This is a genomic window from Brucella sp. RRSP16 (genome assembly GCF_052246815.1).
In the GTDB taxonomy this organism is placed as follows: Bacteria; Pseudomonadota; Alphaproteobacteria; order Rhizobiales; family Rhizobiaceae; genus Brucella; species Brucella intermedia.
Map to the genome: position 1 here is coordinate 1 of NZ_JBQQAM010000002.1, position 114,483 is coordinate 114,483.

The following is a 114,483-nucleotide window of genomic DNA, read 5'->3' on the forward strand; positions in this document are numbered from 1 at the left end:
AGCGGGATTATATTCGCATCGCAGCACTACCGGACGCAGAAACAGCGCTCCAGTTCATCGACGGATGGATCGAGGACTATAATGAAATCCATCCACATTCCGCGCTCAAGATGGCTTCCCCTCGGCAGTTCATCAGGGCTAAATCAAACTAGCCGACCTGTCCGGTGAAATGGGGAGCACTCCAATAGCCAATGCGAGCGCAAAGGTTCCCGAGCTTGTCTCCACGATATCTCCGCCAGCCTTTATTAGCTTGTTTTCTTCTGCGCGATCCAAGATGTAGTGGGCCGGTAACAGCTTCATCAAGCGAAACTGGGCCGCATAGAAATTCGGGCTCAGCTCGATTTTTTGAGGCGTCTCGTAACCGTGAAGAAAAGACGTTAAGTTCATAACGCCACCCGGAGCGGCTGCACATCGACGTTCACCGCGAACTGATGAATGCTCATAAATCCCTGCTCTGCAGCTTTTTTAAACGCGGCAGCGACCTTTTCCGTTACGTTCGGATCGCTGGCATCGAGCAAGAGCCCCATTAGATTACCACTATGAGCGACTTGCACACCAAGAGCGTCGCAATAGGCCGCTATTTGGAGAAGCTCCTCGAAATGTCGCTTTGGAAGATAACGTTGATTTATTCGAGCACTTGCTGTTGCGACGTGGCCGAGTAGAACGACATTCTGTTCAAGAATTGCCTTCCTAGCAAGGCCGCGCAAGACGCGAAAACTTTCAATTTCAGATCTATCATAGTGAGCTGGCACATATGTAAGTGTGTCGACGGGCTTATCATTCGGCGATATGAACCCCACGACGATCAGAGATGGAAACTCACCGGGAAGGTATTCTATCACGCGGCCTTCCCTGTGGGCGAAAAGTACAGCCTGTTCGCCGAATACGATAGAGTCGCTGGCTGTTTCGGCTGCAACCGCAAGGCGGCATATAACTGTTCTGCGCAGTTCCACGCCCATAGCAGCAGCAACTGCTCGAATCGTCGCAACAACATCTGCAGTTGATGATCCAAACCCTAGACTGACCGGAACATTCGTTTCAATCGTAAGGCACCCACCGCATTTTTTCTGCCCCAATAACTCGAATGTCAGCCGTGCCGCACGAGCAGCTTTATTCATGCCTGTGGGGCGAGTGCAGAGCACGCCACCATCTTCGGGCCAAAAAGTTATAACGGATTCGAACGCTGAACATGGTAATGTGATCAACCCCCTATGGAGATGTCCAGCTTCATCAGGGAAAACTCCCTGCAATATCTCGCCATGATGAGCTATCGCGCGCCCGGTTCCAACAGTTGTCAATCGGGAAGCTCCAAGCAAAGGAGAAAAAATCCTATCGTAAGCGAATGATTTCGAAGAATGCATTGAATTTCCTCCGACATCTTATGAATTGAATATTATGCGGAGCAGATTTTTTGATGTCTTTCCTCTTTTTGAAGGAGTAAGTTTAACTTGACAGGCAGAAGCTGGTCTATGTCGTCCAGTGTAGTCACGAATATCCCATAGCCGTCAGACGGCTTTTTCAGGATCTCCCGGAATTTGTCGGGCGGCACTCATTCACGCACTCGTTGTTTAAAGAAACACATCAGCTTGAATGTTGGATGAGCCAGATGCTACCGAAAAAAGTTAGTGATACCGACAATCTGCAACATCGTTAGTGACCGCCCGAGCAACATCCAGCCGAGGGGTACCGCCCTCAGAGGACCGATGAAAAGAAGTGCAGAAACAACCGGAAATGCTAGGCACCCAATCTCGCGAAGCCAGAGAACGTAGTCAGATTTCAGCCGACCAGACCGCGCCAGATGAACCTCATGAGATTGAAATGCGTCGGAGCGGGTATGGAGCCACCAACAACTACGACAATTGGAAGCAGCAGAACACCACCGCAGTCAACTGCCACGCCGTAAAGGTGAGCGGCAACACAGATGGGTAGCCATTTGCGTGCCCAAGCACTCCTTGCCATACACGTAACACCAGTCAGATCGGCTTCCATGCCGATGGCGTCAACCACAGCGCTTGGTGTCAATACTGAGTGCACCGAGAATGAAAGAGCACAACCGGATCGGCATTGGCAAATTGAGAGGCCGCCGAGTTTACGTATCTTGTCTTTTTATCCCACACGTTAGCACACGGCCCCTAAACTCCGTGTCTTTCTCGATTTTTCCATTGAGCGCTTCGCTCGTGAAAAGATGCCCAAGACCTGAAGTCGCCTGGCTCTTTCTTTCACAGGGACTATAATAACGTCTGTTGTACGAAATGCTGCACGCCGCGATAGGTTGGACCAATAGCCACCTTTATGAATTCCAAATGCGCGATTTCGGCTTTGGTTTGCCGGACGAACAATGGGGATTGGTCCGCTAGAAACTCGCAGTTTCTCGTTGCTGTCGACAGCTCAGGACACCCGCGCGAAATCGTTCAAGTATCTTGGTAGCTTTGGAGACGGCTGGGAATACAGCGTCTAGACGAGCGCATGTCCCCTGCAGTCAGAGCGAAAGGCCGTTGCTCATCGAAGCGAATAAACTTCCCGCCCGATGACGTCGTTGGTCTGTGGGACGGTAACGAATTATGCGATGCACTTGCAAATCAGGCGCATAAACGACATACCAAACCCTTGAATGGTGCGGTTGCGCCCATCATGATCAAGCCGCCGTCAACTTCTCATAGCTTAGCAAAACCATTGAGGATCCAGTTGCAAATGGGGCTGAAGAATACGCTGCAAATCCTGAATGTCGGTTTGAATACGATGGCAAAATACCGACGTTCACCGCGTAAAGAGCTGGCGAAACAGTTCTTCTGAACGGCGCAGACCTTCATCCGTCAAGATCAATGACTTCGACTTGTTTACCGGATCACAGATCAGGCCTTTGTCATGCAACCGATCCGTCGTTGACCAGTCAAACCCCTTCCAGGCGCAACGCTCGTTGTGGAGCGTCAGCCACAACAGGGCCAGAACCACGTCATCGATTTTGTCCTCATCTATCTCCATTCGTCAACAATACCACGCACAAGCGACATAGTCCTGCAGTTTTGAGCGCATGCGTCCGTTACAAACATATGACTGAAGGGACTATCGCAGGTTTTATCCATTCTTGTTCCATCTCATTTAAGTCGAGTTTATCGGTCGATGCTCTGTACCTGCTTGATGCTGCGCTGTCGGCGCTGCACAATTACCTTATCGCGCGCCTGCTTGCGAACGGTTTGCTGAAGAATTTTTAACCTGAACCGCATTGCCTCAAAATCTGGACGCTGTGCTGACGAGACATGGTTGATGACCGTTTTCTCCCCACGCAAAATCGCATCACGTCCGAATCTAAGGTCAAGCGCCCGGCTAACCCGTTCAAACTCTTGATAGATGACGGCATCAAGCGAGTTGGCGGCAACATTGGGTTTGGCGCCCGTCGTCTTCGTGGCATCTATAAGCTTACGCAATGCATTTTCGGCAGCTGACGACATGCCCGGAATGGCGATTGCCATGCGTCGACGTTCCTCGGTGATTGATTTGATCTGGTTTTCAAGCGCCGTCCTATAAGACGAACCAAGTGACCGGATCTGACTTTCCGCATCACTCACGGCCTTAAGGGCGTTTCGTCGCTCGCGACCGATTGCCAACAGTCTATCCATGATACGATCAGATCCGCGAATTGCACCATAGGCTGAGGGTTCATTTGCGATGGCTCTAGCAATCCGCTCGCCAGGAAAACCCTTCAAGATAAGAACCTCGATCTGGTCGACAGCGCCAGCCGGGTCACGCCAGATGTGTTTGGCTATTTCAACCAAGGCTGCTCGATCATGACGATAGTGTGCAACGTCGCGCGCCCTCGCCCGAGCCTCATCTTCAACTGGTATTCGGAACTCCGTCACAGCAGCAAGCATGGGCAACAAGGCTCTCGTTTTCTTCCCCGGCTCCACGCTGGCGGCGGCAACCACCTGCGAACGGTCTTGCCGTTCAGCAAGTTTCTGTTCGTCGCAAAATCGGCGTATGGCTCCAAACAGATCGGTCAGTTTATCGCGTTTACCGGAATCAAAATCCTCCGGCATGCGTTCAATCATGTTGCGTTCGCCGACGGCATCAACATTTTTAGTAAAAGCAGTCCGGCCGAAGCGAGCCGTCAGCGCCTCATTGACTGCCTTTACCTCCTGAACCAGCAAACGATCTTCGACGGCATAAGCAAAAGCAATCTTGTAGGCATCCGGTCCACCGTGTTCTCGCACGTTTTCAATCTCGGTGAGGCGGGCCATTGCCGGCTTCGAGAGTGCCGGGATAGATAAGGCCATATATGAACGACGTTTTTCTTCGCGATTTTTGAAGTGCTCAGCCTGACGTCGGAATTCTGTCGCATGGGCTCGCACCAAGGGAGCGAGTAGCGACAGCGCGTTGAGTACAGCCTTGCGGTCATTTCGGGTAATATGATCGTCGATCAGGCGACCCGATCCACGCAGATGGCCAAGATGCTGCAGATTATCGGCAAGCCGACGCGGCTCGACGCTGACATCCGATGCAAGTCCATTCAATGTGACCAAAGCGCTATCGGGATCACAATAGATCTTTTCCAAAAACGACCGGAGGACTACCTCCCGCTTCTTCCAGCGATCCGAACTGAGTTGAGCAAGCCTGGCATCTTCCTCTATGCTACGGACAAATCGGGTTGTCGGTGGAATAAGATAGACCCGCTCGATGGGGTTGTCAGCCGCACGCTTTTCACATCGCTCTTCATTATAGGAGACATTTTTCTCATGCTCGATCGTAAAGCCAAGCGCGACATTTGCTCGCTCCCAAAGTTTTGCCACCTGCTCACGCTTTTCCACAATCCATGACCATTGGCGCGCCACCTTATCTTCTATGTCTGCAGCCATCCCGGAAATTGTGTTGATACCGCGCCTGCGGGCAAAGTCGCGAACATGCGCCTGATAGTCGGCCTCGTTCTCGAAATCGAGCGTTGTGGTTTTTGCGCCTGAACGGCCAAGACGTTCAACCAACTGCCCAAAGAGTTCCGGGCGATGGCTTTCGCGCTCAATGCGCTCAAGACGCATGGCTGCGGTTTCGATCTGCTTTGCCGTCCAGACGTTTCGCTCCACCTGCCTTTCCTCGTAAGTTTTCTTTCCCGTTTCCGTGTTGAGGACCGGAATTGTGACCTTGACGATTTCAAAACCGTCTTTTTTCAAAAGAACAGTATCGCCTTCCGATACGCCTGCGTCGGACAATGCCTTGGGCAAGCTGACGCCCCACAGCCGATTCACAGTTCCGTCATCAGTCTTCACGTCGGCATAAGGGCTTTCGTCAACATCATCGTCCTGCGGCCGGAACTTTGCCATGCCGGTCTCAACCAGTTCCCCAGTAACGCCCGCGGCATGGTCAATACGCGATTTCCCACCCCATTCCGGTTTGAGCTCAAAATCCTCACGTGCTGCATAAAGATCTGTCCGATCCCGATGTCGCGTCATCGCCACATAGGTCAGATGCTGATCCATCATGCCGGTGGCAAGCACGAAGGTCCGCTCGACAGTCGTTCCTTGCGCTTTATGGATGGTTGCGGCATAGCCATAATCAATATTTCGATAGCTATCCTCGCTTATAATAACGTCGCGGCCGTTATCGAGACGGACGGAAAGCAGCGGATCATCATGTCTGCCGCCGGTGGAAACGACAGTACCAAGCAAACCATTCTTGACATATTGTGGGCCAAGCCCGGTTGCCCGCTTTTCAACAAACCTGGAATTTTCGAGGAAGATGATCCGGTCACCAACAGCAAATTCCCGCATACCACGTTCAGTTCGGAATTCCCGCGGCACCGTCAACGCACTTTCCTTCTTCATTTCTTCACGAAGAGCTGCGTTGAGGCGCCTTACATCCTTGTTGGTATGGACAAGCACGAGCAATTTGTCACAATATGAAAATGCACTTTCCTCTCCCTTTGATTGCTGGAGAAACGAGCGGCGTGCATCTGCCCAATCTGAAACCAGACGGCCGATAATCTCGTCGTGGGTTCGCGCTTCGACAAGGTGTCCATGCTTTACATATGCATCAAGACCTTTTTCGACTTCACCGCGTGCAAACAGATGTGAGGCGTCGCGTGCCCATCCTTCGCGCTGGCGACGAACACCAGCAAGTTCTGCAGAACCTATCCGCTCAGCAATAGCGCGGAACGCTGCCCCGGCCTGAATTGGTTGAAGCTGCATCGGGTCACCGACAAGGACGACTTTTGCTCCGGCATCCTTTGCTGCCTCTAACACACGGGCCATCTGCTGCGACGGCACCATTCCTGCCTCTTCTATGACAAAAACATCGCCGCGTTTCAGCAAATCGCGTTCGTTCGCCCAGGCAAGTTCCCATGCGGCAAGAGTTCGCGATTTGATACCCGAACTTTCCTCCAATCCCTCGGCTGCCTTGCCAGCAAGTGCCGCACCCAAAACGCGATGATGTCCGCTTTCCCACGCAATACGTGCAGCGGAAAGAAGCGTCGATTTGCCCGCTCCGGCAAGACCAACAATGGTGGCAATAGCGCTGTCACCGGTGACATGATGGACAGCGTCAATCTGCTCCTGCTCAAGTCTGAAAGGCTTCTCAGGATCAGCCGTTTCGATGGCCCCTACCGCCGACGCCCTTTGTTTGTCAGTGATCCTGAAGCCAGTTCGCTTGGACAAAACCTCCGCCGAGCCAACCATGTCAAATTCTGTGCGCAAGATCTCTTGCGACGTAAAGACAGCCGGTTGCGCCACCTTACCAGTTTGCCGGTCAACTTGCTGAGGCCTTAACAACACCAGATTATTGGACACCATCACCCGTGTGCGGATACTGGCAAAATCGACTGGATCATCAACATAACGATGTAACGCTCTGGCGATGTCGCGTTCGTTGAAAGTGGAACGTTCGCGCTCAAGCTGCTTTAAAAGAAGTTCAGGCTCTAAAAGAAGCCGATCTGCCATTTCCTGGCGGCGAACAAGATCGGCCGGCGCGAAATACATCTCCATATTCTTGCGCGCCAAAGCAGCCTTCTCCGGTCCAAGATGCTTTTGCGCGATCCCATCGAGCCCCTGTTCGGCATAAGAGCGTCCGTCAAGACGAATGTCATGGCCAGCAAGCGCCAAATGCCGATTGGTCGTTTCTGCCCAGGCAATCTTCCACTCCTTCATCGTCTCCTTGTCACCGGCCCAGCGTGAGTAAACGATAGCACCGTTCGGACGATCGGGCTTGATCACCCGCAACGGCTTGCCGTCGGGTCCAGATACCGCCACCATCTTGCTGCCAAACCCTTGTTCCGTCAGCGGTCTCAACGTCATCATCAGATGGATATGCGGATTGCTGTCCCTGTCGTGATAGACCCAGTCGGCAACCATGCCCTTTGCGGTCAGATTTTCCCTGATAAATTCGCGGACGAGCGCAATGTTTTCTGCACGTGTCAGTTCCTCCGGCAGCGCAATAACAAGTTCACGGGCAAGCTGTGCGTCGACCCGCTTCTCAAAAGCGTCGACCGCATTCCACAAAACCTCGCTTGCCGCGGCGACCGTCTTTCCTTCAATGGCTGTCGTCAGCCAGTTAGGGATTTCATCGGGAAGCGCCAGTTCCTCATGCTTGAGTTCATCAGCCCCGCCACGATAGCTAAATGAAGTTCCCGACTGCTCGTCCATCATCCGTGCACGATGGCGATAGGCAGCAGCCGAGACAATACTGCGCCCCGCCCCTCTGCTGATCACCTTCGCTCTGACGAACATGATCGCCATGACACTCCTCCAGACCTCCAAAGAATGTCGTATCTCGGCACACGAGCTTTGATCGACATCGATTTTTTAGACAGTTAAAACAGCCCTTGCCGCACAAACAGTTGCATACTTGCGCTTTGTAACATATTTAACTATCTTTTTAAATACAGTTAAATAAACAAGGGGCAAAGCGGTGAAATGGGAAGGAACCCGATAGATGGCAGGCAAAAATTCTATTCTTGATATCGACACGCAAATCGAGAAGCTGCACGAACGTAGAAAAGAACTACTGGTAAAGTCCGCCGAGCGCTTTGCGCGTGCAGCCACGAAATCCGGTTTGGCGGAAATGGACATCGCCGATACGGAGATCGATCAAATCATTAGTGAAATTACGACACGATTTCGCGAAAGGAAAAAAGGGAACAGCGGTGGCGCATCCGCTGCGTCGCATAGAAAGACAAATGGTGGGACTGGAGCGTCGACGGAGGTTCCTCGTGTCAGTTAAACGCAAGAAAGACCTTCGCAAAAAATACCTACTCGGCGAAATTGTCGTTCGTGCCGGTCTGTCGACGGCAGACCGGGCATTCCTACTAGGTGGCTTGCTGGAACTGGCGCGACTTTTACCGGATACGGCTGAGTTTCAGCGCTTGCGCAATCGCGGTGAAATGGCTTTCCGCGCAAAAGCATCAGATCCTCATTGGCAAGAAGAGCCGGATGCTGCGCAATGACGACTGGCGCAAAACCGCATCCAAGCCAATTGCTCGTCCTGGTGCCAATCGCTGTTTCCAGTTTAGCATTCTATATTGCCAACTGGCGTTGGCCGGAATTGGCCGCTGGCTTATCAGGGAAACCGCAATACTGGGTTTTGCGAGCGTCTCCTGTACCAGCCCTTATATGCGGCCCACTTGCCGGGCTCCTGACTGTCTGGATGTTGCCATTGCATCAGCGGAAACCAATCGCGCTGGCAAGTCTTGCCTGCTTCCTGCTGATAACTGGCTTCTACGCATTGCGCGAAATTACCCGTCTTTCCCCCTTCGTGGAATGCCGGGCATTGAGTTGGGACCAGGCGCTGTCATACCTTGATATGATCGCGGTCGTCAGCGCTGTCATTGGCTTTATTGCCGCGGCTGTATCAGCACGCATTTCCAGTGTCGTGCCTGAACAGATAAAGCGGGCCCGGCGCGCAAGCTTCGGCGATGCAGACTGGCTGCCAATGCGGGCGCTAGCACGACTATTCCCGGAAGATGGCGAAATCGTCGTTGGCGAACGTTATCGCGTCGACAAGGAGCTCGTTCATAAACTACCATTCGATCCAAATGACCCAGCCACATGGGGACGCGGCGGCAAGGCACCGCTTCTTACCTACAAGCAGGATTTCGATTCAACGCATATGCTCTTCTTTGCCGGATCAGGCGGCTACAAGACGACGAGTAACGTCGTGCCGACAGCGCTGCGCTATATCGGCCCGATCATCTGCCTTGATCCCTCAACCGAAGTCGCCCCGATGGTCATCGAACATCGCCGCAACAAACTTCAGCGCGACGTGATGGTGCTTGATCCAACCAATCCGATCATGGGCTTCAACGTCCTTGACGGTATTGAGACCTCCACGAAGAAAGAGGAGGACATTGTTGGAATAGCCCATATGCTTTTGTCGGAAAGCGTTCGCTTCGAAAGCTCTACCGGTTCGTTTTTCCAGAACCAGGCGCACAATCTCCTGACCGGGCTCCTTGCCCATGTGATGTTGTCGCCGGAGTTTTCCGGACGGCGTAATCTACGTAGCCTGCGCCAGATCGTTTCGGAACCTGAAACGTCTGTGCTTGCCATGCTCCGTGACGTTCAGGAACATTCTGGGTCCACCTTCATTCGCGAAACGCTCGGCGTTTTCGTCAATATGACCGAACAGACCTTCTCCGGCGTCTATTCCACCGCCTCAAAAGATACCCAGTGGCTGTCACTGGACAATTACGCGGCGCTTGTCTGCGGTGACAGTTTCAAATCCGCCGAAATCGCGACCGGCAAGAAGGACGTATTTCTGAATATCCCCGCATCGATCCTGCGTTCCTATCCGGGGATCGGGCGAGTGATCATCGGCTCCCTGATCAATGCAATGATCGAGGCCGATGGTGCATTTGAGCGCCGTGCCCTCTTCATGCTCGATGAGGTCGATCTGCTTGGCTACATGCGCGTGTTGGAAGAAGCACGCGATCGCGGACGCAAATACGGCATCAGCATGATGTTGATGTACCAGTCCGTTGGCCAGCTTGAACGACATTTCGGCAAAGACGGTGCCCTCTCATGGATCGATGGATGCGCCTTCGCAAGCTACGCCGCGATCAAGGCGCTCGACACCGCTCGAAACGTCTCGGCGCAATGTGGTGAAATGACGGTGGAAGTGAAAAGCAGTTCACGCAATATCGGCTGGGATGCAAAAAACAGCGCTTCGCGGAAATCTGAGAACCTGAATTTACAGCGCCGCCCCCTGATCATGCCGCACGAAATTACTCAGTCGATGCGCAAAGACGAGCAGATCATCATTGTACAGGGACACAGTCCAATCCGCTGTGGGCGCGCCATCTATTTCCGGCGAAAGGAAATGGACGAGGCTGCGGAAGTCAACCGGTTCGTCAAACGATAAAGGCCGCAAAACTGCGTTTCATTTAAAGTTTCCTCCCGTCCGGTTAAAGCGGCGAATCGCAACGATACAAAAGCGTGATCTTCATCTCTGCTCGGGGGCCACGCTCCCCTGTCATGACCTTTCGTGGCGAACTAAGCGATAGGTGCCATGGCCATCTGGCAAACTGAACGGCAAATCTCAAACAAACCTGAACGAGATTGGTTTTTAGCTCCGCCTCTTCTTCAGGCTGGATCGCGGTGCTCAATGGTCGGACCAACCTTTCAACAATCGCCCCAACGATACACATTGAGATGATGCGAGCATCTTGTGAAACAAATATAACCTGATGACCAACTTTTCTTCCATGGAATCTGGCCCAAGCCGAATACATGTTTATTCAACCGCGAGCACCGCAACATTTCTTGAATTTCTTGCCCGATCCACATCGACAAGGATCATTGCGTCCGACTTTTCAATATCGCTCTCAGTTCAGAGGTTAATTCACCACGTTCGGTTGCCGACATACTCCAGTAATCAGCGATGGCAACCATCACGTCAGGCAGCGCATAGATCGCATCCTCTTCGATCCGCAAAAATCGTCAAATCCCAGATCTGCCCCATCAGTAAATGTGTCTATGTCAGTCAGCATCACGACCGGAGCCAGAAGCACACCAGCTTCAGATCCCATCATCTTTTCCCATCGGCACGACCGCAAGGCAATCGCACGCATAAAGCCTTTCACCCAACCGTCAGCTATAAACTCATCGGTTTCTGCAATGTGCATTAATATGGGTTCAGCAAGCCCCTCCGCTAGCTGACTGACAATCTCATTATAGAGATTGATGATGGCTTGGGTGGCCGCAGATTTCTCCTCATCATCGACGAATTCAGGATCCTCGCCCCAGACCTCTGATAGCCATTCGCCTATCGGAATCTCGTCGTGGCCAACAGCTATTCTCGTCAAGAAGCCATCAAGATTAGTTAATTGCATGCACTCTAAAGGGGCATCCGCCGATTCGAACTAGCCTTCCAGCACTTCCAAGCTCATTGTTTTTACAGCAGACCGGAACTTACTCGTGTCACTATTCATCATCTCGTTCCTATTGCCATTGCTTTCGCGTCTTGGCTGGAGATCACGACAAACAGTTGCCTCAACGAGCCTTTGTCAATCGCGAACTGGATCTCTTCCTCTGCCCATCAGCTCTCACATTCAAGACGAGCACTCTCCAAATCAGGCAAGAAGCCGTTAATCATGCTGGTGAAAACCTGTTCAGTCCGCTATTCAGATTTCAGCTATGCATTAATCGAATGGCTTTTATTTCATGGCATTTAAAACGACGCTCAATGCAAAAAATCTCGAAGCACTCGGCGTAGAGAAACTGGCTGAACTGCTGATCGAAATTAGTACCGGAAATGCCAACCACAAGCGACGTCTTCGAATGGAACTTGCTGGTAACTCTAGCGGGGAAGAATTGGCCAGGGAGGTTCGCAAACGTCTCAGCAGTATCGCTCGCGCCAAGAGTTGGATCGACTGGCAGAAAGTCAAGACGGTCAAATCCGATCTGGAAACCCAGCGTAAAACAATCGTCGAAAAAATAGCTCCGACGAATCCCGATGAGGCTTTCGAACTCATATGGCAGTTTTTGTTGTTAGGAGATTCTATTTACGAACGCACACATGACGGTAGCGGATTGCTCACCGAAAGCTTTCATCAGGCAATTGATGACGCAGGACGGATAGCTGGACAGGTCAAGATTTCCACGGAGAGCCTTGTCGGGCGAATTTATGCAGCACTCCAGAATAACAATGGCTACAGTCAATTCGACAGATTGATCCCATCCATGGTACCGGCCCTTGGCGAAGAAGGGCTGCGGCAATTGCAGCAGCTATTCGAAGGCGGAACGAAGACACGCGACACGAAACGAACCAACGAAAGCAGACAACTGACAGGGCTGAGCTCAAACGAGCCTGTTTATCGTGACGATGTCTATGCGAGTAGCGCATTCTTCACAGCAAAAGTGTCCTTGCAGCAAATCGCTGACGCGTTAGGTGACGTGGATCTGTATATCGCTCAGCATGCCGAGCACACGCATATTGTCCCCACAGTAGCGACAGAGATCGGCAGGAGGCTGGTTTCGGCAGGGCGAGCCGAGGAAGCTTTGAGAATCCTTGACAAGGCACAAATCGGTGAGCGGTATCAAGTTCCCTACGATTGGCAGGCGACACGAGCCGACGCTCTTGAAATGCTCGGTCGTGGTGAAGAAGCACAACAGTTTCGCTGGCAATGCTTTGAACAGTCTCTCGATGACGAGATGCTGAAGGAATTTGTGCGCCGATTACCGGATTTTGACGATGTGGAGGCTGAGGAAAAGGCATTTGCATACGCTCAGACCCATCCCGATGTCCAGCAGGCATTAATACTCTTTTTGAACTATCCTTCTCCTGCCGAAGCAGCCAAATTGGTAATGCACCGAGCCGCCGGACTAGATGGTGATCGTTACGAATTGCTCTCTCCTGCAGCAGAAGTGCTAAGCGCAAAATATCCACTGGCAGCGACCCTCCTTCTGCGTGCCATGATCGACTTTACACTCAATTATGCTCGCTCCAGTCGTTACAAGCACGCCGCGCGACATCTCATGGAATGTGCGTCTCTGGCACATCAGATAGAAGAGTTCGCAGAGTTCAAAACGCATGATGACTACGTTGCGGATCTGAAAAAGGTGCATGGTCGAAAGCATGGCTTTTGGAGCCTGATGCGGTAGTTATCTTTCCCCTTGATGTCCAAAAATCGCTCGCATTTGGCGATTTCCAAGCTGGATTGATGGTTTCCGCTGATTGGAGAAAAGCGGCCAGCGATGAGGAGAGCTATTTATCGCTAAAGATGATAAGCGTCTCACAGCACAGTTTGGAAGGTAGCTGATCTGGCTACTCGCCTTAAACACCTAATGCATCAAGCGCAATCTGCCGAGCACGGCGCGCGGTTTCCTCGTCGCAAATGAGTACATTGCCGGTGCCGGAGAGCAGCGCGGCAGCAAGCGCTTTTGCCTTGTTAAGCCCGCCCGACGCGAACACCACAGTCGGCACGCTTTTTAGGGTCTCGAATGACGGCGCTATGGCGCGCCGGTTGATCGGATGGTCGATGGGCTTACCATTCCGGTCAATAAACTGCGCGACGATATCGCCGCAGGCACCAGCTGCAATCAGTTCATCCAACGAAACGTCACTCGGCAATCCGTAGCGGATTAGCAGCGAACGCATCGTCAAGTCGCCAATACTGACAAGGATGATGTCGTTCTTCCTGATCCGCTCAAAAGCGCTTTCGAACACGTCCTGACTGACAATGGCGTCGCGAGATTGGGGGCTGCCAGCGTAAATCGGCGCGGCGAGATAAGCGCATTGCGCATTGAGCTGTCGCGCCAGATCACTCGCAATATCGAAGGTGTTGATCTCGATGCCGTGCGTGAGACCGCCGAGGACGGAATTAACGGAAACATCGGGCCGTTTCAGCTTAGGCATGTGACGCACCATCTCGCGCAATGTCGCGCCCCACCCCACGCCGATCCCCGATATGTCGGTGGTGTTCAGCTGGTCTACGAGATAATCGGCGGTCGCCTGTCCCACCAGCACCGGCACCAGATCAGGATTGTCGGGCGTCGGCACGATACTGGCGTGGCGCAACGAAAAATCGGCGACGAGCTGTCGCTCCAATTCTACGCATGACACCAGTCGCGAGTTCAACGTGATCGTCACCAGCCCCGACCGGCGCGCCTCGGCGATAATCTTGTTGATGCGCAGGCGATTGGTGGAGAAGGCCTGCGCGATTTCTCCCTGTGTGCGACCTTCCATGAAATATTGCCAGACAACGCGCATCTGCATCTGTTCTTCAGAGAGCGCAGCTGGACCGTTCAACAAAGGCTTTCCGTTCATCCTCAGAACCTCATTTGCCAACCGGGCCTCGCCAGGCGGACCCTCTGCCTGTCTGCTTTGGTGTAGCAGCGCTTGTCCTGCACGGAAAGATAGCGACCGTTAGAATGTACGGGACAAATCGCTGATTCCACGGTTTCAATATCGAGTATATTTACATCTGTAATTAAACATTGACAACTGTTTCAACCTATCTAGACTGAATGTCGTCAGAGTTGAAGCACTACCGGGAGGAAAGAGCGATGCGGCCGGAAATCAAAAGGGCAAAACGACATCGACCTATCCCGTACGATATGCGGCCTTGCTTTCCTGCCGTCCATCCAATGCCCTTCATGCAGGGATGATTGCCATGACCGACACAACATCAGCAGGCTTGGATGCTCTTGAAAATATTGCTCTCATTATTTTTGACTGTGACGGGGTGCTGATCGACAGCGAGCCCATCGCCAGCCGGACACTTGCCGAAATGCTGCGCAATGCCGGCATGTCCATCACGGATGAGGAGGCGCATGTCAGGTTCACCGGCCATTCAGAACTATCCGCAGGATCTGTGCGGAAGAATTAGGCATGGTCGACGTCGATGTCCATTTCTCCGCCTGGCACACGCGCCTTTATGAGGAATTTGGGCGTTCGCTCACATCGATGCCCGGCATTGATGCGGTGGTCAAAAGCGTGAAGCGGCCCAAATGCGTTGCCTCGAACAGTTCCATCGAGCGCCTCAAAAGCAGTCTGGGCAAGCTTGATTTGTGGCAACATTTCCATCCCGCAGTGTTCAGCGCCCAGATGGTGGCAAGACCCAAGCCTGCCCCGGATCTTCTTTTGCATTGCGCTGAACAATTCCACGTCAAGCCGGAGCATTGCGTGATGATCGACGACAGTTCGCACGGCGTCGTCGCCGCCAATGCAGCAGACATGACTGCGATCGGATTTGTCGATCCAGCAGATCCGCGTCCCGATCGGGCTTCGCTTCTCAAGGCCAGCGGCGCTGCTTTCGTGGTCAACGGAGCCGCAGAGTTACCGGCTGCGATAACCGCTGCCAATATCCTCATCGGTGAACATGACAGACCGACCGATCACAGCGTTACATTTGCAAAGCCACACCAACAGTTGTAATTTTTTTTCGATGCGGTGAATTGATCTGATCAGTTTGCAATCAGGGGAATGAAAGAATGGTCCGCGTCATACAGATTTCAGACACGCATCTTGGACGCCACAAGGCGCATTTCGTGGAAAACTGGCGACCTTTGAAAAACTGGCTTGCCAGTGAAAATCCCAAACTCATCATCCATTCCGGCGATATCAGCGTGGACGGCGCGGATGTTGAGGACGATTTTGCCTTCTGCCGCGAAGTGATGGTCGACCTGCCCGCCCCGATGCTGGTTGTTCCGGGAAACCACGATGTCGGCGAACCGCAAAGCGCACATCAGCCGGCCAACGAACATCGTCTGGAACGCTGGAACCGACAGTATGGCGCAGATTTCTGGGCAAAGGATGTGGGAAACTGGCGCCTTCTCGGGTTCGATTCCATGATCTTAAGTTCCGGTCTTGCGGCGGAAGAAGCGCAGTTTCACTGGCTGGAACGACAAATGGAGAGCGCGGACGGCCGCCGCATCGCATGGTTTACCCACCAACCTTTGTTTATTAATGGCTGGGAGGATATCGACAACGGCTATTGGTCGGTAAAGCGGGAACCGCGCACCCGGCTGCAGCGCCTCACGCAGCGTTTCGGTGTCGATCTTATCGCCAGTGGTCATCTTCATCTCTCACACGATTTCATTCTCGACGGCGTCCAGTTCGTCTGGTGTCCGTCAGCCGCCTTCGCGGTTGGTCCACACATGCAGCCGCCTTTGGGCGGCGAAAAACAGCTTGGCGCCGTACGCTACGATTTCTCGGAAACAGGTTTCAGCTTTACGCGTGTACATCTGCCGGAACTGAAGATGATGTGGATCGATGACGTTGTGCACGAGGTTTACCCCCCACGATAGTTTGGGCGGGCGACGAATGCTGGAGGAGAGCTTTTGTCCCAAGTTGATATCCAAAACATCAGCAAATCGTTCGGAAGCCTCAAGGTGCTGGACGACATTAATATTTCGATCCGCGACGGGGAATTTCTTACCCTCGTTGGGCCTTCGGGCTGCGGCAAGTCGACACTCGTGCGCATCATAGCTGGCCTGGAAAGCCAGTCGGCAGGTACGATCAGCGTGGACGGCGCATCGGTGAACCACCTGCGCCCGCATGAGCGCAAGCTGTCGATGGTGTTCCAGAGCTACGCGCTTTATCCGCATATGACGGCTTTCGACAACATCGCTGTTCCCCTCACAGTAGAAAAACTCAGCCTGTTGGAGCGCATTCCGCTGACCAAACATCTCTCGCCGCGCCGCAAAAGGCTCACACAAGAGATTGCAAAACAGGTCGAAGCCGTGGCCGGCCAGTTGAAGATCGAGGCGCTGCTTGGCCGCAAACCTGCGCAGCTTTCTGGCGGGCAGCGCCAGCGCGTGGCGCTCGGCCGGGCGATGGTCCGCCAGCCGCGTGCCTTCTTGATGGACGAACCGCTATCCAATCTGGATGCGAAACTGCGCGTCCACATGCGCACAGAACTGACTGAACTGCACAAGCGCATGGGCGCGACTTTCATCTATGTCACACACGACCAGATCGAAGCCATGACCATGTCGGACCGTGTCGCAATGATGGACGGCGGCAAGGTGCAGCAGCTCGGGACGCCGACGGAACTTTATGAGCACCCGGCCAATCTGGAAGTGGCCCGCTTCATTGGCAGCCCAACAATCAATACCATGCCCGCATCGATTGGACCGGCCGGCCGTGTGGAAATACACGGTCGGCCGCTTGGCATCGCCGTCAACCTGCCGCAAGGCGAGAGCGTGACCATCGGCATCAGGCCGGAGGCGCTCGACCTGCGTTCGCCCAAGCAGGCAGCTGCAGGCCAACCGATCATCGACGCACGCCTGCGCCGCACGGAAAATCTCGGCGCCGAATTTCTCCATCACCTCGACCTGACCGGCACGGACGCCACTGGCTTCATCATGCGCACAACATCACCGCACGAAGACATCCACGAAGGCGACGCCGTGCGACTGACCTTCGACCCCACGCTTTGCCATATTTTCGGCCCCGACGGACGGCGGGCCGGAAAAACGCATGTGCTCTTGTCAGACGACGATTCCGGGAGGGCAAAACATGGCTCAACGCGTTGAACCGGCCCTTGGACAAAGGCTTGGCCGGCGAGAATTCGTCGAGAAGCTGACAGGGCTTGGCCTGGCGGCACCCGCATTCATGCTGCTCTTGCTGCTCCATATCGTGCCGCTGATTGTCTTGGTGGTGCTCAGCCTCACCGATTATCAGCTTGGCGACCTGACGCTGTCATTTACCGGCCTCAAGAATTTTTCCAATGCCTTGCACGACGAGACCTTCCGTCGATCGCTCTTCAACACGTTCATCTACGTGGCCTTCGTGGTTCCCGGATCAGTGGGGCTCGGCCTCCTGTTCGCCCTCCTCATCCATGGCCGAACGCGTAGCCGCGCAATCTATGAGGTCATCTTCTTCCTGCCGGTCACGGCAACACTTATTGCCATGGCATCAGTATGGAAGTTCCTGCTTCATCCAAGCCTTGGCCCAATCAATGCGATTATTGTTGCCCTGGGCTTCCAGCCCGTCAATTTCCTCAGCGACCCCGCCTATGCGCTGCCGACGCTGGCGGTCATTGGAATCTGGCAACTGGTCGGCTTCAACATGGTGCTGTTTTTGGCCGGTCTCTCGGCGATCCCCAAAGACCTATATGAAGCCGCTGATATTGATGGCGCGGCTGGCGTGATCGATCGTTTTCTGACCGTGACCTGGCCGATGCTTGGGCCGACGACCATGTTCGTCCTCATCACCACATCCATCACCGCCTTCAAGGTCTTTGACACGGTAGTCGCGATCACGCGAGGGGGCCCACAAGATTCCACCAATGTGATCCTTTATGCGATCTATCTGGAAGGCTTCCAGTATTTCTCGACCGCCTATGCCGCAGCTCTGACTCTGGTGTTTTTGGCATTCATCCTGATCTTTTCGGGCATCCAGACCTTTTTCATAGACAGGAGGGTGCACTATTGACACCGATACCGGACATGAAAGCACAAGCCGCAAGCCCGCCTGCCCGCAGCCTCTCGCGGCTGAAACGGGGGCTTGGCTTCATCGCGGTCCACACCATCTTGATCGTGGGCGCAATCTTTATCGTCATGCCCTTCGTCTGGATGCTGGTTACATCAATCAAACCACCAAATGAGATATTCAGCGCTCAGTTGCGGTTATGGCCAACGCAGTTTTATGGCGTGGAAAATTACAGCTTCGCGCTTGAAAGCGCTCCGTTGCTGCGCTTTGCACTGAACGGCGTCATTGTGTGCAGCGGTATCCTTCTGGTCCAGTTGATTGTCGCAATCCCGTGTGCCTACGCACTGGCCAAGCTGAAATTTACCGGCCGCAACCTTTTCTTCGTTCTGATCCTGCTAGCACTGGCGATCCCCATCCAGGTGCCAGCGCTTCCCCTTTATATCGCTCTGGCCTGGGCTGGCCAGCTCAACAGCTATTTCTCGATGATGCTGCCGTTTTTCCTGTCGGCCTTCGCCATATTCCTGTTCCGGCAGTTTTTTAGGAGCTTTCCCGACGATATCATCAATGCCGCACGACTTGATGGCATGGGCGAGCTTGAAATCATCTGGCGCATCGTCACGCCGAGCGCCATGCCGGCAATCGCCGCTTTCGCGGTATTCTCGATCGTCGCGCATTGGAACGACCTTTACTGGCCGCTTATCGTCATTTCCGACAATCAGCTCGCTCCGCCACCGCTTGGCATGCTGCTCTTCGCAGACGCGGAAACTGGCTCGAATTATGGAGCCCTGACGGCGGCCGCCACCATGCTTACAGCCCCGCTCGTGATCTGCTTCCTGATTGCGCGCAAGCGTTTCATCCAGGGCATCACCATGACCGGTGTCAAATAAGAAGCCTCAATAAATAAACGTCTTAATCCAGGGAGGAACATATGAAACATATAGCAAAATTCATCGCCGCCGGAACCCTGACGCTTTGTATGGCGGGAACGGCACCCGCCTCCGAGGTGACACTGGACGTGCTCTACGCACAATCCGGCTTCGCGAAGTTCCATGATCCAATTTCGCAAGCCTTCATGAAGGAACACCCGGATATCAAGATAAAATTCCGGGCTCCTGCCAAGGACTACGACGAAGGCCATCTCCTGATGCAGCGGCTGGCCGTCACCAATCAGCTTCCAGACATCTACTTTCCCGGCTATCATCTTATGCCCGAGCTTGCGCGCACTTTGTCCAAGCGCAATCAGATCGTGGACCTCAAGCCGTTTCTGGATGCCGAACCACAAAACTGGATAACGGAGAATTATTCACAGTCCATGCTCGATATCGGCGTTGTAGATGGTACCAAATACGGTATGGCCTTCAACGCGTCGCTCCCAATTCTTTACGTCAATGAAAGCGCCGTCGAGAAAGCAGGTTTGGACCCCAAGGAGGTACCGGCGACCTGGGACGATCTTCTGACGCGCGCCAAGAAAATCCATGACGCAGACCCGAAGATGGCGGGTATCGGTTATACAATCTACGATTGGCCCGACGATTGGCTCTGGCAGACCATTTTGCGTCAGAAAGGAACGCAGCTCGTCGAGCCTGAAACGGGAAATGCCGGTTTCGACAATGAAAAGGGTCTGGCAGCCCTCAAAATTCTCCGTCGTATCGTGACTGAGGGCGGCGAGAATTTGTTGGAATTTGAACAGGCGCGCCAGCAATTCGCAGCCGGACAAACAGCCTATTTCATCGATACACCCGCCCGCCTTGCACAGATTATCGGTCTTGTAGGAGACCGCTTCAAACTGAACACGATAAGAGTACCGGTTGACGATAAGGAGAATGGCGGCCTCCCGACGGGCGGCGCGGCGGGCATCATTCTTTCACAAGATGAGGCAGTGCAAAAGGCGGCCTGGGAATATCTGAAATTCGCCACCGGTCCGAAAGGACAGAGTATCGTGGTAGAAACGACAGGATATCTGCCGACGAACAAACTGGCTGACGGCGCTGATTATCTTGCTCCTTTTTACGAAAAGGAACCGCGCTTCAAAACAGTGGCATCCCAAATCGAGCTGGCGCGCCCGTGGGAGGGCTATCCGACCGGATCGTCGGTGCGCATCTGGCGCGCGGAACGCGACATCATTGCCAAGGTTATGCGGGGCGATCTTACCCCCGAAGACGGCCTGCCTATGCTCGTGAAGACGGTCGATGAAATGACGAAGTAAGTCCGTCATCACTAACAGCTAACCCGGTTAATTCATAGCGGAATGGATATGGCGCGCATCGTGCAAATTGCCGTGTGCCGAAGTGAGCGTTTTTCACAGGGGGACATTCGCCGGTTTTAACCGGTCGTTGTGTCATCTGGGTTTGGAAGTTGCGACGAACGGGTTGAGGTTTCGGGGCGTTTACGCCCTTTTTTACGTTGCCAGCTTTGGAATGCGTTCAAGCACGAGGCGCAGGATATTCTGGCTTGGGCAAGAGGTCGGCAGATGGAGACGGATCTGGGTCTTCATTTCGATCACTCGCGCTGCGATCTTGATCAGGCGCAGCCGCAATGTGTCGAACTGAGCGACGGCGAAGCGTGAGCGTTTCGGCATCGCAGCGCGCCGGCCCCACATCAGCCAATAGGCCCCAGCATGCAGGAAGAGGCGGAACTGGTTGGCGGTGGCTCTGGTGCAAGACGTGCGGTCAGCCGCCAGATGCGTCTTCCACGACTTGATATGGTTCTCGGCCATGCCACGTCGGCAGTAGACGCCCTCATAAAGCGTTTTCGGTCTGTTGCCTGTGAGGTTGGTCACGATGAAGCGGGTATCTGTCCCCTGGGCACCAGCTTCCATACGCGCGATGATGCGTTCCACCCGGCTCCAGCTCGCCGCCCCATCGAAGAATTCCGTGAACCTGCGCACCTTGCCCGCCTTTGCCGAGGTCTCGAAGCGCTTGCGCAGTGTCGTGGTCGGCGCCACGCCAAGGATGAAGTCAACGTCATTGGCGCGACACCAGTCAATGACGAGTGGGCTGGTGTAATGGCTGTCGGCCCGGATCAGAATACAGGTATTGGGCCAGTTGTCTCGGATCATCCGTACAAGGCGGCGCAGGTGGGCGCGGATTTCAGCGCCGCCTGGTCGCTTGGCCGGGCGTAGCACTGCGGCGACGAACCGGCCGTCACCATCGAAGACGACAATCGGCTGAAAACCGTATTCGTCATGATAGGCATTGAACAGGCGAAGCTGCTGGCAACCGTGAACAGCATCAAAAGTATCATCAATATCAAGCACGATCCGCTTCGGTACCTGCCGGAAGGAGGCGCAGTAAAGGTCGATCATGGCCTGGCCCATGGCGAGGAGTTCACGAACGTCCGGAAGGTTCTCCAGCCGACACATCGTTGATTGAGAGGCCAGCGACCGCCCTGAGGGCAAACTATTGTGCGCCATCTTGAAGACCGGATCGCTGCGAAGCCGGTTGGCATCATTGCCATCCTCATAACCTGCTGCAATCATCTGTATGCGGAAGCTGATCATCGTCGAAAGACCATGTACAATCTGATCTGAACGGCGCGGATCCTTGATGCAGCCTGCCAGGCGCTCGGCAATACGATAGCGCTTCTCGACTTCATTCAAAGCCAGAAGGCCACCATCCGATGACAGCATTCCGCCGTCAAACCGGGCAACAACATTCTTGCCATCAATGGGTGACAAACCGCTCAGCGGCACCGTATGATCGTTCATGGCGGATGTAGTCTCCCGGAAACTGCACGGATCGGCTTCGACAACCATTTCTTACGCTGTTTCAAAAGGTTAGGCTACATCCGTCAACTCGACATGAATTATTCAGGCTAATTTTGCCCTGTAGCCCCTAGCAGCGTATAGATTGTATCGCCAGCCTGCCATCGGTCATATAACCGTTGGCAGGCAAATTCCGAAACGGCGCAGGAACACCCATGACAAACGAAACGTTGATCCCTAGCCGGCGCGCTTTTGCATTGAAATGTGGTGAGCGATACATCCCGAGGCCTTGCTGCGGCCGTTTCGCGCAAACCATGATCCGTCACGCCGGGCGACTGGCAACTTGCGGTTCGGTCAATCCGCATTCTACGAAATCGGTGTAGATGCGCTTGACCACTTCGAGTTCCTCTGGTGGTCCCGGTTTAAGAATGACGCGATCGGTCTGGATGTTCTTGTGTTCGCGTGGGCGAAGTTAACTCTTTGGATTGCCAGCATCATCGATCAGGAAACTGCGCAATCCGAAACCCGAGGGATCACCTTGACGGAACCCTTTCTTGATGAAGGTCGTCTGGCCCATATGCACTCTCGTCGAGAGCACGCAACTATGTTCCCGGGCGAAGCTTGACGAAATCAGACGGTGAAAGGCAATCTTGAGGGTTTTCATTCCATCCACGTCACCAAGCAATAGCGGTTGGCGTTCCGATGAGGTGGAAATAAGGGTGAAGCGTCCGGCCTTTATCTGGACGATCACAGCTATCGTTGAGGTGACGAAAATGCCGATGACCGTACGTAAGCCCGCGACAGTTAGTGAAATTCTGGTGGAAGAGTTCATGCAGCCTTGGGAATTGACACAATCGGCGTTGTCCGGGGCGATGGGGGTTCCGCGCAAGTATGTGAACGAGCTTTGCAACGACCGCCGTACGGTGACGGCTCCGACCGCGTTCATTCTGGCGCGTGTGTTCGACAATAGCCCTGACTTCTGGGTGAACGTGCAGCGCCGGACGGATTTGTGGGAAGCGATGCATTCGCCGCGCGAGCGTGAGCGGATCGAACGGGCCAAGCTGCTCGCTTCCGCAGCATGAAGGCTAAGCGCTAGCCTTGGCAGGGGCCGCGTGATAGCGCGGATTGAATGTCAGTCAGCGCAAAGTCATCACCGACATAGAGAAGGGGAGCGGAATGCCGTTTTGCCAAGGCATAGGCAAAACAATCACCGAAGTTCAAACCGGCTCTCGTTCCAAATCCCTTGCCGTATTCCACCCGCGCCTTCATCGCAGCTCGTGCAAGCCTGTCATCTATGGACGCAACCAAGATGCCGAAATCAGCAAGGAATGCATCCAGATCGGCAATCGCAGCATGCCGATCTCCCTCCCTGATCCTGCCCGCAAGAACTGTACCGGCCTCGACGTAATTCACCGCCGATATCAGACGCGCCGTATCAGACTGGAGAGCATCCATGCACTCCGGCGCTTCCACCTCATCGAAGAGGATCGCTATGATCGCTGATGCGTCGACAATCATCATTGATGATAGCCTGGCTCTTCTGAGGTATCGCCGACGGCTTCGTCCCATTCCTGTTTCGTAACCGGACGGCGGTCATAACGACTGGCACGCTCACGAACGAAAGCTTTCATACGCGCAACGTAATCGCGCTGCGCCTCGCGCTCGGCACGAAGCCGGTCCAGTCGCTCTCGCATGGCCTGAGTGATAGCGTCAGTCATGGTCTCGCCGGTAAGACGGGATAGTTCCCGCGCCAACCGGTCTGCTTCATCGGTCTTGATGCTCAAGGCCATGGTAATCTCCTCATATAGACACACTTTCTAGATATCATTTCTATATTGTATCTTCAACGGAGAAACGGAATGTGGACGTTATTCATCGTCCTGATTATCGAGCCCGATTTCCAACTCTTATCCCTTTGATTGTCATTTGCAGCCCGCAGGGACTTTTCGAAATCCTCGCGCGCCATCTGCCTGCCGATCAGCTGGGCACTGGGTAATACCACTGCGCCAAGCCGTTTGGCGGCATCGGCCTTGTCATCAGCATCCGGCTTGTCGCCAGCGTGATTGCCGTTGGCTGATCTGCATTCGTTCGCTCGCCTTTTCTGGCCTATCTCCAAGACCGACGGTGGCACAGGCTCTCCCGGCTGCACGGTTCACTGTGCCAATCATTTCCAATACCCAAGGGCCTCCAGGTGGCATAGCTCGACCGCCCATGGCGGCCTTTGTCACGAGGCTTCAGCCCGACCGGTTGCCCGGCAAGCCGCTTGTTAACTACCAGACCTATAGACAATTATCTGGGGGATCCTTCCTCCACTGGTGTTACGCGCCTTCGAGGCGCCCTGAACGGCGACAGTTATCGTCTCGCGCAAAGCCGAGCCAGTAAGGCCGGCTGAAACCCTCGCAAAATCGCCGACGCCGCCAGCGGCCTACTTTTACACCGCCCTTTGGCCTGATTTTATTCCGCCGTTGACACGGGTGTGCATACGAAATCAATGGTGATAGATTCCGGTATGAACGACACCGTCCACACCGCACCATGCACGATGCATGCCCGGGCTATTGAAGGGCAGGCAGATATTGCCCTTTGCGTCCACGGCCACAAGCCCGCCTGAACCGCCGATTTCACCAAGTTCGGTCACGACGTCGCCTGCTGCTTTGTGCAAGTCCTGCCCTGCCCAGCGCATACGCGCATCTATCTCGTGTCCAACCGCCCGGCGAATAAAATATTCGCCATGTCCAGTTGCCGAAATGGCCGCAGTGGCATCGTCCGCCCAGGTTCCGGCGCCAATAACGGGACTATCACCGACGCGACCGGGCGTCTTGGCGGTCATGCCACCTGTAGAAGTTGCTGCAGCGAGATGACCGAAGCGATCGAGCGCGACCGCCCCGACGGTTCCGTGCTTGCGAGCAGGATCGCCGTCATCGGGAAGCCCCTTCTTGCGACGGTCCATTTCGACCTTGAGGGCATGGAGCCGATGTTCCGTACCGAACCATTCCGGGCTTTGCATTTCAAGACCGGCATTTTCACAGAAACGCCTGGCGCCATCCCCGGCTAGAAATACATGCTCGGTCGTTTCCATCACCGCGCGTGCAGCAAGTATGGGGTGACGCGGGCCGCAAATTCCTGAAATCGAGCCGCATTCACGTGTCGATCCATTCATAATGGCCGCATCCATTTCGTGCGTGCTGTCGGTGGTATAGACCGCGCCACGTCCCGCGTTGAACAACGGGTCGTCTTCCAATGCCATGACCGAAGCCGTTACAGCATCGAGCGATGTGCCACCCTCGCGCAGAATATTTAGCCCCGCCTCGAGACAGGCGCGTAAGGCAGCATGATAGGCCGCTTCGCGCTCCGGCGTCATAATAGATTTCAGTATCGTTCCCGCACCACCATGCAGCGCGATAACCGGCATCGTTTCAGACATTCTAACCTCAATGTGGAAGGAGTTCTGCTTTATCCAATCGCGTCAGCGCAACGCGAAACTCATGGCGGAAAGTGCCGTCATCCAGCCGACCACCTCTGCCATTGTCACACAATCAAAACCCACCGTGACGGCATCAACCCGTCTGGCTGGGGGGAGTATTGCCATTTGATCGGCGAGTGCCGCATTGCTCATCAAGAATTCTGTCTTGTATGGCCCATTGAGCCGGAAGGCTTTTTTACTACCAGCTTCTCGGACTGCACGTATCGCCCCTTCCCTTAGCATAGCGCGCGCCCGCTGAACGGATATCTGTCGCGCAGCCCGGTGACCGAAAGATTGTTTGACAACGATAAATTCAGCATCCGGGAAAAATCCAATATTCTCGTCCCTCGTGCAATCATCGCCGGAAACCAGACCAACTGGAACGCCAAGCTCTCCAGCATAAGCACCGTAAATACCCGGTTCCCCGTAAGGCAAGTTGTTGATGCGGACTTCCCGGAATGCAAAACCGTTTGTGGTGTGAGCAAGCACCCCACCCTTGCCGGCCATGGAATGATGCCCGACCATAAGGAACAGATCGAACTCAGCCGTCAAACCGCAGGCCATGTTCATCGGTTTAGGCTTGCCCAGAAGCAGATCGGCTGCCGGATGCAGCAGAGATGGCAGGATATTTGTCATCGGCCCGTGAGAGTCGTTGACAAGGATTTCGGTCGCGCCCGCTTCTACCAACCCCTCGATTACGGCGTTTACTTCCTCGGTCATGAGAATGCGCGCCTTCTCATATTCCGCATGACCAGCCTGCCCTTGCGCTGGAGCAACTACACCTGCAACTCCCTCAATATCGGCGGAGATATAGATTCGCATAACAACCGCTCCTCAGTCGGATCGTAGCTTCGGATCGAGCGCGTCGCGCAAGCCATCGCCAAAAAGATTGAAGCCCAGCACGGTGACAAAAATTGCGATGCCGGGGAATAACGTCAAATGGTCAGCTACGCCCATATAGGTCCGGCCATCAGCCAGCATGGCGCCCCATTCGGGACTTGGCGGTTGTGCGCCGAGACCGATGAAGGACAAGGCAGCGGCTGTCAGAATGGAGGTGCCTATACGCATCGAAAAATAGACGATGACGTTTGGCAAGGTGCCGGGCAAGATATGACGAAGCATGATAACGCGATCAGCCACGCCGATGGCCCGCGATGCATCGACATAGACGGTTCGCTTCAACTGCAACGTCGTACCGCGCGCAAGTCGGGCAAAAACCGGAATAGAGAAGATTGCGACTGCGTAGATCACATTGGTAATACCAGGTCCGAGCACAGCAATTACAGCTATAGCAAGCAGAATGCCTGGGAAAGCAAGCAGTAGATCGCAGAATCGCATGATAATCGAATCCACCCAACCGCCGTAAAACCCGGAAACGATACCCAGAGTGACACCAAAAAGAGCACCCAGCGTCACCGAAAGAAAGCCAACGGCAAGCGAAATGCGCGCACCCCAGATAATACGGCTGAATATGTCCCGTCCGTAGGCATCCGTTCCTGCCCAATGCCCGGCACTGGGTCCTTGCAGAACAGCATTATAGTCGGGTGTACTCGGATCGTAGGGCGCGAGCACGGGAGCCAGAATTGCCGCCAGTACCAAAGCAATGATGAAGACGAGCGCCACGAGGGCCACCTTCTGCTTTTTGAACCGCCGCCAGAATTCAGCTAATGGTCTGCGCATTTTCTGGGAGGGTTCCACCAAAACGGTTGTCGTGCTCATTTGTAGCGGATCTCCGGGTTTACAAAAGCATAAAGAACGTCAACCAGCAAATTGATGAAGATGAACTGTAGCGAAAACAGCAGGATCAATGCCTGTATGACGGGATAATCGCGATAGGAAACGGAATCGACCAGCAGTCTTCCTACACCTGGCCAAGTGAAAACGCTTTCGACCACAATCGATCCACCGAGCAGAAAGCCGAATTGCAGACCGACCATTGTAATAATTGGGATCAAAGCGTTGCGCAGCGCATGTTTCCATATGACCCTGCGCTCCGGCACGCCTTTGGCACGTGCTGTGCGAACATAATCCTCCCGCGCAATTTCGATAAACGCTGAGCGGGTAAAGCGCGCCATCACGGCTGCAACTCCTACCCCGAGGGTGAATGAAGGCATCACGTAATGCTGCCACGTACCGTACCCGCCGGTCGGAAACCAGCCAAGTTTCACCGAAAAGATATTGATCAGCAACAGGCCCAGCCAGAATGGCGGAAATGAAATGCCGGATACTGCAACGATCATTCCGGCATAATCAGGCCATTTGCCCCGTTTTACTGCGGAAATCACGCCAATGAGCAAACCGAGAAGCGATGACCAGAGCATTGCAAATACGGTGAGCCAGACGGTAGGCATCAGGCGTTCGCCAATCTCCTCGGTGACCGAACGACGCGTTTTCAGCGAAACACCGAAGTCGCCCTGAGCTGCGCGCGCTATATAGCGCGTGAATTGCTCCGGCAACGGTCTATCCAGCCCAAGCGACGAACGAACTGCGGCAACATCCTGCGGGCTGGCGTCAGGCCCTGCCACGAGGCGGGCGGGATCGCCTGGCAGCATATGCACAAAGGCGAAAACGCAAACCATCACCAGCACGATGACAGGTAGGGTGGCAACAAGCCGTTTGATGAGATAGGAAAACATAAATTCCCTTTCGGAAAGGTAGCGCCGGCCCCCAAAGGCCAGCGCTCTTTTCACGAGCTGTTAGTCAGCAAATGCTGCTTCTTCGAGCAGGAAACCACGATCGGGAAGCATATAGACGCCGGAAAGCGACTTGGTCTTGGCCGATAGGTTCTGGTTCACACCGAGGAATATCCAGGGCGCGCCTTCCCAGGCGGCCTTTTGTGCGTCCGCGTAGAATTCTGCCCGCCTGGCCGGATCAGCCGTGCTGATTGCACCTTCGATGGCAGCATCGACCTTTGCGTCCTTGAAGTAAGCAACGTTGAACATTGCTGGCGGAAAGCTCTGGCCATAAAGCAGCGGACGAATACCCCAATCGGCATCACCTGTCGAAGCAGACCAGCCGCCATAATACATCTGTACGGCAGCATCCTCCGGCTTCTCGACAGACCAGATTTTCTGCGCAGCAACGCCAGCCTCAAGCGGCATTACGTTCACTTTCACGTTGATCTGTGCCAGTTGCTGCTGGATGAACTGAACCGCACGTATGGATTCCGTATTGGAGTTTGCCCAGATTTCCGTTTCGAAACCACTCTCCAGGCCTGCTTCCTTCATCAAATCTTTGGCCTTGTCGAGATTGTACTCGTAGTTGCCAACCGGCACATGGAATGCAAGGTTCTTGGGAATGATCGAATCTGCCGGCTCGCAAAGGTCGTTATAGACGATCTTGCAATAGGCTTTTTTGTCTACGGCGTAATTGAGCGCGTGTCGGACGCGAACGTCATCGAAAGGCTTTTTCAGATTATTGAGAGAGACGTACCACTCGACGATAGAAGGATCTTTGTCGACCTCGACATTCGGGTTCTTTTCGGCGACCTGCATCAGTTCAGGAGGGAAGGAAGGGATAAACTGGGCTTCACCCGTCTGGAGCATTGCAAAGCGCGCGCCCGATTCCGGCACTGAACGAACCGTAACGCCATCGATCTTGGGAAGCCCCTCTTTCCAGTAGTTGTCATTTTTCACGACTTCAAGCGTATCTGCCGACCAGTTTTTGAACTTGAACGGGCCGGTTCCGACCGGATTGCGTCCGATCTCCTTGCCATATTTTTCAAGCGCGGCCGGTGAAATGATCATAGCACCTGGATGAGCAAGCGAAGCGATCATCGCGCCAAACGGTTCCTTGAGGATCAATTTGACTGTAGCATCGTCAACAATCTGCACTTCCTTGACCATTGAGACCAGGCTGCGGCGCGAAAGCTTGTTGTCTGGGTTGGCAAGACGTTCGATATTGACCTTGACTGCTTCGGCATTGAAATCCGAGCCGTCGTGGAACTTGATACCTTTGCGAATCTTGATGGTAAATTCGGTCGCTTCGCCATTGGCTTCATAGCTTTCAGCCAGCACAGGAATGAGTTTCATATCCTTGTCGAAGCCAAAAAGACCCTGATAGATAAGACGAAGCGAGGTCTGCGACAGCGTGTCATTGATGTTCGTTGGATCAAGACCTGTCAGGTTATTTGGTACCGCAACGGTAAGGGATTTCGCCCAGGCCGTCGCGCCCGGGAGCATCATCACGGCGGCCAACGCCGACGAAAACAGCAAGTTCTTCAGTTTCATTGTCAACTCCTTCCTAAGATCAATGAAAATCGCCGATGGGATGGCGTGCTACGAAATGGCCAGGCTCCACCTCGATAAGAGAGCTGACGAGCGGCATGTCGTCCGGTGAACGCACCGGGCTTGGGATTTCCCCCTCGATAAGCGGGCGACTGCGCTCACGTCGCTGGGGATCGGCAATTGGAACCGCAGAGAGAAGCCGTCGCGTATAGGGATGTTGTGGATTCTCGAAAATCTGGCGCCGCGGACCAATTTCAACGATCTGCCCGAGATACATCACCGCCACACGATGGGATATCCGCTCAACAACCGCCATGTCGTGACTGATGAATATGTAGGAAAGTCCGCGTTTTTCCTGCAGTTCCATCATCAGATTAATGACCTGAGCCTGAATGGAGACATCAAGCGCGGCAACCGCCTCGTCGGTAATGAGAATATCGGGGTCTCCCGCAAGAGCACGCGCTATACAGATGCGCTGACGTTGCCCGCCCGAGAACTGATGTGGATAACGATGTGCATGTTCTGGCCGCAGACCTACATCCCGAAGCAATTCCACTACACGCTCGTGAATTTCCGCCCCTTTTGCGAGTCCGTGGGTGATTAACGGTTCCGCAATTGAAAAGCCTACAGTCAGGCGCGGATCGAGGGATGCGAACGGGTCCTGAAAGACGTATTGGATCTTGCGGCGAATGGATTGCTTTTCCGCTCTTCCAAGTTTGAAAATATCCTTGCCATTGTAGAGGACCGCTCCAGAAGTGGCTTCCTGAAGCATCATAATTGTGCGTCCGGTCGTTGACTTGCCACAACCCGATTCACCGACCAGCGCCAGTGTTTCACCCTGGTGCAAACTGAAACTGACCTGTTCCACAGCATGCACGCGACCAGTGAGTTTCGAGAAGAGCCCGTTCCTGATATCGAACCGTGTCACCAGATCACGCACCTGCAATACCGGGTCAGGTGATTTGATCGTGTCTTGCGGAGGATACTCGGCAAAACTGTCCGAGCCGCTGTCATCTGCTTTCAATAGAGGAAAACGACGCGGAAGGTTTTCACCGTTAAGGGCTCCAAGACGTGGCACTGCGGCAAGCAACGCGCGGGTATAAGAGTGTTGCGGTGCAGCAAAAATGGTTTCTACTGTGCCTTCTTCCACTTTCTCGCCGCTACGCATAACAAGTACCTTGTCTGCGACTTCCGCCACAACGCCCATATCGTGAGTGATGAAGAGTACGGCCATGCCCATCTCTTCCTGCAGCAAGCGGATGAGACGCAGAATCTGCGCCTGAATGGTGACGTCCAGAGCCGTGGTAGGCTCATCGGCAATCAGCAGGCGCGGCCGGCAAGAAAGAGCCATGGCAATCATGACACGCTGACGCATGCCACCCGACAACTGGTGCGGATGACGGTCAAGTATGCGCCTGGCATCGGGAATACGAACCTTTTCCAACATGCGCAGTGCTTCAGCCCGTGCTTCAGCAGAAGAACATTTCTGATGCAAACGCACCGCTTCGGCAATCTGCTCGCCAACAGTAAAAACCGGGTTGAGAGAGGTCATCGGCTCCTGGAAAATCATCGCGATATCGTTGCCGCGAATACCTTCCATCTCATCAAGCGCGAATCTGGTAAGGTCGTGTGTAACTCCATCGCGGTTGGTAAATTCGATAGCGCCTTCCGTAATCTTGCCGCCACCGAATTCCACAAGGCGCATGATCGCAAGAGAGGTGACAGATTTACCGGATCCGGATTCGCCCACAACTGCCAGCGTTTCACCCGGTCGGATCTCGAACGACAAATTCCTGACCGCACGAAACGTGCCATCATCGCCCTTGAAATCAACACTGACATTTTCAACGCGTACGATCGGTGCTTCTACCGGCTTATTCGGTTTCACTGACATCCGTGGTCCTCGATTTGGACTGCGGCAGATCTTCATCCTCCGCATAAAGATAGGGCATGAGAGAGCGCGTTACGGAGACGGCATCCGAGACGCTCTGATGATGTGCCGTCAGCACGGCAATGATCGCTTCGAAGGCAGCGAGTGCCCCAATCGTCGAACTGTGCAAAACGGGGTGGCTCGCAGGCACAAAAATCTGCTCATGGCTGAGTGAACACAGCGGCGAGGCAGGGCCATCGGTTACGGCAATGCAATAGGCTCCCCTGCCCCTCGCGAGTTTCAGAAAATCAACGGTTGCCTGTGAATAGCGTGGCAAGGCCATCGCTATCACAAGATCTCCAGGCCCCAGCCGAAGCACTTTCTGGGCAACACGTTCAAGCCCGCCTGCCCCGTTCAGCATGATCTGCGACTGGGTAGAAAGGATCGATTTATCAGCGAGATATTGCAGCATGTTCGCACTGACGCCAAAACCGAGAAAGGCAACACGCGGCGCGTGCATCATCTGGGCGGCAACGCCCTCCCATGCGGTATTCCCGGCTTCACTCATAACCTGCCGCAGGCTTTCCGCCGCACTCTGGAAGGAGTCCTCCGCAATTTTTCCGGGCGGGATGTGACGGGCGCGGTCGACATTTTCCACGGGGCGCAGCAATGACTGATAGCCTTGCACCGCGAGCCCTCTGAAATCTGTAAAGCTCCCCAATCCGAGCGCCCGCACAAAACGGGTAATCGTTGCCGACGAGGTAGAGGTTGCCTGTGCAAGCTCCTCAATACCCATTGTCGCGACCGCGAATGGATTGGCGAGCACAAAATCTGCGATCTTCTGCTGGTTTGAGGTCAGACTACCCCGGCACGACCCGATCAAAGTTGACAGATTCACATGGTTCCCGTTTGTTTTTATCTTTATGAAAATAGTGTTATCAGAAATATTTCAATTTGAAAATCTTTTTCACATCAGTTCACAACAGTTGCAGAGCAGCGAAGTCAGATAAGCTTTAGCCATTGTGCGAACGGTGGAATCTATGCGCTTTGATTGGAGGCGCGGTTGGAAGATTTTGCATCACGTTTTGGCAAGCCGTCACATTTACCCGTGGCCATTCTCCGGCAGGCCGCCGAAACACGCCCTCACCACATGGACCGTGACCGACGACTGGCCCGATCCCGTTCCGGTCACGGAAACCGAGATCGAGGTGTTCGAGCGATGGTACGGCGACCTGTTCGATGAAATGTTCGGCCCCGACGCTGGATCGCCCGATTCGGGAGCCAAAATCGAGCTTGAAAACGGTACTAAAAAATGATACTGGATACTCCATAAAAAAGCGTCACAGAGCCACGCTGGAACTGATCTTCGCCCGCCCAGTCAACGGTTCGATCCGCTGGGCGGACATAGAGGCGCTGTTTGTAGTTCTCGGGGCGGAAGTCAGCGAGCGGGAAGGTTCGCGCGTCGGCGTGTTCCTGTTCTGCGAAGTGGGCGTCTTTCATCGCCCGCATCCGTCACCGGATACGGACAAAGGTGCGGTTGCCAGCATCCGTAAATGGCTGGACGAACACGGAGTAAAGCCATGAACAATGTCGTTGAAATCAATGGTGAGAAGGCAGTCATCGCTTTCGATCCCGAGATTCAGATGCTGCGCGGCGAGTTTGTCGGCCTGAATGGTGGGGCCGACTTCTATGCCGAGAGCGTCCACGATCTGATTGAGGAAGGCCGCAAGTCGCTGGCCGTGTATCTCGAAATGTGCCGGGAGAAGGGCATCGAGCCGCGTCGGAAGTTCTCTGGCAAGTTCAATGTCCGCCTCACGCCTGACGACCATGCCGCCGCAGTCGTTGCCGCAGCAGCATCGGGCAAGAGCCTGAATGAATGGATCGTCGGGACGATCCGGGAGGCCGCTGAATAGCGGCCCCGTTCGGTTCGACCGGATTGAAAGGAGATGGCATGAATGCTTTGTGAGCGGCGCAAGCGCCCGATGATTTCTATATTGTTGGGAGAAGCTGATAGGTTCCAGGCTGGATGTCAATTTAGGGCGCTTGACCCTGTATAAGGAGATTAGCGAGGAAGCTCATCGCGGTGGAGAGCACGCCGGAGCGTTCGTTATCGGATTTATTGAGCAGTTCGCGGGCGGCGCTGGCAATGACGGGATGCGGGCCTTTCTCGCCGACGTACGGGGTGGTCATCATGGCGGATAGCGCCGACTCGATCGGCCGGCGCGGATCGGAGAGGAAGGCGGCAACGCCGGCGGGCGTCTTGTCCTTTTCGGCATAGAGGACGTGCAGGATCGCGCCGACCAGCAGCGAGTGGTATGCCTTCTCCCAGTGATTCCCGCTTCTCCAGCGAGCCTTCGGGATCCACCAGCACATCGGCAACGTTCTGCACATCCCTGGCTTCCCATTCGCCTTTCCGCACCTCGAGCAGTGGATTATAGGCCGCCGACTTCGTATTGGTCGGATCGAAGAGCAGCACGCGACCGAAGCGGGAGCGCAGGCTTCCGCTGATTGTCGGACGAATAGCGGGCATAGAGGGCGGCACGGGTCATGAATCGGTTCCCCTTCACTCGGCAATGCACTGCGTCTGCATGGCTCGTCGCGGCTGGCGCTGCCTGTCAGCGCAGGCCCGCCTTCCTGCCTCACAAGCCCTCCATCGTAATACGCTTTGCTTGCTTCCGTCTTGGCATCGTTCCTCCTGGTGAAAACAGGAAGAAAATCATGCGCAATCGGCACCTGCAAAAACGCGCGCGAACTGTCCGCACATTACTGAAATCGCTGTCCGCGAATTACCGTAATGGCTGTCCGCATATTACTGAAAAAGGTGTCCGTGAATTAGTGAAACCCGCAAGTCCATCGTGCCTTTCAGCCCGACATGCAGTTCCGTGATCTCTCCCTCGGCCAGCGTGACGATGGTGACGCCTGCAAATTTCAGATGCTTGTAGAGGTGCGCAACATCTGCCTGATCGCGGCTGATCCGGTCCAGCGCCTCGGCCAAGAGAATGTTGAACTCGCCATGCTGCGCATCGCGCATGAGCCGCTGGATGCCGGGACGCAGGATCGTGCTGGCCCCGGGTATGGCCGCATCTATGGCGCGTCAATCAACCTGGAGTTAGCGTCAATCTAAGTGCGAGTGTCGCCACGAACGGCCCGTAGGGAGGGCGTAGCCCGACCGAAGGGGCGTTCGTGGCGACGGCGCGAACCCGCTGAGGTTCACGCCGTCTGGTGATTGCGATGTGTTGGGTGCATTTCTTCTTTCTTCAACAAAGGAAGATTGCATGCCCGGCAGACACATCAACGATCAACGGTACAGGCTTTACATGCAAAATCGCGAGAAGCACAACGTTCCTATCGCCGCAGCCAAATCAGGCTTCAGTCCCTCGAGCGGATATCGGATTGAAGCGGACCCTCGTTTACCGAGCGAGAAGAAGACCAAACACGAACGCCGTCGCCCCGATCCGTTGGAAGGCATCTTCGATGAAGAAGTCGTCCCATGCTGCAAGCCGCACCCGGCTTGCGACCTGTTGGCATTCTCAGAGAACTTTACAAGCGTCACCCGGAACTGGGGTGCGGCATCCGCGAAGCCGATGGGCGCGAGTGACTTTCTCGCACCTTCAATCTTACGTACAAAAATTATTATTTGTATGTACGATTATTGTTGTGCTACCATACGAATTATTGTACATACATTTTATGAAGATCATATGGGACGAACCGAAGCGACAAACCAAAATTGCCAAGCACGGCTTGGACTTCGCTGACTTGCATTTAGAATTCTTCTTGTCGGCCAAGGTCTTCCCTACCAAGGCAGATCGCTTGATGGCAATCGGCGAATTCAACGGTCAGATCATTATCGTCGTCGTCTTCAAGCCGATTGGTTCGGAAGCCCTCTCCGTTATCTCCATGCGTCCAGCAAGCCAAAAGGAAAGGAAGCTATGATGGGTATCAAATTTTCCTCTAAGCGCCCTCTCACTCAGGAAGAAGAGGCAGCAATCCAGAAGATGATCGCAAGTGATCCTGATGCGCCAGAAGCCACCGATGAACAACTTGCCAAGGCAAAACCCTTCAAAGAAGCCCTCCCGGAAATGGCCGCCAAGATGGAGAAGGCCATTCGGGGCCGACCGCGTATCGACGACCCCAAGACACCGGTTACGATCCGGCTCGATCAGGATGTGGTTCAACGCTTCAAGGCTACTGGCAAAGGTTGGCAGAGCCGCATGAATGAGGCTCTGCGCAAGGCTGTTGGCCTATAAGTGAATACACTATCCACGACGAGCTATCATTCTTGAGAAGCATTGAGCTCAAGCCTCGTTGGGTCAAGCAAAGCCTCTTAAACCACAGTCACCGTCCCCGGTGCATGAAATACTCAATTTTGGCCATGGTACAGGTCTCCTCAAACTTCGTGCCGCATCGAGCGTGGATGCGCGCAGATGATTGCCCCCCCCGCGGGTAACAACTACCTCTCATGCGGCTGTCCATTCCTCTGCGCGACCTCCTCGCACATCGGATCACGTACTGCATCGGCGAACTCTGGCAAACGGGCTTTCGAACTTTCTTCCGACAGACGACCCGCAAGTGCATCTATCAGGAGACCGACGTCCAGGTTCAGGTCCGATGTTCGATCCCACCCTCTGCGTCCTGCTCAAAGATAACCTTGTTCTGGTTTGACTGAGTCTGAGCCCATTTCGATATGTCGTCAGCGGTTCGCTTTCGCTCATCTTCTCGCCACACACCTAAAGGCGTCGCGCACCGCCTTTTCTCCATCGCTCATCACCACGTCTCTTGAAACGAAGCAGCATGGAGTGGTTTGAAGCCGGCGCCTGCAGGTCGGCTTCGGGAGGCCCACTCCCAACTTCAACACAGTTGCGCCGGCACATACAAACGCCAGCTCAAGGCACACGGAAATAAGGACTGTCGAGGTAACGGGCGCAGACGGCCTCATCCGACAGGTTGAAGGTGTGCTTGAGGATTGCAGGTCCTGCCATCAGCCGCGTCAGGGCGCAGGCCACCACCATCCTTGTAAACTTCCCCGAAGTGCTTTTCCAGAAACGCCCAGTCAATCGTCTGCGCCATCCAGACCAATCTTACAATTTTTGTCTCGATGGTACTCTTCAGATCAGCTCAGCGACGACGCCGTTCCGCGCCGCACGGATATCGCCCTTGCGCGCGAGCCGTTTCCCGATATTCAAGCTCAGATTGCCGATCTGATGATGTCTCCGGCCCGTGCCGTCGCGACCGATCAACGTTTCCGTCAGCAATGGCAGCCTGACGGATATTAGTGGCGCTAGGACATTACACCATCCAGTGATTTACGCGGCCGAAATTGTCGCCCATGCTGTTAGCTCTGAAGATTTTATGATCGTCATCCCGCTTCGCGCAGCCGTTCCGCCGTCTGCAAGTCCACAGAAACAAGCTGACTCACGCCCTGCTCACCCATCGTCACGCCGAAGAGACGGTTCATGCGCGCCATAGTGATCGGATTATGCGTGATGACCACGAAGCGCGTTTCGGTCGAAGCCGCCATTTCATCCATCAGATTGCAGTAACGCTCCACATTATGGTCATCCAGCGGTGCGTCCACTTCATCGAGTACGCAGATCGGTGCCGGATTGGTGAGGAACACAGCAAAGATGAGCGCCATGGCCGTCAGTGCCTGCTCGCCGCCGGAAAGCAGTGTCATGGTCTGCGGCTTCTTGCCAGGCGGGCGGGCCAGAATTTCCAAGCCGGCTTCCAGCGGATCGTCGCTTTCGATCAATTGCAGTTCAGCCGTGCCGCCGCCAAACAGATGCGTGAACAGACGCTGGAACTGCACATTCACCACGTCGAACGCAGCCAGCAGGCGTTCGCGTCCCTCACGGTTGAGGCTCTGGATTGCCTGGCGCAGTTTCTTTATCGCCTCAATCACGTCCTCACGCTCGGAGACGATGATGCCCAGACGTCCGGACAGTTCCTGCTGCTCTTCATCAGCGCGCAGATTGACCGCGCCAAGCCGCTCGCGCTCGATCTTCAACCGCTCGAGCTGACGTTCAAGTTGATCGGGATCGGGCAAGGCTTCGTCTGGCCTCAAGCCAGTCTGGCGAATAGCCTCATGCGGAGAACAGTTCAAGGCTTCCGCGATGCGGGCTTCCGCATCCTTGCGCCGCTCTTCCGCCGCCGCAAGCCGTTCTTCGGCCCGCGCACGCTGTTCGCGGCTCGCCGCCAGTTGCTGGATGGCAAGAGTGGCCGTCTTGTCGAGTTCCGCCTGCGCGGCCTCTGCCTCGGCCAGAATATCGCCCGCCTGCTTGCGAAGGGCATCAGCCTGCGAAAGCTCGTTCAACAGCGCCCGGCGACGGCTCTCGATCTCGTCAGGCGCTTCCGCAAGCGCCTCGGCTTCATCCGCCGTTTCCGCCCGACGATCATTCAATGCCTCTATATGGCGGCCGGCATTCTCCGCGCGGGATTTCCAGTTGCGGCGCTCCAGCGCAATCATTTCCAGCCGCCGCTTACGGGCATCGGCCTCGCGCCGCAGGCCTTCAAGGGCCGCCCGCGCCTCAGCCAGCGCCGCGCGATCTGCCATGACCTCGCTGCTCAATGCGGCGAGCCGTTCGCCAATCGCATCGATATCCGGCATTTCGCCAAGCCGATCTTCGGCTTCCGCGACGCGCATTTGCGCTTCTTCGAGATTTTCAGTGAGATGCGCCTTGCTGTCTTCCAGACCCACACGGCGTGTCGCAAGCTGACCTGCGGCGCGTTCGGCGGCAGCCAGGGCTTCGCGCGCTTCGTCAAGCTTGCGCTGGTTCGCGCGCCATTGATCGCGGGCGACACGCTCCTGCTCAATGGCCTCGCGAAGGCCCGCCTCGGTACGCTGCACGTCCTGTTCGGCCTGCTCGGCACGCTTGCGGGCTGCAACCGCTTCCTGTTCGAGTTCCGCCAGCCGGTTTTTCTGCGCCAGCCGCTGGGCCGCCGGCGTTGGCGCATCAGCGCTCGCCGTATAACCGTCCCAACGCCAGAGCGCGCCCGCCTTGCTCACCAGCCGCTGGCCCGGTTGTAACAAGGCTTGCAGGCGCTTGCCATCACTATCCGAAACAACGCCAACCTGTGCCAGCCTGCGGCGCAACTGCTGCGGCCCTTCCACCAGCCGATCAAGCGGCGTCACGCCCTCCGGCAAAGCGGGATCGGCATTGGCGGCAGGATTGTAAGCCCAATAGACCGGTGCATGTTCATCGCTGGCCGCATCGAGATCTTCGCCAAGTGCTGCGCCGAGTGCGACTTCATAACCCTTCTCAACGCGCAGTTCTTCCACCACTGGCGGGAATTGCCCCGTTTCACCGGCATTCAGAATGCGGGCCAGCGTCTGCGCTTCCGTTTCGATACGGTTCAGTTCAGTGCGGGCTTCGCTCAAAGGCTGGCGGCTGGCGGCTTCCGCCTCACGTGCGTTAGCAACAAGCTCTTCCGTGCTGGCGACCATTTCTTCCGCCGTCGCCAGCGCTTCCGCGCAACGGTCGACCACGATGCGCTTTTCCGCCGGATCGAACAAGCCGCCGATCTGCTCCGCAACCGAAGCGATGTCGCGCTCGATCGCCTCCATCTGAACGGCCAGGCGGTCGCGACGGTCACGGGTTTCCTTCAGGGCCCGCTCGATCTGCACACGTTCCGCAGCCGCTTCTGCACGCTCAGCGGTCACGCGGGACAATGCATTCTCGCTGTCCTGCAAGCGAATTTCCGCTTCCTGGAACAACGCATGCAATTCCTGATCGCGTTCGCCGGATTCCTCGGCTGAAGCGATCAGTTCCTGCTCCTCTTCATCGAGCCGCGCCAGAATATCGGCGTTCTCGCGCATCATTTCTTCTTCGCGCGCTATATCGGCGGAAAGCTGCTCGAGGCGCTTTATCAACTCTGCCCGGCGAGCACGAAGACGCTCGCCTTCCTCGTCCAGTTGGGTCCGGGCAATGGAGAGGCGCTGCAACGCAGCCGCGGCCCTGGCCTCGGCCTCACGCAGTTCGGGCAGCTTGTGCGCGCCGACTGCCTGTGCCTTTGCAGCGTTCATCTGCGCCTGCGCCATGTCGCCAACGGCTGAGGTCGCCTGCGCCAGTGCGCTTTGCGCCTCGCCTTCCTGCATCTTTGCCTGTGACCAGCGCAGATGCAGGAGTGCGGCTTCTGCCCGGCGGATATCTGCGGAAAGGGCCTTGAAGCGATTTGCCTGACGGGCCTGACGCTTTAGACTTTCGATCTGGCTGCCCAGTTCGCCCACCACGTCATCCAGACGCTCCAGATTGGTTTCGGCGGCACGAAGGCGCAGTTCGGCCTCATGGCGGCGCGTATGCAGTCCTGAAATGCCAGCGGCTTCTTCGAGAAGCGCGCGACGGGCCTGCGGCTTTGCCTGAATCAGCTCACCGATACGGCCCTGCCCGACCATCGACGGCGAACGAGCACCTGTCGACTGGTCCGCGAAGAGAAGCTGCACATCCTTGGCGCGCGCTTCCTTGCCGTTGATGCGGTAAACCGAGCCGGATTCGCGTTCGATGCGGCGGGAAACCTGCAACTCATCCGCATCATTATAGCTCGCCGGCGCGCTGCGGTCCGAATTGTCGAGGAAGAGCGTGACCTCCGCCGTATTGCGCGCGGGCCGCGTGGCGGAGCCCGAGAAGATCACATCGTCCATGCCGGAAGCGCGCATGTTCTTGTATGAGTTTTCGCCCATCACCCAGCGCAGCGCTTCGACCAGATTGGATTTGCCGCATCCGTTCGGACCGACGACACCGGTCAGCCCGCCTTCGATGACAAACTCCATGGGCTCGACGAAGGATTTGAAGCCGACAAGACGAAGCTTGGAGAAGCGCATCAGCAAACGCCTCCCGCTATCATCCCAGAAACGCAAAAAGCGGGCGCAAGGGAGCGCCCGCTTTTCGATCTGAAAAACGGATCAGAGAAGCTTGTCGATGATTGCCGACATTTCGTCAACCGAAAGCGCTCCAGCGTATTTTTGTCCGTTAATGAAGAACGTCGGCGTTGCATTCACACCGAAATCCTTCGATCCACGCTCCATCGTGGCTCTCACATCATCGAGAAGTTGCTGGTTCGTCAAGCAAGCCTTGAACGACTCCTGTGTAAAACCGGCAAGTTTTGCAATTTGCAGGAGAGCGGCTTCGCCGTCTTCGGCTGTCGCCCATTGCTGCTGCTGCTTGAAGAAAACGTCGACCATCGGGAAGTACCGGTCTTCCGGTGCGCAGCGCGCCAGCATGAAAGCGGCAGTCGCGCGCGGATCGAACGGGAACTCACGGAAGATGAGCCGTGCCTTGCCCGTATCGATATATTTTTCCTTGATTTTCGGGAAGGTGTTGATCGTGAAATCGGCGCAATGCGGGCAGGTCAGCGATGCATATTCAACGATGGTAACCGGCGCGTCAGCCTTGCCGTAGACCATATCCTTGAGCTTGCCGGATTCGGCAATCTTGGCTGCATCGACTGTGCCTTCCGGACTACGCTGCTGCGCATTCGCGCCACCGGCAAAAGCCAGACCGGCAGCCGCCGCTCCGGCAAGAGAAATAACGTGTCTGCGATTAAACGCTGCAGGCATCCGAATCATCCAGTCCTGTTTCAATAGTTGACTTCGACATACAATCTAAAGCGGCAAGTCGCACTTCGCTAGACCCGCAGCGTTCACATGAAAGTCAGCACCTTGCATTTTTTGTCTTCATATTTGCGACAATCAACTGGGGCGCCTCTTACAAACTGCTGAAAGCTTGCATCAAATTTATGGCGGACGGTAGAATTCAATTGCCCTTGCCGTCCTTTCGGCCAGAGGTCCGCTTCTCTGCGAGAATGTTCTTGCCGAGACGGGCGAGCGCTGCGCGAAGCGCATCGTCTTCGATAGCGTCCGTCGCTTTGTCGATACGGCGCTCATCCGCAGGCCCGAGCGGCGCCAGACGCTTCACCCGTCGCTTGGCCGGAATAAGCGGCGGTTTCTGCTCGATGCGAATGCGCCCGACCGCGGAGAAACCGAGAAATCCATTGATACGGCTGATGATTTCTCCGGTCTCATGCTGGACCTGAAGAGCGGCGAACCCTTCACAGGCAATAATCAGTGTTGCAGGAGAAAACGGGTCGTCCTCATGGAGACGGCGTGGCCAGATAATGCGCAGTGGGCGCGAGGTTGCGCCGATGGCGGGACCAACGATGTCTTCCCATGACTGAAGCAAGGCGAGATTGATACCGGCGCGTTTCTGCAGCATCGGATCGACCAGACCCGAAGCCATATCTGCCAGCGGCCTGAAGCCGCGCCTGGAAGTTTGTTCGCTCATCGCGCTCCATTATAGCCGCGAAACCACTCCACGAACAAAGGAATACCCTGATCGAGCGTGGTTTTCGGACTGAAGCCAAGGTCGCGGGCGGCAAGCGTGATGTCGGCATAGGTGCGCGGCACATCGGCGGCGGGCATGGGTTCGAGCTTGCGGATCGCTTCCTTGCCGGTCGCTTTCTCGATCGCCGCGATGAAATCGTTGAGCATTACCGGCCGGTTGTTGCCTAGATTATAGACGGGCGCCGTATCTTCCGGCTTGTCGATTATGCGTCGCACCGCTCCGACCACCCCGCTGACGATATCGTCCACGAAGGTAAAATCCCGCTGCATCTCGCCATTGTTGAACACGCGGATCGGCTCGCCCTTGAGGATCGCCGAGGTGAACAGCCACGGCGCCATGTCGGGACGCCCATAGGGGCCGTAGACCGTGAAGAAGCGCAAACCGGCAGAGTGGAGCTTATGCACGTGACGATAAGAGTAAGCCAGCAATTCACCGGAGCGCTTTGTTGCGGCATAGATCGATACAGGATGATCGACGGGATCGCCTTCGGAAAACGGCACCTTTTCGTTTGCGCCATAGACCGACGACGAACTGGCATAGACCACCGGCGGCCGCTTCTCCAGTCGCAGCGCGGTTTCGAAAACCGTGACCTGTCCCTGAACATTGGCCGAGATATAGGCCGAGGGGTTCTCAATGGAATAGCGTACCCCTGCCTGTGCAGCCAGATGCACGATGACATCCGCATCACGGTCGGAGCCGATTGCAGCGGTGAGTGCCGAGGCGTCGGAAATATCCGCCTTCGCAAACCGGAACCCGTCCCGCATGTGAAGCTTCGAAAGCCGCGTTTCCTTCAACGCGACCGGATAATAATCGTTTACATTGTCGATGCCGACGATCTGCCAGCCCTCATCCAGCAGTCGTTGCGCGGTATGGAAACCGATAAACCCGGCAGCGCCCGTTACAATCGCTTTCATGCAGGTGATTTCTTTCCCAAAACATATGAGGTGAGCCCGGCGCGGCGTGCCGCCATGATGCGCCTCGATGCAGCCGCGTTGAGCGCCGCGAGGAAGAACATGGTCGAGGATATCGTCACTTCATGCAACAACGGATTGTGCAGCATGCCATAGCTGCCGCACACGAGGGCAAAGTAGATCAAGGCTCGTCGCATTGCCCAGCTATCGGCTGTTCGCCACAAATAGACGAAGATGGAGATAAACGCACAGGCCATGAAGATGAGACCGACAATACCGTCATTCAGCAACTCGTCTAGCACCGTATTATGGACATGGCGGAAGCCATCAAGCATCGACGCCTTGTCGCCCGCCTCGGCCCTCACATACTCCATCTTTGAATAGGAACCGACACCTGCGAGAGGATGGGCGGCGATAACATTAGACGCACTCTTCCACATGACCTCGCGAATATCCGCCGAAACCTTGTCCTCCCAGTCAGCGGCGTGTCCGGTATCGTAATATTCGATCATTCCGGAGAAACGTTTGGAAATGATGCTGCCTACTGGGCCTACCACGACGAGAGCAGCTATTGCTGCAAACAGTATCGCATAGGCAGTTCCCTGCTGCCGGATACTGAAACGCTTCAGGAAGATGACAGTTTCCACGGCTGCGAATATCGGCAAGACCACGATGACTGCCCGGGTTTCGGACGTCAGAACCGCCGCGAACCCCAATACCAGCCACTGCGGACCGTTCGGCAAATATCGCGAAGCCTTACGCAAAGGAATGGCGGCGGATATCGCCGCTACTCCGGCCACGAATGCAAAGACAGCCTGATTGCCGCCGACACCTATGCGCCCCCCGTCGGTCACGGAAAGATAGAGCGCGATAATCAGGGCAAGCAGCGTCCCAACACGCGCGCCAAGGACATAGGCCCGGAGCGGGTCCCGGACAAGCACCATTCCCGAACCGGCAAAAGCAAAAATCGCGATCAGCAGCGTGTAGCCGATCTGCCGGTTGTCGTTGAAAGGCTCGCCCCGAAACAAGATAAGGCCCAACGACCAGCCAGCATATAAGACTATGAATAAATAGAACTTCCGGGCGAACATGCGCGTAGTCGCATGACGTCCGCAGGCGAGATAAATACCGATGCAAGAAAATACGAAAAGTATCAGTGGTCCGAGCCCGACGCGAATGGGCATGGCCGCCGATGCGACTGCCAGTACCCCAGAATCTATCCGACGCCGCAGGAGAAAAGACTTCTTAAAAAAACTCAAACTCTGTCCTCTCTTAAGCTCTTCCGGTCAAAAGAGTAAGCGATTCGTCTGACATAGTCTGTCGCTCGAAACAGAAGGGTGCTTATCCTTTTGTATGCCGGCAGACGCTTTTTGGCGTAAACAGAGCGCCCCTGAGCGATAGTAGAAGTGGCCATGTCCGAAAATTCGACGACCGGCTTGTCGGTTGTAAAAATCTGATAAGCACCAGCCCATCCTCTTTCCAGTGCGACATCATAAGGAAGCCGCATCGGGCGAAGCGCCTTGAGCAATTTCGAGGCGCCTTCACGGGTAACGACATAAGCCGCGGAACTTCCCAGCGGTCCATGCAAGCAGCGACCAATTAAAAACTGGCTATCAATACGCTGGAAAGACTGGAAAGCAGCGGTTCGGTGGTTGACAAGCTTCACTGCGTCCCAGCCTGCCGCCTTTGTCAAATGTCTTAGAAAGGGTTTGAACGCAGGTGTAAAAACGATGTCATCTTCCACAATCACGGCAAAAGGCTCCGGCGCACCGGCTATGATTTCCAATGCTCGTATGTGACTGAAGTAACAGCCAATTTCTGCCGGCATTGCGATTTTGCCGTGCCGGCGACGGAACCCTGCCTCATCGAAATCCGTCAGTTCCTCCGATGACAGCAGCTTTCCCTCGACGGCTTCCACGCGCCGGAGTTCGATTGAAAGAGCATCGGCGTTGGACTTCAACCTGTCCCAGCGATCCCGGGACCGCGCAAGATTGATGACATAGACAGGTACTGACTGGTTCACTTATTTTCTTTCCAAGGGAGCATGCCTAGAGACCACGGCAGATTTCTATGCTTAAGCCATTAATATGCACAGCATTGTTTCTATGAAATGTAAAATTAAGGCATTAGAGCGACTCTCGTGAAACGGAACAGCGCATCCGTTCTATCTCTTTGCTTTCAGGCATTATTCCACGCAAAACCGCTTCGCACTTTTGCTGAAAATGCTCTAGTCAGAATAACGCCCAATTGTTAACCGATGCCGTTCTCATGCTGACTTCCACCACTTCCAATCAAAGCACAAAGCTTCTGCACTGGTATGACCGGCACCACCGCGTCTTGCCGTGGCGCATCAGCCCATCCGAACAGGCCTCCGGCATCAGGCCAGATCCCTATCGCGTGTGGCTGTCCGAAATCATGCTTCAGCAGACAACAGTCGAGGCGGTCAAGTCCTACTTTGTAAAGTTCATCGAACGCTGGCCCACGGTTCAGGCCATGGCGCGGGCGAGTGAAGACGATATTCTGCGAGCATGGGCCGGGCTTGGATACTATTCGCGTGCACGCAACTTGAAAAAATGCGCCGACGCCGTGGTTCGGCAGCATGACGGCAACTTTCCTGGCAGCGCTGCAGCATTGAGGGAACTGCCGGGCATCGGCGACTATACTTCGGCCGCAATCGCTGCAATCGCCTTTGGCGAAGCGGTCGCAGTTGTGGACGGCAATGTGGAACGTGTGATTTCACGGCTTTACACAATCGACACGCCCCTGCCCGCAGCAAAACCGGAAATCCGCGCGCTCATGGGGCAATTGACTCCCATCGACAGGCCGGGAGATTTTGCGCAGGCGATGATGGATCTGGGCGCAACCATATGCACGCCGCGGCGTCCAGCTTGTGCCATCTGTCCGCTCAATGACGATTGCATGGCGCTCAAATCCCGTGACCCGGAAGAGTTTCCGGTAAAGGCGTCCAAAGCGGAGAAGCCAATTCGCACGGGCGCGGCATTCATCGCCATTGCCGACGATGGGTCGGTTTTCCTGCGCAAGCGGAGGGATGTGGGACTGCTCGCCGGGATGACCGAAGTTCCGGGCAGCCCATGGACGGCTCGCATTGATGGCGATACGACTATCGATGCGGCTCCGTTCCCCGCGCGATGGACAGCTTCCGGTTCGATTACGCATGTTTTCACGCATTTCGAACTGCGTCTCTCCGTCTATCGTTCGGAAAATGTCAGCAAGGCTGCATCCAGCGACGGTTGGTGGTCCCTCCCGACCGAGCTTTCAGACGAGGCATTGCCAACAGTCATGAAAAAGGCGATCACCGCTGCCATACCAGAAGCTTTCAAAGGGAAGAGGAAAAACCGTTGAGCAGTCCCGTCAGGCACATCGTCTTCGACATCGGCAGGGTTCTTATCCATTACGATCCCGAACTCGCCTATCTCGATATTATTCCCGATGCGTCGGAACGGCGTTGGTTCCTGGAGAATATCTGCACCGGCGCATGGAATATCGAACAGGATCGCGGGAGAACTTGGCATGAGGCTGAGGCGTTGCTGATCGATGCATACCCGGAGAAAAGCGATCACATCCGCGCGTTCCGGCAAAACTGGAACCGCATGGTGCCGCACGCTTATGAGAACAGTGTCGAAATTCTGCGCGGTCTCATCGGGAACGGCCACGACGTCACCATGCTGACGAATTTTGCGTCCGATACTTTCCGGGAAGCGCAGGGGCGGTTTCCATTTCTGACTGAAAGCCGGGGCGTTACGGTCTCAGGCGACATCCGCATGCTTAAACCGGACCGGGAAATCTACGATCATCACGTTGCATCATTCGATCTCGACCCGGCAGCTACACTTTTCATCGATGACACGATGCACAATGTGGACGGTGCCAGGCAGGCTGGCTGGCAGGCCGTGCATTTTACCGGCGCGAACAAGCTGGCCGCTGACTTGAAAGCACTGGATCTCGATTTCTGACCCGGAATTCCCCGTCAGACGAAAACAGCGAAGACGCCCGCAGCCTATGCTTCGGGCGCCTCACTATCAGACTATGCTGGAGGCCGTCCGATAAGAATAAGAGCGCCGGGCAGGCAGTTCGAAACGCGTTCTAGAGCGGTTCCTGTTCTGACAGAATCGCCGGAACCGTTCTAACCATTTGTTTTATCGCATTATCCAACGCAAAACCGTTTCACACTTTTGCTGGAAATGCTCTAAGCGCCTGCAGCCGCCATCTGGTCGCGGATGACCTTGCGCAAAGCGTCAATTGGTTTCAGCGTGCCGTTTTCCTCGTAGTGCCAGAAAGTCCAACCATTGCAGGCATCAAAGCCCTGGACCTTCGCACCGATGCGATGGATTGAACCGGCTTCGCCATTGGCGGCAAGCGTACCATCGGCCCGTACAATGGCAGCAAAACGGCGGCGTTCATCGGAAAGCACCGTGCCAGGGCGAAGAAGACCGGCTTCTATAACGCTGGTGAACGCCACACGCGGTTCGGCCCGCTTGCCGGTCATCACGGTGAGTTCGGCCTTGCCGAGCGGTTCAACGGCGTCAATGCGCGCCGTTGCCGCATCGATATAGCTTTGTTCGCGCTCGATGCCGACGAAATGGCGTCCAAGACGCTTTGCAACGGCGCCGGTCGTGCCGGAACCGAAGAACGGATCGAGAATGACGTCACCGGGCTTACTGGACGCCATCATGATGCGGGCAAGCAGCGCTTCCGGCTTCTGGGTCGGGTGAACCTTGTCGCCGTTTTCGTCCTTGAGGCGTTCCGAACCGGTGCAGATCGGGAACAGCCAGTCCGAGCGCATCTGCACATCGTCATTGGCGGCCTTCATCGCTTCATAGTTGAAGGTGTAACCCTTGCCCTTCTGGTCCCGCGAGGCCCAGATCAGCGTTTCATGGGCGTTCTGGAAGCGACGGCCGCGGAAATTCGGCATCGGATTCGTCTTGCGCCAGATGATGTCGTTCAGGAGCCAAAAGCCCAGGTCCTGCAACTGCGAGCCGACGCGGAAAATATTGTGGTAGGAACCGATGACCCAGATGGTGCCATTCGGCTTCAAGACGCGGCGGCAAGCCATAAGCCAGGCGCGTGTGAACGCGTCATAGGCCTGGAAGCTTTCGAACTGGTCCCAATGATCGTCAACCGCACTCACCATCGACTGGTCGGGACGATGCAGATCGCCGCCAAGCTGGAGGTTATATGGCGGATCGGCGAAAATCACGTCCACGGAATGATCCGGCAGGCGTTCCAGAGCAGCGACGCAATCACCTTTGATGATGGAGTCAAGCCAGGCGGTACGCGGAGCCTCGATGGGCAACTCATGCGCAAGACGTACAAGAGACATGGGATACTCGATTACCTGTGGACGCAAAAACTTGTCCTTATGGTTACCGGGCAGGGTAAATATGCAGTTAACGCCAAGTGATTGAAATCGTAAATCTTTTCTTAAACGAGAGGGAAAGTCCGCAGTTCCGGGCTTTTCACGCACTATTGCCCCGAACATTTTGCCGTCTGTCATCTTAACGCCGCGATCGCTGTGCAATGCTGTTTTCGACCGCTTGCCCTTGATAAGGCTTGGTTATTCCTTTTTGCCTATAATCGGCAGCCAACTTCTGAATTTGCGTGGCGGGCATGCCAGCCGCCCGCTTGCCCGGTGTTTTTATGATGAATATCGCTGAACTGCGGCATAACCGGTATTTGCGGGTTTTATTCGTACCCTTCCGCATGCGTGCGCTGGTTCGCGGCAGCGAAATAGGCCTCGTCATCGCCGGTGCCGCGATCGGTATCATTTCAGGGCTGATGGTTGCAGCCATAGGCAGTATTTCGCAATGGATGCACCAGGCGATCTTCGCGCTTGAGCCCGGCGAAAAACTCAGTTCGGCTGCATCGCTGCAACCGAGCGCCTATATTGCACCGCTCGCCGGCGGCATCCTGATGGGGATCGTGATCTGGGTTCTTGCCCGATGGCGCAAGCGCCCCATCGTGGACCCGATCGAAGCAAATGCGCTCCATGGGGGGCGTCTGTCGCTCACGGACAGCTTTATCCTTGTCGGGCAGAACCTGATTGCCAACGGCTTCGGTGCATCAGTCGGACTGGAAGCAGCCTATACGCAGCTTGCGAGCGGTTTCGCCTCCCGCATCGGTCGGGCGCTCAAGCTTCGCCGCGCGGATCTGCGGACTTTGGTCGGCTGCGGCGCTGCGGCTGCCATCGCCAGCGCCTTCAATGCACCTTTGACCGGGGCATTTTACGCCTTCGAACTTATCATCGGCGTCTATTCGATTGCCACGCTGACGCCGGTCGTCGTGGCGGCGATCATCGGCGCTCTGGTGACGCAGGCAATCGGCGGCGCGCCCTTCATCATCGATATCGGCCAGATCGACGACATCACGCCACGTGATTACGTTCCCGCTCTTGTGCTCGGCTTCTTCTCGGCAGGCATTGCCATCCTCATCATGCGCGGCGTGACCTTTGTGGAAAAAGTCGCCCGGCGCAGCGTGGTGCCCAATGTGATGGCCCCGGCAATCGGCGGCGCCATCGTTGGAATGATCGCCTTCCTTTCACCGCAGGTTCTGGCCTCCGGCCACGGAGCACTCCACCTCGACCTGAATGCAAACATCACCATTCCCGCACTCCTGCTTCTGATCTTTGCCAAATCGCTCGCTTCTGCCGTCTCCATCGGATCCGGCTTTCGCGGTGGTCTGTTCTTCGCATCGCTGTTTCTCGGTGCGCTGACAGGCAAGCTGTTTGCTGCCGTGGCCGGCGCGGTATTGCCAGCCGGTCTGGCACTCGCACCCGAAGTCTATGCCGTCATCGGCATGAGCTCGCTTGCCGTCGCAGTCGTGGGCGGCCCTATGACCATGACCTTCCTGGCACTGGAGCTTACCGGCGATTTTCCGATTTCCATGCTCGTGCTCGGTGCTGTCGTCTCGTCCTCGCTGATGGTGCGAAAGACCTTCGGTTACTCCTTCGCCACGTGGCGCTTCCATCTGCGTGGAGAGGCCATCCGGTCCGCCCATGATATCGGATGGATACGGGACCTGACCGTCAACCGGATGATGCGCCATGACGTGCGGACCGTGCTGATCGATACCGATATCGAAACATTCCGCCACGATTTCCCGCTCGGATCGACCCAGCGGGTGATCGCGGTGGATGCCGAGGGACGATATGTCGGCATGATCCCGGTTCCGGAAGTTTACGCCGACAGCTTCGATACATCCGATGGCGAACACAGCATCCGCGAGCTTCTCAAATATCAGGATGAATTCCTGCTGCCTCAGATGAACGCCAAGGAAGCTGTCGTCCGCTTCGACCGGGCAGAAAGTGAAGCTCTGGCCGTGGTGAACAACGCACAGGAGCGCAAGGTGCTCGGCCTCCTCAGTGAAGCGCACACCTTGCGCCGCTATAGCGAAGAACTGGACCGGCGCCGTCGCGAAGTGTCCGGTGAGGTCTGAACCGGATGGAAATCGGCCCCTGGACCGAATGCGCCGCATGGATGCTTCACCCTCTCGCCGGAAAGGCTCCAATTTGACGGCTTCGCCGTAAAGGTGTAGCTCAACCTGGTGTTCCGGCTACTGCCGGTGCTCACTCCTCCCAATAAGAAGGCTATGATCATGGCGGCCCCGTCCCTCATCATTTTCGATTGCGATGGCGTTTTAGTAGATTCTGAAATCATCGCCGCGGAAGTCGAGTCCACACTTCTCACCGAAGCCGGGTATCAGATTGCCGCCGATGAGATGGCCGAACGTTTTGCCGGTCTGACGTGGCAGGATATTCTTCTGACCGTAGAGCGCGAGGCCGGGATTCCGCTTTCAGCGTCGCTTCTCGACAAGTCCGAAAAGATTCTGGACGAAAAGCTCAAGAATGAAGTTCAGGCCGTTGAAGATATCGTTGAAGTGGTATCGGCATTGAAGCTGCCGAAGTGCATCTGCTCCAATTCGACCAGTCATCGGCTGGAAAGCATGTTGCAGCGTGTCGGTCTTTACGAGCTGTTTGCGCCCAATATCTTTTCAGCCAAGGAAGTAGGCACCAAAAAGACCAAGCCCGCGCCAGACGTGTTTCTTTATGCAGCCAAGCAATTCGGTGTCGATCCGAAGGACGTCATCGTGATTGAAGACTCCGCGCATGGCATCCAGGGCGCACGCGCCGCTGGCATGCGTGTGATCGGCTTTACGGGCGGCGCTCACACCTATCCGGGACATGCCGACAAGCTGACCGATGCGGGAGCGGAAACCGTCATCCATCGCCACAAAGACCTGCCCAGTGTCATCGAAGCCTTGTCCGTCTGGACCGATGCCTGAATGAGATAGTCCGACGCCTGGCTTCCGTCAGGCGGCGGTTTGCTTGTTGCGCCCCTTGGGCGGGGCATTGAGAATTGCCAGAAGCTCTTCGGCTTCACTTTCAGAGAGGCCGATCAGCAAGCGGGTTCCCATGATGACGGGTTCGCCGGAGGACGTATCGAAGATCGCCCAGGTGTCCGTCGGTTCAAGAATGCGTTCATATTTCTGTTTCATGAGAACACACTAGCCGAAACCTGTTGCCATTCATTTCATGCAGGCGGTTGCATTTAATTAGAATTTTATCGGTCTGCCTTTATCCACAGCATCGGTTCAGTCAGGCTTTTTCCTGAAGAGCTTTGCCGCGCTTCCGTCTGGCTTTGCGCAAACCGCCCATCAGCAGCGCAGCCGCATCGCCCGCTGGCATAGGCTTGCCGTAAAACCAGCCTTGCGCAGTCATCGACGTGTTCATTTTGCGAAAATAATCGGCCTGCGCTTCCGTTTCGATACCTTCGACCACGATGCCAAGATCGTGCTGCCGCGCCATCGATATGATCTCAGGAACGATCGACACCATGTCCCCATCCGCACAGACGGTGCGCGTGAAGGCCTTATCTATCTTGATTGCATCGATATGCAGCTCGCCGAGATAGGAAAGGCTTGAATAGCCCGTTCCAAAATCGTCAATGTAGACCTTGTGTCCCTGTTCACGCAGCTGTCTGATGCCCTCCGACGCTTTCGAGAAATCCACCGCCGTTCGTTCGGTCAATTCGAGACCGATCTGACGAGGATCGACACCCGCGCCATCCAATTTCGCCTGGATATTTTTCTGAAATGCGGCCGCCTGAACATCGCTTGCAGTGATGTTGATATTGATCTGGATATTCCGGTTGAGGCGTAACAAATCCCCCATATCGTCCATAACCCGATCCACGACATAGGCGGTCACCCGTCCCGCCATGCCCTTTTCCTCCGCCTCGGCGATAAATACGTCAGGCGGAATCATGTCGCCGGTATGCAATTGCCAGCGAAGCAAGGCCTCAAAGCCGGTGAGTTCGGCGTTCTCTACATTGACCACCGGCTGATAGACCACCTCGAGCTGGCGGGCATTCAGCGCCTGGTTGAGCATGGAAGCCAAAGGGCGTTCGCGATTGTGGTAGGCGAACCAGCCAAGGCCAAGGGTCGCCCCCGCGAGCAGTCCCAGACTTGTCGCCATGAAGGATTTCCATCGGGCGGAATTGCTGGAATTGTCCAACTGCGCCTTGAGAGCGACGCAGATACCCACTTCGTCGTCGCAACGATATTCCTTGATTGCGTCGCTGAGCACCTCGTATTCGCCGCGGTGATTTTTGAAATCCGGGACTGGAAAATCACCTGCCTGATAATCATAGAGGCGCGCGAAGTGTTTGCGTTCGGCGTCGCGCATATAGACGGCAAAGCTGTATTTTGGGGTGTGCAGGAGGTCGAATGCAGCCGAACTCAAAATCACATTCGCCTCGCCCCTGCCTATCACGAAGCCCCGGCTGCCCGGCGTAATCAGCGATCTTTCGCCATACACATAGGTGCCGTCCCGCAAATTGATATCGGCAGGCGAACGCTTTGGCTGCTCGCTGATATCGCCGAGAAGCGTAGAGCAGGCGAGACGATCATCACGGAGCTGGCCTATGTCCTTGATATGATAGGCGGAAAAGACCAGTTTGCGCTGATAGGCAATATCTTGCAGAGAACACATTTCATAAGGCGAGAGATTGGCTGCTTCGATTGTTTCACGGGCAGAAACAGCCAGTCGATTTGCATGCGTAAGCAATGCGGACATGTAGATATTCATGTGCCGCTCTTCATCGACAATGCGAAATCTGTTTCCCATCCACTGGCCAAGAGCTGCACCGAGAAACAGCAACAGAAGCAAAATAAGCGGAACAGGCTTTAATAATTTACTGCGATCAAATCGCATATGACCCTCGCCCCTAAATAATCGTGGCGTAGCTGGTGAGTTATCACTTCTATCCGTCTAAGACGTGGCGATCCCTGACGTCAGAAAACCATAACATGAAACAAACATTGATATGAATACATGTGAAACTTTCATTAATGCTATATTAAAACTGAATACATCGCTATATCGGCAATAGTTAAGTGATTTCTAATTAAATCTGCGGGCTTTTGGCAGCAATATGAAAAAGCCTATAAATATCAGATTAAACGGTGCGCCAGAATACAAACCGGCGCACCGTTTTCAGTGCTTTACTTCGTGTTGTATGGACCCTCGTCGAAACCGACGAAAATCTGGATATTCTTCTGATCCGTCATCGGTACGGTGATCGCCTTGTCGTTGAACACAAACTGCGTCGCGGTATCCGCGTTCGCTACCGTAACCGCCTGCTTGTGCAGTTTGGAATAGATGACCTGATCGCCCTGACGGACGGCAACACGGATCGGCATGGTGATGGTGCCGTTCTTGTATTTCGGCCCGGGAACAACCTTGCCCGCCGCCGCGACGTCAATCGTCATGGTCCCGGCGCCATACTGGCAGGCACGGGTCGTATCGGTCAGCGCCGCCTGATAGATCACCCGTGCCGGATCCTTATCGCCGCCCTTTTCATATGTGCTGAAGAAGGCTGTGCCGTCGCGCAGCGTGACCGACGGACAGAAGGCGCGCAGCTCGGATTCCTTGACACGCTGATCACCGGAAGCAGCGGACGCGGTCATCGAGGAGCCTGAAGCTCCGTCGGCGGCCTTATCAGTGCCACTGGTCGTGCAGCCTGCGAGGGCTGCGAGCAAAACCGTTGCAAAGACTGGAAACAACGATGAACGATTCTGTGGTGCTGTTTGCATAAAGCGGGCTTCCCTGCACTGATCAACCTGTCTTCAACATCACGCATGCGTGTAGCTCGATGACGTTTTCCCGTTTTTTGCTCCGGAGAGCAACCCCCATCCCCGTCAACATGCTTTAAAACCTTGCGGCTTTTTTAGGGAGGCTCTATTGCATTACGCGGCTCAAAACCGCGCCGATCCGAAATGAAGGCCAAGAAATGAAATATGTAAGCACGCGTGGGGAAGCGCCGGTCCTGGGGTTCAGCGATGCATTGCTCGCCGGTCTAGCCCGGGATGGCGGTCTCTATCTGCCGCAGGATTATCCCCAGTTTTCGCCAGAACAAATCCGCGATCTGCGCGGAAAATCCTATGTGGATATTGCGCTGGCGGTGCTCACTCCCTTTGTCGACGGCGAAATCCCGCATTCGGATTTCCGTCGCATGGTGCATGAAGCCTATGGATCGTTCCGGCATGATGCGGTCTGCCCGCTGGTTCAGACCGGGGCCAATGAATTCGTGCTCGAACTTTTCCATGGCCCGACGCTCGCCTTCAAGGATGTCGCCATGCAGCTTCTGGCCCGCATGATGGACTATGTTCTGGCACAGCGCGGCGAACGGGCCACCATTGTCGGGGCCACATCCGGGGATACGGGCGGCGCGGCAATCGAGGCCTTTGGCGGACGCGACAATACGGACATCTTCATCCTGTTCCCGAACGGCCGCGTATCGCCGGTGCAGCAGCGCCAGATGACATCATCCGGTTTTTCCAACGTTCATGCCCTTTCCATCGAAGGCAATTTCGACGATTGCCAGAACCTTGTGAAAGGCATGTTCAACGACCTTCAGTTCCGTGATGCGCTGTCGCTTTCGGGTGTGAACTCGATCAACTGGGCGCGCATCATGCCCCAGGTTGTTTATTATTTTACGGCGGCGCTGAGCCTCGGCGCACCGGACCGCGCCGTATCCTTCACCGTGCCGACGGGCAATTTCGGCGATATTTTCGCGGGCTACGTCGCCAAGCGCATGGGATTGCCCATCGACCGGCTGATCATCGCCACCAACGACAATGACATTCTCTCGCGTACTCTCGAAACCGGTGCCTACGAAATGCGCGGTGTCGCACAGACCACCTCGCCGTCGATGGATATCCAGATTTCCTCGAATTTTGAGCGCCTGCTGTTTGAAGCGCACGAACGCGATGCTGCGGCTCTGCGTGGTCTGATGGCTGGGCTGAAACAGTCCGGTGGTTTTTCGATCTCTGAGAAACCGCTGTCGGCGATCCGCAGCGAGTTCTCCGCCGGGCGTTCGACTGTCGATGAAACTGCGGAGACAATCAAATCCGTGCTTGAAGCGGATGGCTATCTGCTCGACCCCCACTCGGCAATCGGTGTAAAGGTGGCTCGCGAAAACCAGTCCAGCGAAGCGCCGATGGTTGTTCTTGCAACAGCGCATCCGGCCAAATTCCCCGATGCCGTCAAGGCTGCCAGCGGCGTCGAACCGCAGCTCCCTGCATGGCTTTCGGACTTGATGCAACGAAAAGAAAGCTTCACAGTTCTTCACAACGACCTGAAAATCGTGGAAGAATACGTTCGCCGCCATTCGAGAGCTTAAAAAGACCGGCTCCGAGACGAGAACCAGAGCGGGAATGCAGGGAGCAGTTTGCTTATGGGTGTTGAAGTAACGCGTCTTTCCAACGGATTGACGATAGCCACCGATACGATGTCCCACGTGGAAAGCGTGGCGCTTGGAATCTGGGTCAAGGCCGGCGCACGAAACGAAGCTGCCGACAGGCATGGCATTGCTCATCTTCTTGAGCATATGGCGTTCAAGGGAACCGAGAACCGCACAGCCTGGCAAATTGCATCGGATATCGAAAATGTCGGCGGCGAGATCAACGCCGCCACCAGCGTCGAGACCACTTCCTATTATGCGCGCGTACTGCGCAATGACGTGCCGCTGGCCATCGACATTCTGTCCGATATCCTGACCGCCTCCAAATTCGATGAAGCAGAGCTGGAGCGCGAAAAGCAGGTCATCATGCAGGAGATCGGCGCGGCGCACGACACGCCCGACGATATCGTCTTCGACCGCTTCACCGAAACAGCCTATCGTCACCAGCCGATCGGGCGCGCCATTCTCGGCGAGCCTGAGACGGTCATGTCTTTCACCTCCGATGACCTTCGCCAATATATGGACGAACAGTACAGCGCCGACCGCATGGTGGTGACCGCTGCTGGTGGCGTCGATCATGATGCATTCGTCAGGGAAGTTGAAAAACGTCTTGGCGGTTTTCGCGCCCACAATACGGCGCCTACGCTCGACCTCGCTCATTATGTCGGCGGCGATTTCCGTGAAAATCGCGAGCTGATGGATGCTCAGGTTCTGATCGGTTTCGAGGGACGCGCTTACCACGTGCGTGATTTCTATGCGTCGCAGCTTCTTTCCATGGTTTTGGGCGGCGGCATGTCCTCACGCCTCTTCCAGGAAGTACGCGAGAAACGTGGGCTCTGCTATTCCGTCTATGCCTTCCATTGGGGCTTCTCGGATACAGGACTGTTCGGAATTCACGCTGCAACGGGCCGCGACGAACTGGTCGAACTCGTCCCGGTTCTGATCGATGAACTGCACAAGGCCGCCGACTCCATCAGCCTGGAAGAAGTGGACCGCGCCCGCGCGCAATATCGTGCAAGTCTTCTCATGTCGCAGGAAAGTGCTGCAAGCCGTGCCGGACAGGTCGCGCGCCAATTCCTGCTCTATGGCCGTCCCGTCGAAAACAGCGAACTGATGGACCGTCTCTCGCTGATTACACCTCAAAGGCTGACCGATCTGGCCGGACGGTTGTTCCTCGACAGCAAGCCCACCATCGCCGGCGTTGGTCCAGTTGGACGGCTGATGAGCTTCGATGGGTTGTCGGATGCACTGTCGACCAGCGCACATGCGAGGAAAATCGCTGTTTAAGGGAATATGTGGGTAGGGGAATAGGGGAGTATGTGACATTGAGCATTTTGTTTTTCCTACTCCCTTATTCCCCTACCCCCTTACTCCCCTAACCCGTCATGATCGGCCTGCCCTTCCGTAGAAGCAATCCGACCGTCCTGCGTGGACAGCGCATTTATCTGCGCGAGCCGATGATGAGCGATTTCGCCAGTTGGGCCAGCCTGCGGGAACAAAGCCGTGCCTTTCTCACGCCGTGGGAGCCGACCTGGCCGGACGACGACCTGACAAAGAGCGCTTTTCGCCATCGCATGCGTCGCTTTCAGGATGAAATAGCCGCCGGAACCGGCTATCCATTTTTTGTCTTTCGCAATGGTGACAACACGCTCGTCGGCGGCATAACGCTCGGAAATATCCGGCGCGGTGTCGGGCAGAACGGCATGATCGGCTATTGGAGCGGCGCGCCCCATGCTGGCAAAGGCTACATGACCGAAGCCCTGTCGCTGGTTATCCCCTTCGCATTCGACCAACTCCGGTTGCACCGGATTGAAGCAGCCTGTATCCCTCATAATGTGCGCTCGATACGGCTTCTCGAAAAAGCCGGATTTGAGAGAGAAGGACTGTTGCGTTCCTATCTCAAGATAAATGGCTTCTGGCAGGATCACCTGCTTTTTGCCCTTATAGAAAGCGACAAACGTATGACGGATAGCCGCATGATCAATGGCAAGGTTGGACGCTCGTGACGGGTTTTGCGGATAAGTGGCTTTTTGCCGGTGTGCGGTTTCTCGTACTCATGGTTGTTCTGGCCGTTTCGGTCATCCAGGCATCGGCCATCGAACCGATCAAGATTTCCAAGGAAGATACCGCCCTCGACCTTTCCCGCGCTGTCGAACTTCTGCGTAACAAGGGCGAAAGCGTGCAGGTATCGACGGCCCCGGGTCCTGACGGCATCGTCCGCCGCATCGAAGTGCAAGCCGATCAAAACAGCAAGGCGTCCGGCGACTGGGCCGCTTTTTCGATCGCAAATCCAACCGACGAACAGATCGACCGCCTGATTGTTGCTCCTCATTTCCGTCTTGTCGGCTCCGGCGTCATCTGGCCCGACCTTGGTTCTCCGCGCATTGCATCCATCACGCCGAGCGAAGGCTTTGCGCTCGACCGCCAGCCAAGTGCCGATGCGGACGTTTTCCGCATCACGCTCAATCCGGGCAGCGTCATCACCTTCGTAGCAGAACTGTCCTCGCACAATCTGCCCCAGCTTTATCTCTGGGAGCCGGAAGCCTACAAGGACGCGGTTAATTCCTACACGCTCTACCGCGGTATCCTGCTTGGCATTTCAGGCCTGCTGGCTCTGTTCCTGACCATCCTTTTCGTCGTCAAGGGCACTTCCCTGTTCCCGGCCACCGCCGCGCTTGCATGGGCCGTTCTGGCCTATATCTGCGTCGATTTCGGCTTCTGGAACAAGCTGATGGAGATAACGCCGGGCAATGAGCAGATCTGGCGTGCGGGCACCGAAGTGGCGCTTGCCGCCTCGCTCGTAATTTTCCTGTTCACCTACCTCAATCTCAACCGCTGGCACGACCATTTCAGCTATGGCGCCGTGACCTGGGTATTGGGCCTTCTGGCCCTTGCGGGGGTTGCCGTTTTCGATCCGCCAGTGGCCTCCGGTATTGCGCGCATCTCGCTGGCGCTGACCGTTCTGTCCGGCGTCGCTATCATCGGTTATCTCGCGGTCAAGGGATATGATCGCGCCGTCATGCTGATACCGGCCTGGCTTCTCACCCTGATATGGTTGCTGGGTGCCTGGATGACGGTTTCGGGGAGGCTCGATAATGATATCGTCCAGCCTGCGCTCGGCGGCGGTCTTGTCCTGATCGTTCTTCTGATCGGCTTTACCGTCATGCAGCATGCCTTTGCTGGCGGAGCACTGCAGCAGGGCCTTCTGTCGGATATGGAGCGGCAGGCTCTCGCCGTCATTGGTGCGGGAGACATCGTGTGGGATTGGGACGTGCCGCGCGACCGCGTGGTGACCACGCCGGACATCGCCAATTATCTTGGCAATACGGCCAACAGCCTGCAAGGCCCGGTGCGCAACTGGCTTCCCGCCATGCACGCCGACGACCGCGACCGCTTCCGCTCCACGCTTGATGCCATTCTGGAAAACCGGCGCGGACGCATTGGCCAGATTTTTCGCCTGCGTGCCAATGATGGCCATTACCACTGGTATGCACTCCGTGCGCGCCCGGTCATCGGTTCGGATGGCGAAGTGGTGCGTTGCGTTGGAACACTCGTCAATGTGACGGAGCAGAAAAAAGCGGAAGAACGCCTGTTGCACGATGCCGTGCACGACAATCTGACCGGCCTCCCGAACCGGGAATTGTTCCTCGATCGTCTCAGCAACGTCATGAACATGGCACGCGGGGAAAGCAACCTGCATCCGACCGTCTTCATCATCGACATAGACCGTTTCAAGCAGGTCAATGACAGCCTGGGCATGTCGGCGGGGGACACGATCCTTCTGACGATTTCGCGCCGCCTCGCCCGTCTCATTAAACCACAGGATACGCTCTCGCGCCTCTCGTCGGACCAGTTCGGCCTGCTGCTTGCCTCTGAAAGCGACCCGGGGCGCATCGCATCCTTCGCCGAAGCTCTGCGTCAAGCCGTGCGCGCGCCGATTGCCTATGCAAAGCGCGAAATCGTTCTGACCTCATCCGTGGGCCTGATCACCTGGACGAAAACGGCGACAACTGCGGAAGACTTCGTGAAGGACGCCGAGCTTGCCATGTATCAGGCAAAGCGTTTCGGCGGTGACCGCATCGAGCCATTCCGTCCGGCATTCAGAGCCATCGGCAGCGACAAGCTGCAGCTTGAATCCGATCTGCGACGCGCACTTGAACGCAACGAAATCAGCCTTGTCTACCAGCCCATTGTGAAGCTTGACGAGGGCACGATTGCCGGTTTTGAAGCGCTCATGCGTTGGGAGCATCCACGTCGCGGCGCGATTTCGCCATCGGAATTCATTCCGATTGCGGAAAACTCCGGCCTGATCATCCAGCTTGGCCTGTTTGCGATGCAACGGGCCGCGGAAGATCTGTTTGCATGGCAGGAGCAATTCCCGAAGCTCGACCTTTTCGTTTCGGTCAACCTGTCCTCGACGCAACTCATCCGCCAGGACCTCATCAATGATGTCCGCTCGGTGCTTTCCCGCATCCATCTCAATCCGGGCAGCCTCAAGCTTGAACTGACGGAATCCGTCCTCATGGAAAATCCGGAACAGTCCACCCATGTCCTGGCTCGCCTGAAGGCGATGGGCATCGGCTTGTCGCTCGATGATTTTGGAACCGGTTATTCCTCACTCGCCTATCTGACGCGCTTCCCGTTCGATATCATCAAGATCGACCGGTCCTTCGTGAAAGGCGACCAGCCGCAAAAAGCCACGCTGCTGCGCTCGATTGTGAGCATGGCGCACGATCTCGGCCTCGCCGTGGTAACGGAAGGCGTGGAGAGCGAAAGCGACGCGCTTCAGCTTCGCCAGATGGGTTGCGAATATGTGCAGAGCTTCATGTTCGGCCAGCCCACCAGCCGCGACGAGGCAACTCGCATGATCCGCGAACAGTTGGATGCCGCGGCGGCTTGATCAGGGCAGTAGGGCAGTAGGGCAGTAGGGCAGTAGGGCAGTAGGGCAGAGAAGGATATGTGCGTTGCGGTCGTCCGCAAGCCAAACATACTCCCCTACTCCCTTATTCCCCTATTCCCTTAACATACTGCCTTACTGCCCTATTGCCTTACTGCCTTATTCCATCAAGCATGTCCCGCGTCGGAAACCAGCCGCGCCATATCGATACCCATATGGAGCATCAGACGCGAATATTTGCCCTCGATATCGCTGTCGAACAGCATGTCGAGCGGCGCATCACAGGTTAGCCAGCCGTTCTCGGCAAGCTCCACTTCGATCTGGCCCGGCGCCCAACCAGAATATCCAAGGGCCATCAGGGCTCGCGACGGCCCACTGCCCCCGTAAATGGCACGCAGAATATCGACCGTTGCAGTGAGGCAGACATCCTCTGAAACCGGCATGGTGGAATCGACCATGTAATCGTCCGAATGCAGCACGAATCCGCGTGTGCGGTCGACGGGTCCACCATTGCGCACCATCATATGCTGCGCACGATCCGGAAGGATAATCAGTTCGTCGTCATCGATGACCCCGATCTGGCGCAGGAGGTCAGGGAATTCGACCGGCTGAAGCTGATTGATGATGAAGCCCATCGCGCCTTCATCAGAATGCGCGCAGATATAGACCACCGACCGTGCAAAACGCTCGTCGCTCATTCCAGGCATGGCAAGCAGGAATTGCCCGTTTAGAAAACCCTGCTCCTTGTTCGACGTCTTGAGAATGGTCATGATTATGAAGGTAGCAAGACTGCGCAAAATAACAATGGCCATTTATTTCGAGCCCGGAATTCGAAGCGGAACCAGCTCGATTTTCAGGTGGCAGGCCGTAGAAGCAGTTAACGTGCCCGGCGATCCGATAATATTGGGCTTGAAGCAACCATCTTTTCATTCCATCTTTCAACGATGAACATCCGGACTTTTACCTTCGCCCCCCTTTTGCTGGCCTTGCTGACATTGCCAGCACTGGCCTCGACCTCCGAGTGGACCGAGACGCCCGGCGGGCGCGTGCGTGTCATTATTGAAGACAAGGCTTCTGACAATGCGCCCATCGGGGAACGGCGCGGCGCCTTGCAGATCGAGTTGCAGCCCGGCTGGAAAACCTACTGGCGCAATCCCGGCGATGCGGGCGTTCCACCTCAGATTAACATCGACGGAAACGCAAAAGCGCAGATCGATTTCCCTGCGCCGGTCCGGTTTGAGGGAGACGATGCAGGTGGCATCGGATATAAACAGCCTGTTTCGCTGCCGATAGTCTTTCACCTGAAATCGGCCGACAAGCGGCTGAAGGGCCATGTTTTTCTCGGAGTGTGCGAGAAAATCTGCGTCCCCGTGCAGGCCACCTTCGACTTTCCCCTTGATAGTGACCAACAACAGCCCTCGCCTCAGGCGATAGCGGCCCGCACGATCATCGAGACCGCATTCGACCGGCTCCCAAGCCCGGCAAGCTCGGCATTCGGCATAAGCGGCGTGAAGCGCGACGGCGAGAAGGCCGTCTTCGATCTGGCCGTTCCCGATCCCACCGCTCCATCGGAGCTGTTCGTTGCCAGCGACACGGTCAGGCTTTCCGAAACCGTCGCGGTCGAAAAGGGCCGCTTTACCGCAAAGGTACAGGGCAAGGCGGACAATGCCATCATCGACTATACCCTTGTGCAGAATGGTAAGGCCGTTTCTGGACAGGTGACACTGGATTAGCCTCCGTGCTGTTTTTGAATTTGTCCGGCGACCTGTTATCGGTTTAACTATGCCGTCCGCGCTTCGCGGAGCGATTAAATTTGACAATAGGCATTGGCACAGACGGCCCCTGCCCCGAGGAGAGATTAAATGACTATCAAAGTTGGCGACAAGCTGCCCGCAGCGACTTTCAAGGTAAAGACCGCAGACGGCGTCAAGGAAATGACGACCGATGAAGTCTTCAAGGGCAAAAAAGTCGTTCTCTTTGCGGTACCGGGCGCCTTTACGCCGACGTGCAGCCTCAACCATCTGCCGGGCTATCTCGATAACCGCGACGCAATCCTCGCCAAGGGCGTCGATCAGATCGCTGTTGTTGCGGTGAACGATGCCTTCGTCATGGGAGCATGGGCGCAGAGCACGGGCGGCGAAGGCAAGATACTCTATCTGGCCGATGGTTCTGCCACCTTCACCAAGGCCGCGGGACTTGAGCTCGACGCGACCGCTGGCGGCCTCGGTATCCGCTCCAAGCGTTATTCGGCAATCGTGGAAGATGGTGTGGTCAAGGCCCTCAACATCGAGGAACAGGCTGGACAGGCCGTGACGTCGGCTGCGTCAGCCATTCTCGAACAGCTTTAGTCTGGAGCATATCCTCCCAGAGCGGAAAACGGCTTTTGGGAGACATGCTTGAAAGCAGAATGACAGGACATCGGCTCGAAAATCTGAATTGATTTGAGCCGGTGTCTTACCCGATAGATAATAACGGCCCTTTGCATACAATATTCTTATTATTTTAATTCTTATATATATTTCAATGGATTAATCATGACTGCATCTCGCCATGCATTAATTGCATCTGCATTCCTTGCAAATATGTCCCCTGCATTTGCCGCAGACGTTCCTGACGATATCTCAATACGGCGTGAGACTATCGACTCCATATGTTCGATCCTGCGGACCGAGTTTTTCGATCCAGAAATGGCTGGACTCGACTGGGACAAGATGTGTCAAGAAGCCCATGTCAAAGCAGGACGTGTCAAAGACGACGAACAATTTCGGTCGATTGCAGCGAGCCTTCCGGCAGCGTTAAAAACGTCCCACACCGCCTATTATGCGCCGAAAGACCCGGATTTCGCTATCCTCTATTCGGTGTATGGCAAGCTTGATCGTTTCAAAGAGGTGAACGCACGACACGGCGGACCACCGCTCCTGCGCGGAGCAGGCATTTTTGCAAAGAACGTGGATGGCCGCGTATTCATCGAAAATATTCTTGACGGAAGCCCGGCAGAAAAAGCCGGCCTCAAGGAGGGCGACGAGCTTGTAGAGCCGAGCCAGGCAGTATTTGCCGCCCGCTGGCCAGACAACAAAACAGAAGCCGAAGCGAAGACTGCAATCGTACGCTTTCGCCGGACGCCTGGCGGGCCCATCGAAAGCCGAACAGTAGATCTGCTCAGCGGTGACGCCCTGCAGACGTTGAGCACTGCCACGGAAAAGAGTGTGCGGGTTATTGAACGCGGCGGCGTCAAGATCGGCTATTTACGTGGCTGGACCATGCTGACCCGCGCGGAAACCGGCGGTCCGGCGGAAGTTTTGAGGTCCGCTTTGAATGGCGAATTCGCGGATGCCAGCGCAGTGGTTTTCGATGCGCGAGGCCGCATTGGCGGCGGCGGGGTCGATATTCTGGAAGCCTATTTCGGGCCGCGTATGGTGTTTGGTTCCAAAGGGCGAAAAGATCAGCAGTGGAATGATGGTCCAGTCATGCCGGCTGGCAAGCCGCTTATCATTATTATTGACCAGCATACACGAAGCGCAGCCGAAATCATGGCTTATGTCGCCAAACGCGATAAACTGGCATTGCTTGTGGGCAGCCGGACAGCGGGGGCTGTGGCTGGCGGATCGCTCTTTCCGCTCCCGGATGGCGGCGGTCTCTATGTGGCGGTTCAGGCACTCCGTATGGACGGGCATGTTTTGGAAGGACAAGGCGTCGTGCCGGATGTCATCGTCGAGCGTTCCTTACCCTACGCCGGTGGAGCCGACCAGCAGTTGGAGCGTGCTCTTGAGGAAGCCGCGAAAAAAGCCAGAGAAAGATGACGGGATCGAGCCATCGTGTTTTTCGTAGTAGAAAGGCGGCAACGCCGCCTTATTCTGCAAATTCACTGCACTTTCAGCGATTTACGTCCGCCATATTTGAATGGCTCCATGCCGGCTCGGGCAAGCTCATCAGCGCGTTCATTTTCCGGATGCCCGGCGTGGCCCTTGATCCAATGCCAGTTGACCTTGTGCGGCTTTCGCGCTTCATCGAGCGCCTGCCATAGTTCGGCATTCTTGACCGGCTTCTTGGCGGCGGTCTTCCAACCATTGCGCTTCCAACCCTCGATCCAGCCGGAAATACCGTCGCGCACATAGACAGAGTCCGTATAGAGATCGACTTCGCACGGTTCTTTCAGCGCCGAAAGCGCCGAGATGGCTGCCATCAACTCCATGCGGTTGTTGGTCGTGTCGGCTTCGCCGCCCTTCAGTTCCTTGACATTGCCGTTCCAGCGCAGGATTGCGCCCCAGCCGCCGGGGCCGGGATTGCCCGAGCAGGCACCATCCGTAAAAGCCTCGATCCGCTTCACGCCGCTGCCCCTTGCGGCTCCAGGCCGTATTCAGCAGCGGTTTCGATCTGTCGGTGGAAGCGCATCTTGCGCACATATTCCATCGGGTCCTTCTTGACCACGAAACTGCCTTCCGGGACATTTAGCCAGTCATAAAGGCGGGTGAGCATGAAGCGGATAGCCGCCCCGCGCGCCAGAACCGGAAGCGCATCGGCTTCCGCCACGGATAGCGGGCGAACAGAATTATAGCCGCGCAGAAGCGCTGCGCCCTTGGTGCGATTGAAGGAAAAATCCTTCTCAAAGCACCAGGCATTCAGGCAGACGGCTACGTCGTAAGCCAGAATATCAGTGCAGGCGAAATAGAAATCGATGAAACCGGAAAGCCTGTCGCCGAGGAAGAAGACATTATCCGGAAAGAGATCGGCATGGATCACGCCTTGCGGCAGATCCGCTGGCCAGTTCTTCTCCAGAAAATCCAGATCAGCTTCCGCCTCGCGGACAAGACCCGGTTCCACCCTATCGGCGCGTTCACGCGAGAGATTCCACAACGGCCGCCAGTCGGAAAGCGTCAGGCCATTGCGGCGACGCAGCGAGAAATCAGCGCCAGCCAGATGCATATGGGCCAGTCCTTCGCCAACAGCTTCGCAATGCTCCACCGTTGGGCGGCGCATCCACATGCCTTCGAGAAAAGTAACGATTGCAGCAGGCCGTCCGGCAAGCTCGCCGATTGTCGTGCCGTCGCGACGAACCACCGGCTGCGGGCATTCAAGCCCACGGCTGGCCAGATGCTGCATCAGGCCGAGAAAAAACGGCAGGTCTTCCCGATTGGTGCGCTTTTCATAAAGCGTCAGGATGAACGAGCCCGAAGTCGTGTGCAGAAGATAGTTGGAGTTCTCCACCCCTTCCGCGATGCCTTTGTAAGATGTCAGTGTGCCGATATCATACTGCTGCAGGAAGACGCCAAGCTCGATTTCATTGATATCCGTATAGACGGCCATGCCGCTTATTTCCCTTGTATGATCTTGGGCATTAATTTTGGAATGCCTACCACCCGGTGTTCTCCGTTGACGAATGCCATGTCCTGCACCGTCAGTTCCACATCGCGAATTTCGCGATTCACAAGGAAGTTCTCGGTTTCAACCGTGGTTTCGGCCAGTTCGATCTTCACATTGAAGCGGGTCTTGAAGGCATCGATGATCTCATCGACGATGATTTCAGGCGCTGAAGCCCCCGCCGACAGGCCCACCACCGATATATCGCCGATGCGGTCCCATTCGATATCGGCCGCACGCTGAACGAGCATCGACATGCGCGCGCCGGCCTTCTCCGCCACTTCGACAAGACGCTTGGAATTGGAAGAGTTCGGCGCCCCGACGATCAGAAACAGATCGCAGCCCGGGGCGGCGGATCGCACCGCATCCTGCCGGTTGGTCGTGGCATAACAGATCGATTCCGCTGCCGGAGCCGAAAGGTTTGGAAAACGCGCCTGCAATTCTTCGATAATGCCAGCCGTGTCGTCGACTGAAAGCGTCGTCTGGGTCACGAATCCGAGATTGTTCTCGTCATCGAAATGGCAGTTGCGCGCATCCTCCACCGTTTCGATCAGCGTTACCGCGCCATCGGGCAACTGCCCCATGGTTCCGATCACTTCCGGATGACCGGAGTGACCAATCAGGATCACATGGCGGCCAAGGCGCTGATGGCGCATGGCCTGCTTGTGCACCTTGGAAACCAGGGGACAGGTTGCATCGAGATAAAAGAGGTTCTTTGCTTCTGCATCCGCTGGCACGGACTTCGGCACACCATGGGCGGAAAAGACCACCGGCTGGTCGCGGTGTTCTGTGGGAATTTCGTCCAGTTCTTCGACAAAAATCGCGCCGCGAGACTGCAAGCCCTCGACCACATAGCGGTTATGTACGATTTCATGGCGAACATAGACCGGCGCACCATATTTCTTCAGCGCCAGCACAACGATCTGGATTGCCCGGTCAACCCCGGCGCAAAAGCCGCGGGGGCCGCAAAGGCGGATTTCCAGTGGTGGTCGCTGATCGGTCATGAAGTATGCTCGCTAGTTCGGCGTGGCTTAACATCTAAGGTCTGTTGAGGTTCGGTCTATGAGGAGTCGAAAATGGTGTGGTTTGAGAACCGGGCGGAATGTACCTGAAGGTACATGAGCACCGGAAGCGAAAACCGCGCCATTTGCAGGCCGTCAGAGACCGATATCAACAGACCTTCACGGAGGTGGGCCGCAACGCGGCCATTGTCAACCCCTACTGGTCTTTCGATAACGCCACAGCCACGTCCCGACAACCCCTATCAAGGCCAGAGCAAGACCGTACCATGTCGCGGCATATTGCAGATGGTTGTTGGGAAAATCGATGATCGTCACACCGCCGACCGGCAATCCCCCCGGATTGGGCTTGCTGTCGGCGTCGATGAAGAAGGGCACGACCTCATCCAGATTTGGCAGGTCGGCACTTTCCGCCATGGCCGTCCAATCCTTCCAGTAGAAAATATTCTTGGACGGATCATTATCGGGGAGAAAGAAGCCCGGCTTCGCCGACAAGGGATCGCGCGCCAGCCCGGTAACATTCACCGGGCCGTCAATCTGTCCTTCAATGCGCGTTGAAGGGTCTTTCTTCTCATATGGAACGAAGCCGCGATTAATCAGCACAAAACGTCCGTCTTCCAGCATCAGCGGCGTGTAGACATTATAGCCTGCGGCCCCCTCATGGGTGGCCAGAAAATGCCGCTCGCCCTGATGCATGAAAGTGCCGGAGACCGTTACCGGACGATATTCGACAGAACCTTCCTGCTTGTAGACCTTTTCCATCTCCGACAAGGGCAGTGGTGGCTCGTGAATGCGCTGCTCGGTTGATGCAATCAGCGCTTCCTTCCACTGCAAACGCTCTACCTGCCATGTGCCGAGCGCCAGCAAAATGACGAGCGCTACGGCAGAGGCGATCACAATACCCCAGGGAAAGCGGCGTGACTGCTGTAGTTTGGTCATTTACTGTCATCCTGCCGGCTGTCTATGCGGCCGGGAGCTGCCTTGTTGCGGTATTGCATATTGATAAGAATGCCCTTTGCCCACCGCATGGCCACGAGGCTGAGAATGATCGCAAGCGGCACCCACAGGATGAAATGCACCCAGAGCGGCGGTCCAAAGTTGACTTCCATCCATAGCGCAAGACCGACAACGATGAAACCGATGATGAGGATGACGAACGCCGCCGGACCGTCGCCGGAATCGGCAAAAGAATAGTCCAACCCGCAAGCCGAGCAGCGCGGAGCGACTTTCAGGAAACCATCGAACAGCTTCCCCTCGCCGCAACGCGGGCAGCGGCCAGCGACGCCGCTCTTGATGGGATCGACCGTGGGATAAGTATTCTGGTCCGGCATCCGATTTCCCCTTGCATCATTCAATAAACAAAAGGCGGCCATGTTGCCAAGGCCGCCTCCAAAACTGCTGATCCTACGGATTAGCCGCCGTGCATCGGCGCGCCCCAGCCACCCCATACGTAGATGGCAAAGAACAGGAACAGCCAGACCACGTCAACGAAGTGCCAGTACCAGGCAGCGGCTTCGAAACCGAAATGCTGCTTCGGCGTGAAGTCACCGCCAATGGCACGCACGAGGCAGACCAAAAGGAAGATCGTGCCGATGAGAACGTGAAAACCGTGGAAACCGGTCGCCATGAAGAAGGTCGCGCCGTAGATCGAGTCCTTGAACGCAAACGGAGCGTGAATGTACTCATAGGCCTGCACGAAGGAGAACAGGACACCGAGAGCAACCGTGATCGCCAGACCGGTGATCATGCCCTTGCGGTCATTGTGCAGCAGAGCATGGTGTGCCCATGTCAGCGTCGTGCCCGACAGCAGCAGGATAACGGTGTTGTAAAGCGGCAGATGCAGGGGATCGAGAACCTCGATGCCCTTCGGAGGCCAGACACCGCCGGTGAAGGTAGCGCGTGCTACCTGATGCGCTTCGTTCGGAAACAGGCTCGCATCGAAGAACGCCCAAAACCAGGCAACGAAGAACATGACTTCCGAAGCGATGAACATGATCATGCCGTAGCGCAGATGCAGCGATACGACACGGGTATGGTGCCCCTCATGTCCTTCCTTGATCGTATCCGACCACCAGCCGTACATGCAGTAGAGCACAATCGCGAGGCCGATGAAGAAAATCCATGGCGTCACCACGTTGAGGCCAAAGAACGGCAACTCACCGGCATTGATGTAACGCATCCAGGCAATACCGCCTACGGCAAGCACGAATGCACCCACGGAGCTCAGGAACGGCCAAGGGCTGGGCGCGATGATATGATAGTCGTGATTTTTCTGATGGACGTCAGCCATGTCTCTCCCCGTAAATCCCCTTAGGGGCTCCTCTCTCGTACCTTCATGCTTAAACCCCGGAAGGGGTTCCAAGCAAGTCTGTCTGTGACAAGCGGTATCTCGTATCAGAATAAAACCGCTTCATTCTTTTGTCTTTGCGGCATTATGCGCCGCGAGAGCGTTTCTCTTCATGAGTCGGTCGAAACGCTCGATATATTTCGTTCTTCTCTTCTTGTCCGAAAACCGTTTCACAATTTTCGGAATGCGCACCAGCGTCAGCTTCCGTTGCTTGAAGTTTCGGCCTTGGCATTTGCCACCGGCTTCGGCTTTTCGATCGGAAAGAATGTATAGGATAGCGTGATCGTCTTCACGTCCTTCAGATCGGGATCATTGACGATCTCAGGATCGACAAAGAACACAACCGGCATTTCCATGTCTTCGCCCGGCTTCAGAGTCGTGTCCGTGAAACAGAAGCATTCGACCTTGTTGAAATACGCTCCCGCCCGACCCGGCGCGACATTGAAGCTCGCGCGGCCATAGGTCGGCTCATCGAACAGGTTGCGCGCTTCATACTTGATCATCGTCGTTTCGCCGATGCGAACCGTGACCTCGCGCTGCACGGGCTTGAAATCCCATGGTAGCCCATTGGCTGTGTTGGCATCGAAACGCACCTTGATCGTCTTGTCGAGAATGGTATCGGAATATTGTTCCACGCGCTGCGTCGTGCCGCCATAGCCTGTCACCTGACAGAAAATGCGGTACAGCGGCACGGAGGCATAGGCTGCACCGATCATGCAGACAAAGAAAGACAGGCAAGCAAAAGCAATCGTCGCGTTTGAACGCTGTTGCTTCCTCAACTTTTGATCCTTCTCGTGCAGATCAGGCATATTCCCCTCCAATTTTCCTCCCGGAACAGCCTGTCAGAGAGGCCGTACCAGAATATTGGCTCCCAGTTTCGCAATCGTGCCGACATAGACAAGCAGCACGAACAGCGCCAGAGCGATTGCCAAGCCCCAAGAGCGATTGCGCTGGGCTTTCTTCTGCTGTTCCGTTGGAACGATCAGTTCCAATTCGCTGTCCAACGGCTTCTGTACGGCCTTATCCATTAGAGCACTCCAAAAGCAGCCAGCGCCTTGACGGCAAGTGTTTCAACAAGCAGCACCGCAAACAGTCCGGACAGGTAAAGCAGCGAGAAGCGAAACAGCTTGCGGGCGGCCGCCAGCATTGCAGGCTGCGATCCGGCAGCCCACAGGCGCCATGCATAATAAAGGAAAGCCAGTCCGAGCAGCGTGGAAACCGCGCCATAGACAGGGCCTGCAAAGCCGAGCACCCAAGGCAGGACGCCGACCGGAGCCATAATGATGGAATAGAACAGCGCCTGACGACGGGTTGAAAGCTCGCCCTTTACGTTCGGCATCATCGGAATACGCGCCGCTTCATAATCAGTGGCCGAGAACAGGGACAGCGCCCAGAAATGCGGCGGCGTCCACAGAAAGATAATCATGAACAGGACGACGCTGTCCCAGGTGATTTCTCCGGTCGCAGCGGCCCAGCCGATCATCGGAGGAAATGCGCCAGCAGCACCGCCGATAACGATGTTCTGCGGCGTCGAGCGCTTCAACCACATCGTATAGATGACGGCATAGAAGAAGATCGTGAACGCCAGCAACGCGCCCGCCAGCCAGTTGACCATGAGGCCGAGTGTGATGACGGAGAATGCGGAAAGCGTCAGCCCGAACGCCAGAACCTGATTGGGCGCTATAACGCCTGCAGGAATGGGGCGGTTACGCGTACGCTTCATCACCGCATCGATATCCGCGTCGTACCACATGTTCAGCGCACCGGATGCACCCGCACCAACCGCGATGCACAAGATGCTGATGGCGGCAAGGACAGGATTCATATGTCCCGGCGCGACCACAAGACCGACCAGCCCGGTGAAGACCACAAGGGACATCACGCGGGGCTTCAAAAGAACAAGGTAATCGCGCGCGGTCGCCTCTGAGAGAGCGAATGCGTCATCGGTACCTGCGTTTTTTTCCACCAGAGACATTTTAACTTCAAAAACCTCGAGTTCACCGGTCTGAACCCGCGCCCCTACAGCGCAGACCGCACCATCATAACAATGTCCTCCCGGAAACCATTCTGTTCCCGCCGGAAATGCCTTGTTTGATGGCCGATTTCTTCGGCTACCGGCGACGGGCGGAACAGAATGCCGCCCGCCCATAGCACATTTTGTAAAGAAGGGCGAAGTCTTTTCCCGACTCCGCCCCATCGCACGATTACTTGATGCGCGGCAACTGTTCCCACTGGTGGAACGGAGGCGGCGACGACAGCTGCCATTCCAGCGTGGTTGCGCCCTCGCCCCATGGGTTTGCACCGGCTTCACGCTTCTTCGCGAATGCCTCGAAGACATTGTAGAGGAAGATCAGGACGGCGAAGCCCGAAATATAGGAACCGTAGGACGACACCATGTTCCAGCCTGCATAGGCATCCGGATAGTCGATATAACGGCGCGGCATGCCGGCAAGACCAAGGAAGTGCTGCGGGAAGAAGACCAGGTTCACACCAACGAAGGTGACCCAGAAATGCAGCTTCGCCGTGAACTCATTGTACATGTAGCCGCTCATCTTCGGGAACCAGTAGTACCAGCCCGCGAAGATCGCAAACACCGCACCCAGAGACAGCACGTAATGGAAGTGAGCCACGACGTAGTAGGTGTCATGCAGCGCGCGGTCGAGACCGGCATTGGCGAGCTGAACGCCCGTCACACCACCGACCGTGAACAGGAAGATGAAGCCGATCGCCCATAGCATCGGTGCGCGGAAGGTGATCGAGCCACCCCACATCGTCGCGATCCAGGAGAAGATCTTGATACCTGTCGGAACCGCGATGACCATCGTGGCGAACACGAAGTAACGCTGCGTGTCGAGTGAAAGGCCGACCGTATACATGTGGTGCGCCCAGACGACGAAGCCGACGACACCGATGGCGACCATGGCGTAGGCCATGCCGAGGTAACCGAAGATCGGCTTGCGCGAGAAGGTCGACACGATGTGGCTGACGATGCCGAAGCCCGGCAGGATCAGAATGTACACTTCCGGATGCCCGAAGAACCAGAACAGGTGCTGGTAGAGGATCGGATCACCGCCACCATCCGGCGTGAAGAAGGTCGTTCCGAAGTTGCGGTCGGTCAGCAGCATGGTGATGCCGCCTGCCAAAACCGGCAGCGAAAGCAGAAGCAGGAACGCCGTCACCAGCACGGCCCAGGCAAAGAGCGGCATCTTGTGCAGCGTCATGCCCGGCGCGCGCATGTTGAGGATCGTGGTGATGAAGTTGATCGCTCCGAGAATGGACGATGCGCCAGAGATGTGGATTGCCAGGATGGCGAAGTCCACAGCCGGTCCGGGCTGACCCGAAGTCGACAGAGGCGGATACAGCGTCCAGCCGCCGCCAGGCCCCCAGCCGCCTGCCGGACCCGGCATAAACAGCGAGATGAGCAGCAGCAGCAGCGCAGGCGGCAGCAGCCAGAACGAAATGTTGTTCATGCGCGGGAAAGCCATGTCCGGCGCGCCGATCATCAGCGGCACCATCCAGTTGGCGAAACCGCCGATCAGCGCAGGCATGACCATGAAGAAAATCATGACCAGGGCATGTGCCGAAGTGAACACGTTGAACATATGCTTGCCGGCATCGAGAGCCGCATCGCCCTCAACACCGTAAACCATCTGTGCCAGACCGTGGAAGATCTGGATGCCCGGCTCCTGGAGTTCGGCGCGCATCGCGATGGACAGCGCGCCGCCGATGATACCGGCGATGATTGCAAAAATCAGGTACAGGGTACCGATGTCTTTATGATTGGTCGAGTATACCCAACGAACCCAGCCGTGAGGCTTGTGGTCGTCGTGGGCACCATGCTCGTGAGCTGCTGTGCCAGCCATGGAATTCGCTCCCGTTTTTCAACAGTCTTGGCGTTCGGGATCAGAGACCCGCCGCAGCCACCTTATCGTTTGCGCCACCTTCGACAGCGGCCTGAAGCGCCTTGTTGGCGCCATTCAGATCCGATCCCGCAGCGGCGATCCAGGTCTGATACTGCTCCTTGGAGACAACGCGCACGGCGATTGGCATGAAGCCGTGATCCTTGCCGCAAAGCTCCGAGCACTGACCGTAGTAAAGGCCTTCCCTGTCCGCCTTGAACCAGGCTTCGTTGATACGGCCCGGGACAGCGTCCATCTTCACGCCGAAGGCCGGGATCGTCCAAGAATGGATGACGTCGGCAGCAGTTACGAGAAGACGAACCGTTTCGCCAACCGGAACCACGACCTCGTTGTCGACGGCGAGAAGACGCGGATAGCGGGACTTGTCTTCCTTGCCGGCAGCGGCGCGATCACCATCCTTCAGAAGGAGGGAATCAAAGCTCACCGGATTATCGACCTGATACTCGTAACCCCAGTACCACTGGTATCCTGTGGCCTTCACCGTCAGCGTCGGATCTTCCGGCGAATATTGCGCCGTCAGAAGCTGGAAAGACGGGACCGCGAGGAACAGAAGAATGATCACGGGCCCGATGGTCCAGATCACTTCAATAGCGGTATTATGGCTGGTTTTGGACGGCTCGGGGTTTGCGCTTGCGCGAAAGCGAAGCACGACCCAAACCAGCAAAAACAGAACCAGCAGGGTAATCGGAATAATGAACCAGAGCGTATAACGCTCAAACCAATGAATCTGTTCGGCAATCCCAGTCGCTGCGTCCTGAAATCTCCATTCCCAGGGACGGGGCTGATCCGCAAAAGCGGCACCAGTCGTCCACAGCACTGCAAGAGCGCCGCCGAAGGCGCCCTTCGTTGTGGCAACAATCTTATCCACCAGAACTCTCTCCCTTTTCGCCCTTTCGAGCTGGACGCCGGACGCTAAAGACGGCCGCATCCCCCGTCGGCGTTCAAACCACACCTTAGCGCACACCGCAAGGAAGGCGAATATGTTCCTGTGCGGCATTTTTGCGCGCAGCCGCGCGAAGAATTGCGAATGTCCCGGATTATTCGGCCTGGCGGAGTTATTCCAGCCCACCACGAAAACTTTGGAAAACCGCACGAAACCCTTAATGAAGCCATGATTTGACAAGACGCTTCCTTTAACGTGCCGCGTGACAATCGATGCAACAGACGGTATCACCGTTGCTATGATGGCCAGGACAGAGAAACGCCGGTCGCGGCGCTTTTCATGGCCAATGCAGCGCGTTAACGTCCCGGTGATTCGATCTGGAGATTTCATGACTTTTCGCATGCTTGCCCGCCGCACGATCAGCCAGCGCCTCGCAACACTAGCAACGGGCGCCAGCATGGCGCTTGCCATTGCTACGCTTCCTTCGCTTGCCCAGCAGGCACCGGCGCAGTTACAAACCCCACAGGAGGCACCGGCTGCGCAGTCGCAGGCGGCTCCGTCCAGCCCGCAGCAAAGCGGCAAGCTCAAGTCGCAGCACGGTGCATGGTCCGTTCTCTGTGACACGCCCGCTGGCGCAAAGACGGAACAGTGTGCGCTGATCCAGAACGTGGTCGCTGCAAAGCGTCCGGAACTCGGCCTTTCGGTTGTCGTTCTCAAGACGGCTGACAACAAGGCCCGCATTCTTCGTGTTCTGGCGCCGCTTGGTGTCCTGCTTCCCAATGGCCTTGGCCTCAATGTCGACGGCAAGGACATCGGTCGCGCCTATTTCGTCCGCTGCTTCGAAGACGGCTGCTACGCCGAGGTGATCCTTGAGGATGATCTTCTCAAGACGTTGCGCTCCGGCAAGGCTGCGACCTTCATCGTCTTCCAGACACCGGAAGAAGGGGTTGGCATTCCCGTCGATCTGAAGGGCTTCGGCGAAGGCTTCGACGCCCTGCCCTGATCACAACTGCGATGACCGGTTGTTCTCAACCGATTTAAGGCTTACATCCTGCAGCAAACACATGCTGCAGGATTTATTTTTATGAAAAGCCTGATCGACAGTTTCGACGCCAGCCGCGATGATATCGAGCGTCTTGTCGCCCAAAGCCTGAAAGGCAGCGACGATGGCGAACTCTTCGTTGAATATCGCGAGGCGGAGGCTCTCGTTTTCGACAATGGCCGCCTCAAGACCGGCTCCTTCAATCAGGATCAGGGATTCGGGTTGCGATCGGTCGCCGGTGAAGCCATCGGCTATGCCCATGCGGGTGATCTGTCTATGGCCGCCTTGCGACGCGCTTCCGATGCGGTTTCCGCAACCCTCAAGGGCTACGGCGGGAGTTATTCCGCGGCGCCTGCTGGCACCAACCATCATCTTTACACGGACGAAAATCCGATCGGTTCCCCGACCTTCGACACCAAAGTGCAACTGTTGCAGCAGATTGACGCCTATCTGCGCGCCAAGGACCCGAAGGTGAGACAGGTTTCCGTTTCGCTTGCAGGATCGTGGCAGCAGGTCGAAATATTGCGTGCCGACGGTCATTTCGTGCGCGATATAAGGCCCATGGTCCGGTTGAGCGTCTCGGTGGTGGCAGGCAATGGCGACCGCCAGGAATCAGGCTCTCATACGGTTGGCGGACGCAAGGGATTTGGCGAATTCGTCGCGACTGAAAGCTGGCAGCATGCCGCCGATGAGGCATTGCGGCAGGCGCTCGTCAACCTGGAGGCCATCCCCGCCCCGGCAGGCACATTCGACATCGTTCTGGCAAACGGGTGGCCGGGCGTGATGCTGCATGAAGCGGTTGGTCATGGGCTGGAAGGCGACTTCAATCGCAAGAAGACCTCCGCTTTTGCCGGTCTCCTCGGCCAGCAGGTTGCATCGAAAGGCGTGACGGTGGTCGACGACGGCACGATCGTCGAGCGTCGCGGCTCTCTCACCATCGACGATGAAGGCACGCCGACCAATCGCACCGTGCTGATCGAGGACGGCAAACTCGTCAACTACATGCAGGACCGCCAGAATGCGCGCCTGATGGGCATGGAAGCAACCGGCAATGGGCGCCGAGAATCCTATGCTCATGCACCCATGCCACGCATGACCAACACCTACATGCTTTCAGGCGACAAGACGCCTGAGGAGATCATCGCCTCCATGAAGAAAGGCATCTACGCCGTTTCCTTCGGTGGCGGCCAGGTGGATATCACATCCGGCAAATTCGTGTTCGGCTGCACGGAAGCCTACATGATTGAGGACGGCAAGGTCGGCGCACCAATCAAGGGTGCGATGCTGATCGGCAACGGCCCAGATGCCATGCAGCGTATTTCGATGATCGGCAACGATATGAAACTCGATACCGGCAGCGGCAATTGCGGGAAAGGTGGCCAATGGGTTCCCGTCGGCGTCGGCCAGCCGCATTTGCGCATGGATCAGGTAACGGTGGGCGGCACGGCTGTATAGCCATGCCCTCACGCCGTGCGAGCGCAGATATTTATTAGCTTCATCTTGCTTGCGGATAAGGGCGGTAAAGTGCAGGTTACGGATACGGCTGCATGGCGACTTTCAATGCCGCGCCGATCTGGAGAGAGAAATGCCTCAATCGCCCTACGACTGGACGGGCAAGCGAACGGAGAAGCGTGACCGGCAGAGACGGGTCCTGGTCGTGACAGCCATCGCCATGGGAGCGCTCATCCTCGTCCTTGGCATGGTGGATGGCCTATTGATCCTGCTAGGCTGATATGCTGCCCGTCGACATAATTGATTGCACAGGAATAGAAAGCGCTGACGAACTCTGGCGACGTTATCTTTCCGCCGTTCCTGCGGAAAATCCTGAAGCCTTCGGCTACACACTGGACTCGTTCTGGGACGCAGTGCAATGGCAAGGTCCCGGCTGGCCCGCAGAGTGCGAACTCGTTTTCCAGAATGTCGATGCGCTCGCCAAGTTGAAAACACGCGGCAGCCAACCGTTCCTCGAAGCGTTCATCCGCCTCGCAAACGAAACGGACAAAATAGCCATAAGGCTTTCGTAAAACCGGTTTTCGTCTTAGACGCCTGGCTCTTCTTCCAGCAAACCGGTTACGAAATCGAACAGGCCCGGGCGGCGGTCGCGGCGAAGACGTTCGGCCTCGATGATCGACTTGATCGCGGCGAAGGAGCGGTCGAGGTCTTCATTGATGACGATGTAATCGTACTTCACCCATTTCTGGATCTCGAAGCGGGCATTCTGCAAGCGTGTCTCGATGACATCCGCCGTGTCTTCGGCGCGGCGGTTCAGGCGCTGCTGCAGTTCGCGCATGGTCGGCGGCAGGATGAAGATAGAGACCACATCTGCAGGCATCTTTGCCTGCAACTGGTCTGCGCCCTGCCAGTCGATATCGAAGAGCATGTCCTGACCGTCGGCCAGCGCAATCTCGGCAGTTTCACGGAGCGTGCCGTAGAAATTGCCGTGAACTTCGGCCCATTCGATCAGTTCGTCATTGTCCCGCAGACGCTCGAATTCGCGTATGGTCTTGAAATGGTAGTGGACCCCCTCGATCTCGCTCGGGCGGCGCTGGCGCGTCGTCACACTGATCGACAAGGAGAGGTTCATCTTCTTGTCTTCCAGCAAAAGCCGGGCGATGGTCGACTTTCCCGCCCCGGAGGGCGATGAGATCACCACCATCAAGCCTCTGCGTGCGACGCCATTTTCAACCGAAGAGATGGCCATGATACCTGTTACTCCAGATTTTGTACTTGTTCGCGAAACTGGTCCACGACTGCCTTCAGTTCCAGACCGATGGCTGTGATCGACGCCGCGTTCGATTTGGAACACAGTGTATTTGCTTCACGATTAAATTCCTGTGAAAGAAAATCGAGCTTGCGCCCGATGGGGCCGCCGTCAGCAAGAAGTTTGCGGGCGGACGCCACATGCGTTTCCAGCCGGTCAAGTTCTTCCTGAATATCGGCCTTGGTCGCCAGAAACGCCGCTTCCTGATAGAGCCGCGCTTCATCGAGTTCACGCGCGGCATCCAATAGCAGAGCCACCTGCCCCGCGAGACGGGCCTTGATCGCATCGGTACTGCGCGAGGGGTCACGGCGGGCACCCTCGGTCAGTCGTTCAATAGTATCGACATGCGCGGACAGAATGGTGAAAAGAGCCTTGCCTTCCTGTTTGCGGGCGTCGGCAATTGCCTTGAGCGCCTCTTCAAAGCTCGAGACGATGGCCGCTTCCAGCACGCCGCGTTCATCTTCGTTGTCAGCCACCTGTACTTGGTCGATGATGCCACGCAGCGAGAGAATGCCGTCAACACTCGCAGGCGCGAGACCGTGCCTGGCCTGCAAATCCGCACCAAGCTTGAGGACCTCGGCGAGCATCGCCTGGTTGATGGTGAAACCGGCCTGAGCCTCACTGCGTTCTACGCTGAGGCTTGCCTGAAAATTCCCGCGTGAAAAATGGCGTGCCAGCATCGAGCGGACTGGGTGTTCCGCCGCTTCCAGACCTTGCGGCAGACGCAGCCGGAGGTCGAGTCCCTTGCCGTTGACGGAACGCACCTCCCAGACAATGCGCACGTCTCCGCCGTCCACGGTGTGCTGCACGGCGTGGCGTGCAAATCCGGTCATGCTTTGGAGCGCCATGCGTTCCATCCCCTCAACTCATGTCCGCAGAGGTGCGGACTTACTCAAAAACCGAACCGAAGCCGGCATCTGCCGCCGGCTTCGGTTAAAACAAACTCACCAGACGCCCTCTATTGTCCCGCGCTCTGATCTGGAACGTTGCCGCTATTCCTCTGCTGTTCCACGGAGCGCCACTTGCGAACATTGGCGTTGTGCTCCTGCAACGTCTTTGAGAACACGTGGCCACCCGTTCCGTCGGCGACGAAATAGAGGTCTTCCGTATCCAGCGGGTTGGCAACAGCTTCCAGTGCCGCCTTGCCCGGATTGGCAATGGGCGTCGGCGGCAGACCGTTGATCACATAGGTGTTGTAAGGCGTCGGCTTTTCGATGTCCGACTTGAAGATCGGGCGATCAGACGGCTTGCCGGCCCCACCGAACAGACCATAGATGATGGTCGGATCGGACTGGATGCGCATGCCCTTCTTCAGGCGGTTGACGAAGACCGAGGCCACATGCGGGCGCTCGGACGCGATCCCGGTTTCCTTTTCCACGATGGAAGCCAGCGTCACGAATTCGTTCTTGTCCTTGACCGGCAGGTCGGGATTACGCTTTGCCCAGGCTTCGTCCACGAGCTTCTTCTGGGAAGCGATCATACGGTCGATGATTTCCGAACGCGTCGTGCCGCGGGTGAAATTCAGCGTATCGGTGAAGAGCGAGCCTTCCGGCGGCATGTCCTTCGGCATGTCACCGACAAGAATCGGATCAACCGAAATACGGTCGAAAATCTGCTTCACCGTCAGACCTTCCGGGATGGTCAGCGGGTACATGATGGACTTGCCGCTGATGAGAATATTCATCACATCGCGCATCGTCGCACCGGCAGGGATGGCGTATTCGCCCGCCTTCAGATCATTTTCGTGTCCGAGCGTGCGCATACCATAGCGGAAGATGCGCGCATCGCTGACGATTTCACGGTTTTCCAGACTATTGGAGACTTCGGCAATGCCAGCACCGCGCTTGACAAGAAATGTGGTCTCTGAAGCAAGCGGACCTGGAGCATCGAACTGCATCTTGCCGAAATAGAACAAGGCGGACGCGCCGAGCAGAACCAGCACGACGAGCGACAGCATAAAGTTCATGAACACCACGATCTGGCTGCGCGCATGGCGTGAACGCTTGCGCGGCGGCGGCGTTCCCGGCTCGGGGCGCAGAGCTTCAGACGCAGATTTCGGCACGAACGGCTTTGAAGTCGCGTTCGTTTCCTGCGTCGCGCCCGTGGACTGCTCGTCCGCGGGCGGTGTTCCGGATGGTGCCTCTGAATTCACTCAATCACCTCGGTCCAGAGCCCTGAATAGTTCAACCAAACTATACGAAAAGCTCCGTTTATCTATTTTGGCGCAGCTTCCGACATTTTCGTCGAATGGCCGCCCAGAACGGCTATGCACTTAATTTCGTCAGAGCGGATAAAACTCTTCGGAGTTGCGACCACACTAACCGCTGTTCACGATTTTAAACATCGCATCCGGTTATATTTTGGCAAAAACGCGGAGAAATCCCCGCGTTTTTTGATTCCGAGATTTATTTCAGCAATACCGATCAGGAATATCGGCGCAGGATCAGCGAAGCATTGGTTCCGCCAAACCCGAAGGAGTTCGACAGCGCCACATCGATCTTGCGTTCACGGGCCTTGTGTGGAACCAGATCGATCTTCGTGGAGACCGCAGGATTGTCCAGATTGAGCGTCGCAGGCGCGATGTTATCGCGGATGGCAAGCGTCGAGAAAATCGCCTCGGCAGCACCAGCAGCACCCAGCAGGTGCCCGATGGATGACTTGGTCGAGGACATCGAAACTTTCGACGCGGCGTCGCCAACCACGCGCTCGACAGCGCCCAGTTCGATGGTATCGGCCATGGTCGAAGTGCCATGCGCATTGATGTAGTCGATCTGGTCCGGCGTGATTCCGGCGCGCTTGATGGCCATTTCCATGCAGCGCTGCGCACCCTCGCCGTTCTCGCTTGGAGCGGTGATGTGGTAAGCATCGCCGGAAAGACCATAACCGATGACTTCGGCATAGATCTTCGCACCGCGCGCCAAGGCGTGTTCAAGCTCCTCGAGAACCACAACGCCCGCACCTTCACCCATGACAAAGCCGTCGCGGTCTTCATCATAAGGACGCGATGCCGCGGTCGGGTCATCGTTGCGCTTCGTGGAGAGCGCCTTGCAGGCAGCGAAGCCTGCAAGCGAGATGCGGCTTACCGGGGATTCCGTACCGCCAGCAACCATCACATCCGCATCGCCGAAAGCGATCAGGCGGGCAGCGTCGCCAATGGCGTGCGCGCCGGTCGAGCAGGCGGTGACGACCGCGTGGTTCGGGCCGCGCAGCTTGTGCTTGATGGAAACGTGGCCGGAAGCCAGGTTGATCAGACGGCCGGGAATAAAGAATGGCGAGATGCGTCGCGGCCCCTTGTCGCGCAGCGTATAGCCCGCTTCGACGATGCCTTCGATGCCGCCGATGCCGGAACCGATAAGAACGCCGGTACGAACCTGGTCTTCGTCGCTTTCGGGGTGCCAGCCGGCATCGTCCAGCGCCTGATCGGCAGCGCCGACGGCATAAACGATGAAAGAATCAACCTTCCGCTGTTCCTTCGGCTCCATATGGAGGTCGGCATTGAAGGTGCCATTGGTGCCATCGCCAACCGGAACGCGGCAGGCAATCTGGCAGGCCAGATCATCAACTTCAAATTCCGTGATGCGGCGAGCACCGCTTTCACCGGCAATAAGACGCTTCCAGGTCTCTTCGACACCGCTGGCAAGCGGCGACACCAGACCAAGACCGGTGATGACGACACGCCTCATATCCACCCCTTAAAATTCTGTTATGTCACAAGCACCGCGCCCCGCAGGCTTTAACCGGCAGAACATATGTCCGGGCCTGACTGAAAGGGATGGTGCTCCAATTGTTAAAACCGGAGCCTGCCTATCGAACGCGTTCTCGACCAGCGTTCGGGCAGATTCACAACAGGCCTCGAACGGACCTTTGTGCATGTGCGTTTCGACCGTGAATACGAAAGAAACAGCCAAAGACAAGCAGGGCCGGGATTCGCGAGAACCCCAGCCCAATGCCCAAGTTCAGATTAGGCAGAAGCCTTGTCGATGAACTTCACAGCGTCGCCGACCGTGAGGATCGTTTCGGCAGCGTCGTCAGGAATTTCAACGCCGAATTCTTCTTCGAAAGCCATGACCAGCTCGACCGTGTCGAGGCTGTCTGCGCCGAGGTCATCGATGAAGCTTGCGCCTTCCGTGACCTTGTCGGCATCTACGCCCAGATGTTCAACAACGATTTTCTTGACGCGCTCTGCGGTATCGCTCATGTCGGAACCTCGACCTGTGTGTTTGTTGCTCTGCCTTGGTTAGCGGCATGCAGGATTGTAATCAAGTTATAAGATGTCTGCCAAGTTTCGAGCGAAGCCGCCCGGACAGTCATCCTGTGGATATTCCTTTCGGAACAGGATCGCAGCGCTTCTACTCAGAATGCCGCAATTCTCGATGGGCGCATTACCATGCTTCTTGAGCAAGGCAAAGCGCCTTTTCCTTCTTCGCCCCCCGTATTAAGGCATTTTATACCATAATCGAGGGGAGAAGGAGGGTTAGATCATGGCCATGCCACCATTGACGTGCAGGGTCTGGCCCGTCACATAAGCTGCCTCATCGCTTGCCAGATAGACAACGGCAGCAGCAATATCGCCCCCAACGCCCATGCGCTTCATGGGGATATTGCTCATGATCGCATCCTTCTGCTTTTCGTTCAGCTTGTCGGTCATGGCCGATTCGATGAAGCCCGGAGCGATGCAGTTCACTGTAACATTGCGGCTTGCGATTTCCTGCGCCAGCGACTTGGAGAAGCCGATCAGTCCTGCCTTCGATGCACAGTAATTCGCCTGACCGGGGTTACCGGTGACGCCGACGATGGAGGTGATGTTGATAATGCGGCCATTGCGGCGACGCATCATGGGATGGGTCAGTTCGCGCGTCAGGTTGAAGACGGACGTCAGGTTGACGTTCAACACGGCATCCCAGTCCTCATCGCTCATGCGAACGAAGAGCCCGTCGCGGGTAATCCCGGCATTGTTGACGAGAATGTCGACGCCGCCCATCTCTTCTTCGGCCTTCTGGCCGAGGGCCTTTACAGCTTCGCGGTCAGACAGATTGGCCGGAAAGATGAAGGTGCGGTCGCCAAGTTCAGCGGCAAGCTCTTTCAGCTTTTCCTCACGCGTGCCGTGCAGGCCGACGATTGCGCCCTGCGCATGAAGTGCGCGGGCAATCGCTTCACCGAGGCCGCCGGTTGCGCCGGTTACCAGAGCCTTGCGGCCAGTCAGATCAAACATGCGAAGTCCCTTTTAAGCGTTGAGGGCGGCGAGCGCCGCTTCGATTTCTTCGGCCGAACCGACAGCCACGCCAGCCACATCCTTCGAGATGCGGCGCGCCAGACCGGTCAGAACCTTGCCCGAACCTACTTCATAAAGCGTGGTTACGCCATTGGCCGCAAACCATTCGACAGTTTCACGCCAGCGCACCTGACCCGTAACCTGCTCGACGAGTAGATCGGCAATCTCGTTGGCATCGGTGACGGGCGCTGCGCGCACATTGGCGATAAGCGGAACGATTGGATTGTGCTTTTCGACCGAAGCGAGCGCTTCGCGCATGGCGTCAGCGGCAGGCCCCATCAAAGTCGAATGGAAGGGTGCGGACACCGGCAGCATGATGGCGCGCTTGGCACCTTTTTCGGACGCCAACCCGGCAGCCAGTTCGACCGCAGCCTTGGAGCCCGAAATAACGAGCTGACCGCCGCCATTGTCATTGGCGATCTGGACCGAACCGGAAGCCCTGGCTTCCGTGCAGACAGCTTCCACGTCGCCATGTTCCAGACCGATGATGGCCGCCATGGCGCCTTCGCCGACGGGAACGGCTTTCTGCATCGCGTTGCCTCGGATGCGCAGGAGACGTGCCGTATCGGCAAGGGAGAACGTTCCTGCCGCGCAAAGCGCGGAATATTCGCCAAGCGAATGCCCGGCGACGTAGGAAACCTTTTCCTTCAGGGAAAAGCCGCGCGCTTCCATGACCCGCAGCACGGCCATTGAGACCGCCATCAGCGCAGGCTGGGCATTCGCGGTCAGCGTCAGTACGTCTTCCGGTCCCTCGAACATGGTAGCGGAAAGCTTTTCGCCCAGTGCCGCGTCCACTTCCTCGAAAACAGCACGCGCTTCTGCAAACTGCTCTGCCAGAGCCTTGCCCATGCCTACAGCCTGGCTGCCCTGCCCGGGAAAAGTGAATGCTACCGCCATGAAAGCCTCTTTCATCTTTGCCATTGGAGCGCGTTTCGACCTGACTGTATCAGGCCGGCGCTCCAATTTTTACTTTAACGCGCATCTTATCCGAAAACCGTTTCACACTTTTCGGGATGCGCTCTAATTGCGCAATTTGGCGCGATGTGCCCCAGCGCGGGCAGCAAAGTCAAGTATTTCCCGGTTTTTGTGCCGTTTGCGCCTTGCAAAGCCGGGGAAAAACACGTAATAGCCGCCCGTTCATTGCTCGGTACCAGCTGGGGGCTGAACGGAGGGCCGGTCAAACAGTGCAATTAATTGCGCTATTGTCCGTGGAAGTCATAAGCGCTTCTGCCTCCCGTGTCTCCGCTCTCGACCGTCTCAAGTTGCGCGTCCTTTCTTCTCCGGTTTGCCGGATCAAGAGAAGTCGCAGAGGCTTAGCCGCTGGTGTCAGCATGTTGTAACAGAAGAAAGGCAAAGCCAATGGCTCTTTATGAACATGTGCTTCTTGCCCGCCAGGACATTTCCCAGCAGCAGGTCGACGCTCTCGTCGAACAGTATAAGGGCGTCCTCGAAGCTAATGGCGGCAAGGTCGGTAAGGTCGAAAGCTGGGGTCTGCGTCCCCTCACCTACCGCATCAAGAAGAATCGCAAGGCGTATTACACGCTCGTGAACATCGACGCTCCGGCTGCAGCCGTTGCCGAAATGGAACGCCAGATGCGCATCAACGAAGACGTTCTTCGTTTCCTCACTGTTCGCGTTGACGAACATGAAGAAGGCCAGTCGGCCATGCTCACCCGCCGTGACGACCGTCGCGAACGCGATGGTGATGATCGCCCGCGCCGCCGTGAAGGTGGTTTCGACCGTGGCGATCGCGGTGATCGCGGTCCGCGTCGCCCGCGCGACAACGAAGCTGGTGAAGGAGCATAATCATGGTTGATATCAATCAGATCCCGACCCGTCGTCCTTTCCATCGCCGTCGCAAGACGTGCCCGTTCTCCGGCGCAAACGCACCGAAGATCGACTACAAGGACATCAAGCTTCTGCAGCGTTACATTTCCGAACGCGGCAAGATCGTTCCTTCCCGTATTACGGCCGTCAGCCAGAAGAAGCAGCGTGAACTCGCCAAGGCGATCAAGCGCGCCCGTTTCCTCGGCCTGCTGCCTTACGTCGTGAAGTAAGAACACGAATTCGGGAGGTGGTTCGCCTCCTCCCGTTTCCTCCGTTGCGATGGGCGTAGCGGATGTACCAAAAACCCGAGTTGGGGCAGAGTCCTCTAACTGCACGAACCGGCCAGACCGGAGCAGGACAGCGAAACTGATGAAATTCAATGGAACCATTATCGGTATCGGCATATTGGCGGGGCTTGCCTCGGCCTTGATGTCGTCCGGCGTCATCATGCAAGGTGGCGCGATGGCCGCCGCCATGGCCATGGTTCTCTATTTCCTGACACCGCTTCCCATCTTCGTCGTTGCCCTTGGCTGGGGGTCGAGCGCCGGTATCGTTGCCGCCGCCACAGCCACGGTTGCCGTCGGCGTAGTCGCTGTTCCGATCGCTGCACTCCTGATGGCCTTGACAAGCTTCGTTCCTGCGGCGACGGGAGCATATCTTTCCGGCCTCGCACGGCCAGCGGAAGAACTCGGCGGACCGAAGGATATTCTGGTCTGGTATCCGCTGTCGGACATCATTTTCCGCCTTGCCCTGATGGTAGCGCTCAGCTTCATCGTCATCGGCGCCATTCTTGGGTTCGGCCCGGACATGGCGCGCGAACTCGCTAGCACCCTCATCGACCGGGTTGCCGAAGCGGATCCCCAGTTCACGGCCAGCGAAGACATTCGGGACAATTTGACTGCGCTCCTGATGGTCGCCCTGCCTGCAATCCAGCCGGCAACCTGCCTCGCTATTCTCGTTGGCAATCTTTATCTGGCGCAGCGCCTGATCTCGATGTCGGGTCGCCTGCGCCGTCCGCGTGACGACTGGCCCGCGACGCTGCGCATGCCGCGCCCGGCTTTGCTTGTCTTCGCGGTCGCTCTTGCGGTTGCATTTCTTCCCGGCGGCGCCGGATTGATTGCGACCGTCATCGCCGGTGCTCTCAGCGCAGGCTTCATGATGTCAGGTCTTGCCATCATGCATTTTCGCACACGCGGCAAGGTCTGGCGCCCGGTGGCGCTGTGGCTTGCCTACTTTGCGATCATACTTTTCGCATTCCTGCTTTTCATCTTCATGGTTCTCGGACTTTTCGACACTTCGCGCGGCGCGCCGGTTTCGAAAATGCCTGGCGCCGACAGTCAGTAAACCCGATCAGAAACTCGAAAGGAAACTCCAATGGAAGTCATTCTTCTGGAACGCATTGGCCGCCTCGGCCAGATGGGCGAAACCGTCAAGGTCAAGGACGGCTATGCCCGTAACTTCCTGCTCCCGCAGGGCAAGGCTCTTCGTGCCAACGAAGCCAACAAAAAGAAGTTCGAAGGCCAGCGCGCCCAGCTCGAAGCCCAGAACCTGGAACGCAAGAACGAAGCCAGCGCCGTTGCTGAAAAGCTCAATGGCGAGAGCTTCATCGTCGTGCGTTCGGCTGGTGAAACCGGCCAGCTCTACGGTTCCGTTTCGACCCGTGACATTGCCGAAATCATTTCGGCCAACGGCTTCACCCTGCACCGCAACCAGGTTGAACTGAACCACCCGATCAAGACGATCGGCCTGCACGAAGTCTCGATTTCGCTGCATCCGGAAGTTCAGGTTCAGGTAACCGTCAACATCGCCCGTTCGACTGAAGAAGCCGAACGTCAGGCAAAGGGTGAAGACCTGACCTCGATCGAAGCCATCTACGGCATCGAAGAACAGCCTCTGTCGGAAGAAGTTTTCGACGACGAAGACGAAGCTGAAGATCAGGCTTAATTAGCCACCTATTATCCGTGGGAATGCCCGGCCAAGCGTCGCTCATTCCCATCGTGGTAAACTTTATATGATCATGCCCGGCGGCCTTCGCCGGGCATTTTCTCTTTTCAGATCGGTAAAACTCCCTATTCTGTTCATTAGTGTTGGATTGCAGAGGGTGCCGACGGAAACGTCTGCGTTGCTTGGGCTTTCCCAAGGCCGATTGACCGACTGGGATATTGCCTGAAATCTGATGACAGAGCGGCTCTGATACCTTGCACCGCCGCCTGCCATGCAAACGCATGGACGTGCACTCGCTTCAATCCTGGAGAGGAGATGGGGCCGATGTATGGAATGTTGCGTACTGTTCTTTCGCATATGATTAAAACCGGTGACCTGACGGTCACCGATTCGGAGGGGTCGCGATTTCAGTATGGCGACAAGACCGGCACGCCGGTTCATGTTCAGTTCAAGACCAAGCACGCCGAGCGCGCCGTTGCACTGGACCCGGAACTGAAGCTTGCCGAATGTTTCATGGATGGCGAGATCGATTTCCTGGAAGGCGATATCTATACGCTGCTTCAAGTGGTGTTCGAAAACACCGGGCCGACGGCAGCGACCGAGCCATGGATGAAAGCCGCCGGAAAACTGCGCGTGCTCTTCCGCCGCTTCCAGCAGATGAACACGATTTCCCGTTCGTCGAGCAATATCAAAAGTCACTACGATCTCTCGGGCGAGCTTTACGACCTGTTTCTCGATCCCGACAAGCAGTATTCCTGCGCCTATTTCGATCCGCCCAACGCCACGCTTGCCGAGGCGCAGCTCGCCAAGAAACGCCACATCGCCGCCAAGATGCTGGTAAAGGAGGGCGACAAGGTTCTCGATATCGGCTGCGGCTGGGGCGGCATGGGGCTTTATCTGGCTCGCCACCTCAAGGCCAATGTCAAAGGCGTAACCTTGTCCGAAGAGCAGCACGCCATCGCCAATCAGCGCGCAAGGGATGAGGGGCTGGCCGACAGGGCGAAATTCGAGCTGACCGATTATCGCAACATCGACGACAAGTTTGACAGGCTTGTTTCGGTGGGCATGTTCGAACATGTCGGCGTGGGGCATTTCGCTGAATATTTCCAGCATGTCGCGCGACTGATGAAGCCGGATGGTGTTTTTCTGCTGCACGCCATCGGACGCGCCGATGGGCCGGGTGCGACCAATCCATTCATCCGCAAATATATCTTCCCCGGCGGTTATATTCCGGCACTTTCGGAAGTTCTGCCGCATATCGAGAAAGCTGGACTTTATGTCACCGACATAGAAATCCTGCGGCTGCATTACGCCGAAACACTGAAAGCATGGCGAGAGGCGTTCATGGCCAATCGCGAGAAGGCCAAGGCGCTTTATGACGAGCGCTTCTGCCGGATGTGGGAATTCTATCTGGCCGCATCGGAAAGCGCGTTCCGCTGGCAGAACATGATGGTGTTCCACATCCAGATCGCCCACAAGCAGGAATCCGTTCCGCTGACCCGCAACTATATCGAGGCCGAAGAAAAACGCCTTAAACGTCTCGACAGTGCTCCCAAGGGAGCCAATAGCGAGGTGCGGGCGGTCAAGAAAAGCATGAACGCCTGAAACCATTCCCGCCAATCGGAGAGTCGGTCCGCGTCAACAGCGGACTGACAAAACCGAGATCGAAACTGTGGATCAGTGTGAATCATGGTATAGCTTGTCTCCTCCAGCTGGAATCACCCGAAGCTTCGTTGCGTTTGGCATTGTTTGAGGGCTAGCTGGTTGCATCAGGGACAGGATTTGGAATCATGGCGGAAGCGGCGGTACGCAAACTCGACGACGCGCGGGAGCAGAAAGACGCGCTCTATCGCGAAGCACCCCACAATATTGAAGCGGAACAGGCGCTGCTCGGCGCCATTCTGATCAATAATGATGCGTTTTACCGGGTATCGGACTTCCTGAAGCCTACCCATTTCTTCGAGCCGCTGCATCGTCGCATCTATGAGATCACCACCGATCTCATCCGCGTTGGCAAGATGGCCAATCCGGTGACGATGAAGACCTTCCTGCCCACCGAAGGCAAGGTGGGCGATCTCACCATATTCCAGTATGTGACGCGCCTCGCCACCGAAGCCGTCACCATCATCAATGCCGAAGACTATGGCCGTGCCATTTACGATCTGGCGACGCGCCGCGCACTGATCGGCATCGGCGAGGACATGGTGAACGTGGCCTATGACGCGCCGGTCGACATGGCGCCGCAGGAACAGATCGAAGATGCCGAGCGACGCCTGTTCGAGCTGGCGGAGACGGGACGGTATGACGGTGGCTTCCTGCCCTTCAAGGACGCGGTGACGACTGCCGTGGACATGGCCAACGCCGCTTTCATGCGCGATGGCCATCTTTCCGGCGTTTCGACCGGCATTCATTCGCTTGACGCCAAGATGGGCGGCTTGCAGCCCTCGGACTTGATCATCCTCGCTGGTCGTCCGGGCATGGGCAAGACCTCGCTTGCCACCAATATCGCCTTCAACATCGCCAACGCCTATGAAGGCGAACAGCAGGCCGACGGCTCGATGAAGGCCGTCAATGGCGGTGTCGTTGGGTTCTTCTCGCTCGAAATGTCGGCGGAACAGCTCGCAACCCGTATCATTTCCGAGCAGACGGAGGTTTCCTCCTCGAAAATCCGCCGCGGTGACATCACCGAAACCGATTTCGAAAAGCTGGTCGCGTGCTCGCAGGTGATGCAGAAAATCCCGCTCTATATCGACCAGACCGGCGGTATCTCGATCGCCCAGCTTGCAGCACGCGCGCGCCGCCTGAAGCGCCAGCGCGGCCTCGACGTTCTCGTCATCGACTATGTGCAGCTGATGACCGGTTCATCGAAGGCTTCCGCACAGAACCGCGTACAGGAAATCACGGAAATCACCACCGGCCTCAAGGCGCTTGGCAAGGAACTCAACGTGCCCATCATCGCGCTCTCACAGCTCTCCCGTCAGGTGGAAAGCCGCGACGACAAGCGCCCACAGCTCTCCGACCTTCGTGAATCGGGCTCTATCGAGCAAGACGCCGACGTGGTGCTCTTCGTGTTCCGTGAGGAATATTACGTCAAGAACCTCGAGCCGCGTGACGAGTTCGATCCGAAATACGAGGAATGGAAGCAGCATTTCGAAAAGGTGCGCGGCACCGCCGACGTGATTATCGCCAAGCAGCGTCATGGTCCGACCGGCACCGTCAAACTCGCCTTCCAGTCTGAATTCACGCGATTTGCAGATCTGGCCGAGGGTTCTTATCTGCCGGAGCAGTATGAATAAGTTTTCCCAAGTCAAAGGGCGCGTCTGATGGCCAAGGCGCGCGTTCAATTCATCTGCCAGAACTGTGGCACGGTCCATTCGCGCTGGGCGGGCAAGTGCGACTCCTGCGGCGAGTGGAACACGCTTGTCGAGGAAGGCACCAATAGCGGCATCGGCTCCGGACCCGGCGCCATGTTGTCCAAGCGCAAGGGACGCGCCGTGGCGCTGACCTCGCTCTCCGGCGACATAGAAGACGCGCCACGCATCATTTCCGGCATCAGCGAGCTTGACCGCGTGACAGGCGGCGGTTTCGTGCGCGGTTCCGCTCTTCTCATCGGCGGCGATCCGGGCATCGGCAAATCCACCTTGCTGACGCAGGCAGCAGCAGCCCTTTCCAATCGCGGCCATCGCATCGTTTATGTTTCGGGCGAAGAAGCCGTCGCGCAGATCCGGTTGCGCGCGCAGCGTCTGGGTGTGGCATCGTCAGCGGTGGAGCTTGCCGCCGAAACCAATGTCGAAGACATTATCGCCACCATTTCAGACACCAAACGGCCCGATCTCGTCATCATCGATTCGATCCAGACGCTGTGGACCGACATGGCGGATTCCGCACCGGGAACCGTGACGCAGGTGCGTTCCTCCGCGCAGGCGCTGATCCGCTATGCCAAGCAGACGGGCGCCGCCGTGGTGCTTGTGGGCCATGTTACCAAGGAAGGCCAGATCGCCGGGCCTCGTGTGGTAGAACATATGGTCGATGGCGTTCTCTATTTCGAAGGCGAAGGCGGGCATCACTACCGCATTCTGCGCACGGTAAAGAACCGTTTCGGTCCGACCGACGAGATCGGCGTCTTCGAGATGTCCGACGGGGGCCTGCGCGAAGTGTCCAACCCGTCCGAACTCTTCCTTGGTGAGCGCAATGCGAAGGCTCCGGGTGCGGCGGTCTTCGCCGGCATGGAAGGCACGCGTCCGGTCCTGGTGGAAATACAGGCGCTTGTTGCCCCCTCCTCGCTCGGCACCCCCCGCCGTGCGGTCGTCGGCTGGGATGGCGGACGGCTTGCCATGATCCTCGCCGTTCTCGAATCGCATTGCGGCGTTCGTTTCGGCCAGCACGATGTCTACCTGAATGTTGCGGGCGGCTATCGTATCAGCGAGCCTGCTGCGGATATAGCTGTGGCTGCTGCACTTGTTTCATCCATGGCCGGTATTGCCCTTCCGCCAGATTGTGTTTATTTCGGCGAAATCAGCCTTTCCGGTGCTGTTCGTGCGGTAACGCATGCGGTACAGAGGCTCAAGGAAGCGGAAAAACTCGGCTTCCGGCAGGCAGAAGTGCCCGGTGGCAGTGGCGAACTCTGGAAAGATCGCAGCTTCCGCCTCATGGAAACTTCCGCCTTGCCCGATCTTGTTGCGCGCATCGCGGCTTCAGGCTCCGGAAAGAAGCAATAAATCTGGAGTTTTATGACTGGAAGAATCTGTCAACCTTCCGGTGATAAACTTCAGCATCTTTGACTGCCCTGCGCATGGATCATTTTGCGCATAATAACTGAGGACAGGCCAGAATGCCGATAACCATGCTTGATGGAATTCTGCTCGGGATAACGCTGGTTTCAGCCATTCTGGCGATGGTGCGCGGTTTTTCCCGCGAGGTGCTGTCGCTGGTGTCATGGGCTGCGGCTGCCGCTGCAGCTTATCTATTCTACCAACCAGTTCTGCCTTTCGTACAACCGTATATCAACAACGAAACCATCGCGAAGATTGCAGCCGCTGGCGCGGTTTTCCTCGTGGTGTTGATTGTCGTGTCATTGATTACGATGAAGATCGCCGATTTCATCATCGATAGCCGTATCGGTGCACTCGACCGCACGCTTGGTTTTCTGTTTGGCGGCGTGCGCGGGGTGCTTCTCGTTGTCGTCGCCATGCTATTCTTCAACTGGCTCGTCCCGACAAACCAGCCAGCTTGGGTAACGAATGCGAAATCAAAGCCGATGCTCGATTCGTTCGGCCAACAATTGATCGACCTTCTGCCAGCAAATCCCGACCAGATGATTGACAGATTCAAGCCTCAACAGACTGCTCCCGCTTCTGGCGAGCAGGAAGAAGCGCCGGTTCCGGACGATACGCCTGCACAGCAATAAGCCGTTCCGAGATATGGAGAAGCCGCCAGTCCGCTGGCGGCTTTTTCAATTCCGGAAATAACCATGGTCAATGCAAAACAGCCATATCGACGCTCAGACATTGTCATTTTGCATCCGCGATCATATTTCAGGCGGGAATTTGCGAGATTATTCGTGAGCATCATGCGATACTGATGTTCATGAGATCATATCGACGCATCGATGAACTCTTCGCTTTTAACAAAAAGCCATCTTGTGATAGAGAGGCGCCTGAAGTCTTTACGCATGTCGTAAATCGGAAACCGGTTTTCCCTTTTCCGGAACATGCTTTAGTTGCCTCTGCAATCGAAAGGCCTTGCGGCAATGACCAGCCATTCTTCTGAAAATGCCTCCTTCATGCTGGATGAAGATACACTGCATGAAGAGTGCGGCGTATTTGGCATTCTTGGCCACGAGGACGCTGCCGCGCTGACGGCGCTGGGCCTGCATGCCCTCCAGCATCGCGGGCAGGAAGCCGCCGGCATTGTTTCCTATCACAACCGCCGTTTTCATTCCGAACGCCACATGGGCCTCGTCGGCGATCATTTCACCGACGCTGCAACGCTGAACCGCCTGCCGGGCGACCGCGCCATCGGCCATGTGCGCTATTCCACCACCGGCGAGACGATCCTGCGCAACGTGCAGCCATTGTTCGCGGAACTGGAAGTCGGCGGCATCGCCATTGCCCACAACGGCAACTTCACCAACGGCATTACGCTGCGCAAGCAGTTGATCGCTTCGGGCGCGATCTTCCAGGCGACTTCCGACACCGAAGTCGTGCTGCATATGATTGCCCGCTCGCGCCACTCATCCTCCTCCGACCGTTTCGTCGATGCCATCCGGCAGGTCGAAGGCGGTTATGCCATGCTGGCGCTGACCCGCACAAAACTGATCGCCGCGCGCGATCCCATCGGCATCCGTCCGCTTGTCATGGGCGAGCTTGATGGCAAGCCTATCTTCTGCTCGGAAACCTGCGCCCTCGATATCATCGGTGCGAAATATATTCGCGATGTCGAAAATGGCGAAGTCATCATCTGCGAGATCCAGAAGGACGGCTCCATAACCACGGAATCCATCAAGCCTGAGAACCCGCAGCCGGAACGGCTCTGCCTGTTTGAATATGTCTATTTCGCCCGCCCCGACTCCGTCGTCGGCGGTCGCAGCGTCTATGTCGCGCGCAAGAACATGGGCATGGAGCTTGCCAAGGAAGCCGGTATCGAAGCCGACGTGATCGTGCCGGTGCCCGATGGCGGCACGCCTGCCGCTCTTGGTTTCGCGCAGGCCAGCGGCATTCCGTTCGAATATGGAATTATCCGCAACCATTATGTGGGCCGCACCTTCATCGAGCCGACGCAGCAAATTCGTGCGCTTGGCGTCAAGCTGAAGCACTCCGCCAATCGCGCCATGATCGAAGGCAAGCGCGTCGTGCTGGTGGATGATTCCATCGTGCGCGGCACCACTTCCGTCAAGATCGTGCAGATGATCCGCGATGCAGGCGCCAAGGAAGTGCATATCCGCGTGGCAAGTCCAATGATTTACCATCCGGATTTCTACGGTATCGACACCCCCCATGCCGACAAGCTGCTGGCAAACCAGCATAAGGACCTCGAATCCATGTGTCGATATATCGGCGCGGATTCCCTTGCGTTCCTTTCCATCGACGGGCTGTACAAGGCTGTCGGCGGCAAACCACGTGATCCGAAGGCTCCTGCCTTTACGGATCACTACTTCACGGGTGAATATCCGACCCGTCTCCTCGATCAGGAAGGCGAGAGCAACGTCCATACGCTGTCTCTTCTCGCCAGCAACGGCTGATCGCAAAATCCTTCCACTCAGGCGGCTCAAAAGGCCGCCTGTTTCTTGTGTTTGAATGACATATGGGGACTAGATGAGTATCGACCTTACGGGCCGCATCGCACTGGTAACAGGCGCATCGCGCGGTATTGGCTATTTTCTTTCGCTCGAACTGGCAAAACGCGGCGCGCATGTCATCGCGGTCGCACGCACGGTCGGCGGACTGGAAGAGCTGGACGACGATATCCGTAAACTCGGAGGCAGCGCCACGCTGGTGCCTCTCGACATTACCGACATGGAAGCCATCGATCGCCTCGGCGGCTCCATTCATGAGCGCTGGGGCAAGCTCGACGTCATGGTTGCCAATGCGGGCGTGTTGGGCACGATTTCCCCGATCGGGCACGTCGAAGCCAAGACCTTCGAGAAGGTCATGAACGTCAATGTCACCAGCGTCTGGCGCCTCATCCGTTCCACCGATCCGCTTCTGCGTGCTTCGGATGCGGGACGGGCCATTCTGCTTTCATCCGGCGTGGCGCACACCTGCCGGGCCTTCTGGGGGCCTTACGCTGCCTCGAAAGCTGCCGTCGAAGTCATGGCGCGCAGTTGGGCCGAAGAAACGAAGCAGATGAAGCTCAAGGTTAACTCCGTCAATCCGGGAGCGACCCGCACGGCAATGCGTGCGCAGGCCATGCCGGGCGAAGATCCGGAAACATTGCCGACCCCGCAGTCGGTGGCAGAGAAGATCGTCAAGCTCGCCGATCCTGCCCTGGATGTCACCGGCAAGCTTTTCGATGTGCGCCAGGATCGCTTCCTGGACTACCATCTGCCGAGCTGATTTCTTTTTCCGGCCTTGCTTCCCTGCAAGGCCGGTTCTATTTAGTTTATTGACGTACCGCGTCACGATCCGATTGAATCTGATCGGTGAACCTCTTTGACGTCCACCTTGCCCGAAAACCGTCTCACACTTTTCGGGACACGCGGCAGCTACCCGACGGCTCCTTTTTCAGCGGCCTATTTTCCCACTTTCAGACCCTTCGTCACGCGCGGACCGTCTTCGCGCGCATTCACTTTGCTATTGGAGGACTTATGATTAAAGATCACCAGCGTTTCATCATCATCAGCGGCGGTCCGGGATCAGGCAAAAGCACGTTGATCGATGCGCTCGAAAAGGGCGGTTTTTCCCGCACCGTGGAAGCGGGACGCGCCATTATCCAGGATCAGGTCGCTATCGGCGGCAGCGCCCTCCCGTGGAGTGATCGCGCACTCTTTGCAGAGTTGATGCTTTGTTGGGAAATGCGCTCTCACGCCATGGCAGAACAACAGGCTGGTACCGTTTTCTTCGACCGCGGCGTTCCCGATGTGATCGGCTATCTTACGCTGTGCGACCTGCCCGTCCCACAGCATATGGAAGAGGCCGCCCGCCGGATCAGATATAACAGTACCGTGTTCCTGGCACCGCCATGGGCCGAAATCTTCGGCCAGGATGCGGAACGCAAACAGGATTTCGATGAAGCCGTGCGTACGTTCGATGCAATGGACAAAACCTACAGGCGGCTCGGATATGAGATCGCGCTCCTGCCGAAATCACCGGTCGAGGAGCGCGTTCGTTTCATCAGACGGGTGTTGCCATCAGTTTTCCTCTGACGATGCGACCTCTTCGTCGCTGGCCGCCTCCGCAGCCTTTCTGTCAGCAGCTTCACGCCTGTTCCACGCTGCCAGACTGAACGGAAGGAAAGCGAGATAGGCGAGCGCCGTTATGCTCAATGTCTGCCAGGTGAAGCTCATCAGGAACGCGACGTAAACAACGACGAACAGGATCAGCGGCATGACGATATCCCGTCGGACAAGGCTGCCGGCCGATTTGCCGTTATAAACCGGCAGGCGGCTTACCAGCAGAAACGCAATGGCCACGGTATAGACCGCCACACCGAAAGCGAGCGCCCGCGTCGGGGTGAGGCCGAGAAAACCGAGATAGACCGGCAGCAGGACGAGCATCGCACCTGCAGGTGCGGGCACGCCTATGAAATAATTGCTTTGCCAGGCCGGGCGGTTCGGATCTTCAAGCATGACATTGAAACGTGCCAGCCGCAGGCAGCAGGCAATGGCATAGAGAAGCGCCGCGATCCAGCCGAAGGAACGCGCCTGATCAAGCATGAAGGCATAGAGCACCAGAGCAGGCGCTACGCCGAAATTGACGATGTCGGCGAGCGAATCCATCTGGGCACCGAACTTGGACGATCCCTTCATCATGCGGGCCACACGCCCGTCGATGCCGTCAAGAAAGGCTGCTACGAGCACCATCACGACGGCAAGTTCGAAACGGTTTTCAAAGGCCAGACGAATACCGGTCAGACCGGCACAGATGGCGAGGACCGTGATGACATTGGGAACGACGATACGCAGGGGTATCTGCGACAGCTTCGGGCCGCGCGATGAATCCACGCGGCCGTTGGGCTCAAAAGGCGGAAAAGGCGCTTCCATCGGCTTAAGCGATCCGCACCACTGGCTCACCGCGTCCGCTGCCATAATCGGCCAGCACGGTTTCACCGGCGACTGCCGTCTGGCCCACCGCGACACAAACGGTCGCATCTGCCGGCAGATAGACATCGACGCGCGATCCGAAGCGGATCAGGCCGAACCGTTCGCCAACGGACAGATCGTCATCCTCGTTCGACCAGCAAACAATGCGCCGGGCAACGAGGCCAGCGATCTGGACAACACCGATCTTGCCATGCGGGCTTTCGATCAGCACGCTATTGCGTTCGTTATCCGTGCTAGCCTTGTCCAGTTCCGCATTGAGGAATTTGCCCGGACGATGCACGACCTTTTCGATCTTGCCGCGAACGGGGGAACGGTTGATGTGTACCGAGAACACATTCATGAAAATCGACACGCGCATACGCGGCTCGGCGCCAAGGTCCAGCTCGGCTGGCGGCACTGCCGGGCCGACAAAGGAAACCTTGCCATCGGCGGGACTGATGACCAGATCATCGTCCATTGGCGTCACGCGCTCGGGATCACGATAGAAATAGATGCACCAGACGGTCAGCACCATGCCGATCCAGAACAGCGGGTCCCAGAGCCAGCCCAGAATGAGCGAAACCACGAAAAAGCCCGCGATAAACGGATAGCCTTCCCGATGGATCGGCACGAAAGTATTGCGGATAGTGTCAGTAAGGCTCATCGCTCTTCCTTTGAGTTTGGCCGTTATTTACCTCATCCTATCCGGAATCAAAATCCATTTCGCAAATTATTCACGGCTGTTAGGGCACGTGATCGCGCCCTAATATACCAAGCCGCCCCGCGAACCGACTATTCCGCCGCCGGGACACCGCGCGTAACGACGCCCAGTTCGTCGCTTTGCCGCACCTGGCGCAGACGTTCTTCCGCCTCATCGGCCTCGCGCTGGCGAGCCCACATGGAAGCATAAAGCCCCTTGTGCTTGAGCAGCATGCGATGCGTGCCTCTTTCGGCGATCAGGCCATCCTTCAGGACGATGATTTCATCTGCGCCGATAACGGTCGACAGGCGATGCGCGATGACAAGCGTTGTGCGCCCCCGGCTGACAATGTCGAGCGCGGACTGGATTTCCTGTTCGGTTGCCGTATCGAGTGCGGAAGTCGCCTCATCGAGGATGAGGATGGGCGGAGCCTTCAGGATCGTGCGGGCAATGGCGACACGCTGTTTCTCACCGCCCGAAAGCTTGAGGCCGCGTTCACCGACCATCGACTTATAGCCCTCCGGCAAATGCTTGATGAAGCTGGAAATCTGCGCGAGCTCTGCCGCCTTCTCCACCTCTTCATTCGTTGCATCGGGGCGGCCATAGCGGATGTTATAGGCTATCGTATCGTTGAACAGAACGGTATCCTGCGGCACCATGCCGATGGCCTTTCGCAGGCTTTCCTGCGCGACATCACGGACATCCTGCCCGTCGATGGAAACCGTTCCGGACTGCACATCGTAGAAGCGGAACAGAAGCCGCGAGATCGTGGATTTGCCCGCACCCGACGGCCCAACAATCGCGACCGTCTTTCCTGCCGGAACTTCAAAACTGATCCCCTTGAGGATCGGCCGGTTCGCATCATAGGCGAAATGCACGTCTTCAAAACGGATCGCGCCCTTGTCGATCTTCAATGCTGGCGCACCGGGTTTGTCGACGACTTCCTGCTTCACATCGAGAAGGTCGAACATCTGCTCGATATCGGTCAGGCCCTGACGGATTTCACGATAGATAAAGCCGATGAAGTTGAGCGGAATGGACAGTTGCATCAGCATGGCATTGATGAAAACGAAGTCGCCAATGGACTGCGTTCCGGCACGGACTTCCAGAGCGGACATGACCATGACAATTGCCATGCCGACACCGAAGATCACGGCCTGACCGAAGTTCAGCCAGCCAAGCGATGTCCAGGTCTGGGTAGCAGCCTTTTCATAACGCGCCATCGAAGCATCGAAGCGCTTGGCTTCCATGTTCTCGTTGCCGAAATATTTGACTGTTTCGAAATTGAGAAGCGAGTCGATCGCCTTGGTGTTGGCCTCCGTATCGGAATCGTTCATTTCCCGGCGGATGCTGATGCGCCAGTCGCTCGCCTTGATCGTAAACCAGGTATAGAGCCAGACCGTTGCGGCAACGACGAGCAGATAGGAAATGCCGTAGGCGAAGGCGAAAATAACCGCCGTCAGCGCAAATTCCAGAATGGTGGGCAGCGTGTTGAGGATGGTGAAGCGGACAATCGTTTCGATCCCCTTGGTGCCGCGCTCGATGACGCGCGAAAGCCCGCCCGTGCGTCTTTCCAGATGGAAACGCAGAGACAGCTGGTGCATGTGCACGAAGGTCTTGTAAGCCAGCTGGCGCACCGCATACTGGCCGACGCTCGCAAACAAGGCGTCGCGAAGCTGGTTGAGACCGGCCTGTATGATCTTGGCGCCGTTATAAGCCAGCACCAGCATCACCGCACCGACCAGAAACAGCGGAATATAATCCGGCGGGTTCAACTGGCCGGTCAAGGCATTCGTCACCCATTTGAAGAAATAGGGAACGAGGATGAGCACGATCTTGGAAATCACCAGATAGAACGTGGCCCAGACGACGCGCATGCGCAGATCCGGCCTGTCGGACGGCCACATATAGGGCCAGAGATTTCGCAATGTCTTGAACGTCTCGCCGGAATCGGCGGAAACCGTTTTGGGGGAACTCATGGTGCGTTCTTTCAAGTCGGTGGGCTCAAGCGATTTCGTACGAGATGAACTCCGTCATCGCTTTATCTGTTTGTTTGACACATCTTTTCCGAAAACCGGCTCCCGCTTCTCGGGATAGGTTCTAGCCGCAGCATGCGCCTTTGAACGAAGCAAAATGCGTGCGGACAGCGTTCATTTGCTGCCAGTTGACGCTGTAACGCGACGACTGGCGCTCAGGCCGATAATCGATAAGACCGGCCTGCACGAGAACCTTGAGGTGCTGGGAGACCGTCGATTGAGCAAGGTCGAGCTTGCCGACAATATCCTTGCAGCAGCAGGCATCCTCCATCATCAACTGCCGGATAATGCGAATACGGACAGGATGGCCGAGCGCCGCGCAAATGCGCGCCGCGGCTTCATCGTCAATCCCGATCTGCGCGAGATCGGAAACAGCCTCAGCTGAATTCTTGTCGAGAATTATCTTCATCGTATATCGACGATATACGATTATGCTCCAGAGTTCAAGTTTTCGAGGCGTTCTTTCTCCAAAAGCACGGCAATATGAAAACACACTATCGTGACCATCGGCCCCGCCGAAACCGCTCTGAAAGCCATGGTCAGTTGGCGTGATCTTCCAACTGGCGCTTCACCTCATCCTCACCCAAAGGTTCCTTCGGCATATTGAAGACCTGCCCAGGCCAGATCAGGTCCGGATTGCGGATCTGGTCGCGATTGGCGAGATAGATAGTGGTGTATCGCGTACCTTTACCATAGGTGCGCTTGGATATCGTCCAGAGATTATCTCCGCGCCGGATAATGACGGAGCCTTCCACTTTCTGCAGGGGAGCCGCAGCTTCACCATGCACTTCCGAAGGCGTGGTCGTCTGGCCTTCCGTATCGGAAGCAACTGCGGAGATATTCTCGCCAGCTTCGCGGCGGAACGGAACTCGTGCCGTCGCCAGAACGCGGTTGGCGTTGTCGAGCAGGTCGGCGCGAATGATATAGTCACCCACACTGAGCGGCTGTTTGCTCTGCACAAGGAAACGGCCATCCGGCGAAATGAGGCTTGCGCCAAGCAATGTATCGTTGGCGTGGACGATGACGCGATTGCCGCCATTGGCCTTGCCTGCCACGAAAACCGACTGACCTTCGATCTCCACCGCCTCGATTGCAATCGGCAAAGCCTGCGCGGGCTTGGCTGCCGGCTTGTCGGCCTTGGCGGCAGCTTCGGGAGCGGCTTCCGTATCCTGCGGCTTCGGCGCCGTTTCCGGCTTCGTAATCAGACGGCTCGCCTGCCCCGGCTCCTCGACCAGCGCCAGCACCTGCCCCGACCTGGTTTCAGGCACCGATACGATGGCAGTCTGCGCGGAGGTGGCAACATTGTTGTCTGCGCCGGTGGAACGCAGGACCAACTGATGGTCTCCCGCCTTCAAGGGTTCATCCAGAACGATGGCGAAATCGCCATTGGGTCCCACCTTGGCCTTACCCACGACAGTCGCGCCTGCCACGACCTCGACATCGGCATTGGGAAGCGCCTTGCCTGCGATCACCACCGAACCATCTGGCTCGACCCGCAGGAGATCGAAAATCGGGGTGTTGTTCTGCTGTTGTGGGGAAGCGGCATCTGCCTGCGCGGAAGGTTCTTGGGTCGGCGTGGCCTGAGGCTTCGCATCGCCTGTCGCGGCCTCGCTCGCGGGCTTCGTCGCCGCGGATGCCTGCGCTTCTGGTGCTTTTGTCTCGGACGGCGCCGCCTGGGGCTGGGCTGGTGCATTGTTCGACGCTGGCGCGCCGACATCGGACTGCGGTGCCTCAACGCGAGATCGTGTCGCATTCCAATAAAGGCCGAGCCCGACGACGATCGCGACGAACCCGATACCCAGCAATCCTAAACTGTTCTTTTGCATTTCGTTTCGAAACCCACGCCAGAGACTATAATGACGGGTTTATAGCTTTTGGCTTCCCCCCACAAGAAATCTGCACCGAAACAGCAAAAGGTACGAGGCTTTTTATTAGCAGGGTTATTGTTCTACACAGTTTGTCGGCTTCGACTGGTCCGGATCGTCCATAAGGTTATAAAGATCGGCCGTTTCGCCCTTGGTCCACCAGATGTAAACGCCGCCGGCATATTTGGCTCCAGAGCCGGAGATGACATTGGAGGTGATGACGGTTTCGTCTTCCAGCTCCAGTTCCGCAAGCGAAATATCACCGGCGTTGTAGTAGGTTACCGAGACATTTTTCTCGCCGCATTTGTAGAGAACGGAGTTGGTCGTCACTTCGGTGTCGTCCGGCAGCTTGATATTGATTTCGCCCGCCGTTGTGGATGACGCTGCAAAGGTGAGCCCGAGAAACACAACCCAGTTCTTCATATCCAATCCACTTCCCGATCTGAAACACATACCGATTGAGATATAACAATCTCCACAAATGTCCAACCGCGACCCCACCAATCTTCTCCGCAAAATGTTACCGCAGGCGCTTGACGCTGAAAGACCAAAAGAGCACAAGAAATCATGTCTGAGATTCGATCCATCTGTGTTTATTGCGGCTCGTCTACGGGCCTGAATCCCATCTATCGCGAAGCGGGCGTTACGCTTGGCCGGTCCATTGCCGAACACGGCCTGCGCCTTGTTTATGGCGGCGGCACGCGCGGCATCATGGGCGCGGTTGCGCAAGGCGTGATGGAAGCGGGAGGCGAAGTTACCGGCATCATCCCCACCTTCCTCCTCGACAAGGAAGCAAGCCTTGAAAAGGCCGAACAGCTGACCGAACTTATCGTCGTCGGCGACATGCACGAGCGCAAGCATCTCATGTTCCAGAAATCGGATGCGTTCGTCACGCTGCCCGGCGGCATCGGCACGGTTGAAGAAATCGTGGAAATGATGACCTGGGCGCAGCTTGGCAAGCATCGCAAGCCGATGGTTTTCGCAAACATCAACAATTTCTGGCGGCCGATGCTCTCACTGCTGGAGCATATGACGGCGGAAGGCTTTCTGCACACCGCGCATCAGGTGAAACCGCTGGTCATCGACAAGGCGGAAGACATCGTTCCCGCCATCATCGCCGCCAATGGCAAGGCATATGAAGGCGACCAGAAGATCATCGAAAAGATGTGATCGCGGCGGCTTTCACCAGAACATATGAGCATACGGCAGGGGCGGAGCGATCCGCCCTTAATCTTATCCGGGTGAGGTTGATGAAGACCATCGGTCTGATAGGCGGAATGAGCTGGGAAAGCTCGCAGGAATATTATCGGATCATCAATCAGGAAATCCGCGCACGGCTTGGCGGAACGCATTCCGCCAAGAGCCTGATGTGGTCCATGGATTTTGGTGAAATCGAGCGCCTCCAGCATGAAGGCCGATGGGATGAGCTGACCACGCTCATGATCGAGGCCGCGCAGAACCTTGAACGGGGCGGCGCTGACTTCATCCTGATCTGCACCAACACCATGCACAAGATGGCTGACGACATCGAAAACGCCACATCGATCCCCCTTGTGCATATCGCCGACCCAACGGCGGAAAAGATCAAGGCTGCGGGCCTCTCAAAAGTCGGGCTCCTCGGCACCGCCTTCACGATGGAACAGGATTTCTATAAGGGCCGTCTTGCGGCCAAACATGGGCTTGAGGTTCTGACGCCCGACGACGCCGACCGCAAGACCGTGCACGACATCATCTATCAGGAGCTGGTGGTTGGCGAAGTGCGCGATGCGTCACGCGAAAAATACCGCGCTGTCATCAATCGTCTGGTTGAGCGCGGGGCGGAAGCCATCATTCTCGGCTGCACCGAAATCATGCTGCTCATCGGCCAGCAGGACAGCCCCGTGCCGGTATTCGACACGACACGATTGCATGCCGAAGCGGCGGTTGATGCCGCCCTTTCCTCAAAATCCTGAGAAAACCCTGGAGATTTTACCCGGCAGGAAAACCATTCTTTCCGGAATTTCAATGCCATTCGCTTGCTTCCCGTTGAGCGCCGTGCAAATATTCAACCATATGGTTGACTATCTTTCGCAATGCAGTATATTCAACCTCACGGGTGAATAATGAACGATGATGCTTTGTCGCATATTCTCAAGGCCGTGGGGGACGTTACCCGACGGCACATCTTGACGCTTCTCGTACAGGAGGGCGCGTCAAGGGTGACTGCGCTCGCCGCTCATTTCGACATGTCGCTCAACTCGGTCTCCAAACACATCAAGGTGCTGGAGGAGGCAGGGCTGGTCACCCGCAAGACTTTAGGACGCGAGCATTTCATTGCCGCCGAGCTGGAGCCCGTGCGGGAAGTGGAGGCATGGTTTGCGGAACTGAAGTCTGTCTGGGAACTGCGCCTCACGGCGCTGGAAGATGTACTCGTTTCTAAGGAACATGAAAATGAGTGAGCTCGAACTGACAGTCAATCGCAGGATTGCGGCCCCACGGGAGAAGGTATTCAACGCATGGCTGTCGCCTGAAACGCTGGCGAAATTCATGCGTGCATCAAGTGACAGCACCGGACCTTCCGATGTCAGCACGGATGCGGTGAAAGGCGGTCGCTTTTCCATCGTCATGCACATGGTCGATCGCGACGTGCCCCATTCGGGCACTTATCTGGAAATCGACCCACATTCACGCCTGGCGTTCACGTGGAATTCGCCCCACTCGCTGGACGACAGCGTGGTGACGATAGACCTCAAGGAAGTAGATCCAAATACCACCGACATTACGCTGAAACAGGTCAAGTTCCGCAGCCCTGAAGCCCGCGACGGCCATATCAAAGGCTGGACCACCATTCTGACGAATTTCGACGGACTGGCCAACTGATCCTGCCGACAGAAATGAAAATGCCGGGTGATCGCGCCCGGCATTTATCGATTTACTTCTTCACCAGCGTCGCCACCGCCTCGACATGGGGTGACCAGAGAAACTGGTCAATCGGCGTGACCCGCGTGACCCGATAGCCGCCCTTCACCAGAATGGCGAGGTCGCGGGCGAGCGTCACCGGATTGCACGAAACCGCGACAACCTTTTCCACCTTGGATTTTGCCAGCTCAAGCGCCTGTTCTTCCGCACCTGCACGCGGCGGATCGAAAACCACGGCGTTATAGGGCAGCAATTCCTTCGGCATCAAAGGGCGGCGGAACAGATCGCGGCGTTCGACCGAGACGGGCTTCAGCCCCTGCACATGGCGCACGCCGCGATCAAGGGCGGCAAGGGCCAGCGCGTCGTTCTCGACCGCATGAACCGCGCTCTTTTCTGCAATCCGCAGCGCAAATGTGCCGACGCCGCAGAACAGGTCAGCGACACGCTTGGACTTGCCGACGTGGTCCAGCACGAGTTGTACCATCGCCTCTTCGGCATCCTCCGTTGCCTGCAGGAAGCAACCGGGCGGCACCGGAACCGGCACCTTGCCGAAATGAATGAGCGGCTTTTTCGGCTCGACGATAATTTCACCCTCGTGCGAAAGACGCGCAAACCCCTTTTTCATGACAAGCGCGGTCAAGGCGCGGCGCTGGCTGTCATCCAGCACACCGCAGCCACTCGCCGCGAGATCGAGGCCGGACGCCGTCAGGGTCGCCGCCAGCTTGAACGGCTTGGAACCGGGTGCAATCAACGCTCCCACTTCCCGCAGATCATCAAGCCGCGCAATGATTTCGGGAACAGTTACAGCGCATTCGACTATATCGATGATTTCATGGCTCAAGTGGCGATTGAAGCCAAGCAGCACACCCTTTTCCGTCTTGCGTGCCGCAAAAACAGCGCGGCGCCGTGTGCGCGGCTGACAAGCCACCAGCGGGGCAACTTCCGTGTCGATCCCCCTGCCCTTCAGCGCGGAAACAACCAGTTCGCGCTTCCACAGGCGATAGGGCTCATCCTGCCAATGCTGCAAGGCGCAGCCGCCGCAATCCTCGAAATGCCGGCAGGCAGGCGCCTGACGCTCAGGCGATGTTTCAAGAAGCGCCATAACCGTCGCGCGGTTCTTGTCGCGCGCGACATTGGCCACTTCGCCCGGCAGCGTGAAAGGCACGTAAATCTGCCCGTCGGGAAGGTTGGCAACGCCATCGCCGCCCGCACCAACCGAGCGGATTGTAATTTGCCCAGTACTTGGCGTCGTCATTGGTCTTTCTTTCCTGCCAGGAGATATTCACGATTGCCGTCGCCGCCTTCAATGGGCGACGGGCAAAGGCCGAGCGCGCGCCACCCGGCTTGCGTCTCCAGCCACAATCTCAGTTCTTCTGCAATGCGTTCACCATCTTTCGGGTCGCGCAGAATGCCGCCCTTGCCGATGGCCTCGCGGCCCGCTTCAAATTGCGGCTTTACGAGAAGCGCGCAAATAGCACCTTTTTGCGCAAAGGCCAATGCCGCAGGCAAGGCGAGTTTCAGCGAGATGAAGCTCACATCCGAAACCACGCAATCAATTTCGCGCCCATCCAGGTCGGAAAATTCCAGCGCACGGGCGTTCAGCCCTTCCTTGTTGGTGACGCGAGGATCAGCGCGCAACGTCTCGTGCAGCTGGTCGTGGCCCACATCGATGGCGAGAACGTGGTTCGCGCCACGCTCCAGCAACACTTGTGTGAAACCGCCTGTCGAAGCACCAATGTCGAGTGCTGTGCGCCCTTTCACATCAAGGCCGAAATGGTCGAGCGCCGCAATAAGCTTCAGGGCAGCGCGGGAGACATAAGCGCTTGCTGGATCGTCAACGGCGATGTTTGCGTTACGCAAAACCGTCTGGCCGGGCTTGGTGACTGGCTTACCCTCCACCTTGACCGTGCCGCGCTGAATTGCATCACGCGCCCGCGAACGCGTTGCAAACAGCCCAAGTTCGACCAGCAGCTGATCGAGCCGCAGGTTCCTGTCGCCTGCTTCTCCGCTCATCGGTCAGGCGCGAAATGGCGCTGCGATGGCCTCGCGGCCAAGGGCTGCAAAAACCGCCTGCACGATCCCCGCCCGGTCGAGACCGGCCTCGGCATACATGGCGTCCGGCTTGCCGTGGTCCTGATAGCTGTCCGGCAAGGTCAGAGCCCGCACCTTGAGGCCACGATCAAGAAGGCCATCCATGGCGAGGAATTGCAGCACATGCGAGGCAAAGCCGCCGACAGCGCCCTCTTCCACCATCACCAACACTTCATGCTCTCGCGCCAGCCGGCGGATCAGGTCATGATCGAGCGGCTTGGCGAAGCGCGCATCGGCAACCGTGGTCGAAAGACCGGCGGCGCCCAGCTCATCGGCGGCAGCAAGGCATTCCTGCAAGCGCGTTCCAAAGGACAGCAGCGCGACCTTCGTGCCTTCACGCACGATGCGGCCCTTGCCGATTTCAAGCAGTTGCCCGCGTTCCGGCAGATCGACACCGACACCATCGCCACGCGGATAGCGGAAAGAGATCGGACCTTCGTTATATTCGGCCGCGGTGCGCACCATATGGCGCAGTTCGGCCTCATCCGATGCGGCCATCACCACGAAACCGGGCAGAGCGGCAAGGAAGCCCGTATCGAAGGAACCTGCATGGGTCGGGCCATCTGCCCCGACCAGTCCGGCGCGGTCGATGGGGAAGCGCACCGGCAGATTCTGGATCGAAACGTCATGGACCACCTGATCATAGCCGCGTTGCAGAAACGTCGAGTAAATGGCGCAGAATGGCTTGAAACCTTCGCTGGCAAGACCGGCGGCGAAAGTCACCGCATGTTGTTCGGCAATACCGACATCGAAGGTGCGTTGCGGAAACACCTCGCCAAAAAGATCAAGCCCGGTTCCCGATGGCATGGCGGCGGTGATCGCCACGATTTTGTCGTCGTGGCGGGCTTCTTCGATCAGGCTGGTGCCGAAAATCTTGGTATAGCTCGGCGCATTTGCAGGTGGTTTCGATTGCTGGCCGGTTATGACGTCGAACTTGTTGACGCCGTGATATTTGTCGGCGGCGGCTTCGGCTGGCGGATATCCCTTGCCCTTCTGCGTGACCACGTGGATCAGCACCGGGCCTTCCTGCGTATCACGCACGTTTTTCAGGATCGGCAGCAGATGATCCAGATTATGCCCGTCGATGGGGCCGACGTAATAGAAGCCCAGCTCTTCAAACAGCGTGCCGCCAGTAAAGAAGGCGCGCGCATATTCCTCCGACTTGCGGGCCTTGTCCTGCAAAAACTTCGGCAGCTTTTTGGCAACCTGCTTGGCGGCCTCGCGGACGCTGCGATAGGTCTTGCCGGAGACGAGACGCGCCAGATAGGCGCTCATGGCGCCGGTCGGCGGCGCTATCGACATGTCGTTATCGTTGAGGATGACAATAAGGCGCGCGTCGAGCGCACCGGCATTGTTCATCGCCTCATAGGCCATGCCAGCCGACATGGAACCGTCGCCAATGACCGCAATCACATTGCGCTTTTCGCCCGAAAGATCGGACGCGACCGCCATGCCAAGACCAGCCGAGATCGACGTTGATGAATGCGCCGCGCCAAAGGGATCATATTCGCTTTCGCTGCGCTTGGTGAAACCCGAAAGACCGCCGGTCTGACGCAATGTGCGGATGCGGTCGCGACGCCCGGTCAGTATCTTGTGCGGATAGGCCTGATGACCAACGTCCCAGATGATACGGTCATGCGGCGTGTCGAAGACATGATGCAACGCCACCGTCAGCTCCACCACACCCAGCCCCGCTCCCAGATGCCCGCCGGTAGTCGATACCACGTCGATCAGCTCCGCGCGCAATTCCTGCGCGAGTTGAGGCAGATCGGATTCCGGCAATGCGCGCAGGGCTTCCGGGATCGGTGCCTTGTCAAGCAACGGGGTCAGTGGTCGGGACATTAAAACAACCTGTTTCTGGTTCGGTTTTGTTGTCGGTATAGCAGCAACGCGGCAGGATCAAGCAGGCGGGACATCGTGTCCCAAGGCTCAACTCAATTCACTTCATTCAGGCAAAGGTATGAAATCCTGCTCATCACCGGGCACGATATCGAAACGCCCGCTGCGCCATTCTTCCTTGGCCTGTTCTATCCTCTCTCGCGAAGACGATACGAAATTCCACCATACATAGCGCTTCGAACCGAGTGTTGCACCGCCAAATAGCATTATATGCGCACCTTCCGGCCCGGCCTGCACGACAATATCGTCGCCGGGGCGGAATGCCAGCAGGCGGTCGGGCGGAAACACTTCGCCGCCAATGCCGACATTGCCCTCAAGCGTATAGATTGCGCGTTCTTCGGCGACAGGCGGAATCGGGAAACGCCCGTTTGGTTCTATCCGAATATCCGCATAAAGCGTATCGGCGTGCTGGATTACCGGCGACTTCAGCCCCAGCATGGCCCCCATGATCAGCCGCCCGGAGAAATCGCTGTCCTCCATAACCGGCAGATCGGGAGCGTTGGTGTGAAAAAACTCCGGGCTGATTTCTTCCAGCGCATCGGGCAGCGCAAGCCAGGTCTGGATGCCGGAAATCGACAACGGCCCGTTGCGTTCCTCTTCCGGCGAACGCTCGGAGTGCACAATGCCGCGACCGGCGGTCATCAGGTTCACGTCACCGGGGCGAATGACCATTTCGGTGCCAAGGCTGTCCCTGTGGCGGATATGACCGTCGAAAAGATAGGTCACCGTGGAAAGGCCGATATGCGGATGCGGGCGCACATCGAGTGCATCGCCATCGCGCAGAACAGCGGGCCCCATCCGGTCGAAGAAAATGAACGGCCCCACCAGACGGCGCCGCACTGTCGGCAATGCGCGCCGCACTTCCAGCCCACCGATATCGCTTGTACGCGGGATGACCAGCGTTTCGATGCTGTCTACCGAAGTCTTGTCACCAAGAACCGGGTCAGGACACGGAAAGAAACTCATGAAAACGCAACTCCAGCCATTAATTGTAGAGCTTATATAAGAGCGGAGTTCAGTTTGTCGAAAGCGCATTCAAAACAAAACCGCACCGACGAGCGGTGCGGTTCAGTTTCAATGCAAATTCCGTCAGCGTCCCTGCAGCAGCTTGGACAGCGCGCTGGCGTCGGGAACCTGCCCGTTCGTCGTCAGCTTGTCCACCAATCCCGGCAGAACCTGCGACAGCTGGTTCAGAAGTTCCTGCTGGTCGATGCCGGCATGCTCCGCGATTTCACTTAGCGTTTTCTGGCCGATTGCATCGCCAAGCTGCCCTGGCTCGATTGGATGGTTGGACCCCTGGCCGACCCAGGAATCCACCTTTTCGCCTAGGCCAGCCTGTTTCAGTTGATCGAGAAGACCGCCAAGCCCGCCACCCAGAGGCCCCGGCGCCGTAGGAGCCGCGGAAGCATTTCCTGCAGCCGCACCGCCGAGCAGGCCACCAAGCCCGCCAAGGATACCACCGAGCAAGCCGCCGCCTGCCTGCGACTGATCCGGCACAGGTTGCGCTGGAGCATCCGCCGTATCGTCGCTATGGCCCTTCAGCATCTTGCCGATCAGCAGGGCGCCGAGCGCAATCAGAACCGGCTTCGCGAGGCTTCCGCCGGGGATAGGCGAATTGCCCGAGTTGTCGTCATAACTTCCCATCACACGATACTCCCTGTTATCCGATGCCAATTGTGCATTCGGTAAGATAAAGGTAAATGGGTTTCCCATTTTGACAAGCATTATACCTTGCAAATTTTGCATCAGTGTGAAAATTTCCTAAGTGCGTGATGCAAAAGTGTATTTACGCATCGGGAGATATTAGATGTCTGTTATAAGCTGGATAATACTAGGCTTGATTGCCGGCTTCATCGGCAGCAAGATCGTCAATAAAAGCGGCCAGGGCCTGTTTCTGGATATTGCTCTCGGCATTGTCGGCGCCATCGTCGGCGGTGTGATCTCGTCTCAGCTTTTTGGACGTGGCGTCACCGGCGCATTCGATCCGATCAGCCTCGTCATTGCGATAATCGGCTCAATAATCGTGTTGTGGGTGTACCACGCAATTACCGGCAAGCGTTCCATCGGTTGATGTGATAGTTACAGATTTCAGGCTCCGGCTCGCCCGGAGCCTTTTTATCGTGTTTCGATCTGACCGGATCAGATCGGCGTTTGCCGAAAGACCTGCAAATCAATGAGCTTTCTGGAACCTTACATTGCCGCATACGGCGCGCTTGCTCTTTTCATAATCGTATATTTTGAATCCTTTGGCGCCCCCCTGCCCGGCGAGAGCGCGCTCATAGCAAGCTCATTGCTTGCCCTGCATGGAACTCTCAACATCGAAACCGTGCTGATTGCGGTATTTGTCGGCGCCGTGCTTGGCGACAGCACGGGATACCTGATCGGCCGCTTTGGCGGCCGACGACTGATCCTCAGATACGGACACCTCGTCAAACTCACGCCGGAACGGCTGGATCAGTTCGAGAAACTTTTCGAAAGCAAGGGAATCTATGTGGTGGCGACCGCGCGTTTCGTCGTGCTTCTGCGGCAGCTCAACGGCATTGTTGCAGGTTCCATGAAAATGGACCCGCTGCATTTTCTGGCGGCGAATATTATTGGTGCTGCTGGATGGACGCTGACCTGGGGCCTTGGCCCCTATCTGCTGAGCGGCGTTCTGGCGCCTTATGTCGCCCAGCTCAAGACCCTGTTCTGACCGGAATTATCCGGTCAGTTCAATTCAGGCCGCTCTATTCCGGGTCAAGCGGCTCGGTGCCAACCGGCTGGCCATCACGGCCAATACGGATTTTCTCCACCTTGTCCTCGGCGGATTTCAGAAGCGTGTCGCAATGTTTCTTCAGGGCCTCGCCGCGCTCATAGATGCGAATGGATTCCTCGAGCGGCACGTCGCCCCGCTCCAGATCGTCGACGATCTTCTCGAGCTGCTTCAGCGCATCCTCGAAGCTCATTACCGCAATGTCGGCGTTGGACGGTTCGGTTACCATGATTCATCCTTTCAACAGCCGCGTAATATGCGTAGACGCGGACTGCGACAAGCCCTCAAGATCATATCCACCCTCAAGCACACTCACTAGCCGGTGATCGCAGAACCTTTCTGCCCGCTCCATGAGTTTGCCTGTCGCCCAATCAAAATCCGCTTCGTCAAGATTGAGCTCGGCCAGCGGATCGCGAAAATGGGCATCGAAGCCCGCCGAAATAAGGATCAAATCTGGCCGGAAATTGTCCAGGGCAGGTAATACACGACTATTAAATGCCTCGCGAAATTCGCGGCTTCCGGTATCGGGAGACAGTGGCGCATTGAAGATATTGCCGACGCCGGTTTCATCCTTCGCCCCCGTGCCGGGATATAAGGGAAACTGATGCGTCGAACAGAACAGGACGCTTGGATCGTCCTTGAAAATATCCTGCGTCCCGTTGCCGTGATGCACATCCCAATCAACGATGGCGATGCGCTCGGCACCGTGGCGGCGCTGCGCATGGCGGGCCGCAATCGCAATATTGTTGAAAAGGCAAAAGCCCATAGCCGTGGAGCGCTCGGCATGATGCCCAGGCGGGCGGGCTGCAACGAAGACATTATTTGCAGCGCCGGAAAACACGTCATCGACCGCCGCCGTTGCCGCCCCGATAGCCGTCAGTGCAGCTTCCAGGCTTTTGGGACTGACATAGGTATCGCCGTCGAGCTTCACCACAGGTGCGGCAGCTTCCTCGTCCGAAGCGGGCTCCGGTATTCCGGCGCGAATGGCTTCCAGATGTTCTTCCGGATGCGCAAGCAGCACCGACGCCTCGTCGCCGCGCGCGCTTCCACCCGGTCGAGCCGGTAGAAATCCGGCCCTTCCAGCTCACTCATCAGCGCCCGAATTCGATCCGGGCGCTCGGGATGGCCGGGCGGGGTCAGATGTTCGAGATAGATAGGATGCCAGTAAAGCCGTGTTGTCATAGATTCACTATAGCATCTCACAGGCACATGACCATGACGGCCATGCGCCTGATCTGTCTTAAAAAGTCAGATGATTTCGGTGCGGGCGATGTGGATGCCGAAACCTTCAAGGCCGACATAATGGCGCTCGCGCGATGCCAGAAGCACAATCGACGTGATGCCGAGGTCTTTCAATATCTGTGCGCCAAGGCCGATCTGACGCCACTCTTCCTCGCGGGCAACCGCTTCGGCATGGCTTTCATGGTCGCTGGGAATCGCATCGCGGGCGCGGGTGTCATGGTGATCGGAACGCACCCCGACAGAGCCTTCGCGCAGATAAACCAGCACGCCGCGACCTTCCTTGCCCATCTTTTCCATGATGGCCTCGAGATTGCTGCCGCCCTTGCCGAACACATCGTTCAGCACGTCTTCGCGGTGAAGACGGACCGGCACTTCCTCGCCGTCACGAATGTCGCCGAACACGACAGCCACGTGCTGCATCGGTTCCCACGGCAATTCGTAAGTGTAGGCGTGGGCTGCACCCGCGCAAGTCTTTACCGGCGCATCGCCAACGCGCTTGACCAGCGTTTCCTTGCGCTGGCGATAGGCGATGAGATCGGCAACCGTAACCAGATGCAGCGCATGTTTTTCGGCAAAGGCCTTCACATCCGGGCCGCGCATGACGGAACCGTCATCGTTGACCAGTTCGCAGATCACGCCGATGGGCGGGAGATTTGCAAGCTTGCAGAGGTCGACGGCGGCTTCTGTATGGCCGGACCGCATCAGGACACCACCTTCGCGGGCGACCAGCGGGAAAATATGGCCGGGGCGCACGAAATCCGAAGCGCCGGCATTGGGATTGGCCAGATTGCGCACGGTCAGCGTGCGGTCTTCCGCCGAAATGCCGGTCGTGGTGCCATGGCGATAGTCGACCGTCACGGTGAACGCTGTCGTGTGGGCGGATTCGTTTTCAGCCACCATGGGCGCGAGGTTGAGGCGCTTGGCTTCCTCGCGGGTCATCGGCGTGCAGACGATGCCGGATGTGTGGCGGACGATGAAGGCCATCTTTTCGGGCGTACAATGCACGGCGGCGACAATCAGGTCGCCTTCATTCTCGCGCCCGTCATCATCCATCACCACCACGATCTCGCCGCGTTCGAAAGCGCGAAGCGCATCCACAACCTGCTTCTGATTATAGCTCATTTCGACCTCTATATGTCAGACAACCAACGGGCCCAATCGTCGGTCAGATATGGCCTGTAAGGCCGAATTCACTCAAACGCGGCCAGTCTGGCCCCAAATTAGTCAGACGCGGCCAGTCTGGCCCCAATTATTCAGACGCGGCCAGTCTGGCCGCGGTGGCGCAGATAATGGTCGGCAATCGCGCAAGCCACCATCGCCTCGCCGATCGGCACGGCGCGAATGCCCACGCATGGATCGTGACGGCCCTTTGTCATCACATCCACTTCCTTGCCATCCTTGTCGACAGAGCGGCGCGGGGTCAGGATCGATGAGGTCGGCTTGACCGCGAAACGCGCCACGACCGGCGCGCCTGTAGCAATCCCGCCAAGAATGCCGCCTGCATGATTGGACAGGAACAGCGGCTTGCCGTCATTGCCCATGCGCATTTCGTCCGCGTTTTCCTCGCCTGTGAGACGGGCCGCCTCGAAACCGTTGCCGATTTCCACACCCTTCACGGCGTTGATCGACATCAGCAGGCTTGCGATATCCTGATCGAGCTTGCCATAGATGGGCGCGCCGATGCCCGCCGGCACGCCTTCGGCGACGATTTCGATGACTGCGCCAACGGACGATCCGTTCTTGCGAATGCCGTCGAGATAGTCGGCGAAAATCTCCACCGAACCTGCATCCGGCGAAAAGAATGGATTGTTATCCACTTCGGCCCAGTTCCAGCGGCGGCGGTCGATGCCATGCACGCCCATTGCAACCAGTGCGCCCTTCACCTCGAGCCCCGGCACGATCTTGCGCGCAATCGCACCGGCTGCAACACGAGCCGCCGTTTCACGCGCCGATGAACGTCCGCCTCCGCGATAGTCGCGAATGCCGTATTTGACGTCATAGGTGTAATCGGCGTGGCCCGGCCGGTACTGGCGGGCGATCTCGCCATAGTCTTTCGAGCGCTGATCGGTGTTCTCGATCATCATCGAGATGGGCGTGCCGGTCGTCGTCATGGTCACGCCGTCGTCGCCCAGAAGGACTCCGGAAAGCACGCGCACCTGATCGGGTTCGCGGCGCTGCGTCGTATACTTGGACTGGCCGGGCTTGCGCTTGTCGAGATAGGCTTGGATTTCCGCTTCCGTGAACGTGATGCCGGGGGGGCAGCCGTCAACAACGCAACCGAGCGCCAGACCGTGGCTTTCGCCCCAGGTGGTTACCCGGAACAGATGACCGAAACTATTGTGAGACATGCGCGACGCCTGAATAAATTGTCCTTG

General features: G+C 56.6%; 109 protein-coding genes and 8 pseudogenes. 52 read left to right on the plus strand and 65 right to left on the minus strand.

Going from position 1 to position 114,483, the window contains the following annotated elements:
- A partial coding sequence (locus tag ACS5UA_RS03145; RefSeq protein ID WP_443101218.1) for an integrase core domain-containing protein occupies positions 1–152 on the plus strand: 152 nt, incomplete at its 5' end.
- 231 nt (positions 153–383) lie between these two features.
- Here ACS5UA_RS03145 and ACS5UA_RS03150 read toward each other — a convergent pair.
- Entirely contained in the window at positions 384–1,361 is a 978-nt protein-coding gene (locus ACS5UA_RS03150; RefSeq protein WP_443101138.1) for a GHMP family kinase ATP-binding protein, read from the minus strand.
- A 1,105-nt stretch (positions 1,362–2,466) separates the two neighbouring features.
- Here ACS5UA_RS03150 and ACS5UA_RS03155 point away from each other — a divergent pair.
- On the plus strand, positions 2,467–2,793 hold the full coding sequence (locus tag ACS5UA_RS03155; RefSeq protein WP_143851060.1) for a hypothetical protein: 327 nt from the start codon (positions 2,467–2,469) through the stop codon (positions 2,791–2,793).
- On the opposite strand, the gene ACS5UA_RS03160 is transcribed toward ACS5UA_RS03155, so the two are convergent.
- Both ACS5UA_RS03160 and traA read right to left on the minus strand, forming a co-directional pair.
- Complete coding sequence (locus ACS5UA_RS03160; RefSeq protein WP_012090909.1) at positions 2,758–2,982, minus strand: DUF6429 family protein; 225 nt, start codon at positions 2,980–2,982, stop codon at positions 2,758–2,760. The genes ACS5UA_RS03155 and ACS5UA_RS03160 overlap by 36 nt on opposite strands.
- A 128-nt stretch (positions 2,983–3,110) precedes the next feature.
- Positions 3,111–7,715: a Ti-type conjugative transfer relaxase TraA gene (gene traA, locus ACS5UA_RS03165; RefSeq protein ID WP_443101139.1), complete on the minus strand. Its 4,605-nt coding sequence runs from the start codon at positions 7,713–7,715 to the stop codon at positions 3,111–3,113.
- Positions 7,716–7,911: 196 nt separating this feature from the next.
- Here traA and ACS5UA_RS03170 point away from each other — a divergent pair, with 196 nt between their 5' ends.
- The 3 genes from ACS5UA_RS03170 to traG are packed head-to-tail and all read left to right on the plus strand — an operon-like array spanning position 7,912 to position 10,332.
- Entirely contained in the window at positions 7,912–8,199 is a 288-nt protein-coding gene (locus ACS5UA_RS03170) for a TraC family protein (RefSeq protein WP_012090907.1), read from the plus strand.
- Positions 8,189–8,422 carry a conjugal transfer protein TraD gene (locus tag ACS5UA_RS03175; RefSeq protein WP_012090906.1) on the plus strand — a complete coding sequence of 78 codons (234 nt, stop codon included), beginning with the start codon at positions 8,189–8,191 and terminating at the stop codon, positions 8,420–8,422. Before ACS5UA_RS03170 ends, ACS5UA_RS03175 begins: the two co-directional genes overlap by 11 nt.
- Positions 8,419–10,332 carry a Ti-type conjugative transfer system protein TraG gene (traG, locus tag ACS5UA_RS03180; RefSeq protein ID WP_443101140.1) on the plus strand — a complete coding sequence of 638 codons (1,914 nt, stop codon included), beginning with the start codon at positions 8,419–8,421 and terminating at the stop codon, positions 10,330–10,332. The genes ACS5UA_RS03175 and traG overlap by 4 nt, the downstream gene beginning before the upstream one ends.
- 376 nt (positions 10,333–10,708) lie before the next feature.
- Here traG and ACS5UA_RS03185 read toward each other — a convergent pair.
- Both ACS5UA_RS03185 and ACS5UA_RS03190 read right to left on the minus strand, forming a co-directional pair.
- Positions 10,709–10,774, minus strand: a pseudogene (locus ACS5UA_RS03185) (SEC-C metal-binding domain-containing protein); the annotation flags it as partial.
- A gap of 87 nt (positions 10,775–10,861) precedes the next feature.
- Positions 10,862–11,317: pseudogene (locus ACS5UA_RS03190) on the minus strand (UPF0149 family protein); the annotation flags it as partial.
- Between the two features lie 316 nt (positions 11,318–11,633).
- Here ACS5UA_RS03190 and ACS5UA_RS03195 point away from each other — a divergent pair.
- Positions 11,634–13,073 carry a DUF6880 family protein gene (locus ACS5UA_RS03195; RefSeq protein WP_443101141.1) on the plus strand — a complete coding sequence of 480 codons (1,440 nt, stop codon included), beginning with the start codon at positions 11,634–11,636 and terminating at the stop codon, positions 13,071–13,073.
- Positions 13,074–13,245: 172 nt separating this feature from the next.
- Here ACS5UA_RS03195 and ACS5UA_RS03200 read toward each other — a convergent pair whose 3' ends face one another.
- On the minus strand, positions 13,246–14,238 hold the full coding sequence (locus ACS5UA_RS03200; protein ID WP_040129720.1) for a sugar-binding transcriptional regulator: 993 nt from the start codon (positions 14,236–14,238) through the stop codon (positions 13,246–13,248).
- A 346-nt stretch (positions 14,239–14,584) separates the two neighbouring features.
- Between ACS5UA_RS03200 and ACS5UA_RS03205 the strand changes: the two are divergent.
- From ACS5UA_RS03205 to ACS5UA_RS03230, 6 genes and pseudogenes are all read left to right on the plus strand, one after another.
- Positions 14,585–15,348, plus strand: a pseudogene (locus ACS5UA_RS03205) (HAD family hydrolase).
- Positions 15,349–15,404: 56 nt separating this feature from the next.
- Positions 15,405–16,220: a metallophosphoesterase family protein gene (locus ACS5UA_RS03210; RefSeq protein ID WP_012090899.1), complete on the plus strand. Its 816-nt coding sequence runs from the start codon at positions 15,405–15,407 to the stop codon at positions 16,218–16,220.
- A 33-nt stretch (positions 16,221–16,253) separates the two neighbouring features.
- On the plus strand, positions 16,254–17,450 hold the full coding sequence (locus ACS5UA_RS03215) for an ABC transporter ATP-binding protein (protein ID WP_443101142.1): 1,197 nt from the start codon (positions 16,254–16,256) through the stop codon (positions 17,448–17,450).
- The gene (locus ACS5UA_RS03220; RefSeq protein WP_012090897.1) at positions 17,434–18,351 is read left to right on the plus strand and encodes a carbohydrate ABC transporter permease; all 918 of its coding nucleotides are present in this window, start codon (positions 17,434–17,436) and stop codon (positions 18,349–18,351) included. Before ACS5UA_RS03215 ends, ACS5UA_RS03220 begins: the two co-directional genes overlap by 17 nt.
- Positions 18,348–19,235: a carbohydrate ABC transporter permease gene (locus tag ACS5UA_RS03225; protein ID WP_443101143.1), complete on the plus strand. Its 888-nt coding sequence runs from the start codon at positions 18,348–18,350 to the stop codon at positions 19,233–19,235. Before ACS5UA_RS03220 ends, ACS5UA_RS03225 begins: the two co-directional genes overlap by 4 nt.
- Positions 19,236–19,276: 41 nt before the next feature.
- Complete coding sequence (locus tag ACS5UA_RS03230) at positions 19,277–20,554, plus strand: ABC transporter substrate-binding protein (protein WP_443101144.1); 1,278 nt, start codon at positions 19,277–19,279, stop codon at positions 20,552–20,554.
- A 192-nt stretch (positions 20,555–20,746) separates the two neighbouring features.
- Here the strand turns inward: ACS5UA_RS03230 and ACS5UA_RS03235 are convergent, their stop codons facing one another.
- Complete coding sequence (locus tag ACS5UA_RS03235; protein ID WP_443101145.1) at positions 20,747–22,054, minus strand: IS1380 family transposase; 1,308 nt, start codon at positions 22,052–22,054, stop codon at positions 20,747–20,749.
- Positions 22,055–22,394: 340 nt separating this feature from the next.
- Between ACS5UA_RS03235 and ACS5UA_RS03240 the strand changes: the two genes are divergently transcribed.
- On the plus strand, positions 22,395–22,676 hold the full coding sequence (locus tag ACS5UA_RS03240; RefSeq protein WP_041544966.1) for a hypothetical protein: 282 nt from the start codon (positions 22,395–22,397) through the stop codon (positions 22,674–22,676).
- Between the two features lie 148 nt (positions 22,677–22,824).
- The gene (locus tag ACS5UA_RS03245; RefSeq protein WP_443101219.1) at positions 22,825–23,133 is read left to right on the plus strand and encodes a HigA family addiction module antitoxin; all 309 of its coding nucleotides are present in this window, start codon (positions 22,825–22,827) and stop codon (positions 23,131–23,133) included.
- 10 nt (positions 23,134–23,143) lie between these two features.
- On the opposite strand, the gene ACS5UA_RS03250 is transcribed toward ACS5UA_RS03245, so the two are convergent.
- The 10 genes from ACS5UA_RS03250 to ACS5UA_RS03295 all read right to left on the minus strand — a co-directional run bounded on the left by ACS5UA_RS03250 (position 23,144) and on the right by ACS5UA_RS03295 (position 32,508).
- On the minus strand, positions 23,144–23,572 hold the full coding sequence (locus tag ACS5UA_RS03250; RefSeq protein ID WP_012090892.1) for a type II toxin-antitoxin system VapC family toxin: 429 nt from the start codon (positions 23,570–23,572) through the stop codon (positions 23,144–23,146).
- Positions 23,569–23,841, minus strand: coding sequence for a type II toxin-antitoxin system VapB family antitoxin (locus ACS5UA_RS03255; protein ID WP_012090891.1), 273 nt, complete (start codon positions 23,839–23,841; stop codon positions 23,569–23,571). The genes ACS5UA_RS03250 and ACS5UA_RS03255 overlap by 4 nt, the downstream gene beginning before the upstream one ends.
- Positions 23,842–23,894: 53 nt before the next feature.
- A complete protein-coding gene (locus tag ACS5UA_RS03260; RefSeq protein ID WP_162718798.1) occupies positions 23,895–24,182 on the minus strand; it encodes a hypothetical protein in 288 nt (95 codons plus the stop codon).
- 357 nt (positions 24,183–24,539) lie between these two features.
- A complete protein-coding gene (locus ACS5UA_RS03265) occupies positions 24,540–25,475 on the minus strand; it encodes an isoaspartyl peptidase/L-asparaginase family protein (protein WP_443101146.1) in 936 nt (311 codons plus the stop codon).
- Positions 25,476–25,517: 42 nt separating this feature from the next.
- Positions 25,518–26,336 carry a M55 family metallopeptidase gene (locus ACS5UA_RS03270; RefSeq protein ID WP_012090888.1) on the minus strand — a complete coding sequence of 273 codons (819 nt, stop codon included), beginning with the start codon at positions 26,334–26,336 and terminating at the stop codon, positions 25,518–25,520.
- Between the two features lie 12 nt (positions 26,337–26,348).
- On the minus strand, positions 26,349–27,233 hold the full coding sequence (locus ACS5UA_RS03275; protein WP_012090887.1) for an ABC transporter permease subunit: 885 nt from the start codon (positions 27,231–27,233) through the stop codon (positions 26,349–26,351).
- Positions 27,230–28,150 carry a glutathione ABC transporter permease GsiC gene (gene gsiC / locus ACS5UA_RS03280; RefSeq protein ID WP_443101147.1) on the minus strand — a complete coding sequence of 307 codons (921 nt, stop codon included), beginning with the start codon at positions 28,148–28,150 and terminating at the stop codon, positions 27,230–27,232. Before gsiC ends, ACS5UA_RS03275 begins: the two co-directional genes overlap by 4 nt.
- Positions 28,151–28,210: 60 nt before the next feature.
- The gene (locus ACS5UA_RS03285; RefSeq protein ID WP_443101148.1) at positions 28,211–29,743 is read right to left on the minus strand and encodes a glutathione ABC transporter substrate-binding protein; all 1,533 of its coding nucleotides are present in this window, start codon (positions 29,741–29,743) and stop codon (positions 28,211–28,213) included.
- Between the two features lie 19 nt (positions 29,744–29,762).
- Positions 29,763–31,634: a dipeptide ABC transporter ATP-binding protein gene (locus tag ACS5UA_RS03290; RefSeq protein WP_051917513.1), complete on the minus strand. Its 1,872-nt coding sequence runs from the start codon at positions 31,632–31,634 to the stop codon at positions 29,763–29,765.
- Positions 31,615–32,508 (minus strand): MurR/RpiR family transcriptional regulator, encoded by an 894-nt coding sequence (locus ACS5UA_RS03295; RefSeq protein ID WP_443101149.1) that lies wholly within the window; start codon positions 32,506–32,508, stop codon positions 31,615–31,617. Before ACS5UA_RS03295 ends, ACS5UA_RS03290 begins: the two co-directional genes overlap by 20 nt.
- A gap of 187 nt (positions 32,509–32,695) precedes the next feature.
- On the opposite strand from ACS5UA_RS03295, the gene ACS5UA_RS03300 reads away from it, so the two are divergent.
- From ACS5UA_RS03300 to ACS5UA_RS03310, 3 genes are read left to right on the plus strand one after another with little or no spacing between them, the layout of a single operon-like run.
- On the plus strand, positions 32,696–32,926 hold the full coding sequence (locus ACS5UA_RS03300; RefSeq protein WP_443101150.1) for a hypothetical protein: 231 nt from the start codon (positions 32,696–32,698) through the stop codon (positions 32,924–32,926).
- Positions 32,904–33,194: a type II toxin-antitoxin system HicA family toxin gene (locus ACS5UA_RS03305; protein WP_443101151.1), complete on the plus strand. Its 291-nt coding sequence runs from the start codon at positions 32,904–32,906 to the stop codon at positions 33,192–33,194. The genes ACS5UA_RS03300 and ACS5UA_RS03305 overlap by 23 nt, the downstream gene beginning before the upstream one ends.
- Positions 33,191–33,523, plus strand: coding sequence for a type II toxin-antitoxin system HicB family antitoxin (locus tag ACS5UA_RS03310; protein ID WP_443101152.1), 333 nt, complete (start codon positions 33,191–33,193; stop codon positions 33,521–33,523). Before ACS5UA_RS03305 ends, ACS5UA_RS03310 begins: the two co-directional genes overlap by 4 nt.
- Positions 33,524–33,677: 154 nt before the next feature.
- Here ACS5UA_RS03310 and ACS5UA_RS03315 read toward each other — a convergent pair.
- Positions 33,678–34,104 (minus strand): annotated as a pseudogene (locus tag ACS5UA_RS03315) (type IV secretory system conjugative DNA transfer family protein); the annotation flags it as partial.
- A gap of 354 nt (positions 34,105–34,458) precedes the next feature.
- Positions 34,459–34,695: pseudogene (locus ACS5UA_RS03320) on the minus strand (recombinase family protein); the annotation flags it as partial.
- A 190-nt stretch (positions 34,696–34,885) separates the two neighbouring features.
- Here ACS5UA_RS03320 and ACS5UA_RS03325 point away from each other — a divergent pair.
- The 3 genes and pseudogenes from ACS5UA_RS03325 to ACS5UA_RS03335 all read left to right on the plus strand — a co-directional run.
- Positions 34,886–35,187, plus strand: a pseudogene (locus tag ACS5UA_RS03325) (IS21 family transposase); the annotation flags it as partial.
- A 113-nt stretch (positions 35,188–35,300) separates the two neighbouring features.
- A complete protein-coding gene (locus ACS5UA_RS03330; protein ID WP_112700977.1) occupies positions 35,301–35,546 on the plus strand; it encodes a BrnT family toxin in 246 nt (81 codons plus the stop codon).
- Positions 35,546–35,860 (plus strand): BrnA antitoxin family protein, encoded by a 315-nt coding sequence (locus ACS5UA_RS03335; RefSeq protein ID WP_041545288.1) that lies wholly within the window; start codon positions 35,546–35,548, stop codon positions 35,858–35,860. The genes ACS5UA_RS03330 and ACS5UA_RS03335 overlap by 1 nt, the downstream gene beginning before the upstream one ends.
- A gap of 645 nt (positions 35,861–36,505) precedes the next feature.
- Here ACS5UA_RS03335 and ACS5UA_RS03340 read toward each other — a convergent pair.
- From ACS5UA_RS03340 to ACS5UA_RS03375, 8 genes and pseudogenes are all read right to left on the minus strand, one after another.
- Positions 36,506–36,689: pseudogene (locus ACS5UA_RS03340) on the minus strand (IS5/IS1182 family transposase); the annotation flags it as partial.
- A 29-nt stretch (positions 36,690–36,718) separates the two neighbouring features.
- Positions 36,719–36,865 (minus strand): hypothetical protein, encoded by a 147-nt coding sequence (locus ACS5UA_RS03345; RefSeq protein WP_158304318.1) that lies wholly within the window; start codon positions 36,863–36,865, stop codon positions 36,719–36,721.
- Positions 36,866–36,969: 104 nt separating this feature from the next.
- Complete coding sequence (gene smc / locus ACS5UA_RS03350) at positions 36,970–40,428, minus strand: chromosome segregation protein SMC (RefSeq protein WP_443101153.1); 3,459 nt, start codon at positions 40,426–40,428, stop codon at positions 36,970–36,972.
- 81 nt (positions 40,429–40,509) lie between these two features.
- Positions 40,510–41,163 (minus strand): DsbA family protein, encoded by a 654-nt coding sequence (locus tag ACS5UA_RS03355; protein ID WP_443101154.1) that lies wholly within the window; start codon positions 41,161–41,163, stop codon positions 40,510–40,512.
- A gap of 196 nt (positions 41,164–41,359) precedes the next feature.
- On the minus strand, positions 41,360–41,887 hold the full coding sequence (locus tag ACS5UA_RS03360) for a DUF721 domain-containing protein (protein WP_443101155.1): 528 nt from the start codon (positions 41,885–41,887) through the stop codon (positions 41,360–41,362).
- Positions 41,884–42,861, minus strand: a complete 978-nt coding sequence (locus tag ACS5UA_RS03365; protein ID WP_443101156.1) for an SDR family NAD(P)-dependent oxidoreductase — start codon at positions 42,859–42,861, stop codon at positions 41,884–41,886. Before ACS5UA_RS03365 ends, ACS5UA_RS03360 begins: the two co-directional genes overlap by 4 nt.
- Entirely contained in the window at positions 42,858–43,898 is a 1,041-nt protein-coding gene (locus ACS5UA_RS03370; RefSeq protein ID WP_443101157.1) for an O-antigen ligase family protein, read from the minus strand. Before ACS5UA_RS03370 ends, ACS5UA_RS03365 begins: the two co-directional genes overlap by 4 nt.
- A gap of 215 nt (positions 43,899–44,113) precedes the next feature.
- Complete coding sequence (locus ACS5UA_RS03375) at positions 44,114–44,881, minus strand: glycosyltransferase family 25 protein (protein ID WP_443101158.1); 768 nt, start codon at positions 44,879–44,881, stop codon at positions 44,114–44,116.
- A 245-nt stretch (positions 44,882–45,126) separates the two neighbouring features.
- On the opposite strand from ACS5UA_RS03375, the gene mutY reads away from it, so the two are divergent.
- Both mutY and ACS5UA_RS03385 read left to right on the plus strand, forming a co-directional pair.
- The gene (gene mutY, locus ACS5UA_RS03380; protein WP_443101159.1) at positions 45,127–46,221 is read left to right on the plus strand and encodes an A/G-specific adenine glycosylase; all 1,095 of its coding nucleotides are present in this window, start codon (positions 45,127–45,129) and stop codon (positions 46,219–46,221) included.
- Positions 46,218–46,832: an HAD family hydrolase gene (locus tag ACS5UA_RS03385; protein WP_443101160.1), complete on the plus strand. Its 615-nt coding sequence runs from the start codon at positions 46,218–46,220 to the stop codon at positions 46,830–46,832. Before mutY ends, ACS5UA_RS03385 begins: the two co-directional genes overlap by 4 nt.
- Positions 46,833–47,065: 233 nt before the next feature.
- Here the strand turns inward: ACS5UA_RS03385 and ACS5UA_RS03390 are convergent, their stop codons facing one another.
- Positions 47,066–48,199, minus strand: a complete 1,134-nt coding sequence (locus ACS5UA_RS03390; RefSeq protein WP_112700985.1) for a site-specific DNA-methyltransferase — start codon at positions 48,197–48,199, stop codon at positions 47,066–47,068.
- A 320-nt stretch (positions 48,200–48,519) separates the two neighbouring features.
- On the opposite strand from ACS5UA_RS03390, the gene ACS5UA_RS03395 reads away from it, so the two are divergent.
- Positions 48,520–50,310: a chloride channel protein gene (locus ACS5UA_RS03395; RefSeq protein WP_031346440.1), complete on the plus strand. Its 1,791-nt coding sequence runs from the start codon at positions 48,520–48,522 to the stop codon at positions 50,308–50,310.
- Between the two features lie 159 nt (positions 50,311–50,469).
- Positions 50,470–51,156, plus strand: a complete 687-nt coding sequence (locus tag ACS5UA_RS03400) for an HAD family hydrolase (protein ID WP_006470700.1) — start codon at positions 50,470–50,472, stop codon at positions 51,154–51,156.
- A 27-nt stretch (positions 51,157–51,183) separates the two neighbouring features.
- On the opposite strand, the gene ACS5UA_RS03405 is transcribed toward ACS5UA_RS03400, so the two are convergent.
- The 3 genes from ACS5UA_RS03405 to ACS5UA_RS03415 all read right to left on the minus strand — a co-directional run bounded on the left by ACS5UA_RS03405 (position 51,184) and on the right by ACS5UA_RS03415 (position 53,967).
- Entirely contained in the window at positions 51,184–51,369 is a 186-nt protein-coding gene (locus ACS5UA_RS03405; RefSeq protein ID WP_006466249.1) for a hypothetical protein, read from the minus strand.
- A 100-nt stretch (positions 51,370–51,469) separates the two neighbouring features.
- On the minus strand, positions 51,470–53,086 hold the full coding sequence (locus ACS5UA_RS03410) for an EAL domain-containing protein (RefSeq protein ID WP_443101161.1): 1,617 nt from the start codon (positions 53,084–53,086) through the stop codon (positions 51,470–51,472).
- A gap of 290 nt (positions 53,087–53,376) precedes the next feature.
- Positions 53,377–53,967, minus strand: a complete 591-nt coding sequence (locus ACS5UA_RS03415) for a hypothetical protein (protein WP_031346443.1) — start codon at positions 53,965–53,967, stop codon at positions 53,377–53,379.
- Positions 53,968–54,164: 197 nt separating this feature from the next.
- Between ACS5UA_RS03415 and thrC the strand changes: the two genes are divergently transcribed.
- From thrC to pdeA, 4 genes are all read left to right on the plus strand, one after another.
- Positions 54,165–55,556, plus strand: a complete 1,392-nt coding sequence (gene thrC, locus ACS5UA_RS03420; protein ID WP_113476569.1) for a threonine synthase — start codon at positions 54,165–54,167, stop codon at positions 55,554–55,556.
- A 54-nt stretch (positions 55,557–55,610) separates the two neighbouring features.
- On the plus strand, positions 55,611–56,903 hold the full coding sequence (locus tag ACS5UA_RS03425; protein ID WP_006470696.1) for a M16 family metallopeptidase: 1,293 nt from the start codon (positions 55,611–55,613) through the stop codon (positions 56,901–56,903).
- A gap of 98 nt (positions 56,904–57,001) precedes the next feature.
- Complete coding sequence (locus tag ACS5UA_RS03430; RefSeq protein WP_006466245.1) at positions 57,002–57,622, plus strand: GNAT family N-acetyltransferase; 621 nt, start codon at positions 57,002–57,004, stop codon at positions 57,620–57,622.
- 50 nt (positions 57,623–57,672) lie between these two features.
- The gene (gene pdeA, locus ACS5UA_RS03435; RefSeq protein WP_443101220.1) at positions 57,673–60,516 is read left to right on the plus strand and encodes a phosphodiesterase PdeA; all 2,844 of its coding nucleotides are present in this window, start codon (positions 57,673–57,675) and stop codon (positions 60,514–60,516) included.
- Between the two features lie 164 nt (positions 60,517–60,680).
- Here the strand turns inward: pdeA and ACS5UA_RS03440 are convergent, their stop codons facing one another.
- Positions 60,681–61,283: a YqgE/AlgH family protein gene (locus ACS5UA_RS03440; RefSeq protein WP_006470694.1), complete on the minus strand. Its 603-nt coding sequence runs from the start codon at positions 61,281–61,283 to the stop codon at positions 60,681–60,683.
- A 174-nt stretch (positions 61,284–61,457) separates the two neighbouring features.
- Between ACS5UA_RS03440 and ACS5UA_RS03445 the strand changes: the two genes are divergently transcribed.
- From ACS5UA_RS03445 to ACS5UA_RS03455, 3 genes are all read left to right on the plus strand, one after another.
- Complete coding sequence (locus ACS5UA_RS03445) at positions 61,458–62,246, plus strand: protein-disulfide reductase DsbD domain-containing protein (protein ID WP_443101162.1); 789 nt, start codon at positions 61,458–61,460, stop codon at positions 62,244–62,246.
- A 129-nt stretch (positions 62,247–62,375) separates the two neighbouring features.
- A complete protein-coding gene (locus tag ACS5UA_RS03450) occupies positions 62,376–62,861 on the plus strand; it encodes a peroxiredoxin (protein WP_006466242.1) in 486 nt (161 codons plus the stop codon).
- Positions 62,862–63,047: 186 nt separating this feature from the next.
- Positions 63,048–64,313 (plus strand): S41 family peptidase, encoded by a 1,266-nt coding sequence (locus ACS5UA_RS03455; protein WP_443101163.1) that lies wholly within the window; start codon positions 63,048–63,050, stop codon positions 64,311–64,313.
- A gap of 62 nt (positions 64,314–64,375) precedes the next feature.
- Here ACS5UA_RS03455 and rnhA read toward each other — a convergent pair whose 3' ends face one another.
- The 11 genes from rnhA to coxB all read right to left on the minus strand — a co-directional run bounded on the left by rnhA (position 64,376) and on the right by coxB (position 74,025).
- Positions 64,376–64,840, minus strand: a complete 465-nt coding sequence (rnhA, locus tag ACS5UA_RS03460; protein WP_006466240.1) for a ribonuclease HI — start codon at positions 64,838–64,840, stop codon at positions 64,376–64,378.
- A complete protein-coding gene (locus ACS5UA_RS03465; RefSeq protein WP_273786612.1) occupies positions 64,837–65,817 on the minus strand; it encodes a homoserine kinase in 981 nt (326 codons plus the stop codon). Before ACS5UA_RS03465 ends, rnhA begins: the two co-directional genes overlap by 4 nt.
- Before the next feature lie 5 nt (positions 65,818–65,822).
- Positions 65,823–66,875, minus strand: a complete 1,053-nt coding sequence (gene ispH / locus ACS5UA_RS03470; protein ID WP_151598859.1) for a 4-hydroxy-3-methylbut-2-enyl diphosphate reductase — start codon at positions 66,873–66,875, stop codon at positions 65,823–65,825.
- Positions 66,876–67,082: 207 nt separating this feature from the next.
- The gene (locus ACS5UA_RS03475; protein ID WP_443101164.1) at positions 67,083–67,829 is read right to left on the minus strand and encodes an SURF1 family protein; all 747 of its coding nucleotides are present in this window, start codon (positions 67,827–67,829) and stop codon (positions 67,083–67,085) included.
- Positions 67,826–68,221, minus strand: a complete 396-nt coding sequence (locus tag ACS5UA_RS03480) for a DUF983 domain-containing protein (RefSeq protein WP_443101165.1) — start codon at positions 68,219–68,221, stop codon at positions 67,826–67,828. Before ACS5UA_RS03480 ends, ACS5UA_RS03475 begins: the two co-directional genes overlap by 4 nt.
- Positions 68,222–68,301: 80 nt before the next feature.
- Positions 68,302–69,180 (minus strand): cytochrome c oxidase subunit 3, encoded by an 879-nt coding sequence (locus ACS5UA_RS03485; protein ID WP_006470687.1) that lies wholly within the window; start codon positions 69,178–69,180, stop codon positions 68,302–68,304.
- Between the two features lie 254 nt (positions 69,181–69,434).
- On the minus strand, positions 69,435–70,046 hold the full coding sequence (locus tag ACS5UA_RS03490; RefSeq protein ID WP_021586113.1) for a cytochrome c oxidase assembly protein: 612 nt from the start codon (positions 70,044–70,046) through the stop codon (positions 69,435–69,437).
- Positions 70,047–70,079: 33 nt separating this feature from the next.
- Entirely contained in the window at positions 70,080–70,265 is a 186-nt protein-coding gene (locus ACS5UA_RS03495) for a hypothetical protein (protein WP_025091929.1), read from the minus strand.
- Positions 70,265–71,212: a heme o synthase gene (locus ACS5UA_RS03500; RefSeq protein WP_443101166.1), complete on the minus strand. Its 948-nt coding sequence runs from the start codon at positions 71,210–71,212 to the stop codon at positions 70,265–70,267. Before ACS5UA_RS03500 ends, ACS5UA_RS03495 begins: the two co-directional genes overlap by 1 nt.
- Before the next feature lie 229 nt (positions 71,213–71,441).
- A complete protein-coding gene (gene ctaD, locus ACS5UA_RS03505) occupies positions 71,442–73,100 on the minus strand; it encodes a cytochrome c oxidase subunit I (protein ID WP_006466231.1) in 1,659 nt (552 codons plus the stop codon).
- A gap of 40 nt (positions 73,101–73,140) precedes the next feature.
- Positions 73,141–74,025, minus strand: coding sequence for a cytochrome c oxidase subunit II (coxB, locus tag ACS5UA_RS03510; protein ID WP_025091927.1), 885 nt, complete (start codon positions 74,023–74,025; stop codon positions 73,141–73,143).
- 403 nt (positions 74,026–74,428) lie between these two features.
- Between coxB and ACS5UA_RS03515 the strand changes: the two genes are divergently transcribed.
- The 4 genes from ACS5UA_RS03515 to ACS5UA_RS03530 all read left to right on the plus strand — a co-directional run bounded on the left by ACS5UA_RS03515 (position 74,429) and on the right by ACS5UA_RS03530 (position 77,106).
- The gene (locus tag ACS5UA_RS03515; RefSeq protein ID WP_006470683.1) at positions 74,429–75,043 is read left to right on the plus strand and encodes an invasion associated locus B family protein; all 615 of its coding nucleotides are present in this window, start codon (positions 74,429–74,431) and stop codon (positions 75,041–75,043) included.
- Between the two features lie 81 nt (positions 75,044–75,124).
- Complete coding sequence (gene tldD, locus ACS5UA_RS03520) at positions 75,125–76,537, plus strand: metalloprotease TldD (protein WP_285669808.1); 1,413 nt, start codon at positions 75,125–75,127, stop codon at positions 76,535–76,537.
- A gap of 130 nt (positions 76,538–76,667) precedes the next feature.
- On the plus strand, positions 76,668–76,814 hold the full coding sequence (locus tag ACS5UA_RS03525; RefSeq protein WP_006466228.1) for a hypothetical protein: 147 nt from the start codon (positions 76,668–76,670) through the stop codon (positions 76,812–76,814).
- A gap of 1 nt (position 76,815) precedes the next feature.
- Complete coding sequence (locus ACS5UA_RS03530; protein ID WP_443101167.1) at positions 76,816–77,106, plus strand: barstar family protein; 291 nt, start codon at positions 76,816–76,818, stop codon at positions 77,104–77,106.
- A 14-nt stretch (positions 77,107–77,120) separates the two neighbouring features.
- Here the strand turns inward: ACS5UA_RS03530 and gmk are convergent, their stop codons facing one another.
- The 7 genes from gmk to fabD all read right to left on the minus strand — a co-directional run bounded on the left by gmk (position 77,121) and on the right by fabD (position 84,012).
- Positions 77,121–77,783 carry a guanylate kinase gene (gene gmk, locus ACS5UA_RS03535; RefSeq protein ID WP_006466226.1) on the minus strand — a complete coding sequence of 221 codons (663 nt, stop codon included), beginning with the start codon at positions 77,781–77,783 and terminating at the stop codon, positions 77,121–77,123.
- 8 nt (positions 77,784–77,791) lie between these two features.
- Positions 77,792–78,691, minus strand: a complete 900-nt coding sequence (locus ACS5UA_RS03540; RefSeq protein ID WP_151658540.1) for a YicC/YloC family endoribonuclease — start codon at positions 78,689–78,691, stop codon at positions 77,792–77,794.
- Positions 78,692–78,801: 110 nt separating this feature from the next.
- A complete protein-coding gene (gene mltG, locus ACS5UA_RS03545) occupies positions 78,802–79,995 on the minus strand; it encodes an endolytic transglycosylase MltG (RefSeq protein WP_443101168.1) in 1,194 nt (397 codons plus the stop codon).
- Between the two features lie 271 nt (positions 79,996–80,266).
- Positions 80,267–81,526, minus strand: coding sequence for a beta-ketoacyl-ACP synthase II (gene fabF, locus ACS5UA_RS03550; protein WP_443101169.1), 1,260 nt, complete (start codon positions 81,524–81,526; stop codon positions 80,267–80,269).
- Positions 81,527–81,804: 278 nt separating this feature from the next.
- A complete protein-coding gene (locus ACS5UA_RS03555) occupies positions 81,805–82,041 on the minus strand; it encodes an acyl carrier protein (RefSeq protein WP_002963616.1) in 237 nt (78 codons plus the stop codon).
- Between the two features lie 276 nt (positions 82,042–82,317).
- A complete protein-coding gene (fabG, locus tag ACS5UA_RS03560; RefSeq protein WP_006466222.1) occupies positions 82,318–83,055 on the minus strand; it encodes a 3-oxoacyl-[acyl-carrier-protein] reductase in 738 nt (245 codons plus the stop codon).
- A gap of 12 nt (positions 83,056–83,067) precedes the next feature.
- Positions 83,068–84,012 carry an ACP S-malonyltransferase gene (fabD, locus tag ACS5UA_RS03565; RefSeq protein WP_443101170.1) on the minus strand — a complete coding sequence of 315 codons (945 nt, stop codon included), beginning with the start codon at positions 84,010–84,012 and terminating at the stop codon, positions 83,068–83,070.
- 462 nt (positions 84,013–84,474) lie between these two features.
- On the opposite strand from fabD, the gene rpsF reads away from it, so the two are divergent.
- The 11 genes from rpsF (at position 84,475) to ACS5UA_RS03620 (ending at position 95,749) form a co-directional block, all read left to right on the plus strand.
- Positions 84,475–84,921: a 30S ribosomal protein S6 gene (gene rpsF, locus ACS5UA_RS03570; protein ID WP_006470675.1), complete on the plus strand. Its 447-nt coding sequence runs from the start codon at positions 84,475–84,477 to the stop codon at positions 84,919–84,921.
- A gap of 2 nt (positions 84,922–84,923) precedes the next feature.
- Complete coding sequence (rpsR, locus tag ACS5UA_RS03575; protein ID WP_006466219.1) at positions 84,924–85,172, plus strand: 30S ribosomal protein S18; 249 nt, start codon at positions 84,924–84,926, stop codon at positions 85,170–85,172.
- Between the two features lie 139 nt (positions 85,173–85,311).
- Positions 85,312–86,286 (plus strand): DUF2232 domain-containing protein, encoded by a 975-nt coding sequence (locus ACS5UA_RS03580; RefSeq protein ID WP_006470674.1) that lies wholly within the window; start codon positions 85,312–85,314, stop codon positions 86,284–86,286.
- Between the two features lie 30 nt (positions 86,287–86,316).
- Positions 86,317–86,886 (plus strand): 50S ribosomal protein L9, encoded by a 570-nt coding sequence (rplI, locus tag ACS5UA_RS03585; RefSeq protein ID WP_006470673.1) that lies wholly within the window; start codon positions 86,317–86,319, stop codon positions 86,884–86,886.
- A 324-nt stretch (positions 86,887–87,210) separates the two neighbouring features.
- On the plus strand, positions 87,211–88,491 hold the full coding sequence (locus ACS5UA_RS03590) for an SAM-dependent methyltransferase (protein WP_113368656.1): 1,281 nt from the start codon (positions 87,211–87,213) through the stop codon (positions 88,489–88,491).
- A gap of 185 nt (positions 88,492–88,676) precedes the next feature.
- Positions 88,677–90,182: a replicative DNA helicase gene (locus tag ACS5UA_RS03595; protein ID WP_006466216.1), complete on the plus strand. Its 1,506-nt coding sequence runs from the start codon at positions 88,677–88,679 to the stop codon at positions 90,180–90,182.
- A gap of 27 nt (positions 90,183–90,209) precedes the next feature.
- Positions 90,210–91,604 carry a DNA repair protein RadA gene (gene radA / locus ACS5UA_RS03600; RefSeq protein WP_006466215.1) on the plus strand — a complete coding sequence of 465 codons (1,395 nt, stop codon included), beginning with the start codon at positions 90,210–90,212 and terminating at the stop codon, positions 91,602–91,604.
- Positions 91,605–91,717: 113 nt separating this feature from the next.
- Entirely contained in the window at positions 91,718–92,293 is a 576-nt protein-coding gene (locus ACS5UA_RS03605) for a CvpA family protein (RefSeq protein WP_113368655.1), read from the plus strand.
- Between the two features lie 342 nt (positions 92,294–92,635).
- Positions 92,636–94,126: an amidophosphoribosyltransferase gene (gene purF / locus ACS5UA_RS03610; protein ID WP_025091916.1), complete on the plus strand. Its 1,491-nt coding sequence runs from the start codon at positions 92,636–92,638 to the stop codon at positions 94,124–94,126.
- Positions 94,127–94,199: 73 nt separating this feature from the next.
- Positions 94,200–94,940, plus strand: coding sequence for an SDR family NAD(P)-dependent oxidoreductase (locus ACS5UA_RS03615; RefSeq protein WP_113342136.1), 741 nt, complete (start codon positions 94,200–94,202; stop codon positions 94,938–94,940).
- A 251-nt stretch (positions 94,941–95,191) separates the two neighbouring features.
- Positions 95,192–95,749 carry an AAA family ATPase gene (locus ACS5UA_RS03620; protein WP_113368654.1) on the plus strand — a complete coding sequence of 186 codons (558 nt, stop codon included), beginning with the start codon at positions 95,192–95,194 and terminating at the stop codon, positions 95,747–95,749.
- Here ACS5UA_RS03620 and pssA read toward each other — a convergent pair.
- From pssA to ACS5UA_RS03650, 6 genes are all read right to left on the minus strand, one after another.
- Positions 95,735–96,586: a CDP-diacylglycerol--serine O-phosphatidyltransferase gene (pssA, locus tag ACS5UA_RS03625; RefSeq protein ID WP_113368653.1), complete on the minus strand. Its 852-nt coding sequence runs from the start codon at positions 96,584–96,586 to the stop codon at positions 95,735–95,737. The two genes, ACS5UA_RS03620 and pssA, sit on opposite strands and share 15 nt — an antisense overlap.
- A gap of 4 nt (positions 96,587–96,590) precedes the next feature.
- Positions 96,591–97,289 (minus strand): phosphatidylserine decarboxylase, encoded by a 699-nt coding sequence (locus tag ACS5UA_RS03630; RefSeq protein ID WP_443101171.1) that lies wholly within the window; start codon positions 97,287–97,289, stop codon positions 96,591–96,593.
- Between the two features lie 128 nt (positions 97,290–97,417).
- Complete coding sequence (locus ACS5UA_RS03635) at positions 97,418–99,304, minus strand: ABCB family ABC transporter ATP-binding protein/permease (protein WP_039852303.1); 1,887 nt, start codon at positions 99,302–99,304, stop codon at positions 97,418–97,420.
- A 121-nt stretch (positions 99,305–99,425) separates the two neighbouring features.
- Positions 99,426–99,770 (minus strand): ArsR/SmtB family transcription factor, encoded by a 345-nt coding sequence (locus ACS5UA_RS03640; protein ID WP_006470669.1) that lies wholly within the window; start codon positions 99,768–99,770, stop codon positions 99,426–99,428.
- A 130-nt stretch (positions 99,771–99,900) separates the two neighbouring features.
- Positions 99,901–101,187, minus strand: a complete 1,287-nt coding sequence (locus ACS5UA_RS03645; protein ID WP_113464498.1) for an Ig-like domain-containing protein — start codon at positions 101,185–101,187, stop codon at positions 99,901–99,903.
- 114 nt (positions 101,188–101,301) lie between these two features.
- Complete coding sequence (locus ACS5UA_RS03650; protein ID WP_443101172.1) at positions 101,302–101,649, minus strand: MliC family protein; 348 nt, start codon at positions 101,647–101,649, stop codon at positions 101,302–101,304.
- Positions 101,650–101,793: 144 nt separating this feature from the next.
- Here ACS5UA_RS03650 and ACS5UA_RS03655 point away from each other — a divergent pair, with 144 nt between their 5' ends.
- From ACS5UA_RS03655 to ACS5UA_RS03670, 4 genes are all read left to right on the plus strand, one after another.
- Complete coding sequence (locus tag ACS5UA_RS03655) at positions 101,794–102,396, plus strand: LOG family protein (RefSeq protein ID WP_128006051.1); 603 nt, start codon at positions 101,794–101,796, stop codon at positions 102,394–102,396.
- 80 nt (positions 102,397–102,476) lie between these two features.
- Complete coding sequence (locus ACS5UA_RS03660) at positions 102,477–103,178, plus strand: aspartate/glutamate racemase family protein (RefSeq protein ID WP_112701001.1); 702 nt, start codon at positions 102,477–102,479, stop codon at positions 103,176–103,178.
- Between the two features lie 150 nt (positions 103,179–103,328).
- Positions 103,329–103,664 (plus strand): ArsR/SmtB family transcription factor, encoded by a 336-nt coding sequence (locus ACS5UA_RS03665; protein WP_021586135.1) that lies wholly within the window; start codon positions 103,329–103,331, stop codon positions 103,662–103,664.
- Positions 103,657–104,085: an SRPBCC family protein gene (locus ACS5UA_RS03670; protein ID WP_113368648.1), complete on the plus strand. Its 429-nt coding sequence runs from the start codon at positions 103,657–103,659 to the stop codon at positions 104,083–104,085. Before ACS5UA_RS03665 ends, ACS5UA_RS03670 begins: the two co-directional genes overlap by 8 nt.
- Before the next feature lie 52 nt (positions 104,086–104,137).
- Here ACS5UA_RS03670 and ACS5UA_RS03675 read toward each other — a convergent pair whose 3' ends face one another.
- The 5 genes from ACS5UA_RS03675 to ACS5UA_RS03695 all read right to left on the minus strand — a co-directional run bounded on the left by ACS5UA_RS03675 (position 104,138) and on the right by ACS5UA_RS03695 (position 109,758).
- A complete protein-coding gene (locus ACS5UA_RS03675) occupies positions 104,138–105,379 on the minus strand; it encodes a class I SAM-dependent RNA methyltransferase (RefSeq protein ID WP_006466201.1) in 1,242 nt (413 codons plus the stop codon).
- Positions 105,376–106,137, minus strand: coding sequence for a TlyA family RNA methyltransferase (locus ACS5UA_RS03680; protein WP_113368646.1), 762 nt, complete (start codon positions 106,135–106,137; stop codon positions 105,376–105,378). The genes ACS5UA_RS03675 and ACS5UA_RS03680 overlap by 4 nt, the downstream gene beginning before the upstream one ends.
- A gap of 3 nt (positions 106,138–106,140) precedes the next feature.
- On the minus strand, positions 106,141–108,057 hold the full coding sequence (gene dxs, locus ACS5UA_RS03685) for a 1-deoxy-D-xylulose-5-phosphate synthase (protein ID WP_113368645.1): 1,917 nt from the start codon (positions 108,055–108,057) through the stop codon (positions 106,141–106,143).
- A gap of 102 nt (positions 108,058–108,159) precedes the next feature.
- On the minus strand, positions 108,160–109,080 hold the full coding sequence (locus ACS5UA_RS03690) for a pirin family protein (RefSeq protein ID WP_128006049.1): 921 nt from the start codon (positions 109,078–109,080) through the stop codon (positions 108,160–108,162).
- A 123-nt stretch (positions 109,081–109,203) separates the two neighbouring features.
- Positions 109,204–109,758 carry a YidB family protein gene (locus tag ACS5UA_RS03695; protein ID WP_112701006.1) on the minus strand — a complete coding sequence of 185 codons (555 nt, stop codon included), beginning with the start codon at positions 109,756–109,758 and terminating at the stop codon, positions 109,204–109,206.
- Between the two features lie 163 nt (positions 109,759–109,921).
- On the opposite strand from ACS5UA_RS03695, the gene ACS5UA_RS03700 reads away from it, so the two are divergent.
- Both ACS5UA_RS03700 and ACS5UA_RS03705 read left to right on the plus strand, forming a co-directional pair.
- Complete coding sequence (locus tag ACS5UA_RS03700) at positions 109,922–110,185, plus strand: GlsB/YeaQ/YmgE family stress response membrane protein (protein ID WP_006466196.1); 264 nt, start codon at positions 109,922–109,924, stop codon at positions 110,183–110,185.
- Between the two features lie 102 nt (positions 110,186–110,287).
- A complete protein-coding gene (locus tag ACS5UA_RS03705) occupies positions 110,288–110,806 on the plus strand; it encodes a DedA family protein (RefSeq protein ID WP_113464493.1) in 519 nt (172 codons plus the stop codon).
- Positions 110,807–110,840: 34 nt separating this feature from the next.
- On the opposite strand, the gene ACS5UA_RS03710 is transcribed toward ACS5UA_RS03705, so the two are convergent.
- From ACS5UA_RS03710 to aroC, 4 genes and pseudogenes are all read right to left on the minus strand, one after another.
- A complete protein-coding gene (locus ACS5UA_RS03710) occupies positions 110,841–111,095 on the minus strand; it encodes an exodeoxyribonuclease VII small subunit (protein WP_002963588.1) in 255 nt (84 codons plus the stop codon).
- A gap of 3 nt (positions 111,096–111,098) precedes the next feature.
- Positions 111,099–112,048 (minus strand): annotated as a pseudogene (locus tag ACS5UA_RS03715) (histone deacetylase family protein).
- Positions 112,049–112,114: 66 nt separating this feature from the next.
- Positions 112,115–113,230, minus strand: a complete 1,116-nt coding sequence (ribB, locus tag ACS5UA_RS03720) for a 3,4-dihydroxy-2-butanone-4-phosphate synthase (protein ID WP_113464491.1) — start codon at positions 113,228–113,230, stop codon at positions 112,115–112,117.
- Positions 113,231–113,361: 131 nt separating this feature from the next.
- Positions 113,362–114,456 (minus strand): chorismate synthase, encoded by a 1,095-nt coding sequence (aroC, locus tag ACS5UA_RS03725; RefSeq protein WP_006470662.1) that lies wholly within the window; start codon positions 114,454–114,456, stop codon positions 113,362–113,364.
- Positions 114,457–114,483: the final 27 nt, after the last annotated feature.

Coding starts and splice junctions, on each gene's coding strand:
- ACS5UA_RS03310 (WP_443101152.1), top strand. CDS start 33,191: ATGAACAATGTCGTTGAAATCAATGGTGAGAAGGCAGTCATCGCTTTC.
- pdeA (WP_443101220.1), top strand. CDS start 57,673: ATGGTTGTTCTGGCCGTTTCGGTCATCCAGGCATCGGCCATCGAACCG.
- ACS5UA_RS03220 (WP_012090897.1), top strand. CDS start 17,434: ATGGCTCAACGCGTTGAACCGGCCCTTGGACAAAGGCTTGGCCGGCGA.
- ACS5UA_RS03555 (WP_002963616.1), bottom strand. CDS start 82,041: ATGAGCGATACCGCAGAGCGCGTCAAGAAAATCGTTGTTGAACATCTG.
- radA (WP_006466215.1), top strand. CDS start 90,210: ATGGCCAAGGCGCGCGTTCAATTCATCTGCCAGAACTGTGGCACGGTC.
- ACS5UA_RS03630 (WP_443101171.1), bottom strand. CDS start 97,289: ATGAGCCTTACTGACACTATCCGCAATACTTTCGTGCCGATCCATCGG.
- ACS5UA_RS03455 (WP_443101163.1), top strand. CDS start 63,048: ATGACTGCATCTCGCCATGCATTAATTGCATCTGCATTCCTTGCAAAT.
- tldD (WP_285669808.1), top strand. CDS start 75,125: ATGAAAAGCCTGATCGACAGTTTCGACGCCAGCCGCGATGATATCGAG.
- smc (WP_443101153.1), bottom strand. CDS start 40,428: ATGCGCTTCTCCAAGCTTCGTCTTGTCGGCTTCAAATCCTTCGTCGAG.
- ACS5UA_RS03640 (WP_006470669.1), bottom strand. CDS start 99,770: ATGAAGATAATTCTCGACAAGAATTCAGCTGAGGCTGTTTCCGATCTC.
- ACS5UA_RS03250 (WP_012090892.1), bottom strand. CDS start 23,572: ATGATGATTGTCGACGCATCAGCGATCATAGCGATCCTCTTCGATGAG.
- ACS5UA_RS03290 (WP_051917513.1), bottom strand. CDS start 31,634: ATGTCAGTGAAACCGAATAAGCCGGTAGAAGCACCGATCGTACGCGTT.
- ACS5UA_RS03265 (WP_443101146.1), bottom strand. CDS start 25,475: ATGTCTGAAACGATGCCGGTTATCGCGCTGCATGGTGGTGCGGGAACG.
- ACS5UA_RS03495 (WP_025091929.1), bottom strand. CDS start 70,265: ATGGATAAGGCCGTACAGAAGCCGTTGGACAGCGAATTGGAACTGATC.
- ACS5UA_RS03525 (WP_006466228.1), top strand. CDS start 76,668: ATGCCTCAATCGCCCTACGACTGGACGGGCAAGCGAACGGAGAAGCGT.
- ACS5UA_RS03580 (WP_006470674.1), top strand. CDS start 85,312: ATGAAATTCAATGGAACCATTATCGGTATCGGCATATTGGCGGGGCTT.
- ACS5UA_RS03695 (WP_112701006.1), bottom strand. CDS start 109,758: ATGGGAAGTTATGACGACAACTCGGGCAATTCGCCTATCCCCGGCGGA.
- gmk (WP_006466226.1), bottom strand. CDS start 77,783: ATGGCCATCTCTTCGGTTGAAAATGGCGTCGCACGCAGAGGCTTGATG.
- ACS5UA_RS03480 (WP_443101165.1), bottom strand. CDS start 68,221: ATGCCGGACCAGAATACTTATCCCACGGTCGATCCCATCAAGAGCGGC.
- ACS5UA_RS03635 (WP_039852303.1), bottom strand. CDS start 99,304: ATGAGTTCCCCCAAAACGGTTTCCGCCGATTCCGGCGAGACGTTCAAG.
- ACS5UA_RS03150 (WP_443101138.1), bottom strand. CDS start 1,361: ATGCATTCTTCGAAATCATTCGCTTACGATAGGATTTTTTCTCCTTTG.
- ACS5UA_RS03235 (WP_443101145.1), bottom strand. CDS start 22,054: ATGAACGATCATACGGTGCCGCTGAGCGGTTTGTCACCCATTGATGGC.
- ACS5UA_RS03440 (WP_006470694.1), bottom strand. CDS start 61,283: ATGACCATTCTCAAGACGTCGAACAAGGAGCAGGGTTTTCTAAACGGG.
- ACS5UA_RS03690 (WP_128006049.1), bottom strand. CDS start 109,080: ATGAGTTTCTTTCCGTGTCCTGACCCGGTTCTTGGTGACAAGACTTCG.
- ACS5UA_RS03430 (WP_006466245.1), top strand. CDS start 57,002: ATGATCGGCCTGCCCTTCCGTAGAAGCAATCCGACCGTCCTGCGTGGA.
- ctaD (WP_006466231.1), bottom strand. CDS start 73,100: ATGGCTGGCACAGCAGCTCACGAGCATGGTGCCCACGACGACCACAAG.
- traG (WP_443101140.1), top strand. CDS start 8,419: ATGACGACTGGCGCAAAACCGCATCCAAGCCAATTGCTCGTCCTGGTG.
- gsiC (WP_443101147.1), bottom strand. CDS start 28,150: ATGTTTTCCTATCTCATCAAACGGCTTGTTGCCACCCTACCTGTCATC.
- ACS5UA_RS03670 (WP_113368648.1), top strand. CDS start 103,657: ATGAGTGAGCTCGAACTGACAGTCAATCGCAGGATTGCGGCCCCACGG.
- purF (WP_025091916.1), top strand. CDS start 92,636: ATGACCAGCCATTCTTCTGAAAATGCCTCCTTCATGCTGGATGAAGAT.
- ACS5UA_RS03425 (WP_006470696.1), top strand. CDS start 55,611: ATGGGTGTTGAAGTAACGCGTCTTTCCAACGGATTGACGATAGCCACC.
- ACS5UA_RS03330 (WP_112700977.1), top strand. CDS start 35,301: ATGAAGATCATATGGGACGAACCGAAGCGACAAACCAAAATTGCCAAG.
- ACS5UA_RS03195 (WP_443101141.1), top strand. CDS start 11,634: ATGGCATTTAAAACGACGCTCAATGCAAAAAATCTCGAAGCACTCGGC.
- ACS5UA_RS03655 (WP_128006051.1), top strand. CDS start 101,794: ATGTCTGAGATTCGATCCATCTGTGTTTATTGCGGCTCGTCTACGGGC.
- ACS5UA_RS03660 (WP_112701001.1), top strand. CDS start 102,477: ATGAAGACCATCGGTCTGATAGGCGGAATGAGCTGGGAAAGCTCGCAG.
- ACS5UA_RS03590 (WP_113368656.1), top strand. CDS start 87,211: ATGTATGGAATGTTGCGTACTGTTCTTTCGCATATGATTAAAACCGGT.
- ACS5UA_RS03170 (WP_012090907.1), top strand. CDS start 7,912: ATGGCAGGCAAAAATTCTATTCTTGATATCGACACGCAAATCGAGAAG.
- ACS5UA_RS03465 (WP_273786612.1), bottom strand. CDS start 65,817: ATGGCCGTCTATACGGATATCAATGAAATCGAGCTTGGCGTCTTCCTG.
- ACS5UA_RS03395 (WP_031346440.1), top strand. CDS start 48,520: ATGAATATCGCTGAACTGCGGCATAACCGGTATTTGCGGGTTTTATTC.
- thrC (WP_113476569.1), top strand. CDS start 54,165: ATGAAATATGTAAGCACGCGTGGGGAAGCGCCGGTCCTGGGGTTCAGC.
- ACS5UA_RS03595 (WP_006466216.1), top strand. CDS start 88,677: ATGGCGGAAGCGGCGGTACGCAAACTCGACGACGCGCGGGAGCAGAAA.
- ribB (WP_113464491.1), bottom strand. CDS start 113,230: ATGAGCTATAATCAGAAGCAGGTTGTGGATGCGCTTCGCGCTTTCGAA.
- ACS5UA_RS03200 (WP_040129720.1), bottom strand. CDS start 14,238: ATGAACGGAAAGCCTTTGTTGAACGGTCCAGCTGCGCTCTCTGAAGAA.
- rplI (WP_006470673.1), top strand. CDS start 86,317: ATGGAAGTCATTCTTCTGGAACGCATTGGCCGCCTCGGCCAGATGGGC.
- dxs (WP_113368645.1), bottom strand. CDS start 108,057: ATGTCCCGACCACTGACCCCGTTGCTTGACAAGGCACCGATCCCGGAA.
- ACS5UA_RS03680 (WP_113368646.1), bottom strand. CDS start 106,137: ATGAGCGGAGAAGCAGGCGACAGGAACCTGCGGCTCGATCAGCTGCTG.
- ACS5UA_RS03475 (WP_443101164.1), bottom strand. CDS start 67,829: ATGACCAAACTACAGCAGTCACGCCGCTTTCCCTGGGGTATTGTGATC.
- ACS5UA_RS03665 (WP_021586135.1), top strand. CDS start 103,329: ATGAACGATGATGCTTTGTCGCATATTCTCAAGGCCGTGGGGGACGTT.
- ACS5UA_RS03360 (WP_443101155.1), bottom strand. CDS start 41,887: ATGAGCGAACAAACTTCCAGGCGCGGCTTCAGGCCGCTGGCAGATATG.
- ACS5UA_RS03645 (WP_113464498.1), bottom strand. CDS start 101,187: ATGCAAAAGAACAGTTTAGGATTGCTGGGTATCGGGTTCGTCGCGATC.
- ACS5UA_RS03210 (WP_012090899.1), top strand. CDS start 15,405: ATGGTCCGCGTCATACAGATTTCAGACACGCATCTTGGACGCCACAAG.
- pssA (WP_113368653.1), bottom strand. CDS start 96,586: ATGGAAGCGCCTTTTCCGCCTTTTGAGCCCAACGGCCGCGTGGATTCA.
- ACS5UA_RS03540 (WP_151658540.1), bottom strand. CDS start 78,691: ATGGCGCTCCAAAGCATGACCGGATTTGCACGCCACGCCGTGCAGCAC.
- ACS5UA_RS03515 (WP_006470683.1), top strand. CDS start 74,429: ATGACTTTTCGCATGCTTGCCCGCCGCACGATCAGCCAGCGCCTCGCA.
- ACS5UA_RS03285 (WP_443101148.1), bottom strand. CDS start 29,743: ATGAAACTGAAGAACTTGCTGTTTTCGTCGGCGTTGGCCGCCGTGATG.
- ACS5UA_RS03415 (WP_031346443.1), bottom strand. CDS start 53,967: ATGCAAACAGCACCACAGAATCGTTCATCGTTGTTTCCAGTCTTTGCA.
- ACS5UA_RS03710 (WP_002963588.1), bottom strand. CDS start 111,095: ATGGTAACCGAACCGTCCAACGCCGACATTGCGGTAATGAGCTTCGAG.
- ACS5UA_RS03230 (WP_443101144.1), top strand. CDS start 19,277: ATGAAACATATAGCAAAATTCATCGCCGCCGGAACCCTGACGCTTTGT.
- ACS5UA_RS03700 (WP_006466196.1), top strand. CDS start 109,922: ATGTCTGTTATAAGCTGGATAATACTAGGCTTGATTGCCGGCTTCATC.
- ACS5UA_RS03615 (WP_113342136.1), top strand. CDS start 94,200: ATGAGTATCGACCTTACGGGCCGCATCGCACTGGTAACAGGCGCATCG.
- ACS5UA_RS03405 (WP_006466249.1), bottom strand. CDS start 51,369: ATGAAACAGAAATATGAACGCATTCTTGAACCGACGGACACCTGGGCG.
- ACS5UA_RS03705 (WP_113464493.1), top strand. CDS start 110,288: ATGAGCTTTCTGGAACCTTACATTGCCGCATACGGCGCGCTTGCTCTT.
- ACS5UA_RS03485 (WP_006470687.1), bottom strand. CDS start 69,180: ATGGCTGACGTCCATCAGAAAAATCACGACTATCATATCATCGCGCCC.
- ACS5UA_RS03500 (WP_443101166.1), bottom strand. CDS start 71,212: ATGTCTCTGGTGGAAAAAAACGCAGGTACCGATGACGCATTCGCTCTC.
- fabF (WP_443101169.1), bottom strand. CDS start 81,526: ATGAGGCGTGTCGTCATCACCGGTCTTGGTCTGGTGTCGCCGCTTGCC.
- ACS5UA_RS03410 (WP_443101161.1), bottom strand. CDS start 53,086: ATGCGATTTGATCGCAGTAAATTATTAAAGCCTGTTCCGCTTATTTTG.
- ACS5UA_RS03650 (WP_443101172.1), bottom strand. CDS start 101,649: ATGAAGAACTGGGTTGTGTTTCTCGGGCTCACCTTTGCAGCGTCATCC.
- aroC (WP_006470662.1), bottom strand. CDS start 114,456: ATGTCTCACAATAGTTTCGGTCATCTGTTCCGGGTAACCACCTGGGGC.
- ACS5UA_RS03390 (WP_112700985.1), bottom strand. CDS start 48,199: ATGTCTCTTGTACGTCTTGCGCATGAGTTGCCCATCGAGGCTCCGCGT.
- ACS5UA_RS03355 (WP_443101154.1), bottom strand. CDS start 41,163: ATGCCTGCAGCGTTTAATCGCAGACACGTTATTTCTCTTGCCGGAGCG.
- ispH (WP_151598859.1), bottom strand. CDS start 66,875: ATGACCGATCAGCGACCACCACTGGAAATCCGCCTTTGCGGCCCCCGC.
- rpsF (WP_006470675.1), top strand. CDS start 84,475: ATGGCTCTTTATGAACATGTGCTTCTTGCCCGCCAGGACATTTCCCAG.
- ACS5UA_RS03490 (WP_021586113.1), bottom strand. CDS start 70,046: ATGCCTGATCTGCACGAGAAGGATCAAAAGTTGAGGAAGCAACAGCGT.
- ACS5UA_RS03675 (WP_006466201.1), bottom strand. CDS start 105,379: ATGACGACGCCAAGTACTGGGCAAATTACAATCCGCTCGGTTGGTGCG.
- ACS5UA_RS03450 (WP_006466242.1), top strand. CDS start 62,376: ATGACTATCAAAGTTGGCGACAAGCTGCCCGCAGCGACTTTCAAGGTA.
- ACS5UA_RS03530 (WP_443101167.1), top strand. CDS start 76,816: ATGCTGCCCGTCGACATAATTGATTGCACAGGAATAGAAAGCGCTGAC.
- fabG (WP_006466222.1), bottom strand. CDS start 83,055: ATGTTTGATCTGACTGGCCGCAAGGCTCTGGTAACCGGCGCAACCGGC.
- ACS5UA_RS03400 (WP_006470700.1), top strand. CDS start 50,470: ATGGCGGCCCCGTCCCTCATCATTTTCGATTGCGATGGCGTTTTAGTA.
- ACS5UA_RS03245 (WP_443101219.1), top strand. CDS start 22,825: ATGCCGATGACCGTACGTAAGCCCGCGACAGTTAGTGAAATTCTGGTG.
- traA (WP_443101139.1), bottom strand. CDS start 7,715: ATGGCGATCATGTTCGTCAGAGCGAAGGTGATCAGCAGAGGGGCGGGG.
- ACS5UA_RS03275 (WP_012090887.1), bottom strand. CDS start 27,233: ATGAGCACGACAACCGTTTTGGTGGAACCCTCCCAGAAAATGCGCAGA.
- ACS5UA_RS03605 (WP_113368655.1), top strand. CDS start 91,718: ATGCCGATAACCATGCTTGATGGAATTCTGCTCGGGATAACGCTGGTT.
- ACS5UA_RS03255 (WP_012090891.1), bottom strand. CDS start 23,841: ATGGCCTTGAGCATCAAGACCGATGAAGCAGACCGGTTGGCGCGGGAA.
- mutY (WP_443101159.1), top strand. CDS start 45,127: ATGCTGACTTCCACCACTTCCAATCAAAGCACAAAGCTTCTGCACTGG.
- ACS5UA_RS03620 (WP_113368654.1), top strand. CDS start 95,192: ATGATTAAAGATCACCAGCGTTTCATCATCATCAGCGGCGGTCCGGGA.
- rpsR (WP_006466219.1), top strand. CDS start 84,924: ATGGTTGATATCAATCAGATCCCGACCCGTCGTCCTTTCCATCGCCGT.
- ACS5UA_RS03335 (WP_041545288.1), top strand. CDS start 35,546: ATGGGTATCAAATTTTCCTCTAAGCGCCCTCTCACTCAGGAAGAAGAG.
- fabD (WP_443101170.1), bottom strand. CDS start 84,012: ATGGCGGTAGCATTCACTTTTCCCGGGCAGGGCAGCCAGGCTGTAGGC.
- ACS5UA_RS03445 (WP_443101162.1), top strand. CDS start 61,458: ATGAACATCCGGACTTTTACCTTCGCCCCCCTTTTGCTGGCCTTGCTG.
- ACS5UA_RS03270 (WP_012090888.1), bottom strand. CDS start 26,336: ATGCGAATCTATATCTCCGCCGATATTGAGGGAGTTGCAGGTGTAGTT.
- ACS5UA_RS03365 (WP_443101156.1), bottom strand. CDS start 42,861: ATGAAAGCGATTGTAACGGGCGCTGCCGGGTTTATCGGTTTCCATACC.
- ACS5UA_RS03160 (WP_012090909.1), bottom strand. CDS start 2,982: ATGGAGATAGATGAGGACAAAATCGATGACGTGGTTCTGGCCCTGTTG.
- ACS5UA_RS03155 (WP_143851060.1), top strand. CDS start 2,467: ATGTCCCCTGCAGTCAGAGCGAAAGGCCGTTGCTCATCGAAGCGAATA.